The sequence below is a fragment of the Mesocryomonas fontinalis genome (assembly GCF_055730125.2).
In genome coordinates, this window is record NZ_JBUZWG020000005.1 from 281105 (window position 1) to 394049 (window position 112945).

Annotated in this window: 104 protein-coding genes and 3 pseudogenes (2 of these 107 cut by a window edge); 31 read left to right on the forward strand and 76 right to left on the reverse strand. The window is 66.2% G+C overall.

Annotated elements, in window-relative coordinates; translation table 11 throughout:
• The 37 genes from ACZL02_RS14505 to motA all read right to left on the reverse strand — a co-directional run.
• A protein-coding gene (locus ACZL02_RS14505) for a DUF1217 domain-containing protein (protein WP_472936790.1) crosses the window boundary here: on the reverse strand, positions 1-672 show its start. Its footprint begins 1500 nt before the window's first position; only the first 672 of its 2172 coding nucleotides appear in the window; its start codon is at positions 670-672; its stop codon lies beyond the left edge, outside the window.
• Between the two features lie 128 nt (positions 673-800).
• A complete protein-coding gene (locus ACZL02_RS14510; RefSeq protein ID WP_472936789.1) occupies positions 801-1298 on the reverse strand; it encodes a hypothetical protein in 498 nt (165 codons plus the stop codon).
• Positions 1295-1648 carry a flagellar protein FlgN gene (locus ACZL02_RS14515; RefSeq protein ID WP_472936788.1) on the reverse strand — a complete coding sequence of 118 codons (354 nt, stop codon included), beginning with the start codon at positions 1646-1648 and terminating at the stop codon, positions 1295-1297. Before ACZL02_RS14515 ends, ACZL02_RS14510 begins: the two co-directional genes overlap by 4 nt.
• 53 nt (positions 1649-1701) lie before the next feature.
• On the reverse strand, positions 1702-2217 hold the full coding sequence (locus ACZL02_RS14520; RefSeq protein WP_472936787.1) for a rod-binding protein: 516 nt from the start codon (positions 2215-2217) through the stop codon (positions 1702-1704).
• 75 nt (positions 2218-2292) lie between these two features.
• Complete coding sequence (locus tag ACZL02_RS14525; RefSeq protein ID WP_472936786.1) at positions 2293-2700, reverse strand: hypothetical protein; 408 nt, start codon at positions 2698-2700, stop codon at positions 2293-2295.
• Positions 2697-3452 carry a flagellar biosynthetic protein FliR gene (locus ACZL02_RS14530; protein WP_472936785.1) on the reverse strand — a complete coding sequence of 252 codons (756 nt, stop codon included), beginning with the start codon at positions 3450-3452 and terminating at the stop codon, positions 2697-2699. The genes ACZL02_RS14525 and ACZL02_RS14530 overlap by 4 nt, the downstream gene beginning before the upstream one ends.
• Positions 3449-5542 carry a flagellar biosynthesis protein FlhA gene (gene flhA / locus ACZL02_RS14535; protein WP_472936784.1) on the reverse strand — a complete coding sequence of 698 codons (2094 nt, stop codon included), beginning with the start codon at positions 5540-5542 and terminating at the stop codon, positions 3449-3451. The genes ACZL02_RS14530 and flhA overlap by 4 nt, the downstream gene beginning before the upstream one ends.
• Positions 5543-5889: 347 nt before the next feature.
• A complete protein-coding gene (gene fliQ, locus ACZL02_RS14540) occupies positions 5890-6156 on the reverse strand; it encodes a flagellar biosynthesis protein FliQ (protein WP_472936086.1) in 267 nt (88 codons plus the stop codon).
• Between the two features lie 5 nt (positions 6157-6161).
• A complete protein-coding gene (gene flgD / locus ACZL02_RS14545; protein ID WP_472936783.1) occupies positions 6162-6569 on the reverse strand; it encodes a flagellar hook assembly protein FlgD in 408 nt (135 codons plus the stop codon).
• Positions 6566-7024, reverse strand: coding sequence for a flagellar biosynthesis repressor FlbT (flbT, locus tag ACZL02_RS14550; protein WP_472936782.1), 459 nt, complete (start codon positions 7022-7024; stop codon positions 6566-6568). Before flbT ends, flgD begins: the two co-directional genes overlap by 4 nt.
• Positions 7025-7029: 5 nt before the next feature.
• Complete coding sequence (flaF, locus tag ACZL02_RS14555; RefSeq protein ID WP_472936781.1) at positions 7030-7377, reverse strand: flagellar biosynthesis regulator FlaF; 348 nt, start codon at positions 7375-7377, stop codon at positions 7030-7032.
• An 81-nt stretch (positions 7378-7458) separates the two neighbouring features.
• Positions 7459-8550 carry a flagellar hook-associated family protein gene (locus ACZL02_RS14560; RefSeq protein ID WP_472936780.1) on the reverse strand — a complete coding sequence of 364 codons (1092 nt, stop codon included), beginning with the start codon at positions 8548-8550 and terminating at the stop codon, positions 7459-7461.
• Positions 8551-8564: 14 nt separating this feature from the next.
• Positions 8565-10355, reverse strand: a complete 1791-nt coding sequence (gene flgK, locus ACZL02_RS14565) for a flagellar hook-associated protein FlgK (protein WP_472936779.1) — start codon at positions 10353-10355, stop codon at positions 8565-8567.
• A gap of 109 nt (positions 10356-10464) precedes the next feature.
• Positions 10465-11883: a flagellar hook protein FlgE gene (locus ACZL02_RS14570; protein ID WP_472936778.1), complete on the reverse strand. Its 1419-nt coding sequence runs from the start codon at positions 11881-11883 to the stop codon at positions 10465-10467.
• A 176-nt stretch (positions 11884-12059) separates the two neighbouring features.
• Positions 12060-12731 (reverse strand): response regulator transcription factor, encoded by a 672-nt coding sequence (locus ACZL02_RS14575; RefSeq protein WP_472936093.1) that lies wholly within the window; start codon positions 12729-12731, stop codon positions 12060-12062.
• A gap of 691 nt (positions 12732-13422) precedes the next feature.
• The gene (fliK, locus tag ACZL02_RS14580; protein ID WP_472936777.1) at positions 13423-14958 is read right to left on the reverse strand and encodes a flagellar hook-length control protein FliK; all 1536 of its coding nucleotides are present in this window, start codon (positions 14956-14958) and stop codon (positions 13423-13425) included.
• Entirely contained in the window at positions 14955-16424 is a 1470-nt protein-coding gene (locus ACZL02_RS14585; protein WP_472936776.1) for a MotC family chemotaxis protein, read from the reverse strand. Before ACZL02_RS14585 ends, fliK begins: the two co-directional genes overlap by 4 nt.
• Entirely contained in the window at positions 16421-17593 is a 1173-nt protein-coding gene (locus ACZL02_RS14590; protein WP_472936775.1) for a MotB family protein, read from the reverse strand. Before ACZL02_RS14590 ends, ACZL02_RS14585 begins: the two co-directional genes overlap by 4 nt.
• Positions 17590-18366, reverse strand: a complete 777-nt coding sequence (locus ACZL02_RS14595; protein WP_472936774.1) for a hypothetical protein — start codon at positions 18364-18366, stop codon at positions 17590-17592. Before ACZL02_RS14595 ends, ACZL02_RS14590 begins: the two co-directional genes overlap by 4 nt.
• Before the next feature lie 3 nt (positions 18367-18369).
• Positions 18370-20037: a flagellar basal-body MS-ring/collar protein FliF gene (fliF, locus tag ACZL02_RS14600; RefSeq protein WP_472936773.1), complete on the reverse strand. Its 1668-nt coding sequence runs from the start codon at positions 20035-20037 to the stop codon at positions 18370-18372.
• Positions 20038-20409: 372 nt separating this feature from the next.
• Entirely contained in the window at positions 20410-21210 is an 801-nt protein-coding gene (gene fliP, locus ACZL02_RS14605) for a flagellar type III secretion system pore protein FliP (protein ID WP_472936772.1), read from the reverse strand.
• Positions 21207-21752: a flagellar basal body-associated FliL family protein gene (locus ACZL02_RS14610; RefSeq protein WP_472936771.1), complete on the reverse strand. Its 546-nt coding sequence runs from the start codon at positions 21750-21752 to the stop codon at positions 21207-21209. The genes fliP and ACZL02_RS14610 overlap by 4 nt, the downstream gene beginning before the upstream one ends.
• Positions 21753-21979: 227 nt before the next feature.
• Positions 21980-22684 carry a flagellar basal body L-ring protein FlgH gene (gene flgH / locus ACZL02_RS14615; RefSeq protein WP_472936770.1) on the reverse strand — a complete coding sequence of 235 codons (705 nt, stop codon included), beginning with the start codon at positions 22682-22684 and terminating at the stop codon, positions 21980-21982.
• A gap of 5 nt (positions 22685-22689) precedes the next feature.
• Positions 22690-23310 carry a MotE family protein gene (locus ACZL02_RS14620; RefSeq protein ID WP_472936769.1) on the reverse strand — a complete coding sequence of 207 codons (621 nt, stop codon included), beginning with the start codon at positions 23308-23310 and terminating at the stop codon, positions 22690-22692.
• A gap of 1 nt (position 23311) precedes the next feature.
• On the reverse strand, positions 23312-24529 hold the full coding sequence (gene flgI, locus ACZL02_RS14625; RefSeq protein ID WP_472936768.1) for a flagellar basal body P-ring protein FlgI: 1218 nt from the start codon (positions 24527-24529) through the stop codon (positions 23312-23314).
• Positions 24526-25023 carry a flagellar basal body P-ring formation chaperone FlgA gene (gene flgA / locus ACZL02_RS14630; protein ID WP_472936767.1) on the reverse strand — a complete coding sequence of 166 codons (498 nt, stop codon included), beginning with the start codon at positions 25021-25023 and terminating at the stop codon, positions 24526-24528. Before flgA ends, flgI begins: the two co-directional genes overlap by 4 nt.
• Before the next feature lie 96 nt (positions 25024-25119).
• Positions 25120-25905 (reverse strand): flagellar basal-body rod protein FlgG, encoded by a 786-nt coding sequence (gene flgG, locus ACZL02_RS14635; protein ID WP_472936766.1) that lies wholly within the window; start codon positions 25903-25905, stop codon positions 25120-25122.
• A 27-nt stretch (positions 25906-25932) separates the two neighbouring features.
• Positions 25933-26250 carry a flagellar hook-basal body complex protein FliE gene (gene fliE / locus ACZL02_RS14640; protein ID WP_472936765.1) on the reverse strand — a complete coding sequence of 106 codons (318 nt, stop codon included), beginning with the start codon at positions 26248-26250 and terminating at the stop codon, positions 25933-25935.
• Between the two features lie 2 nt (positions 26251-26252).
• Complete coding sequence (flgC, locus tag ACZL02_RS14645) at positions 26253-26669, reverse strand: flagellar basal body rod protein FlgC (protein ID WP_472936764.1); 417 nt, start codon at positions 26667-26669, stop codon at positions 26253-26255.
• 5 nt (positions 26670-26674) lie between these two features.
• A complete protein-coding gene (gene flgB, locus ACZL02_RS14650; protein ID WP_472936763.1) occupies positions 26675-27055 on the reverse strand; it encodes a flagellar basal body rod protein FlgB in 381 nt (126 codons plus the stop codon).
• A gap of 345 nt (positions 27056-27400) precedes the next feature.
• The gene (locus ACZL02_RS14655) at positions 27401-27820 is read right to left on the reverse strand and encodes a BspJ family T4SS effector nucleomodulin (RefSeq protein ID WP_472936762.1); all 420 of its coding nucleotides are present in this window, start codon (positions 27818-27820) and stop codon (positions 27401-27403) included.
• A 226-nt stretch (positions 27821-28046) separates the two neighbouring features.
• The gene (flhB, locus tag ACZL02_RS14660; RefSeq protein WP_472936761.1) at positions 28047-29135 is read right to left on the reverse strand and encodes a flagellar biosynthesis protein FlhB; all 1089 of its coding nucleotides are present in this window, start codon (positions 29133-29135) and stop codon (positions 28047-28049) included.
• Positions 29136-29276: 141 nt separating this feature from the next.
• Positions 29277-30320 carry a FliG C-terminal domain-containing protein gene (locus ACZL02_RS14665; protein ID WP_472936760.1) on the reverse strand — a complete coding sequence of 348 codons (1044 nt, stop codon included), beginning with the start codon at positions 30318-30320 and terminating at the stop codon, positions 29277-29279.
• Between the two features lie 6 nt (positions 30321-30326).
• Positions 30327-30650, reverse strand: coding sequence for a flagellar motor switch protein FliN (gene fliN, locus ACZL02_RS14670; protein ID WP_472938088.1), 324 nt, complete (start codon positions 30648-30650; stop codon positions 30327-30329).
• Between the two features lie 170 nt (positions 30651-30820).
• Positions 30821-31216, reverse strand: coding sequence for a hypothetical protein (locus tag ACZL02_RS14675; RefSeq protein ID WP_472936759.1), 396 nt, complete (start codon positions 31214-31216; stop codon positions 30821-30823).
• The gene (locus ACZL02_RS14680) at positions 31197-32126 is read right to left on the reverse strand and encodes a FliM/FliN family flagellar motor switch protein (RefSeq protein ID WP_472936758.1); all 930 of its coding nucleotides are present in this window, start codon (positions 32124-32126) and stop codon (positions 31197-31199) included. Before ACZL02_RS14680 ends, ACZL02_RS14675 begins: the two co-directional genes overlap by 20 nt.
• A 20-nt stretch (positions 32127-32146) precedes the next feature.
• Complete coding sequence (motA, locus tag ACZL02_RS14685; RefSeq protein WP_472936757.1) at positions 32147-33016, reverse strand: flagellar motor stator protein MotA; 870 nt, start codon at positions 33014-33016, stop codon at positions 32147-32149.
• Between the two features lie 236 nt (positions 33017-33252).
• Between motA and flgF the strand changes: the two genes are divergently transcribed.
• Together flgF and ACZL02_RS14695 are read left to right on the forward strand one after the other, a co-directional pair.
• On the forward strand, positions 33253-33978 hold the full coding sequence (flgF, locus tag ACZL02_RS14690) for a flagellar basal-body rod protein FlgF (protein WP_472936756.1): 726 nt from the start codon (positions 33253-33255) through the stop codon (positions 33976-33978).
• Positions 33978-35297 carry a FliI/YscN family ATPase gene (locus ACZL02_RS14695; RefSeq protein WP_472938087.1) on the forward strand — a complete coding sequence of 440 codons (1320 nt, stop codon included), beginning with the start codon at positions 33978-33980 and terminating at the stop codon, positions 35295-35297. Before flgF ends, ACZL02_RS14695 begins: the two co-directional genes overlap by 1 nt.
• Before the next feature lie 60 nt (positions 35298-35357).
• On the opposite strand, the gene ACZL02_RS14700 is transcribed toward ACZL02_RS14695, so the two are convergent.
• The 5 genes from ACZL02_RS14700 to ACZL02_RS14720 are packed head-to-tail and all read right to left on the reverse strand — an operon-like array spanning position 35358 to position 39437.
• On the reverse strand, positions 35358-36338 hold the full coding sequence (locus ACZL02_RS14700) for an ABC transporter substrate-binding protein (protein ID WP_472936755.1): 981 nt from the start codon (positions 36336-36338) through the stop codon (positions 35358-35360).
• 33 nt (positions 36339-36371) lie between these two features.
• Positions 36372-37337 (reverse strand): ABC transporter permease, encoded by a 966-nt coding sequence (locus ACZL02_RS14705; RefSeq protein WP_472936754.1) that lies wholly within the window; start codon positions 37335-37337, stop codon positions 36372-36374.
• Complete coding sequence (locus ACZL02_RS14710; RefSeq protein WP_472936753.1) at positions 37334-38239, reverse strand: ABC transporter permease; 906 nt, start codon at positions 38237-38239, stop codon at positions 37334-37336. The genes ACZL02_RS14705 and ACZL02_RS14710 overlap by 4 nt, the downstream gene beginning before the upstream one ends.
• A 7-nt stretch (positions 38240-38246) precedes the next feature.
• On the reverse strand, positions 38247-38576 hold the full coding sequence (locus ACZL02_RS14715) for a hypothetical protein (protein ID WP_472936752.1): 330 nt from the start codon (positions 38574-38576) through the stop codon (positions 38247-38249).
• Positions 38577-38603: 27 nt separating this feature from the next.
• On the reverse strand, positions 38604-39437 hold the full coding sequence (locus ACZL02_RS14720; protein WP_472936751.1) for an ABC transporter ATP-binding protein: 834 nt from the start codon (positions 39435-39437) through the stop codon (positions 38604-38606).
• Between the two features lie 134 nt (positions 39438-39571).
• Here ACZL02_RS14720 and ACZL02_RS14725 point away from each other — a divergent pair.
• Positions 39572-39981 (forward strand): annotated as a pseudogene (locus ACZL02_RS14725) (cupin domain-containing protein).
• 47 nt (positions 39982-40028) lie between these two features.
• Here the strand turns inward: ACZL02_RS14725 and hydA are convergent.
• From hydA to aptA, 4 genes are all read right to left on the reverse strand, one after another.
• A complete protein-coding gene (gene hydA / locus ACZL02_RS14730; RefSeq protein WP_472938086.1) occupies positions 40029-41492 on the reverse strand; it encodes a dihydropyrimidinase in 1464 nt (487 codons plus the stop codon).
• Positions 41474-41947, reverse strand: coding sequence for an endonuclease domain-containing protein (locus ACZL02_RS14735; protein ID WP_472936750.1), 474 nt, complete (start codon positions 41945-41947; stop codon positions 41474-41476). Before ACZL02_RS14735 ends, hydA begins: the two co-directional genes overlap by 19 nt.
• Positions 41948-42082: 135 nt before the next feature.
• Positions 42083-43330, reverse strand: a complete 1248-nt coding sequence (locus ACZL02_RS14740; protein ID WP_472936749.1) for a Zn-dependent hydrolase — start codon at positions 43328-43330, stop codon at positions 42083-42085.
• Between the two features lie 39 nt (positions 43331-43369).
• Positions 43370-44716 (reverse strand): omega-aminotransferase AptA, encoded by a 1347-nt coding sequence (aptA, locus tag ACZL02_RS14745; protein WP_472936748.1) that lies wholly within the window; start codon positions 44714-44716, stop codon positions 43370-43372.
• Positions 44717-44875: 159 nt separating this feature from the next.
• Here aptA and ACZL02_RS14750 point away from each other — a divergent pair, with 159 nt between their 5' ends.
• Entirely contained in the window at positions 44876-45586 is a 711-nt protein-coding gene (locus tag ACZL02_RS14750) for a TetR family transcriptional regulator C-terminal domain-containing protein (protein WP_472936747.1), read from the forward strand.
• 9 nt (positions 45587-45595) lie between these two features.
• On the opposite strand, the gene ACZL02_RS14755 is transcribed toward ACZL02_RS14750, so the two are convergent.
• From ACZL02_RS14755 to ACZL02_RS14765, 3 genes are all read right to left on the reverse strand, one after another.
• On the reverse strand, positions 45596-48058 hold the full coding sequence (locus ACZL02_RS14755) for a putative bifunctional diguanylate cyclase/phosphodiesterase (protein WP_472936746.1): 2463 nt from the start codon (positions 48056-48058) through the stop codon (positions 45596-45598).
• A gap of 156 nt (positions 48059-48214) precedes the next feature.
• Positions 48215-49519: an NAD-dependent dihydropyrimidine dehydrogenase subunit PreA gene (preA, locus tag ACZL02_RS14760; RefSeq protein ID WP_472936745.1), complete on the reverse strand. Its 1305-nt coding sequence runs from the start codon at positions 49517-49519 to the stop codon at positions 48215-48217.
• 10 nt (positions 49520-49529) lie between these two features.
• Positions 49530-50939, reverse strand: a complete 1410-nt coding sequence (locus tag ACZL02_RS14765) for an NAD(P)-dependent oxidoreductase (RefSeq protein ID WP_472936744.1) — start codon at positions 50937-50939, stop codon at positions 49530-49532.
• 336 nt (positions 50940-51275) lie between these two features.
• Here ACZL02_RS14765 and ACZL02_RS14770 point away from each other — a divergent pair, with 336 nt between their 5' ends.
• From ACZL02_RS14770 to ACZL02_RS14785, 4 genes are all read left to right on the forward strand, one after another.
• Positions 51276-53321: a DUF4274 domain-containing protein gene (locus tag ACZL02_RS14770; protein ID WP_472936742.1), complete on the forward strand. Its 2046-nt coding sequence runs from the start codon at positions 51276-51278 to the stop codon at positions 53319-53321.
• Positions 53322-53427: 106 nt separating this feature from the next.
• A complete protein-coding gene (locus ACZL02_RS14775; RefSeq protein ID WP_472936741.1) occupies positions 53428-54471 on the forward strand; it encodes an aldo/keto reductase in 1044 nt (347 codons plus the stop codon).
• Positions 54472-54616: 145 nt separating this feature from the next.
• Positions 54617-55615 carry a L,D-transpeptidase family protein gene (locus tag ACZL02_RS14780; RefSeq protein ID WP_472936740.1) on the forward strand — a complete coding sequence of 333 codons (999 nt, stop codon included), beginning with the start codon at positions 54617-54619 and terminating at the stop codon, positions 55613-55615.
• A gap of 238 nt (positions 55616-55853) precedes the next feature.
• Positions 55854-56189 carry a DUF2147 domain-containing protein gene (locus ACZL02_RS14785; RefSeq protein WP_472936739.1) on the forward strand — a complete coding sequence of 112 codons (336 nt, stop codon included), beginning with the start codon at positions 55854-55856 and terminating at the stop codon, positions 56187-56189.
• Positions 56190-56367: 178 nt separating this feature from the next.
• Here ACZL02_RS14785 and ACZL02_RS14790 read toward each other — a convergent pair whose 3' ends face one another.
• The 3 genes from ACZL02_RS14790 to ACZL02_RS14800 form a co-directional block, all read right to left on the reverse strand.
• Positions 56368-57600 (reverse strand): NAD(P)/FAD-dependent oxidoreductase, encoded by a 1233-nt coding sequence (locus ACZL02_RS14790; protein ID WP_472936738.1) that lies wholly within the window; start codon positions 57598-57600, stop codon positions 56368-56370.
• 177 nt (positions 57601-57777) lie between these two features.
• A complete protein-coding gene (locus ACZL02_RS14795) occupies positions 57778-59700 on the reverse strand; it encodes a putative bifunctional diguanylate cyclase/phosphodiesterase (protein ID WP_472936737.1) in 1923 nt (640 codons plus the stop codon).
• Between the two features lie 26 nt (positions 59701-59726).
• Positions 59727-60215: a putative pterin-binding protein gene (locus tag ACZL02_RS14800; protein ID WP_472936736.1), complete on the reverse strand. Its 489-nt coding sequence runs from the start codon at positions 60213-60215 to the stop codon at positions 59727-59729.
• A 567-nt stretch (positions 60216-60782) separates the two neighbouring features.
• Between ACZL02_RS14800 and ACZL02_RS14805 the strand changes: the two genes are divergently transcribed.
• Positions 60783-61127, forward strand: coding sequence for a RidA family protein (locus tag ACZL02_RS14805; RefSeq protein WP_472936735.1), 345 nt, complete (start codon positions 60783-60785; stop codon positions 61125-61127).
• 59 nt (positions 61128-61186) lie between these two features.
• On the opposite strand, the gene ACZL02_RS14810 is transcribed toward ACZL02_RS14805, so the two are convergent.
• Both ACZL02_RS14810 and ACZL02_RS14815 read right to left on the reverse strand, forming a co-directional pair.
• Positions 61187-61966, reverse strand: coding sequence for an SDR family NAD(P)-dependent oxidoreductase (locus ACZL02_RS14810; protein WP_472936734.1), 780 nt, complete (start codon positions 61964-61966; stop codon positions 61187-61189).
• Entirely contained in the window at positions 61953-62363 is a 411-nt protein-coding gene (locus tag ACZL02_RS14815; protein ID WP_472936733.1) for a DUF423 domain-containing protein, read from the reverse strand. Before ACZL02_RS14815 ends, ACZL02_RS14810 begins: the two co-directional genes overlap by 14 nt.
• A 136-nt stretch (positions 62364-62499) precedes the next feature.
• Here ACZL02_RS14815 and cysQ point away from each other — a divergent pair, with 136 nt between their 5' ends.
• Entirely contained in the window at positions 62500-63321 is an 822-nt protein-coding gene (cysQ, locus tag ACZL02_RS14820) for a 3'(2'),5'-bisphosphate nucleotidase CysQ (RefSeq protein ID WP_472936732.1), read from the forward strand.
• Between the two features lie 219 nt (positions 63322-63540).
• Positions 63541-65619 carry a S9 family peptidase gene (locus ACZL02_RS14825; RefSeq protein ID WP_472938085.1) on the forward strand — a complete coding sequence of 693 codons (2079 nt, stop codon included), beginning with the start codon at positions 63541-63543 and terminating at the stop codon, positions 65617-65619.
• Positions 65620-65698: 79 nt separating this feature from the next.
• Here ACZL02_RS14825 and ACZL02_RS14830 read toward each other — a convergent pair whose 3' ends face one another.
• The 4 genes from ACZL02_RS14830 to ACZL02_RS14845 all read right to left on the reverse strand — a co-directional run bounded on the left by ACZL02_RS14830 (position 65699) and on the right by ACZL02_RS14845 (position 69075).
• Positions 65699-66613: a cytochrome c gene (locus tag ACZL02_RS14830; protein WP_472936731.1), complete on the reverse strand. Its 915-nt coding sequence runs from the start codon at positions 66611-66613 to the stop codon at positions 65699-65701.
• A 202-nt stretch (positions 66614-66815) separates the two neighbouring features.
• On the reverse strand, positions 66816-67271 hold the full coding sequence (locus ACZL02_RS14835) for a c-type cytochrome (RefSeq protein ID WP_472936730.1): 456 nt from the start codon (positions 67269-67271) through the stop codon (positions 66816-66818).
• 185 nt (positions 67272-67456) lie between these two features.
• Positions 67457-68059, reverse strand: a complete 603-nt coding sequence (locus tag ACZL02_RS14840; RefSeq protein ID WP_472936729.1) for a superoxide dismutase — start codon at positions 68057-68059, stop codon at positions 67457-67459.
• Positions 68060-68199: 140 nt separating this feature from the next.
• Entirely contained in the window at positions 68200-69075 is an 876-nt protein-coding gene (locus tag ACZL02_RS14845) for a branched-chain amino acid aminotransferase (RefSeq protein WP_472936728.1), read from the reverse strand.
• 156 nt (positions 69076-69231) lie between these two features.
• Here ACZL02_RS14845 and ACZL02_RS14850 point away from each other — a divergent pair, with 156 nt between their 5' ends.
• Positions 69232-69915 (forward strand): haloacid dehalogenase type II, encoded by a 684-nt coding sequence (locus ACZL02_RS14850; RefSeq protein ID WP_472936727.1) that lies wholly within the window; start codon positions 69232-69234, stop codon positions 69913-69915.
• Positions 69916-70069: 154 nt separating this feature from the next.
• On the forward strand, positions 70070-70777 hold the full coding sequence (locus tag ACZL02_RS14855; protein WP_472936726.1) for a L,D-transpeptidase: 708 nt from the start codon (positions 70070-70072) through the stop codon (positions 70775-70777).
• A 125-nt stretch (positions 70778-70902) separates the two neighbouring features.
• On the opposite strand, the gene ACZL02_RS14860 is transcribed toward ACZL02_RS14855, so the two are convergent.
• Positions 70903-71133 carry an NINE protein gene (locus ACZL02_RS14860; RefSeq protein ID WP_472936147.1) on the reverse strand — a complete coding sequence of 77 codons (231 nt, stop codon included), beginning with the start codon at positions 71131-71133 and terminating at the stop codon, positions 70903-70905.
• An 81-nt stretch (positions 71134-71214) separates the two neighbouring features.
• Positions 71215-72921: a helicase HerA-like C-terminal domain-containing protein gene (locus ACZL02_RS14865; RefSeq protein WP_472936725.1), complete on the reverse strand. Its 1707-nt coding sequence runs from the start codon at positions 72919-72921 to the stop codon at positions 71215-71217.
• Positions 72922-73105: 184 nt separating this feature from the next.
• Between ACZL02_RS14865 and ACZL02_RS14870 the strand changes: the two genes are divergently transcribed.
• Positions 73106-73486: a hypothetical protein gene (locus tag ACZL02_RS14870; RefSeq protein WP_472936724.1), complete on the forward strand. Its 381-nt coding sequence runs from the start codon at positions 73106-73108 to the stop codon at positions 73484-73486.
• A 212-nt stretch (positions 73487-73698) separates the two neighbouring features.
• Positions 73699-75378, forward strand: coding sequence for an HWE histidine kinase domain-containing protein (locus ACZL02_RS14875; protein ID WP_472936723.1), 1680 nt, complete (start codon positions 73699-73701; stop codon positions 75376-75378).
• 120 nt (positions 75379-75498) lie between these two features.
• On the opposite strand, the gene ACZL02_RS14880 is transcribed toward ACZL02_RS14875, so the two are convergent.
• Entirely contained in the window at positions 75499-76800 is a 1302-nt protein-coding gene (locus ACZL02_RS14880) for a PQQ-dependent sugar dehydrogenase (protein ID WP_472936722.1), read from the reverse strand.
• 271 nt (positions 76801-77071) lie between these two features.
• Here ACZL02_RS14880 and ACZL02_RS14885 point away from each other — a divergent pair, with 271 nt between their 5' ends.
• The 5 genes from ACZL02_RS14885 (at position 77072) to ACZL02_RS14905 (ending at position 84757) form a co-directional block, all read left to right on the forward strand.
• Positions 77072-78508: a methylmalonyl-CoA mutase family protein gene (locus ACZL02_RS14885; protein ID WP_472936721.1), complete on the forward strand. Its 1437-nt coding sequence runs from the start codon at positions 77072-77074 to the stop codon at positions 78506-78508.
• Positions 78505-80664 (forward strand): methylmalonyl-CoA mutase, encoded by a 2160-nt coding sequence (gene scpA, locus ACZL02_RS14890; RefSeq protein ID WP_472936720.1) that lies wholly within the window; start codon positions 78505-78507, stop codon positions 80662-80664. Before ACZL02_RS14885 ends, scpA begins: the two co-directional genes overlap by 4 nt.
• Positions 80665-80771: 107 nt before the next feature.
• Complete coding sequence (locus tag ACZL02_RS14895) at positions 80772-81824, forward strand: magnesium transporter CorA family protein (protein WP_472936719.1); 1053 nt, start codon at positions 80772-80774, stop codon at positions 81822-81824.
• A 717-nt stretch (positions 81825-82541) separates the two neighbouring features.
• Positions 82542-83897 carry an EAL domain-containing protein gene (locus ACZL02_RS14900; protein ID WP_496258438.1) on the forward strand — a complete coding sequence of 452 codons (1356 nt, stop codon included), beginning with the start codon at positions 82542-82544 and terminating at the stop codon, positions 83895-83897.
• A 122-nt stretch (positions 83898-84019) separates the two neighbouring features.
• Complete coding sequence (locus ACZL02_RS14905; RefSeq protein WP_472936718.1) at positions 84020-84757, forward strand: N-acyl amino acid synthase FeeM domain-containing protein; 738 nt, start codon at positions 84020-84022, stop codon at positions 84755-84757.
• A 22-nt stretch (positions 84758-84779) separates the two neighbouring features.
• Here the strand turns inward: ACZL02_RS14905 and pqqE are convergent, their stop codons facing one another.
• The 4 genes and pseudogenes from pqqE to pqqA all read right to left on the reverse strand — a co-directional run bounded on the left by pqqE (position 84780) and on the right by pqqA (position 87969).
• On the reverse strand, positions 84780-85919 hold the full coding sequence (gene pqqE / locus ACZL02_RS14910; protein ID WP_472936717.1) for a pyrroloquinoline quinone biosynthesis protein PqqE: 1140 nt from the start codon (positions 85917-85919) through the stop codon (positions 84780-84782).
• Positions 85916-86931 (reverse strand): annotated as a pseudogene (pqqC, locus tag ACZL02_RS14915) (pyrroloquinoline-quinone synthase PqqC). Before pqqC ends, pqqE begins: the two are co-directional and overlap by 4 nt.
• 2 nt (positions 86932-86933) lie before the next feature.
• The gene (gene pqqB / locus ACZL02_RS14920) at positions 86934-87848 is read right to left on the reverse strand and encodes a pyrroloquinoline quinone biosynthesis protein PqqB (RefSeq protein ID WP_472938083.1); all 915 of its coding nucleotides are present in this window, start codon (positions 87846-87848) and stop codon (positions 86934-86936) included.
• A gap of 43 nt (positions 87849-87891) precedes the next feature.
• Entirely contained in the window at positions 87892-87969 is a 78-nt protein-coding gene (gene pqqA, locus ACZL02_RS14925) for a pyrroloquinoline quinone precursor peptide PqqA (RefSeq protein WP_156381978.1), read from the reverse strand.
• Positions 87970-88189: 220 nt separating this feature from the next.
• On the opposite strand from pqqA, the gene meaB reads away from it, so the two are divergent.
• The 3 genes and pseudogenes from meaB to ACZL02_RS14940 all read left to right on the forward strand — a co-directional run.
• A complete protein-coding gene (gene meaB / locus ACZL02_RS14930) occupies positions 88190-89173 on the forward strand; it encodes a methylmalonyl Co-A mutase-associated GTPase MeaB (protein ID WP_472936716.1) in 984 nt (327 codons plus the stop codon).
• A gap of 84 nt (positions 89174-89257) precedes the next feature.
• On the forward strand, positions 89258-90616 hold the full coding sequence (locus tag ACZL02_RS14935) for a TIGR03808 family TAT-translocated repetitive protein (protein ID WP_472936715.1): 1359 nt from the start codon (positions 89258-89260) through the stop codon (positions 90614-90616).
• A gap of 107 nt (positions 90617-90723) precedes the next feature.
• Positions 90724-91449: pseudogene (locus tag ACZL02_RS14940) on the forward strand (NYN domain-containing protein); the annotation flags it as partial.
• A 665-nt stretch (positions 91450-92114) separates the two neighbouring features.
• Here the strand turns inward: ACZL02_RS14940 and ACZL02_RS14945 are convergent.
• Positions 92115-93116: an asparaginase gene (locus tag ACZL02_RS14945; protein WP_472936714.1), complete on the reverse strand. Its 1002-nt coding sequence runs from the start codon at positions 93114-93116 to the stop codon at positions 92115-92117.
• A gap of 96 nt (positions 93117-93212) precedes the next feature.
• Here ACZL02_RS14945 and ACZL02_RS14950 point away from each other — a divergent pair, with 96 nt between their 5' ends.
• Positions 93213-93965 carry a DUF3750 domain-containing protein gene (locus ACZL02_RS14950; protein WP_472936713.1) on the forward strand — a complete coding sequence of 251 codons (753 nt, stop codon included), beginning with the start codon at positions 93213-93215 and terminating at the stop codon, positions 93963-93965.
• 89 nt (positions 93966-94054) lie between these two features.
• Positions 94055-95005 (forward strand): carbohydrate kinase family protein, encoded by a 951-nt coding sequence (locus tag ACZL02_RS14955; protein ID WP_472936712.1) that lies wholly within the window; start codon positions 94055-94057, stop codon positions 95003-95005.
• Positions 95006-95099: 94 nt separating this feature from the next.
• Here the strand turns inward: ACZL02_RS14955 and ACZL02_RS14960 are convergent, their stop codons facing one another.
• Both ACZL02_RS14960 and ACZL02_RS14965 read right to left on the reverse strand, forming a co-directional pair.
• Positions 95100-95882, reverse strand: a complete 783-nt coding sequence (locus ACZL02_RS14960; RefSeq protein ID WP_472936711.1) for an outer membrane protein — start codon at positions 95880-95882, stop codon at positions 95100-95102.
• Between the two features lie 317 nt (positions 95883-96199).
• Entirely contained in the window at positions 96200-97000 is an 801-nt protein-coding gene (locus tag ACZL02_RS14965) for an outer membrane protein (protein WP_472936710.1), read from the reverse strand.
• Between the two features lie 489 nt (positions 97001-97489).
• Between ACZL02_RS14965 and ACZL02_RS14970 the strand changes: the two genes are divergently transcribed.
• Positions 97490-97906 (forward strand): c-type cytochrome, encoded by a 417-nt coding sequence (locus ACZL02_RS14970; protein ID WP_472936709.1) that lies wholly within the window; start codon positions 97490-97492, stop codon positions 97904-97906.
• A gap of 33 nt (positions 97907-97939) precedes the next feature.
• On the opposite strand, the gene ACZL02_RS14975 is transcribed toward ACZL02_RS14970, so the two are convergent.
• Positions 97940-98326: a thioredoxin fold domain-containing protein gene (locus tag ACZL02_RS14975; RefSeq protein WP_472936708.1), complete on the reverse strand. Its 387-nt coding sequence runs from the start codon at positions 98324-98326 to the stop codon at positions 97940-97942.
• Between the two features lie 128 nt (positions 98327-98454).
• Positions 98455-99366 carry a class I fructose-bisphosphate aldolase gene (locus ACZL02_RS14980; RefSeq protein WP_472936707.1) on the reverse strand — a complete coding sequence of 304 codons (912 nt, stop codon included), beginning with the start codon at positions 99364-99366 and terminating at the stop codon, positions 98455-98457.
• Positions 99367-99892: 526 nt separating this feature from the next.
• Here ACZL02_RS14980 and ACZL02_RS14985 point away from each other — a divergent pair.
• From ACZL02_RS14985 to ACZL02_RS15000, 4 genes are all read left to right on the forward strand, one after another.
• Positions 99893-101185 (forward strand): imelysin family protein, encoded by a 1293-nt coding sequence (locus ACZL02_RS14985; protein ID WP_472938082.1) that lies wholly within the window; start codon positions 99893-99895, stop codon positions 101183-101185.
• Between the two features lie 116 nt (positions 101186-101301).
• Positions 101302-102831: a di-heme oxidoreductase family protein gene (locus ACZL02_RS14990; RefSeq protein WP_472936706.1), complete on the forward strand. Its 1530-nt coding sequence runs from the start codon at positions 101302-101304 to the stop codon at positions 102829-102831.
• The gene (locus ACZL02_RS14995; protein ID WP_472936705.1) at positions 102828-103934 is read left to right on the forward strand and encodes an imelysin family protein; all 1107 of its coding nucleotides are present in this window, start codon (positions 102828-102830) and stop codon (positions 103932-103934) included. Before ACZL02_RS14990 ends, ACZL02_RS14995 begins: the two co-directional genes overlap by 4 nt.
• Positions 103935-103936: 2 nt before the next feature.
• On the forward strand, positions 103937-105043 hold the full coding sequence (locus ACZL02_RS15000; RefSeq protein WP_472936704.1) for a DUF1513 domain-containing protein: 1107 nt from the start codon (positions 103937-103939) through the stop codon (positions 105041-105043).
• Here ACZL02_RS15000 and ACZL02_RS15005 read toward each other — a convergent pair.
• Positions 105040-105345, reverse strand: a complete 306-nt coding sequence (locus ACZL02_RS15005; protein ID WP_472936703.1) for an addiction module antidote protein — start codon at positions 105343-105345, stop codon at positions 105040-105042. The two genes, ACZL02_RS15000 and ACZL02_RS15005, sit on opposite strands and share 4 nt — an antisense overlap.
• A 458-nt stretch (positions 105346-105803) precedes the next feature.
• Between ACZL02_RS15005 and ACZL02_RS15010 the strand changes: the two genes are divergently transcribed.
• A complete protein-coding gene (locus tag ACZL02_RS15010; protein ID WP_472936702.1) occupies positions 105804-106727 on the forward strand; it encodes a cyclase family protein in 924 nt (307 codons plus the stop codon).
• 454 nt (positions 106728-107181) lie between these two features.
• Here the strand turns inward: ACZL02_RS15010 and ACZL02_RS15015 are convergent, their stop codons facing one another.
• The 5 genes from ACZL02_RS15015 to ACZL02_RS15035 form a co-directional block, all read right to left on the reverse strand.
• Positions 107182-107763, reverse strand: coding sequence for a sarcosine oxidase subunit gamma (locus ACZL02_RS15015; protein WP_472936701.1), 582 nt, complete (start codon positions 107761-107763; stop codon positions 107182-107184).
• Positions 107756-110737, reverse strand: a complete 2982-nt coding sequence (locus ACZL02_RS15020) for a sarcosine oxidase subunit alpha family protein (RefSeq protein WP_472936700.1) — start codon at positions 110735-110737, stop codon at positions 107756-107758. The genes ACZL02_RS15015 and ACZL02_RS15020 overlap by 8 nt, the downstream gene beginning before the upstream one ends.
• Complete coding sequence (locus ACZL02_RS15025) at positions 110734-111120, reverse strand: sarcosine oxidase subunit delta (protein ID WP_472936699.1); 387 nt, start codon at positions 111118-111120, stop codon at positions 110734-110736. Before ACZL02_RS15025 ends, ACZL02_RS15020 begins: the two co-directional genes overlap by 4 nt.
• Before the next feature lie 10 nt (positions 111121-111130).
• On the reverse strand, positions 111131-112384 hold the full coding sequence (locus tag ACZL02_RS15030; protein ID WP_472936698.1) for a sarcosine oxidase subunit beta family protein: 1254 nt from the start codon (positions 112382-112384) through the stop codon (positions 111131-111133).
• Positions 112385-112599: 215 nt separating this feature from the next.
• Positions 112600-112945, reverse strand: the end of a protein-coding gene (locus ACZL02_RS15035; RefSeq protein ID WP_472936697.1) for a hypothetical protein. Its footprint extends 575 nt past the window's final position; 346 of the gene's 921 nt are visible here — the last part of the coding sequence; the start codon falls outside the window, past its right edge; it ends in the stop codon at positions 112600-112602.

Consider the following 112945-nt stretch of genomic DNA (forward strand, 5'->3'; position numbering starts at 1 on the left):
CTTGCCCGCGGCGAGACTGCCGTCCGCGGCGAAATTGAACTTGTCGGCCAGCTGGAAGAAGATGTCGTCGCTGCTGGACGCCGTGTCGTCCGCGATCGCACCGGTCAGAACATCCCGGACATAGGTCTTCGAGGTCAGCGCCGGATCCCGCCCGATCGAGCGCATCGCCACGTCGAACAGCTGCGGATCGCTGATGAACTGATCCACCGACGTGATGGTCTGCATCTGGGTCTCGAAATGCGTCGTCTTCGTCGCGAGGCTCACCGCCTGGCGCACGCGGTATTCCGAATAGGCCTCGATCAACGACTCGTTCTGACTGGTGCTCTGCGCCGTCTTCACCGCGTCGGCGGTCTTGAAGCTGAACGCCTCGGCAAACTTGCGATAGCGGTCGTCGGCCAAGGCGTTGGCGAACGACGACTTGTCGGTGAGATCGCTCTCGATGACCTTGCGGATGAAACCTTTCGACGAAGCCTGATCCTCGAGCCCATAGGCCTTCAGCGCGTAGGTGTAGAGGCGGCTGTCGCCGAGGAAGTCGTCGACGTCCTTCACCTTGCCGATGTTCTTGTCGTAGTAGGCGGTATCGCTGGCGACGGTCCCCGTCTTCTCGATCCGGTCGAGCGACTTCGTCAGATTGCCGGCGTAATAGCGATAGTTGAGCAAGGTCGAGAGCATCGTACTGGCCTGTGGTCGAGGGAATGGATCGAGCCATGCGGATGGCCCGTCATTGTCGTCGCGCCCTGAGGCTAGCACCGCGATATTGACGCAAAGCTAACTATGATCGCCGTCCGACTTCAGGCCGGTCATCCGGAGGTCGCAGGCTCCACGGGCGCGCGCTTCAGGCCCTCGCCGCCGATCTGGCCCTTCGGCAGGAAATCGAACTGCTCAATCAGGATCTCGTGCACGACCTCCTGCTTGTAGCGGGCATTGACGGAATCGCGGATCGAGCTGGTGAGGGCGGCGAGGTCGTACTGCTCGGGCTTCTCGAAATTGAAAGTCGAGGCCGTGTAGACGGCGCGAAACGCCTCGTCGAGGATGAACGGGTCGGGCGGCACCGCGAGCTTGTTGGCGACTTCGCCGTCGACGGTATAGACGAAGCTCGCGATGACGTAGCCCTGGATGGCGTTCTTGGCGATGATCGGGACCGTGATACCCTCGGTCTTGCGGTAGTCCAGCCCGACGAAATAGGTCGGCTCGACCGTTTCTGCGCTGGCCTCATTCGAGACATAGGACGCCACGGCGTAGCTCGTGCCGAGCGAGGCAACGCAGACCCAGACCCCGATGGCGATGATCTTGATCATTTGACCCGCTTCACGCCACTGATCGCCGAGCCGTAGGTGCCATCGGACTCCGCGTCGGCGATCGCCTGCGCGATCAGGCCGGTGATCTCGCCAGCGGCTTCCATGTGCAGCTGAAGGACGCGGCGGTTGTCGTCGAGACGCTCACGCAATGTGTTCAGCTTGACCTTGAGGTTCGGGGTGACGTTCGCTGGATCCAGCCCGCGGGAGATCCGCGAGAGTTCGAGCAGGCTCTGGTTCTTGCGGTGGCTGAGCTCGGTCAGGTTGATCGAGCGGCCCTCGCGCAGGGCCATGGATTCACCCGCGAGCAGTGCCTCGAGCCGGTTGATGGACTGTGTGAGAACGGTTTCCAAAATCATCTTCCTGTTCTGTCCGGGCGGGACGATATGCACGTTTTCCGGGAGACCTAGCCGAGGCCCTTGAAGGCCTGGGCACCGGTCGTCATGCTGTCGCTGGCCTTCAGTTTGTCCTGGGCACCATTGACGGCCTCAGCCTTGGAGCCGCGCTTCTCCAGCATTTCCGCGATGCCGATCCCGCCATCCTTGGCCATCTCGTCGCCGATCCGCTCGGCCAGCATCGATTTCCAGATCTTGCCGGCCGTGCCGGTGCCGAAATAGGTGGAGTTGTCCTGTGGCAGCATCCCGTCGATGAAGGTCCGGAGCACGAAGCTCTCGAACTGCTGCGTCGGCGACATCACGCCGCTGCGCGAACCGCGAGAGACGAAAGAGATCGACTTCTCCGGCACGTCGCTCTTGGCGACAGTGGTCTCGGGCGCGGCAGCTGCCCCCTGCGAGGCCTTGGCGAGGTCCGTCTCGAAGAGCTTGCCGACGGCCGGGTCAGCCGTCGCCGTCGCCGTTGGGGCGGCGGCCGGCGTTTTCTGCGCGGCGGCAGCAATCAGAGTGGTGGCCGACAGGATCGTCATCATGGAATCCTTCGCCGCCGAAAACTGGACCATGCGGGGCGGCGCATATCTCGCGATGGTTCTACCCCGTGCAACTTATTCGAAGCTTGCGCGGGCGGCGGTCAGGTAATCGTCGAGGGCCAGTTCGAGCGCCGATCGCTCCGCCGCGCGCGAGGCTTCGCCGGTTGCCTCATCGCAGGCATGCTCCAGGCGCTTCTCGATGCCTTGCGCCTCCCGCAGCCGGCCCGCCGAGGCATCTTGCAGCACGAGGTTGCCGGAGATGTGGACCTCGTTGCGCCGCAGCGTCGTCGCCTTGGCTTCGAGGAACAGTCCCTGCAGCAGCGACTGATCGCCGAGGCTCTGCAGGATTTCCACACTGGTGGCGGCGAGCGCGATGCCCTCGCGCTTGAGGTCGGCAAGGCGCCACTCCTCCATCTCGCGCTTGCGCGCCTGAACCGACAGGAGACGCTGAAGACGCTCCGCCCTCGCCTGCTCGCCGCTCATCCCTGCAGCACCCAGCGCTGGTAGCTCTCGACGAAGATCGTCAGGAAGTCGCCGATGGAATAGCCGAGGAGGATCAGCCCTCCGGCGATCACGAAGGGCAGCGAGATGAAGTAGATCGGGATCTGCGGCGTCATCTTGTTGGCGAGGCCGATCGCAAAGTTGACGATGACGGCGTAGACGACGAACGGGCTGGCAATGCGCAGGCAAAGCTTGAAGGTCATGTCGAGGTTGTCGACCATCGAGGCCAGCGCCATGCGCGGCGCGAAGCCGAGCATCACCGGCATCGCGGTATAGGAGGCGACCAGCGCGCGTAGAATCTCCGCATGCAGGTTGAGCGAGAAGATCAGCACCGTCGCCGTGAGGGTGATGAGCGAGACCACCGCCGGCTCCGGCCCGTTTTCGTCCAGCGCCACGCCCATCGCCTGGCCCATGCCGATCGCATTGGCGACGAACGACCCGCCGAACTGGACGGCGATCAGGAAGATACGGCCGAGGAGCCCGATCAGAAGGCCGTTCAGCACTTCGGTCAGCAGCATCAACAGCCGCGCGTCGTCGTTGACGCCCTGCAGCAGGGGCGTCAGCGTGGGCAAGAGCCCCGGCGCCACGGCCAGGGACACGCCGAAGGCGATGAACAGGCGGATCTGTGCCGGGATGCTGGAGTTCGAATAGCCCGGCAGCACCATCAGGCAACTTCCGATCCGGCAGAAGATCATGAAGACGCCGATGATGACCGCCGTGGCGTCTGCGTTCATGCGATCGAACCCAGCGATTTGATGTCGACGCCGCGGGCGATCTCGAGGTGCGACAGCACCGGCAGGTTGACGAAGATCCGCTCGATCATCATCCGCACGTAAGGTCGCGCGTCCGGCGAGGCGACGAGCACGAAGTTCTCGCCTTGGTCGGTCTTCTCGCGGATCACCTTGGTGGCCTCCGTCGCGAACTGCTCGACGAGGCGCGGGTCGATGTCGAACTCGATCACGTCGCCCTTGGCGTCCCGCTTCAGGGCCTGGTGGAAGGCGAGGTCCCAGCGGTTGCCGAGGCGCAGGACGCCGAGCTGGCCCTTGTGCAGGAGATCGCCGCAGATCTGCTGCGCCATGCGGGTGCGGACATGCTCGACGATCTTCTCCGAGCGCCGGACGTGCGGCGCGATCTCGGCGATGGCCTCGAGGATCAGCGTCAGGTTGCGGATCGAGACACGCTCGGCGAGGAGCAGCTTCAGCACCGCCTGCAGGCCGCTGAACGACATATGCGCGGGGACGATCTCGTCGATCAGCCGCTTGTACTCCGGCTCCAGCCGGTCGAGCAGCGTGCGGGTGTCCTTGTAGGACAGGAGGTGCGCGAGGTTGTTGCGGATCACCTCTGACAGATGCGTCAGGATGATCGACAGCGTGTCGACGGGCTCGAAGCCGGCGCGGCGTGCCGCAGCACCGAACGTCTCCGAGATCCACGCCGCCTTCAGGCCGAAAGCCGGCTCGCGGGTCAGGTCGTGCGGAATGTCGGGCACCGGCGAGTCGCCGAGAACGATCAGGAGGTCGCCGAGCCGCAGCGCCTGGGTGGCGACCGTCGTGCCGTGCACCTTGATCTCGTAGGATTTCGGATCGACCGACAGGTCGTCGCTGAGCTTGATCTCGGGCACCACGAAGCCGAAGCGGGAGGCGAAGCGCCGGCGCATCTTCTGCACGCGGTTGCCGAGCTCGTCGCGCGAGAAGGCGAGATGCGCGGCCATCTGCTTGCCGAGCACGAGTTCGACCTCGACGATGCGCAGCGATTCCTTGACCGACTGGCGCTCGCTCTCGACCGCCTGGCTCTCGGCCTGCTGCTTTTCAGCCTCGACCACCCTCTCCGCTTCGGCCCGCCGGCGCGGCACGGTGTAGGCGATGAAGCCCAGCACGCAGGAGACCACGAAGAACGGCAAGAACGGCAGCCCCGGCAGCAGCGCCAGAATGCCCATCAGAAGCGAGGAGATCATCATGGCGCGCGGGTAGTAGCCGAGCTGCGTCATGATCGCCTTCTCGGCGGCACCGCGCGTGCCGCCCTTGGAGACGAGAAGGCCGGCGGCGAGCGAGACGATCAGCGCCGGGATCTGGGTGACCAGGCCGTCGCCGACCGACAGCTTGACGAAGACGTCGGCGGCATGTCCCGCGTCCATGCCATGGCGGGTGACGCCGATGATGATGCCGCCGAAGATGTTGACGGCGGTGATGATGAGGCCGGCGATCGCATCGCCGCGCACGAACTTCGAGGCACCGTCCATGGAGCCGAAGAAGGAGCTTTCCTCCTCCAGCTCGCGGCGGCGCTGCTGCGCCTGGCGCTCGTCGATCAGGCCGGCGGAGAGGTCGGCGTCGATCGCCATCTGCTTGCCGGGAATGGCGTCGAGGGTGAAGCGCGCGCCAACCTCGGCGATACGCGTCGCGCCCTTGGTGATGACGAGGAAGTTGACGGTGATGAGGATGATGAAGACGACGAGGCCGATGACGAAATCGCCGCCCATGACGAATTCGGAGAAGCCGCCGATGACGTAGCCGGCCGCGTTGTGGCCCTCGTCGCCATGGCTGAGGATGACCCGTGTCGTCGCGATGTTCAGCGACAGGCGCAGCATGGTCGCGAGCAGCAGGATCGTCGGGAAGGAAGAGAAGTCGAGCGGCTTCTCGATCCACAGCGAGACCATCAGGATCAGCACCGACAGCGAGATCGAGATGACCAGGCCGAAGTCGATCAGGAAGGCGGGGATCGGGACGAACAGCACCGCCATGATGAAGACGATGCCGAGCGCGAAGCCGATGTCGCGGCGGCTCTTGGCCTTGATCGGGGGGCTAAGTCTCAGCGGTGCGACGAGCGACATCCGGCGTTCCCTCGGGCGGTGCGCCCCGTGCGTGACCCCCGGCTCGACGCCGCGGCATGGAAGGCCGGCGCGGCAGCGGGAAGGCTACGCGGCAAGGCCGGAAAAAAGCGGGCCGACGGCGCGCCATTTCTCCTAATCTTCCTGACGGTTCGAGCTTGAGCCGGGCTGGAAAGGTTTCCAAAACCTTAGCAACGACTGCATCAACCTTCGACAGTGGTGCCGGTCCGTATCGGCAACCCCTCGCACGGCAAGGCTGTAGTCGATCCCCGGCCTGAACGCAAAGAGGCCCCTGGCGGCGCTTGCCGGCCCGGGGCCTCTTGGACGAAGGATCGCGGACGGTGTCCTGATCAGTAGCCGTGTTCGATGCGGGCGTAGCTTTCCTGGGTGAAGGAATAGACCTGCGCGCCGGTGAACGAAGCGGTGAAGGCGACGATGATGAAGATGGCGATGATCTTCGGCACGAAGGTCAAGGTCACTTCCTGGATCTGCGTCAGGGCCTGGAACAGCGCGATCAGGATGCCGACCAGCATGGCGCCGCCGACGGCGGGCCCCGAGGCGATGACCACGGTCCAGATCGCGGACTGGATGATGTCGATGGCGTCGGCCTGGTTCATCTCTTCTACTCGATCTTGATGCCGGCGCCGAGGTCGACGGTGGCGCCACTGGCCAGCGTTGCGACAGCCCCGGCATCGGTCACCTTCACCGACTTGACGACGCCGCTGACGGTGCCGTCGGCCGATGTCAGCGTGCGACCGAGCACCGCGTCGGCCTGGGTCAGCGAGGAAACCGTCAGCATGGTCTCGAGCTTCTGGTTCATCTTGATACCCTGCTCGACGTTCGAGAACGATGCAAGCTGGGCCAGCTGCGCGGTCGCGTCGGTCGGGTTCAGCGGATCCTGGTTCTTCATCTGCGCGACGAGGAGCTGCAGAAAGGCGTCGTAGTCGAGCGTCGCCTTCGACGCATCGGACTTGGTGGTCGACGTGGTGGACGTCGTGGCCGCCGCAGAGGTGGTGTTGACCGTGGTCATGATCTGGCTCCCATGGCCACGGGCACCCGGTCCTCGTGGAAGGTGGACAGGTTCGCCGGTGGCTCGTCCTCGGCGAGAATGGCCTCTTCCATCGGCATGAGGGCCCGCAGGCACTTCAGGCCGTCATAGGGACGATCACGGCCGACGAGATCGGCGACGTCCATCAGGCCGTCGCGCATCGCCGCGTTCGACGAGGTCGCCAGCAGCAGCGCATAGGTCCGGGTAAAGGCCTCGCGGGCAGCGACGGTGTTGGCCGGGTCGATCAGCATCATCTGGACGATGAAGTAGAGCTGGCGCAGCGGCGTCGTCGCGGCTTCCGCCTGCATGACGTGGCTTTCCAAGAGGAAGGTCACGTCGTTCAAGAGCTCGATCGAGGTCTTGCGATCGACCCGCATCACGGCACCGTTGATGAAGATCCGCTCGCCGGCCCGCAGGGAGACTTTCAGCGTCGCCATCGACCTTACTCCAAACCGTCGCGGATCATCGCGGTGACGTCGATGATGCCCTTGAAGCTGTTCACCTTGCCGTTGCGCAGGGCATCGGTCTCGCGCATCACCCAAAGACCGATGGAGATGAGACCGGCGCGCAATTCTTCCGGCAGCGCATTTTCCGGGTTGGCCAGATCCTCGATCAGCACCGACCAGAGCGTCCGCGTGACGTAGATCGCTTCGATCGCCGCCGACGACCGAGGGCCGGCCAGCTCGGCGCGCGTCAGCACTTCGAGCGTATGCTCGAGCGCCTGGCGCTCGCGCTCGCGCGCAGAGGAGCCGCTTTCCTGCCTGATCTCTGCGTAGGAGAATTGATACATGCGCCGTTCCTCGATCTGGACGGGGCAAAGGCCCGTCCGAAATGCTGTCCGCTGTCGATCAGATCGAATGCTGCCGCTCGATCAGATGTAATTTAGAAGGCTTAGCGACTGGATCTTGCCTGTCACTGTATAGGCAGCTTCCAACTGCGTTTTCAGCGCGTTGACGCGCAGGCTTGCTTCCGAGATGTCGACATCCTCGAGCGCCGAGACGGTCTTCTCCATGATGTCCTGCTGGCGAAGAAGCTCGGTATTGGCGGACTCGACCCGCTTCAACTTGGTGCCCACATCGGCACGCATCGAGGTGATCGCGGTGGTGCCCTTCTTCAGCTGGACAGCAGCAGCGTCGGTGACGACCTTGCGCGTGGCCTCGCCCAGCGAGCCGATGTCAAGGCTGGTGATCATCGTGTAGGCCGAGGCCATGTTGCGGAAAGAGGCGTCGTTGGCGGAAGCCGAGGACGTGATGGTCTCGCTCTTGCTGACCGGCGAGTCGATCGTGCCGTTCGTGGCGTTCGACCAGTTCGCCGTCCAGGCCGCATCGGTGAACAGGTCGGAGAACTTGTAAGGTCCGGTCACCGTCGGCTGCGGCGCCGGCGGCGCGAAGGTTGCCGTGGGCGTGAAGCCAGCGGGATCGGTCAGATATTTCGTCATCTGGTCGGCGGTGACCAGGCTCGCATTGTCGGTGCCCGTTGCGGCCCGCACGAAGTTGCTGAAGTTCAGCTGTGTCGCCGCATCGGCAAGCGTCGTGTCCGTCTTGATCGGCGACACGTTGCTGTTGTCGCCGGCAAACAGGAACTGCCCGCTCGACGCGTTCAGCGCCGAGGTCATCTGCTGCAGGCCGGACTTGGCGCCGCTGACGAAGACCGCGAAATCGGTGGCGACGCTGATGCCGATCAGGTTGTTGGCCATCGCCTCGCCGCCTTCGCTGATGGTCGCGAGCGACGCGTCGATTTTGTCGAGCCGCGTGGTGACGAGGCCGTTGGAGGTCCGCTGCTCCTTGAACGTGGACTCCTGCGCACGGGCACTGATGGCGCTGCCGGTCAGCCGGCCGAGCGTGCGGCCGACATCGACGTGTCGGCCCGAATTGACCTCCTGCGAAGCGTCGTTGAGCGAGCTCTGCAGCTTGGCCAGCGAGGTTCGGGTGGCGCTGTTGAAGGAAAGCGTCGAAATGCTCATGGATTCAAGCTCCGTCAGATGCTGTTGAGAAGCGTCTTCAGCATCTCGTCGATGGTGGAGAGCAGTTTGGAAGAGGCCTGGAAGGAGCGCTCCAGCTGCATCATCTGCGTCAGCTGCTCGTCCATGTTGATGCCGGTCTTGTTGGACAGCGTGTCCTGCGTCCGCTCGAGCACCGTGGTCTTGTATTCGGTCTCGTTCAGCGAGTTCTGACGGGTCGACTGCAGCCAGCTGACCGACGACGCGGCGTAATCCGCAACGCTTCCCTTGGAGTCGGCACTGCTGTCGTCCGCAAAATTGCGGGTCGTCGCCATCGCCGTGCTCAGCTGGTTGAGCCGCGCCGTGAAGCCACCGAGGTCCGCGGTGTTGTAGTCGTACTTGATACCGTCGCGCAGCAGCGTCGGGTTAGCCGTTACGCCGTCCGCCAGGCGCAGCGAGCCGGCTAGGCCGATGACCGCAGGGGTCGTCGCCGTCGCGGTGCCAGCGACGAGGCCGCCATCCGCGCCGCCCGGGCCGGGGACGATGTTCGACAGGGCCATCGGCACCGCACCACCGACGCTGGCGGCGGAGGCGGTGATCTTGCCGGTGCCATCGGCCGCGAAGCTGACCTTCCCTGCGCCGAGTGCCGTCGTGCTGCCGGCAGGCGTTGCGGCCGCGACCATCGATTGCAGTCTGGCGGCAAAGGTATTCTTATCCGTCAGGTCAGTGGCCGACAAAGTGCCGGTCGCGACATAGGTGGTGTCGCCATACTTGAAGTTGAACGACAGCGTCTGGTTCGGGCTGGTTCCAGCCGTGTCGAACGTGCCGACATCGAGCTGCGATACCGTCGCCAGCGTGCTGGGATCAACCGCGGTGAACAGGCCCGGCACATCCGGCATGCCGGCAGCGCTCTCCTTGAAGGAGTCGATCAATCCACGCGCTGTCTCGTCGAGCTGGGTCTGGTAGGTCACCATGATGTCGTCGCGCAAGGCGACGAGGCCGGCGACCGAGCCGTTTTTCAGCGGCATATAGGCGGTGCTGCCGGTCACGGCGGTGCCGTCGATCGTCAGCGCATTGCCCTCGGTGACGGTCTCGTTGAGGCCGGGGGTCGCCGTGAACCCGACGGCGCGGGCCGTCGTCTCGAACAGCGTCACGCCGGAGTCGGTGTAGAGCACCATGTCGTTCTCGCCGCGCGTGACGATGTTGACGCCGACATATTGCGAGAGGGCGGCGACCGCCTGGTCGCGGGCGTCGCTGGCATCGGTCACGTCGGCACCGGTGCGGGTGCCGCCGACCACTTCCTTGTTCAGCGTCTCGATCTTGGCGAGCAGCTTGTTCATCTCGGCGGCCGCGTTGACCAGCTCGGTGTCGGCATCCTTGCGGATCGTCTGCGTCGTCGCCGAGGCCTCGTTCAGCGTCTTCACGAGGTCGGACGCGGCGGTGACGGCGTTGCGGGCGAGTTCGTAATTGTTCGGCGAGGCGGACAGCGTCGTCAGCGCATCGGACAGCTTGCTGACCATGGCGGCCGGCGAGCGGCTGAGCTCGGTGTCGCCGAGCGTCTCGCTCAGACGATCGAGGCCGTTGCTGATGACGTTGCCCTTGCCGACCGCGGCGCTGGCATCCAGCATATTGCGGAACAGCGCATAGTTCGACGACTGCGAGACTGTCTTGATCTGGACCTGGCCGTTCAGGCCGGTGATGACGTTGGCGTATTTCTTCGTCGCACCGACGGTGTTGACGTTGGCGATGTTGCGGGCAACGAGCGCCGTCTGTGCCTGGGACGCCGCGAGCGACGACTTTGCCGTATCGAGGGCGGTGGAAAGCGACATGGCGGGTTTTCTCGCAGTCGGAGGTTGGCGGCGGCGCTGGGATCGGCGGGAGCGGACTGGTTGGCAGTGCGGTAGGCGGCGCCCGGTGGCGACGCCTACCGCGGCAGCATCAGCGCTTCAGGTTGACGAGAACGTCGAGGATTTCCGAGCCGGTCTGGAAGACCTTCGAGTTCGCGGTGTAATTGCGCTGCGACTCGATCATGTTGGTAAGCTCGCCGGCCAGATCGACCGTCGAGTCCTCGAGCGCGCCGGCGGTCAGTTTGCCGAAGCCGCCGGAGCCACCGAAGCCCATCAGGACGGTCCCGGATTCGATGCCGGCGCTGTAGACGTTGCCAGCCTTGGCGATCATGCTGTCCGGGCTGTTGACCGAGGCCAGCGGGATGCGGAAGAGGTCGCGGGTCGTACCGGAGGCGAAGGCCGCGGTGACGGTGCCGTCCTCGCCGACCGAGATGTCCTTGATGACTTCAGCCGGATTGCCGTCGACGGACGCCGCCAGCGGCTGGGTATTGCCGGTGAACTGCGTGGTGTCGCCGATGTTGAGATTGAAGATGCCACCACCGATGCCGTTGGCGGTGTTGCCCATGTTGATCGTGAGGATGCCAGGATTGGTCGAAGATGTGTTCGCCAGCGTCGATGCGGGTGTGGTCGACGGCACGATCGAACTCAGCTTGAAGGTCGTGGGATCAAAGGTCAGCGTTGCCGAGGCCAGAGGGGCCGCTGTCGTCGTCGTACCCTTTACGGTGTAGGGGAATGGAGCATTGGCGCCCGTCGAGGCATTCCGGCTATCATAGACAGCCATTTCCCACTGGTTCTCGATGGGCGGTGTCCCCGCCGTATCCGGTAGCTTGGTGTAGTAGATATCGAGCTTAACCGCCTCGCCGGAATTGTTGTAGACGGTGATCGACGTGCTGACGGTCGAACCGTCCAGCGGTTTGGCATTTGGATTGGTCGAGGGTGTCGCAAGGGCGACGGGAGGGCTGCCGGTGGTAGCAGGAACGAATGCCTTGTTCAGCGGGACCGTCAGGATGCCCTTGGTGGTCGGGTTGGCGCTGAGCAGCGAGGTCTTGAGGTTGACCTCCTGGAGACCCGAGAATCCGTTGAGCACGGCGTCGGTGCCGGTCGTGCCGACGGGATAGCCCATCAGCGTGTAGCCCGCGGCGTTGACCAGCGAGCCGTCGGCCTGCTGGGTGAACGAGCCCGCGCGCGTCAGGAAATTCCCGCCGCTGCCGTCGCTGACCGCCAGAAAGCCGTTGCCGTTCACGGCAAGGTCGAGCTTCTTCGGACTGTTGTCGTTGCCGGTGTAGCTGAGGCCGCCCTGCTCGCTGACGAACGTGCGCGTCTGCACCTCGACGGCGCCGGAATTGTAGCCCGAAGCATTGCCGGGGAGGATGAGCGAGGAGAACTCGGTCTGCGACTGCTTGTAGCCGGTGGTATCCGAATTCGCGATGTTTTCCGCGACGACCCCGAGCTTGCTGGCTTGCGCCGTCATGCCCGAGACGCTTGTGCGCATAATTCCGCCGATGCTCATCCGGTGCCCTTCCAATGGCAGTTTTTCTGCTCGATATTTAACTGCGTGAGCTTGCGCGAAGCTGCCAGAAGGGCACCAAAACTGCTCCAACACGGTGGTTTTGGCTTGAATAAAGAAAAATCCCGCATTTGCAGAAGCAAACCGGGATTTTTATACTTATTTAAGAAATGTAGGGATCAGACGCCGATGCCGTATCCGAGGTAGCGCATGGACGACACCGGGTCGTAGCCAAGGCGCATCTTGAGCTTCTTGCGCAGCTTGGAGATGTGGCTTTCGATGACGTTCTCCTCGACGTTTTCGTCGAAGATGCCGTAGATCGCCGAGAACAGCTGCTGCTTGGAAACGCGGCGACCGCGGTTCTGCACCAGGTATTCGAGGATCCGGCGCTCGCGCCGCGGCAGGATCATCGACGCACCGGCAACTTCAGGGTCGCGGCCGTCGGAGAAGACGCAGATCTCCTCGACCACCGTGCGGCCCTTGCCGGCACCGGCGTCGCGGCGGCGGATGGCGCCGACCCGGGCGAGGATTTCCTTGACGTGGACCGGCTTGGAGACGACGTCGTCGATGCCCGCGGCGAAGAGATCCAGGGTCGAATTGAGCGCCTTGGTCTCGGCCAGCGCGATCAGCGGGGCGTTGGACCGGCCGCGCACCAGGCGGGTGAACGCACCACGCTCGGGGAAGTCACCCAGAAGAAACGCTTCGACGGCGGAGATGTCGGTCTCGGGAGCAGTCTCGACCCACTCGCGAAATTCCTCGACCTGGAAGCCCGCGGCAGACACGCCCTCCATGCCGAACAGCGACTGATATCCGTTCGTGACCAGTTCACGGTTGTCCACAACTACGATCATCACATCCACCTGCCGTCGGGTTTCTCTGGAGATATTGATACGGCGTTAAGGCCCAGGCGAGCTATCCCTAAAACTCACTATAAGGTTAATGGGACCTTTCAGGTAGCCGGCAAAGAGACAGGTGGTGCAACGGGTTAGGCAGCTTTGCGAAAGCTTCAGAAAAGCTAAAAGCACTGGATTCGCTGAGAATCCGGGGTGCCTTTGCGGTTTGTCAACGGTTTGTTAACCATTCGCCCGAGCGCGCCCGCCTGTCGCAGCGCACACTGCTCGGGAACGCTCCTGCCGAGACGAGTAACTCATCGGCTCGGTCGACGGCCGTCATGCCGGTCTTCGGAAGCGCATGCGTCCGGCAGGTTGTGTCGGGTGGATCAGCCGACCTCTTGGACTGTCCGCGAAGGGGCGCAGGCGTCGCAAGCCGTACCGCCGCGCACCGGCTTTTCGGACTGGACAAGGTGCGGTCCGAAAGCCTGGCAGGAAAAGCGCATCGCCAGAGTTTTCTTGTCGGCAAAAACAATTTCGCCCCCGGGAGGACTGAACCTCCGCGGGGGCGAAACGCGTGTGTCTGAAGGAGGCTGTGGCCCGAGACGTCCAGACCAGTCTGCGGTGGATGGGCTCACCCATTCGCAGAGGGACGCTCGCAAGCCGAAAGGCCGAAGCATCCCGGAAGCGTCCGGCCGGACGCCGAGTGTTTCTAGAGGTAGTTCCCCGAAGCGCGTCTTGGTCGATTGTCGCCGGCCTGCTGCCGCTCGTCGCGACCGGCATTCCGGCCTTGCTGCTCCGCCTCGCCGCCGCGATTGCGCGGATCGCTACCGCCGCCGTTTCCGGAGTCCTGCTGCGCACCGGCGCTCTCGCCGGCAGCTGCGGCGCGGACCTGCGGCTGGGCGCTGTTGTCGCGGGAGACGATGGTGATCGATGCTTCGTCGATCGAGAACCCGGCATGCTGCAGAAGCTTGCGCAGGCCTTCGCGGTCCTGCGCCAGCACCTTCGCCGTCTCGGCTTCGGTTGCGGCGATCTCGAGAGTCAGCTGGCCATCGACGAGGCGCATCGAGACATCGAGCTTGCCCAGCGTCTCGGGCTGCAGCTGGATGGTAAGGGTCTTCAGCGCCGCACCGCCCGCGGTCATGCGCAGATAGGCCTCGTTCGGCAGATCCGACGGCCGCTGGCTGGCGAGCGTCGCGCCGAGTGCGTCGATGACGCGGCCGGCGACCTGGCCCGTCATCAAGGCGAGCGGCAGGACGCCGGCACCGTCCTTCTGTGCCAGCACACCGGACTTCGGCGCATCGGCGGCGTCGGATGCCGCGCGACCGAGGCGGGCGGAAATCTTGTCGACCGCAGTCTCTGCCGCATCCTTCTTCCGGACCAACACCGCAACCTGGCTGTCGGCCTCATCGCTCAACAGATCGGCTTTGCGGGCCGTTTCGTCGGCGGCAACCTTGCTGCGGCTGCGTTCCTTGATGCGCTCTTGCGGGGCGACGTCGGCGGCGACAGCAGCGGCCTTCGCCGCCGTGGTCTCGATGGAAGACGCCTTGGCGTTCTCGCCGGCCGCCGCAGCCTTGCCGGCCTTGCGCTCGCTGAGCCGCGCAAGCGCCTGATCGAAGCTCAGCTTCTCGCCGCCCTCCTCCGCCGTCGCCTGCTGCAGCGCCTGCGCCTCATTGCCCTCGACGAGGACGAAGGCATCCGAGCGCGGCTCGAAATGCGTCTCCATGTGGACGACATCGAGCTTGACCTTGCCACGGGCACCCGGACCGGACGCCTCTCCGGCGACCTCCTCGGTCGCGCCCGCTTCCAGCGAGACGACGATGACGCGTTCATCGCCACTCTTCTCGGCGTCGGCATCGACCTCCTTCACCGCCGTGACCGGGGTCGTGGTGCCACCGAGCAGGCGACCGAGAAAGGCCAGCGGATCGCCCGCGGCTTCGTCGGTCTCCGCGTCTGAGTCCTTGGCAGCCTGCTGGTCGTCGCGGGCCTTGCCCGTCACCGACTTGCTATCGGCGTGCCGGTCTGATGCCGGTGCACGCGGCGCGGGCGCAGAGGACGCGGGCTGGCGATCGCCGCTGCCCTCGCTCGGCCGGCGGTCTTCATTGCGCGGCTTCACCGCGGGAGAACTGTCCTTGGCGACGTCGCGGATCGTGCTCTCGAAGGCCCTTCCGTAGTCGGCATCGCCGCGGTTGTTGCTGGAAGCGGACATTACGTCGAGAATGGGCAGAGGGCTGGCGGCAATCTTCACTTCTGTACCTTTCCGAGATCGCTCTCGACTTCGCTGAGCAGGCGCTGCGCACGGTCCATCACGGGCGACGTCTCCGCCGGGGGTTGGGCGGTCGCCACGAGTTCGGGCGTCCGGTCGATGCCGCCGAGGATCGAGTGCGCGGCATCGAGGAGCGTGGCGTCCTCGGCGTAGAGCTTGGAACGATCGATCGCGGCAAGATCTGCCGCAAGGGCTTCGGCCGACGCCGTGCCGATCGTCGAGGCGGCGATGTAGAGCCGCGCCCGCTGCACCTGATCGTCGGGGACGCCGGACGTCGCCAGAACGGCCTCGCCCGCGAGCTTGGCGAAGGCAAGATGGCCTTCGACAACGGCCCGGCGCCCGACCGCCAGGAAGATCGTGCGCTTGTTGGCGTCGGCCAGGCGCTGCGTCACGTCGAGCATCGTCGCCGCGGCGATCTCGGGATTATCCTTTCCCCGGCTCGAATAGACGGCGGCAAAGCGGGCTTCGAAGTTCGCGGAATAGGACGAGTCCGAATAGCGGTCGAAATACTGCCGCGCCAGCCGGTCGGCAGCCGGATGGTCGCCGAGGCCATCGACCAGCAGCACTTCCATGCGCAGGGCGGCCTCCTCGATCAGGCCGCCGGGCGCCAGCAGCCGGGCCCGGTCAAGATGGGGGATAGCCTGCTTCGGATCGTCCTTCTGCATCATCTGACCGATCACAAGGTTCAGATGCGCCTCGAGGCCGGGCTCCATGCCGGTATAGTCGAGACCGGTCAGCGCCTTCCTGGCCTCGGCGAAGTCGTTCTGCACATAGGCCAGCGCACCCTTGAACATCGGCTCCTGGGAGCCGTCCAGCACGCCGCTGGCCAGGAGACGGCGCAGCACATCGGGCGGTCCGCCGCTGAGCACGAAGAGAACGGCCGCCCGCCGGTTGCGGGGATCGCTCCAGACCGCGGCATCGGCCTCGAGGAAGACCGGTCCGAACCGGCGCAGCAGCATCGACTGGACCTGAATCGCCCGACCATTGCCCCTCGCCACCTGATCCTGCAGGAACTGGATGGTGCGGATGATGTCGAACGGCATGGGGCTGCGCGTGGTCGCCCAGTGGTGAGTGCCCTCCCCGGCTTCCAAGGCCGCGGACTTCGCCTCATCGGTCGAAGACGCCGCAGCATCGCCATGGCCGGCTTCCGGCACGGCGGGCGCGCCGGCCTCGGCCGCCGGCGTTTGCTGCGTCAGGCTTTCGACCGCCTTCTCGGCATCGGGATTGGGGATCTGCCCGGTGACCACCGGGTCGATGACCGCTCCCTGCGGGTCCATGATGCCCTCGACGCCCAGCGCATAGGCGGGCGGCGTCGGCGCGGAGATCCGCAGCGACGGCACGACGGCGGCCGGGCGCAACGGCAGGCCGTTGGTCCTTTCCGCCGCAAAGCCGGCGGTGGCGGGCAGCAAAGCCAGCACCGATGCAGTCACGAGAAGGCGGCAAATCATGCTTGCGGCTCTTTGAGGAGGATCTCGATCCGCCGGTTGACGGCGCTTTCGGGATGGGCGGCATCCTTCGGGTCGCGGTCGGCGACACCTTCGATGCCCTGGACACGGTTCTGGTCGAGACCGCCCCGCACCAGCATGTAGTAGGCGAACTGCGCGCGCGCCGCCGACAGACGCCAGTTGTCGTATTCAGGCCCGGCATAGGCGCGTGAATCCGTATGGCCGCGGATCACCACCTCGCCCTTCCGGGCGGCCAGAAGCTTGGCGATGGCCTCGACCATCCGCACCGCCTCGGGCGTCGGCTTGGCGGACCCGACCTGGAACATGCCGGAGGTCACGCTGTCGGCGAGCGAGATCGTGATTCCGTCCTTGCCGGCGCTGACGTCGAGATTGGGCGCAGCACCCGGCGCCACGGCCTGAAGGCTCTGCTGAATCTCGGCCTTCAGCGCCGCGGCATTGTCCTTCATCGACGGGGTCGCCGGCTCGGCAGCGGCGGAAGCGGGCTTGGCCGCCGGTGTGGCGACAGTGGCCGTCGGCGTCGGTGGCGTGACGACCTCGGCGACGGTCCGCATTGCCGGCTCGGCGGGCGGCTGCGGGAACTCGGACGGCGTCATCGGCGTGCCCTCGGCCGCCTTCTCGCTCGCATTCGGCTGCAGCTGCCAGGACGTCGGGTCGAACGGATCGCGGTAGGCCTCCCCGCCGTTCAGGCCGGGAAGTCCCGTGCCATTCGGAACGCCGGTGGTCCCTGAATCCTTGCCGACGCCGCCCTCGGCCGAAATCTCCGCGAGCACCGCATAGGGGTCACGGAACAGTGCCTGCTCCTCGCCGCCGTTCGCGGTTCCGCTCATCGGCTTGTCGTTCGGATCACCGCCGTCCGCGACGGCACCGCTCGACCCCGCCGACGGTGACGAGGGCGAAGCCTCGCCATCCTTGAGGCCCAGCGATTCCGGCGTCGAACTGTTCAGCTTGATCGGGTTGAAGTACTGCGCAATCTTCTTCTTGGTGGCGTCGTCGGAAGCATTGGTAAGCCACATCACCAGGAAGAACGCCATCATCGCCGTCATGAAGTCGGCGAAAGCGATCTTCCAGACGCCGCCATGATGGGCCTCTTCGCCATCATGGTTGCGTCGGACGATGATGATCTGATTGACCGGATGAGAGGCGTCGCTCACGAAAGAGCCTCCTCCAGCGCCAGCCGCCATGACGAGAGCCGGGTCTCGATCACCGTGCTGTCGGCGTCGATGCGGATGTCGGACTGGGTGTCGTCATTGGCGAAGGACAGCAGCCGGGCGTGGTCGCCGAGCTTATCCTCGAACGCCGACAGTAGGTCGGTCGGCCCCGAGGCGGCGATCTTGTAGGCCATGCCGTCCAGCGCGATGGTCTTCACCGCGCCGACGAGGTCGTCCAGCGTCTGCCGTCTGCGGGCGTCCAGCGCCAGCGGCCGGAGCACGCTGTTGAGGCTCATCTTGATCGTCTCTTCCAGAATGGTCATCTGCAGGATCAGCAGATCGGCCAGCCGGTCGGCCTGGTCTTCGGTCCACTCGCCGCGGGTCTTCGTCAGCGTCGTGGTGTAGTCGTTGGCGATCTCCGAACGGATGCTGTCGATGCGGCTTTCCGTCTCGAAGCTCAGCTCCTCGCGCGCCATGGCCTTGCCGGCCTCGATGCCTTCCTCGCGGGCTGCCTCGACGGCTTCCTGGAGAGCTGCACGCTCCTCGGCCCAGGCGGCACGCTCGGCTTCGACCTCGCTCAGGGGAACCCGGGCCTCGGTAAAGGTACGGGCCTTCTGTTCCGACGGCCGCGGCACCGATTTCAACGGACGGATCGACGGCTCTTCGAAGGATGTCGAGGCTTGCAGCTTGCGTCCAAGGGTGGCCTTGCGGACAGGCGTGAAGGGGGTGAAGTCGTCGCCAGCAGAGTCGGCGAAATACTGTGCGAGAGGTATCATGTCTTAGGCCGCCTCTTTCTGGTGGATCCAGTGCTTCAGGATCGACGCCGCCTGGGCCTCGTCGAAGTCGATGAGCTTCTCGAGCCGAGCCTGCGGCGAGTTCGCCTGGCTGCGGGTCAGGTCTTCCAGCAGCGCCGAGTCGATGCCGCCAGTGGCGCCGCTGCGGATCAAGCCGGCATGGTCGCCGCTCGCGCCGAACCCGCCATTGGCACCGGCAAGTCCGGCATTCTCCAGCTCGATCGCGTCCTGTCCGGCGGTATTGGCGGGGGCGGCCAGCGCCCGGATCGCCGGCTTCAGGCCGAACCAGATCAGGAGGACGGCGACGACGAGGACGGTCAGCGCGTTGATCATCGTGCCGCTCTGGCGCATCAGCATTTCGCCGTAACCGACGGGCTCGACCGGGGCGAGGTCCTGGCCGTTGGTGATGAAGTCGACGGCGGAGATCTCGAGCTGGTCGCCGCGGCTTTCGGTGAAGCCGGAGGCGGAGGCGACGAGGAGCTTGATCTTGGCGAGGGCTTCGTCGACCTGGGCCGGCTGGGGGTTGTCGCCGAGCGTCTCCATCAGCCGCTTGCGGTTCACCACCACGGCGACGCTGAGGCGCTTGACGTCGTAGCCGTCGCTGACGGTCTGGGTCGTCGTCTCGTTGATCTCGTAGTTGGTCAATTCCTCGCGGCGTTCCTTCGCCTCGGAGGACTGGGTGCCGGTCCCAGCGGCATTCGCCTGCTGCGGCAGGTTCTGCTCGACGGTCGCGGCGGGATTGGCCTGCTTGTCGGAGGTCTGGCCGGTCTCGCGAACGGTCCGGGTGGAGCGCTCGACGCGGCCTTCCGGATCGAACTTGCGGGCGCTCGTGCTCTTGCGGTCGGTATCCAGCCGGGCGTTGACGCTGGACTGGAAGTTGCCGATGCCGAGGTAGGGCGAAAGGGTGCGGCTGATCGCCTCTTCGACGCTGCCGGACACGATGCCCTCGATCCCGAGAAGCTTCGACGGCGCAGCGGAGGTGGTGTCGTCGCCGGAGGCGAGCAGCGTGCCGTCGGTGTTGAGCACCGTGACCTCGTCGACGTTCATACCGGGGATGGCGGAGGCGACGAGGTGGCGGATCGCCTGGGCGTTCTTGAAGTCCTCGGTGTCGTCGGTGCGGATGACGACGCTGGCGGAAGGCTTCTGCGTCTCGCGGCGGAAGGTGCCGGGCTCGGGCAAAACGATATGAACCCGTGCGGCGCGCACGTCCTTCAGGGTCTGGATGGTGCGGGCAAGCTCGCCTTCGAGGGCGCGGACCTTGGTGACTTCCTGCATGAAGGAGGTCAGGCCCATCGAGCCCAGCGCGTCGAAGAGCTCGTAACCGGCGTTCTCGGAGCGCGGCAGGCCCTTTTCGGCCAGCAGCATCCGGGCATTGGCGGTCTGCGAGAAGGGCGTCATCACCGTGTCGCCGGCCGAGCTGACGTCGAAGCTGATCCCGGCTTCGGTCAGCGCCGAGCCGATACGCGTCACATCCTGACGATCGAGTTTGGAATACAGCGTCTCCATGTCGGGACGGCTGAGATAATAGGCACCGAGCCCCACGACGGCGACGACCAGAAGGCCGATCATCGCCATCATTCCAAGCTTCCGCGCGCCAAGGGCGCTCAGATTGTCGAGGATCTGCTGGGCTTGTACGCCGCCGACGATTGCCATGAATCTGCCTGCTCTTGCTCAAGGTGGTTGCACTGCGGGCAATCTGACGGGCGAAGCTTGTGCGGGCGTGATCGCAGGACCCGCCGAAAGGTTCCGGTCCGCTGAAAGCTTTATTTTCCAGACGCTGCGTGGCGTCCTTAGACACCTAACCGCCTGGAAAGGCTCGCATTACGCCGGAAAAGATCAGCGCCTTCAGGTTGCTCCGAAAGCCGTCTAAATATTGCAGATGCGCTTTGTCCGCGGCGGTCGGCACCCCCTACCGCCTGCCGGCCGGCATTCTGATTCGCGCTCATGGAAAAACGGCGGCCGCTCCGTTCTGGAGGGCCGCCGCTGATGGTCAGGACGAGCGTCGGAGGCGAACGAACGCCGGGGTCAGAAGAAGGACCGCACCAGCGAGCCCGTCAGCATGTTCCAGCCGTCGATCAGGACGAAGAACAGGATCTTGAACGGCAGCGAGATGATCGTCGGTGGCAGCATCATCATGCCCATCGACATGGTGAGGGTCGCGACGATGAGGTCGATGACGAGGAAGGGCAGGACGATCAGGAAGCCGATCTCGAAGCCGCGCCGGAGTTCAGAGATCATGAAGGCCGGGATCAGGACCTGGAGGCCGACCTCGGCGTTCGCCTCGGCAGCAGTGGGGTCGACCGGCGGCGTGCCGGCGGCAGGGGGCTGGACCCGGTCGCGCTGGGCCGCCTCGTTGAGGCTGTTGAACAGCGCCAGATCCTGCGGCCGCACCTGACTCATCATGAAGTCGCGGAACGGATCGGCAATCCGGGTAAAGGCTTCCTGCTCGGTGATCTGGTTGTCGAGCAGCGGCTTCAGGCCCTCGCGCCAGGCCTGGTCGAAGGTCGGGGCCATGACGAAGAAGGTCATGAACAGCGACAGCGAGATCATGATGAGGTTGGCGGGGGTCGACTGCAGGCCCAGGCCGGTGCGCAGGATCGATAGCGCGACGACGATGCGCGTGAACGACGTCACCATCACCAGGAGGCCCGGCGCGACCGAGAGCACGGTGACGATGCCGAACAGCTGGATGATCCGGCCGGAGGCGCTGGCGTCGCCGGCGGGGATCAGCGCGGACAGGCTGTTCGCCAGATCGGTCGGCGCTTCCTGTGCGAAAGCCGGTCCGGCAACGAGGAGAACCGCGAGGGCGAGAAGAACGCGTTTCATTGCGCGATCAGCGACTGGATGAGGTAGTCGCTGACGGCGGGCGAGCGCAGCTGGGCGCGCTCGCGCAGGTCCTCGCGCAGATGCAGCAGACCGCGGGAGCCCTCGACCTGGGCGAGATCGACGGTTCTGAGGAAGGTCAGCGTGTCGCTCTGGATCTGGGCGGCTAGAACCGGAAGATCTTGCGCCTTTTCCGGGTCGAGGACGATGCTGGCCTCCACCCGGATCAGCACGTCGGCCGGCGAGCTGACATTGGTCACCACCGGCTCGAGCTTGACGATCTGGCTCTTGGCGGTCGGCGCGGGCTCGGAAGCGGCCGCTTCCTTCTTGTCGCCGGTCGGCTCGACATTGGTCGTCGCGTCCGCCGCGACCACAGGCTTCGGCGCTGAGCCGCCCATGAGATAGCCGACGCCCGCCCCGCCCCCGACAGCCACCAGCGTCAGCAGGCCGACGACGGCGATGGTCGGCATCAGCTTCGATTTCGGAGCGGCCGCACCGTCGGAATCGGAGAGGGTAGCGAGTTGCGTGCCGCTGACGTCGGACATGCTGAATTCCTCAAGAAGCGTGAAGCGACAGGGAGTCGCGCGCGGCCAGCAAGCGCCGCCGCGGCGTCTCCCGCCGGGATGGGATAGGCCTCTAAGCTATCCCCGGCCTTGCGGGGACGGCGCCCGCCTTCACTCAAAATTAAGGATTGGACCGGCGACGCGAACACGCCGAAGGCACCGGGGGTTTCTCCCCGATGCCTTCGGCGTCGATGTCTGCCCGGCGCTGATCAGTAGGGCAGCGCCTGGTCGAGGATCTGCTGACCCCAGGCTGGCTGCTGCACCTCGGTCATGCGGCCCCGGCCGCCGTAGGAAATCCGGGCCTCGGCGATCCGGTCGTACGGAATGACGTTGTTCGGCAGGATGTCGCCCGGCCGGATGATGCCGGCGATGGTGAGGACCCGAACTTCGAAGTTGACGCGGATCTCCTGCTGGCCGGTGATGTAGAGATTGCCGTTCGGCAGCACCTGCGTCACCACGGCGGCAACCGACAGATCGATCTTTTCCGACCGCTTCACGTTCGCCTTGCCATCGGTCTTGGTAGCGTTCTTCAGCCCGAGCTTGGCCCCGAGCGTCCCGAGCGAGGTGGTGTTCAGCGATCCGTCGAAATCGGCGCCGACATCGATCCCGGAATCACGCGAGCGCTTCGAGTTGTTGTCGAACTCGGCCTTCTCCTTGATCTCGATCTTGACGGTGACGATGTCGCCGTTGTTCAGCGCGCGCGCATCGCGGAACAGGATGCCGTTCTTGTCCACCCAGAGCGAGTTCCGCTGGCCGCGCAGGCGCTCGGCCGGGAACTGGGCGGGATCGACGAAGGCTGGATACTGGTGGATGCCGGTTCCCGGCGGCGACAGCGCCGGCTCGCGCAGGAAATCCCTCGAATTCGTCGAGCAGCCGGTGAGCAGCAGGACAGCCAGCAGGCAGAGTCTCTTCACGTGGCTTATCCCTGCTGGCCGGGCGCGGCGCTGGCCACGTCCAAGCTCTTGTTGGTCTTCTGGACGATCACCTTGGTGATCTCGGCGGCCACCGCCGCCGGTATCTCGGCCATGATGGCGCTGGCGGTCCGCGGCTTCATCTTGGCGATCAGCGAGGCGGCCGTGGTCCGGTCGATGCCGGCGAGCTGCTGGGCGGCCGCGTCCGGCTTCATGCCGGTATAGATGTCGAGCATGATCGACGAGGTGCTGTCGATGAAGGCCTGACGCTGCTGCAGCCAGTCCTGGTATTCCTTGCGCTTGGCCTCGAGCTCGTCGACCCTCTTGCCGACCTCGGCCTCCAGATCCTGCAGCCGCTTGGTCTGCAGCGCCGCGCGCGCGTCCTTGGCGGGATCGGCGATGTTGGTGCAGTAGCGCCCAATGTCCGAAAGCTCGGGGGCGGCGTCGACGACCGGCTGGCCGTCCGGCCCGACGATCCGGACCTTGCGCGGCGCTCCATCGGCGCTGGGCGCCGGGGGAGCCGCCGCCTCTGCCAATGCGGCATGCGGGACAAGGAGGGTTCCGGCCGCCGTCAGCGCCAGGGAGGCGACGATGCCGGAGCGAAGCAGGACGGAAAGCTGTTTCTTCATGTCACTGCACCACCAGGTCGGCCTGCAGCGCGCCTGCCGTTTTGATTGCTTGGAGGATCGCGATGATCCCGGTCGGCTTCAGGCCGAGGCGGTTGAGGCCGCGGACCACGGTGTCGAGATTGGTGCCGCCGACGATGGCGAAGTTGCCGCCGTCCTGCTGGGCGTTGACGCTGGTATCGGAGGTCACCACCGTCTGGCCGTCGGAGAAGGCCTCCGGCTGCGAGACGTTCGGGGTCTCCGTGATGCGCACCGTCAGGTTGCCGTGGGTGACGGCGACGGTCGAGATCTGCACGTCGTGGCCGATCACCACCGTGCCGGTGCGCTCGTCGATGACGACCTTGGCGGCCATGTCGGGCTGGACCGGCAGATCGCCGAGGTCGGCGATGAAGCGGGTCGAGGAAATCTTGGCGGGCCGCGTCAGGTTGATTGTGCGCAGGTCGTTTTCGCGTGCCACCGGGCGGCCGTAGCGGGTCATCGAAAAGGCGTTGATCGCATCGACGACGCGGATCGCCGTGCGGTAGTCGGGATTGCGCAGTTCCATGGTGATCTGGTCGGTTTCGACCGTCGCCCGCGGCACCTCGCGCTCGATGATCGCGCCGCCGGCAATGCGGCCGGTGGTCGGCACGCCCTGCGTCAGCTTCTCGCTCTCGCCTTCGCTGGTGAAGCCAGTAACGGCGAGCGAGCCCTGCGACACGGCGTAAATCTCGCCGTCGGCGCCGTACATCGGCGTCATCACCAGCGTACCGCCCATCAGCGAGGAGGCATCGCCGAGCGAGGAAACCGACACGTCGATGCGCGAGCCGGTGCCGATGAAGGGCGGCAGGTCGGCGGTGACGACGACGGCCGCGACGTTCTTGGTCCGCGGGTTGCCGGTGCGCACGTTGACGCCCATGCGGTCGAGCATCGACTGCAGCGACTGCTCGGTGAAGGGCGAGTTGCGCAGGCTGTCGCCGCTGCCCTGCAGGCCGATGACGAGACCGTAGCCGACCAGCTGGTTGTCTCGCACGCCCTTGATGGTGGTGATGTCCTTGATGCGGACGCCGTCGTTGCGCAGCGCGTTCCGGCCGGGCTTGACGGTGACGAAGCTCTCGCGGGCGCCGATGCCGGCCTCGCCATAGCCGTCGGACGCGCCCTGGCCGTAGCCGGCATAGTCGGCAGCCCCGGCGACATGGCCGAAAGCCAGCGTGGTCGCCAGGATGGCGGTGAGAAGGGTTTTCACTGGGTGAGCACCTCGATCGAGCCATCCGCGGCGACGGTGCCGCTGATGGTGATGCCGCTGTCGATATTGCGGACACGGATTTTGTCGCCTTCGGCGGCAGAGGCGAGCGGCAGGCCGAGACTGGAAATGGTCACCCCGGGCTCATGATAAATGATCGAGGTCGGCACCCCTGCCCGCACCAGATCCGGCGACTTGAGGTCGGAGAGCAGGATCGGCTGGTTCGGCAGCAGCGTGCGCTTGGCGATCTTGTCGGTCAGCATGTCCTCCTCCACGACGTAGGCGGCAAGCTTTGCACCGGGGATCGTGAACTTGGCCGGCGCGACGCCGCGATCGAGGATGTTCTGGCCGGGATAGATCACGGAAGACGGCACCGGCAGCTCGATCTCGGCGGCGAAGGCGCGCACCGGGATCGACAGCAGCAGCACCGAGAGAATGAAAAGTCCGGCCCCGTAGAGGCAGACGATGAGACGTTCGCGCTTGGAAGCCCATTCCATGACCTGAAGCCTTTTCTGCTGCACCGAGGGACGTCGCCGCGCGGCGATCGGGCCGGGAACCGCGCGGCGCCGATGCGGCGCGCGGCATGGAGGGGCCTAGCGCAGGCCGGTCGAGATGACCTTGGACATGTCGTCGGCGGCCTGGATGACCTTCGAGTTCATCTCGTAGGCGCGCTGCGCCGAGATCAGCTCGGAGATTTCCTTGACCGGATCGACGTTCGAGCCTTCGAGATAGCCCTGGTGGATGACGCCGAAACCGGGGTCGCCCGGCACGCCCGCGGTCGGCGCACCGGAGGCGAGGGTTTCCTTGAACAGGTTGCCGCCCTGCGCATCGAGGCCGGGCTCGTTGACGAAGTTGACGAGCGACAGCTGGCCGAGCAGCTGCGGATCCTGACCGTCGAGCGTCGCGTAGACCTCGCCGGTGCTGCTGATCGTGGTCTTCACCGTGTTCTGCGGAATGGTGATCTGCGGATCGACTACGAAACCGTCGAGCGTCACCAGCTGGCCATCGCCATTGGTGTTCAGCGCGCCGTCGCGGGTATAGAGCGTCTCGCCGCCCGGACCCTGGATCTGCAGGTAGCCGGTGCCGTTGATGGCGATGTCGAGCGTGTTGCCGGTCTGCTCGAGCGTGCCCTGGATATGGGTGGTGCGGATCGCCGCGGTGCGCACGCCAAGGCCGATCTGCGAGCCTTCCGGCACCACGCCCTCGCCGCCCCGGGCCGGAACGCCCTGCTGACGCTCGACCTGGTACAGGAGGTCGGTGAACTCGGCGCGGGCGCGCTTGAAGCCGCTGGTGTTGATGTTCGCGATGTTGTTCGCGATCACTTCAACATTGGTCTGCTGGGCGTTCATGCCGGTCGCGGCAATGGCCAAAGCTCTCATGAATCAGGTCCTTGTCTGACTGTGGCGTCAGATGGCCATGCGGGAAAGTTCTTGATAGGCGGCGACGACCTTGTCGCGGATCGCGACGGCCGTGTTGAGCGTGCGCTCGGCGTTCATCACCGCATCGACCACCGCCTGGGTGGAAGCATTGCCGTTGATGCCCTGGACCGAGACGGCCTCGGCGTTCTTGATGGTGCCGACAGCGTCGCTGGTGACCTGCGCCATGACGGAGGCAAAATCGGCCTGGCCGGGCTTGGCACTGCCCCCGGCAAGACCGGTGGACATGCCGCTGTCGATGCGGGCGGTATCGAGGCGCGGAAGCGCGGAACCAATGGCGGGGATCATGCTCAGCTCCTCAGGAGATCGATGGTCAGGTTGATCAGCTCGCGGGACTGCTTGATCACCTGGAGATTGGCTTCGTACGAGCGGTTGGCCTCGCGCATGTCGGCCATCTCGACCAGCATGTTGACGTTCGGCATCTTGACGTAGCCGTTGGCATCCGCGGCCGGATTGCCGGGGTCGCTTTCCATGGTGAAGGCGGTCTTGTCGCGCCCGTAATCGGCGACCTTGACCAGCGAGGCGCCGGTCAGCCGGTCGATCTCGCTCTCGAAGGTCACGGTCTTGCGCTGATAGGGGTCGCTGCCGGCGGTCTTGCCGGTCGAGCGGGCATTGGCCACGTTCTCGGAGACGATCCGCAGCCGGTTCGACTGCGCCTCGAGCCCGCTGGCGGCGATCTTCATACTGGAAAGAATAGCATCTGCCATGTCTATCAGCCCTTGACGCTGGTCAGGAAGAAGCGGTGGAAAGCTTTGGCGATCGAGGCATTCAGCGTGTACTGCCCCGATACTTCGCCTGATTTCAGCATTTCCTGCTCGATGGTGACGGAGTTGCCGGAATGGACGATGTCCCAGCTCTTCTCGGATTCCTCGTCGACCGCCACCGAGCGACCGGCACCGCCGGTCATGTGGACGCTGTCGGTGCTCGCCATGGCCAGCTGGGTGGACTCCATCACATCGGAGAAACCCTTGATGTCCTTGGCCTTGTAGCCAGGGGTATTCACATTGGCGATGTTCTCGGCAACGACCGCCTGGCGGTTGGCCAGCCATTCGGCGCGACGCGACGACAAGCCAAAGAGGTAGATCTGATCCACGGAAGTTCCCAATCGCCATACTGATGACGGAACCATCTGTACGGCTAAGCACTTGTCCGAAACTTGCAGCCGCCACGCATCTCAACAGAGCGTCATGCATTGCAACATTGCCGGCGACGGACTTTGGGGGCGGCGTCGCTCGAGGGTCGACTGATCCATCGCTTCGGCGATGATTATCGTGCAGCTCGATACGCATCCAGACGAGAGTTCTGAGGCTGCCGTCCAGGGATCCGGCTCATGCCCTCGAAACGCAGAAGGCCCGGCGATCCGAGACGATCGCCGGGCCTTCGTAGGGCGCCGCCACCGAGCAAAGCCGGGTGGCGAAAATCTTGGCTCAGTCGATGCTCAGTCGATGCGGGCGTCGTCGATGGCGGCCTGCAGCCTGGCTGTGTTGATCTCGGGATCGGCCTCCGTCTCGGCGAAGACCACGAAGGTGATCGCCACCGAGGCCGTGGTCGCAGCGAGGCCGAGGCGGAAGTGGACGGTCACGTCCCGGTGGTGAAACTCCATCGCCAGATCGATCGAGGGAACGCCGCCCCATCCGAGATGCACGTCGCCGTCGTTGCCGAAGCGCAAGGTGCCCGCCTTGAGGTAGAGCTGGCTGGATGAACTGACGATGTCGGCGATATTGCCGAGCTGGTCCATCCGGAAGAAAGCGATGTAATCGACGACCTCCACCAGCCGGAGTTCCGCCACGACCTTCTGGATACCTTCCGCCAGGATCTCTTCACGTTCCGCGGTATGCTTGTTGCGAAGATTCAGCATGAAGTGAGAACCCATAAAACACCGTCCATCTAAATCTGGTATGGCTCATGATCAGCCAGTGCATCATCAGGTCCTGATCGAAATCTGTCGTCCCTCCCGCCCCTCCTCCGAGCTGCGGCACGCGCGGCAGTCAAACAACTGTCGTCACGTCTATTCCAGAAAAGGCGACAGTTCCGAACTCTCCCAAATGCATCGACTGCCTTACGTCTTTCAGCAGATTAAGCGCTCAGGCTCGACCGGAACTGACCTTTGCCGGCGAACGAGCCTGCAGGAAGTAAATCAGTTCGGCGACAGCCTTGAAGAACTGCGGCGGAATCATCTGGTCGATCTCGACATGGTCGTACATCGAGCGTGCCAGCAGCTTGTCCTCGATGACCGGGATGTCGTTGGCCTCGGCGATTTCGCGGATCTTCAACGCGATCAGGTCGACGCCCTTGGCGACGATCACCGGCGCGCCGCCCTCTTCGCGGCTGTAGCGCAGCGCGATGGCGTAATGGGTGGGGTTGGCGATGATGAGCGTTGCCTTCGGAACCGAGGCCATCATCCGCTTGCGGTTGCGCTCACGGGCGATCTGGCGCTGGCGCTGCTTGATCATCGGATCGCCCTCCGCCTGCTTCATCTCGTCCTTGACCTCCTGCTTCGACATCTTGAGGTCACGGCGCCAGAAGACACGGGAGAAGACGAGGTCGGCGGCGACGAGCACGATGGTCGCGATCGAGACGGCCGACAGCAATTGCATGGCCAGCGTCAGCAAGGTCTCGGGCAGCAGAGCGGGATCTGAGAACATCGTCTTCAGCGTCGTCTCGAGATCACTGGCGAGCATCGACCCCACGATCAGCGAGACCGCGCCGAACTTGAAGATCGCCTTGCCGAACTCGGTCCAGCCGCGCGCGCCAAAAAGCCGGCTCCAGCCGGCGACGATCGAGATGTTCTGCATTTTCGGGCGGATGCGCTCGGCGTTGATCTGCGGAGCATTCTGCAGCGCCGAGGCGAGGATGCCGGCGACCATGAAGAAGCCGGCGGCGGGCAGCACGAACTTGGCCGTTTCGAGCCCGACGATGTGGAGAAACTGCAGGGCATCGGCACCATTGTCTATGTCCCACTGGCCGGGGTTCTCGAAGATGCCCTGAAGGCTCGTCACCAATGCCGAAGCGAGATCTTTTCCGGCGAAGACGATGAACGCCATTGCCGCCAGAAGAGAGGCGAGGATCGGTGCTTCGCGCGAAACCGGCAGATTGCCCTTCTCGACGGTATCGCGAATCTTCTTGTCGGTCGGTGCCTCTGTTCTGGAGTCTTTTTCGGCGGCTTCTGCCACGCTGAACCTGCCTATCGCTGATTAACAGCTTCCCCTCGGAGAGCCGCCGCGCGCCGGCATCTGCCGGCAAGGTGAACGAAACCTTTCGGGGCGCGCGGCCTTTTCTGTGACCGCTGCGCCCCTGGGCTGGAAAGGCCCGGTCTACTCGCCGCTCGGAACGGCGGTCAGGACGATGCGGCCCTCGTTCGACAGGCGCAACGCGAGCGCGGCGATGCCCCGGCGCGCGACGGTGATCTCCTTGGCGTCGACGTCGATCGTCTGCTGCAGCTCCGCCTCCACCATGCGGCGGGCGCGGGCGGCGAGCGAGGACAGAACCACCTCGACGAGTTCGGGCGACGCGTTGCGCAGCGCCAGCGTCACCTGCTCGGTCGGCACCTCGTCGAACAGCACGAGCCGCGCCTTCTTGCCCAGAATGGCGATATCCTCGAAGGAGAAGAGCAGATTGCGGATGGCGGTCGCTTCTTCCGGCTGCCACTCGGCGATCGAAGCCAGGAAGTCGTCCGTCTGCGCCTTGTCCATCTGGTTGGCGATCTCGGCCAGCGCCACGCGCCGCGCCTGCTTCTCGCCGCCCTCGTCACCGGCGATGAAGACCTCGCGCAGGCTTTCCTCGATCATCATCTCGGCGGAATAGCCGATCGGCTTGGCCGCCAGCATCCGGCGCATGACGTCGTTGCGCCGGTCGGCTTCGAAGCCGGCGACGATAAGGGCCGAGGTTTCCGCCGGGAGACGCGACAGGATGACGGCGACGACCTGCGGGTGCTCGACCAGCATCAGGACCTGAAGCGCCTCGACGCCGAAATTCTCGAACTCGTCCCAGACCGACAGCGGCGGCGCCAGGAACATCGACGGGTCGACGAAGTCGTCTTCGCCGAACACCTTGGTCATGTCTTCGGCCGACAGCGCGGTGCGCAGCAGCTTGGTCATTTCCGAGTCGAGCTCGGACAGGCCGGCGCCGGTCTTGAACTCTTCCTGGAAATTGGAGACCAGCACGTCGAGCTGGTGGGCGGAGACAGGCTGCTGGTCGGCGACGCTCTCCTTCAGGGCGCGGATTTCATCTGGGCTGAGATGCTTCAGCAGCCGCGAAGCACCGTCCGACCCCATGGCCAGGAGCAGGATCGCAGCGCGCGCCGGCCCTGCAATCGTGCCGGTGTCGAGTTCCAGTTCGGAGTAGCCCACCACGCTCATGACCTATCAGCTGTTCGACGCTTTGGCCCGCTGCGGCTTGGCGCCGGGCGAGACGATCTCGGTCAGGGTAATGCCGAAACGCGATTCCTCGTTCTCGAGCACCACCACCTCGCCGCGGGCGACGATGCGACCGTTGACGATGAGATCGACGGGGTCGCCGATGTTGGTGTCGAGCTTGACGACGGCGCCGCGGCCGAGCTTGACGAGGGTCGAGACCGGCATGACGGCCGTGCCGAGGACGACCTGCATCGTCACCGGAATGTCCATGATCAGGTTGAGGTCCGGCTTGCCGGACACTTCGGTCTCGGCAACCTCGGCATACTCTTCCATGCCGTCCTCGGCGGTCTCCGCCGAGTGCTGCTCCATCACGTCCATTTCGTCTTCGTCGATCATGGCGATCTCCAGGGTTGCGCCGGCTGCCGGCCGTGGATGGCGGGCTCTGGCGGAAGGCTTGTCGAGGGATGGGCACCCGGCGATTCGCCGGCGGGACGCCCCAATGGTTAACGATTAGCGGCCGAGGCTGATGCGAGGCGGGACTCGATGAGGGTCAGCCAGGTATCCTGCGTCGGCGAGCCGAGGTCAGGACGGGCCGCGCCGTCATTGGCGACCGAGAGCCGGATCTCGGCGAGATGCACCGCATCCTCCAGCCGGTCGGCCAGCGCGCGCGCTTCGCGCGAGGCCTCTTCCAGCGCACGGAGGGTGTCGACACCCTCGCCCCGCAGCATGACCACGGCATGCGCTGCCCGGTTGATGGCGGCATCGGACTGCTCGAGGCTGACGGCGAAATTCGCCCCCTCGCTGCGCAGGCGCCGCAGTTCGCGGTACATGCCGCCGGTCCGCCAGCTGGTGAAACCCAGAGCGGCGATCAGAACGCCGTCAATCAGATAGGATATCATCGATGAACTCCTCGGTCGGATCGATCTTCTCTTCGATGCGCACGACATAGGAATCGCGCGAACGTCCCATCCGGCCGCGGAACAGGCGCTGTTCCTCGCATTCGATGATGATCAGGCTGTCGGTGGTGGCGTCGAGCATGATGGTCTGCCCGAGGGTGAAGCGGGCGACGTCGCCGAGCGTGATCTGTTTTTCGTCGAGCAGCGCCCGGACCTGGAGGTCGGCGAGCTGTAGTCCCTCGGTGATGTCGCGTGCCCAGCTCTCGTCGGCGAGGAGCGGCGCCGTTTCCGGCACGACGCTGAGCGGACGGCGGTGCAAGGCGATCGCCCGCTCGGGCAAGGCGATCCGGATGTCGCTCTCGCGCTGGCCGACGCGCAGCCGGAAGACCATCTCGACGAAGGCGCGGTTGTCGGCCCCCAGCATGTCGTCGATCTGCAGCGGAATGGCGTCCCGCAGCGTCTGCGCGCTGGCGATGCCGAGCGGAGCGACCTTTTCGAAGACCGGATTGCCGGCCTCGATCAGCGTCGTCAGCGCCAGTTCCACGAAGCGGCGGTCGAGCTTGGTGATCGGCCGCGGCGGGCTGGCGGAGGCGGCGCCCGTGCCACCGAACATGGCTTCGACGACGGCATCGGCCAGCCGTCCGTCGGCCAGCACGAAGCCGAGCTCGCGCCATTTCGGCGAGCTGATCACGACGGCCGAGACCGCGGCGGCGAGGTTGGCGTTCCCCGCGTCGAAGGCAAGGCTCGACACGGTGAGGAACTCGATCTCGACGGGCGTCGCATACAGCTCGTTCAGCGCGGTGGCGGTGGCGCTCGCCCATTCGGTGGCCAGCAGCTTCAGCCGCGGCAGCCGGTTCGGCTCGATTTTCGCGGCCGAGCGGAGCTGGGCCTCGATGTTGCGTTCGGCGGTCATTTCCATGATCTCCGGCTTCCTTAAGCGGCTTGCGCCGAGCCGCCGCCGATCGTCTCGGCCTCGACCTGGTCGATGGTCGGCCGGTCATAGGCCGAGATCGCCTTGCGGCCGTATTCGAGGGCGACTTGCGGCATGGCGCCGTTGATGTAGGCGATGAGCGTCTGCTTCACGATGATGTATCGGCGCATCTGCTTCTCGCGCACGCCCTTGACCTTGACCGCGATCGGTCCGGCAATCCCGTAGGAGAAGAAGATACCGAGGAAGGTTCCGACGAGCGCGGCGCCGATGAGGTGGCCGAGGATTTCCGGGGACTGGTCGAGCGCGCCCATGGCGTGCACGATGCCGAGCACCGCCGCGACGATGCCGAGTGCGGGAAGGCCGTCGGCGACGTCCTGGAGCGCGGCCTTCGGCTTCATCTGGTCGCGGCTGACGGTCTGGATCTCCTCGTCCATCAGCGCCTCGATCTCGTGCGAGCGAACATTGCCGATGATGATCAGGCGGCAGTAGTCGCAGATGAAGTTCATGATCGCCTGATCCTTCATGATCAGCGGATAGGCGTTGAAGATCGCCGACTCGGCAGGGTTGTCGACGTGCTGCTCGACCTCGCTGCGCGGCTTCGACCGCATTTCGCGCATCAGCGAATGCAGCAGGCTGAGGAGGCTCAGGTAGTCCTTCTGCTTCGGGACCTTGTCCTTGAACGCCTCGCCGATCGCCTTGCCGGTGTCCTTGACCACCTTCATCGGGTTGGCGACCACGAAGGTGCCGAGCGACGCGCCGAGGATGATCAGGATCTCGTAAGGCTGCCACAGCACCTCGAGATGACCGCCGCTGGCGATGTAGCCGCCAAGCACGCAACCGAGCGTTATGACCAGACCTAGGAGGATGCTCATCGGGAAGTCCCTTTTTTGGTGTCCTTTGGTCACTAAGGAAATCGACTTGCGCGAGCCTGACGGGCTGCCCGACAGGCTGGCACAAGCCAGATTGTCGATGTTTCGGCGGTCACGGACGATGCTCCGATCAGTCTTCGCAAGCGTGCCCCGGCGGGTCTGTTGGCAACATTAGGTTGCAGCCTGCAACACCCCGCCTGGCCAAATCGCCGCGTCCTCGGTCCAAGGAAACGACCCCCATGCAGACCTCATTGCCGGTGGCCCTGTCGGCCCAGCTCGCCATGGAAAAGCGCCTCGACACCATCGCCGACAACATCGCCAACAGCCGCACCGCCGGGTTCCGGGCGACCGAAGTGAAGTTCGAGACCTTCCTGTCGCAGGCCGCCCAGCAGCCGGTCGCCTTCGCGTCGGAGGGCACGAACTTCATCTCGACGCGCGCGGGTGAACTGACGCAGACCGGCAACCCGTTCGACATGGCCGTCTCCGGCAATGCCTTCTTCTCCGTGCAGGGCAAGAACGGGCCCGTCTATACCAAGGACGGCCGCATGACGATGAGCCCCGAGGGCGAGCTGCTGTCGATGACAGGGGCGCCGATCCTCGACGTCGGCGGCGCGCCGCTGCAGGTCGATCCGGCCGGCGGCGAGGTCACCATCGCCCGCGACGGCATGATCACCCAGAAGGGATTGCAGATCGGCGCCGTCGGCCTGTTTCAGATGCCGGAGGGTGCCGATCTCGCGCGTGCCGGCACCTCGGGCGTGGTTCCGAACCAGCCGGTTCAGCCGATCGTCGATTTCGCCGGCGTCAGCGTCATGCAGGGGTTCACGGAAGGCTCGAACGTCAATCCGGTGCTCGAGATCACACGGCTGATCGACGTGCAGCGCAGCTTCGAGAGCGCCGCCAACTTCCAGGAGAGATCCGAGCAGTCGCTTGACAAGGCCATCAGCATGCTCGGACCGCAGTCGTGATCCAAAAGCCGGGCCCGCAATCCGTCTCCTCCTCGCTGAACGAACCCCGCATCCGCGTCTCCGGCCACATCGTCGACGTCTCGCCGCAATCCTTCCGGGTGGCCGGGCTTTCCTCCTTCGTCCGCCTCGGTGACTGCGTCGTCACCGATGGCGACGATCTGGGCGAGGTCGTGCGGATCGAGGAGAATGCCGCCACGGTGAAACCCTTCGCCGTCCGCTTCAAGAGCGGCGTGCGCAGCGTCGCCTGGCGCACCGGCCCCGTCACCCTCGCCCCGGCCGCGAGCTGGAAGGGCCGCACGCTCGACGCGTTCGCGCGCCCCTGCGATGGCCTCGGCGACCTCGAACAGGGCCCGCGCCAGTTGATTGCCGACACCTTGCCGGATCCGGCAATGAAGCGCGGCCGCATCCGCGAGGCGGTGCAGACGCACGTCAAGGCGATCGACATCTTCACCCCGATCATCAAGGGCCAGCGGCTCGGCATCTTCGCCGGCTCGGGCGTCGGCAAGTCGACGCTGATGGGCATGCTCGCCCGCGCCAAGGGTTTCGACACCGTGGTCGTCGCGCTCGTCGGCGAGCGTGGCCGCGAGGTCCGCGAATTTCTCGAAGAGACGATGCAGAACGACCTGTCGCGCGTCGTCACCGTGGTGGCGACCGGCGACGAGAGCCCGATGATGCGCCGCCTCGCCCCGAAGACGGCGATGTCGATCGCCGAATATTTCCGCGACCTCGGCGAGAGCGTCCTCTTGATCGTCGATTCCGTCACGCGCCTTGCCCATGCCGCCCGCGACGTTGCGCTCGCCGCCGGCGAGCCGCCGGTTGCCCGCGGCTATCCGCCGAGTGTCTTCTCCGAACTGCCGCGCCTGCTCGAGCGGGCCGGCCCGGGCCCCGAGGGCACCGGCACGATCACCGGCATCTTCGCCGTGCTGGTCGACGGCGACGACCACAACGAGCCGATCGCCGACGCCATCCGCGGCACGCTGGACGGCCATATCGTGCTCGACCGCGCCATTGCCGAGCAAGGCCGCTTTCCCGCCATCGACGTCCTGAAGTCGATCTCGCGGCTGGCGGACCTTGCCTGGAACCCGCAGGAGCGCGAACTCGTGCTGCGCCTGCGGGCGATGATCGCGCGCTTCGAGGACACGCGCGACCTGCGCCTCCTCGGCGGCTACCAGCGCGGCACGGATTCGACCCTGGACCAGGCAGTCGACCTCGTCCCGCACATCTACGGCAGCCTCGTCCAGCACCCGACGGACGCGGTCAGCGACCAGCCTTTCGACGATCTATCGCGCAAGCTGAAGGCGGGAATGGCGGCCGCCTGACCATCGCCGCTTCCCGAACGCCCGCCGATGGCGGGCGCCGAGAGAAGCCGCAGAGCGGCGTTACGGCACCTTGTCGGTAACGACGCTCGTCCAGGCGCCCTCCGGCGCCTTGGTGATCACCGGGTCGGAACCGCCCGACATCAGCACCTTCACCGTCGTTTCAGCCGCCGCGACATCGAGTTTCGGCGTGGTGGCCAGAAGCTTGGCGATCTCTTCCATCATGAAGGTCTGATGCGCCTCGGTCTGGGCGCCGGTGGTGTCGTTGTCGAGGACGATGCCCGCCGCCTCATCCGGATGCTCGGCGGCATAGGCCCAGCCCTTCATCGAGGCACCAACGAAGCGGGCGAGCTTGTCGACATTCTCCGGCTTGTCGAGCGTCGACTGCAGCGCGTAGAGCCCGTCCTCGAGCGTCGAAACGCCTTGCTCCTCGTACTTGAACACGACGAGGTCCTCCGGCTTCAGCCCGGCGTCGAGCACTTGCCCGTATTCATTGTAGGTCATGGTCGAGATGCAGTCGGCCTGCTTCTGGATCAGCGGGTCGACGTTGAAGCCCTGCTTGACCACGGTGACCCCGTCCCGCCCGCCATCGGTCTTGAGGCCGAGCTTCGACATCCAGGACAGGAACGGATACTCGTTGCCGGAGAACCAGACGCCGAGCGTCTTGCCCTTGAAGTCGGCCGGCGTCTTGATCCCGGTCTCCTTGCGGCAGGTGAGCATCAGGCCGGATTTGGCGAAGGGCTGGGCGATGTTGACCAGCGGCAGTCCCTTTTCGCGCGCCGCCAGCGCCGAGGGCATCCAGTCGATGACCACATCGGCCCCCCCGCCCGCCAGCACCTGCGCCGGCGCGACATCCGGGCCGCCCGGCTTGATGGTCACGTTGAGGTTCGCCTCGTCGTAGAATCCCTTTTCCTTGGCAACGTAGTAGCCGGCGAACTGCGCCTGGGTCACCCATTTCAACTGGAGGGTGACGGCGTCGGCGGCCAGGGCCGGGGCGGTGGTGGCAGCGAAGGCGAATGCCATGCCGGCGAGAATTTGCTTCATGCCCGTCTACTCCTTCGTGTTGAACCGCCGCCCTCATCTCCCGCGATAGGACGGATGCCAGAACGTCGCGGCCCGCTCGACGAGCGAGATCAGGCCGTAGCTGACCGAGCCGGCGAGTGCCGCGACGGCGATCTCGGCCCAGACCATGTCGGTGTTCATCCGCCCCATCTCGGCGGAGATGCGAAAGCCCATTCCGACGATGGGGGTGCCGAAGAACTCCGCGACGATGGCCCCGATCAGCGCCAGCGTCGAATTGATCTTGAGGGCATTGAACACGAAGGGCATGGCGGCGGGAAGCCGCAGTTTGGCCAGCGTCACCCTATGGCCGGCGGCATAGGTCCGCATCAGGTCCCGCTCCATCGCGCCGGCCGCCGAGAGCCCCGCCAGCGTGTTCACCAGCATCGGGAAGAAGGTCATCACCACGACGACGGCCGCCTTCGACTGCCAGTCGAAGCCGAACCACATCACCATGATCGGCGCGACCCCGACGATCGGCAGCGCCGAGACCAGATTGCCGACCGGCATCAGTCCCCGTTTCAGGAACGGCGACCGGTCGATGGCGAGCGCGGCAAGGAAACCGGTGCCGCAGCCGATGAGATAGCCGGCGATCACCGCCTTCAGGAAGGTCTGCGCGAAGTCGGCCCAGAGGATCGGCAGCGAGGCGGCGATGCGCACCCCGATCGCCGAGGGCGGCGGCAGCAGCACCGAGGGCACGGCGAGACCGCGCACCACGCATTCCCAGAGAAACAGCAGCGTCAGCCCGAAAGCCGCGGGCACCGCGACGTCGACCAGCCGCGCCATGGCCGGCTCCGTTGGCGCCAGCGCCGCCAGCCGCGACGTCAGTTGCCAGGCGACGAGCCAGAACGCCACCACCAGCAGCCAGAAGCTCGCGCCGAACTGTCCTTCGCTGAGCGACGGCACGAGCACCACGACGGCGGCCGCCATTAGGCCGGCCGGAAAAAGCAGCCCGGCATAAGGGTTCTGCGACCGCGTTCTCATCGCAGCATCCCCGTTCGCTTGAACACGACCCGCTCTGCCAGCGACACCAGCGCGACCAGGACACCCGCCATCGCGGCAGCGGCGACGAGTGCCGACCAGATCTGGATCGTCTGTCCGTAATAGGAGCCGGCGAGAAGCCGCGCGCCGAGCCCGGCGACAGCTCCCGTCGGCAACTCGCCGACGATCGCCCCGACCAGCGCCGCCGCCACCGCGATCTTCATCGACGCGAACAGGAAGGGGAGCGCGGCCGGAAAGCGGAGTTTCGCCAGCACTTGCATCGGGCTCGCCGCATAGGTGCGCATCAGGTCGAGATGCATGCCGTCCGGCGAGCGCAGCCCTTTGACCATGCCGACCGCGACCGGGAAGAACGACAGGTAGGTCGAGATCACCGCCTTCGGAAACAACCCCTGGATGCCGACCGAATTCAGCACCACGATCACCATCGGCACCACCGCGAGGATCGGGATGGTCTGCGAGGTGATCAGCCACGGCATCAGGCTGCGGTCGAGCGTGCGCGAGCCGATGATGCCGACCGCGAGCAGGATGCCGAGCGCCGTTCCGATGGCAAACCCGAGCAAGGTCGAGGACAGCGTCACCCCTGCATGGAAGATCAGCGACCGCGGCGAACTCGGCTTGACCATCACCGTCGTCTTCCAGATGTCCTGGACGATCTGGTGCGGCGCCGGCAGAACCGGCCGCTCGGCGCTCCAGGTCTCCCCCACAGTCTCGGCAAAGCCCGCCGTCGTGCCCGCCCGCGCCAGCCGGTCGACCGTCGTCTGCCAGTTCATCGGGATCGCCGCCGCATACCAGACCGCGATAATCGCCAGCACCACGACGGCGATGGGCAGCGCGCTGCCGTCGGCAAGACGGCGGCGGTGCCGCGGGGAGGCAGTGGCACTCATGCCGCCCTCACCGCGCCACCGGCCACATCATCAGCACCAGCCCGCTCAAGCCCAGCGCCATGCCGGCGAGCTGCAGCGGCGGCAGGCGTTCGCCGAAGGCGAGGACCGCGACGAGGTTGACCAGCAGCAGCTGCGCGATGCTGGAAACCGAGATCGCCACGGCAAGCCCACTCTCGCGCATCAGCCGCACCATCATGAGATTGCCGATGCCGTATAGCGTCAGCATGCCGCCCAGCGCCCATATGGAATTGTTGGCGACATAGAGCCGCGACAGCGAAGCCGCGGCGAGGAAGACCGGGATGGTCGCCAGCAGCCAGAGCGAGGCGAGACCGCTCATGCCGGCACCCCAGCGTTCGGCACGCCCTCAAACCCCGTCATAGCTGTGCCCCGCCCTCAGGCCTTCGCGCACTTGATGGGCGATCGCCAAGAACTCCGGCGTCTCGCGGATTTCCAGCGGCCGGTCGGGGCCGAGATCGCAATCGATCACGTCGTGTATCCGTCCCGGCCGCGGGCTCATCACCACGATCCGCGTCGACAGGAACACCGCCTCCGGGATGGAGTGCGTGACGAAGACGACGGTTTTCCTGGTCTTCGCCCAGAGCTTCAGCAGTTCGGCGTTGAGGTGGTCGCGGACGATCTCGTCGAGCGCCCCGAAGGGCTCGTCCATCAGGAGGAGGTCGGGATCGAAGGACAGCGCGCGGGCGATCGAGGCGCGCTGCTGCATGCCGCCCGACAGCTGCCAGGGAAACTTCTTGCCGAACCCGGTCAGTCCGACGAGTTCCAGCCCTTCGGCTACCCGCCGCGCGCGCTCCGCCTTGTCGGTACCCATGATCTCCAACGGCAGGCCGACATTGCGCTCGATGTTGCGCCACGGGTACAGCGCCGCCGCCTGGAACACGTAGCCATAGGCCCGGGCCCGGCGGGCGGCATCCGGCGTCAGGCCGTTGACGGTGATGGTACCGGCGGTCGGCCGCTCGAGATCGGCGATCACCCGCAGCAGCGTGGTCTTGCCGCAGCCGGACGGGCCGATCAGCGAGACGAACTCGCCGCGGCCGATGCTGAGGTCGATGTTCTTCAGCGCCTGGACCGGCCCGTCGGCGGTTGGGAAGACGAGATCGAGGCCGCGGGCCTCGACGACGGTCGCGGCACCCGCCGCCGTCCTCGATGCTGCGGTGGCTGGGGATGGCACGTCAGACATGCCGTCTCCAAGATCCAGATCCTTGGCCGGACTGCGAAAAGCGGGCGGCCAGCGCATTACGGCGGCCCCAGATCGGCCTATCCTGCGCCCGTCCGCCGTTTCTGGCGCCTGACGTTTCGAGAGGAGCCGCATCGATGAGCCTGACGAAGCAGCACTGCGCCTTGATCCGACCCGAGGCGACGTATGATGGCAAGCAGGGCTTCCGGTATCTCGCCGGCATTTCCGCCGAAAGCGTCGGTTCAACCGGCATCTGCATGCATCTCCTGACCATTCCGCCCGGCGGCCGCGCCAAGGCGCATCTGCACAGCACCACGAAACGGCGATCTACGTCGTCAGTGGCGTCGCCGAGGTGTTCTACGGCGAGAGCCTCGAACACCATGCCGTCACCACCGCCGGCGACCTCTTCTACATTCCCGCGGGGGTGCCGCATCTGCCCTACAACCGGGGCATCAAGCCTTGCGTCGCCGTCATCGCCCGCACCGACCCGAACGAGCAGGAGAGCGTCGTGCTCCGGCCGGATCTGGAAGGCCTCGTGGCGGTATGAGGGTTTTGCCCGGCGCCGGCATCTGCCGTCCAGGATCGCCATGCCGCTCAAACGCCTGCCGGAATGCCGGCGCGTTCGACCCGGCGCGGCGCCGTCAGTTCCTTCCAGGTCGACAGCGCCTTGCCGACGGCCGCCCCCGCCGGCCGCGGCACGAACTGGCCGGTCCCGGTCGCCGCCCGCACCTCGCCGTCGCGATAGGCGATGCGCCCGCGCGACAGGGTGACGGCGGCAAGGCCGGTGACCTCGACGCCCTCGAACACGTTGTAGTCGATGATCGACTTCTGCGCCGCCGCACGGATCGTCTTGGTCGCACCGGGGTCGAAGACGACGAGGTCGGCATCGGCGCCCGGTAGGATGGCGCCTTTCCGAGGATAGATGTTGAGGATCTTGGCGATGTTGGTCGAGGTCGCCGCGACGAACTCGTTCATCGTCAGACGCCCGGTGGCGACGCCCTTGGTCCAGAGCACCGACATCCGGTCCTCCAGCCCGCCGGTGCCGTTCGGGATCTTCGTGAAGTCGCCGACGCCCATCCGCTTCTGCTCCGTCGTGAAGGCGCAATGGTCGGTCGCCACCACCTGCAGCGAGCCGCTCGCAAGCCCCGCCCACAGCGAATCCTGGTGCTCTCTGTTGCGGAAGGGCGGGCTCATCACGCGGCGTGCGGCATAGTCCCAGTCGGGGTTGAAGTATTCGCGCTCGTCGAGCGTCAGGTGCTGGATCAGCGGCTCGCCGAAGACCCGCATGCCCTTGGCCCGGGCCCGGCGGATCGCCTCGTGCGCCTGCTCGCAGGAGACATGCACGACATAGAGCGGTACGCCGGCCTGGTCGGCGATCATGATGGCGCGGTTGGTCGCCTCGCCCTCGACCTCGGGCGGCCGCGAATAGGCATGCGCCTCGGGGCCGGTATTGCCCTCGGCCATCAGCTTGGCCTGCAGGAACGCGACGACGTCGCCGTTCTCAGCATGCACCAGTGGCAGCGCGCCGATCTCGGCGCAGCGCGAGAACGAGGCGAACATCTCGTCGTCGTTCACCATCAGCGCGCCTTTGTAGGCCATGAAGTGCTTGAACGAATTGATGCCGCGTTCGACCACCAGCGGCATCTCGTCGAACACCTGCTGTCCCCACCAGGTGATCGCCATGTGGAAGGAATAGTCGGTGCGCGCCTTGCCGGCCTTCTGGTGCCAGGCCTGCAGCGCGTCGATCAGCCCCTCGTTCGGCGCCGGCAGGCAGAAGTCGACGACCATCGTCGTGCCGCCCGACAGCGCCGCCGCCGTGCCGGTGTCGAAGTCCTCTGCCGCATGCGTGCCCATGAACGGCATTTCGAGATGCGTGTGCGGGTCGATCCCGCCCGGCATGACGTAAGCGCCCGACGCGTCGATCACCTCGTCACCCTGAAGATCCGGCCCGATCGCCGCGATGGTCTCGCCGTCGATCAGCACGTCGGCGCGAAGGGTCAGGTCGGCGGTGACGACGGTGCCGCCCTTGATGACGATGGTCATGGTATCTCCTGCAATGTCGATGACGCGCACGAAAAAGCACTCTCGGCGACGAGGTCGCGTCCCCCTCGCCCCTCGGGGGAGAGGGTGGCCGGCGCGAAGCGAAGGCCGGGTGAGGGGTGGAGCCCCGCTCCCTCCAGAGCAGCCAGGATCGTCTCGAGCACCGCCGGCCGCTCACGGAATACCTCGTCGTTCCAGAAGCGAAGCACTGAAAAGCCAGCAGCGTTCAAGACGGCAGTCCGCTTGCTATCGCGGCGCATCTCTACGGCAGCCCCATGCTGGGTCCCGTCCAGTTCGACAATCAGACGCTGCGACCGACAAGCGAAATCTGCAATGCAGGCTTCGACGGGAAACTGCCGGACGAATTTGTAGCCGTTTAGACGGTGCCCCCTCAGATCGCTCCACAACCGCATCTCGGCGTCCGTCTCGTTGAGGCGCAGCAACCGCGCACGCTGGTTGGGCTCCCTCGTCATAGCGGAAGCAGGCCCCTCACCCGGCCTTCGCTTCGCTCAGTCCACCCTCTCCCCCAAGGGGCGAGGGAGAAAGCGGCGTCCTGCATCTGCTCCCACCGCTCCACGCCAGCCACTCCACAATTCACAGGCGAGATCCTAAGCCACGATCCCCGCCGTCTCCACCACCGCATGAAACAGCACGTTGGCCCCCGCCTTCGCCCAATCCTTGGTGATCGCCTCGGCCTCGTTGTGGCTCAGGCCGTCGACGCAAGGGCAGAAGATCATCGCCGTCGGAGCGACGCGGTTGATCCAGCAGGCGTCGTGGCCGGCGCCGGAGACGATGTCGCGGTGACTGAAGCCGAGCCGCTCGGCCGCCGAGCGGACGGCGGAGACGCAACCGGCGTCGAAGGTCACCGGGTCGAAGTGCCCGACCTCTTCGACCGTCGCTTCAAGCCCGAGCCCTTCCGCGATGATGTCGATCCCATCCTCGATCATCGCACGCATGGCCTCCAGCGTCGTCTTGTCCGGCGAGCGGATGTCGACGGTGAAGACCGTGCGGCCGGCGATGATGTTGCGCGAGTTCGGGTACACTTCCATGTGCCCGACCGTGCCGACGGCACCCGGCTGGTAGTCCATTGCCACGGAGTGAACGAGTTCGAGCACCCGCGCCATGCCGAGGCCGGCATTGTGGCGCTTGCCCATCGGGGTGGAGCCGGTGTGGCTCTCCTTGCCGGTCAGCGTAACCTCGAGCCAGTAGAGCCCTTGCCCGTGGGTGACGACGCCGATGTCGATGCCCTCGTCCTCGAGGATTGGCCCTTGCTCGATGTGGTATTCGAAGAAGGCCTTCATCTTCCGCTGGCCGACGGGCTCCTCGCCCTCCCAGCCGATGCGCTTCAGCTCGTCGCCGAAACGCTTGCCGCCGGCATCCGTCCTATCCTTTGCCCAGGCCTCGTCCATGACGCCGGCGAAGACGCCGGAGGCGAGCATGGCGGGGGCAAAGCGCGCGCCCTCTTCGTTGGTCCAGTTCACCACCACGATGGGGTGCCGGGTGCGGATGTCGAGATCGTTCAGCGTGCGGATCAGCTCCAGCCCCGCCAGGACGCCGAGCACGCCGTCGTACTTGCCGCCGGTCGGCTGGGTGTCGAGGTGGCTGCCGACATAGACCGGCAGCGCATCGGGATCGGTGCCCTCGCGCCGTGCGAACATCGTGCCCATCGTATCCAGCCCCATGACGAGACCGGCCGCCTCGCACCAGGAGCGGAACAGCGCCCGCCCTTCGCCATCGGCATCCGTCAGCGTCTGGCGGTTGCTGCCCCCTGCGATCCCCGGACCGATCTTCGCCATCTCCTCCAGCGAGTCCCAGAGCCGGTCGCCGTCGATCTGGAGGTTGGATGGAAGGGCCATGCGGGTCTTCTTCTGCTGGTGGCGGAAAGGCGTAAATCGTCAGTCGAGGTTGGCGAGGATGGTCCGCAGCGTTTCCACGATCTCGTCGATCTGGGCCTCCGAGACGATCAGCGGCGGCGAGAGCGCGATGATGTCGCCGGTGGTGCGGATCAGCAGCCCCGCCTCGTAGGCCTTGAGGAAAGCTGCAAAGGCGCGCTTGGTCGGCTGGCCTTGGATAGGCTCCAGCTCGATCGCCCCGATCAGCCCGACCGTGCGGATGTCGATGACATGTCGGCAGCCCTTCAGCGACTGGATCGCCTGGGACCACACCGGCATCAAATCCTTCGCCCGCTCGAACAGGCCCTCCTCGCGGTAGGTGTCGAGCGTCGCCAGCGCCGCCGCCGAGGCGATCGGGTTGCCGGAATAGGTGTAGCCATGGGCGAACTCGATCATCGCCGGCGGCCCCTGCATGAAGGCATCGTAGATCTCGTCGCGCACGAAGACCGCGCCCATCGGAATCACGCCGTTGGTCAGGCCCTTGGCGGTGACCATGATGTCGGGAGTGACGCCGTAATGATCGGCGGCAAACGCCGCGCCCATGCGGCCGTAGCCGGTGATCACCTCGTCGAAGATTAGGAGGATGCCGTGCTGGTCGCAGATCTCGCGCAGGCGCTTGAGGTAGCCTTTCGGCGGCGGCAGCACGCCCGTGGACCCCGCCACCGGCTCGACGATGACGGCGGCGATGGTCGAGGGATCGTGCAGCGTGGCGATCCGCAGCAGGTCTTCGGCGAGCTCCAGGCCATGCTCGGCCTCGCCGTCGGAATAGGGATTGCGGACGGGATCATGGGTGTGGCGCATGTGGTCGACGCCGGTGAGGAGCGTGCCGAACATCTTGCGGTTGCCGACGATGCCGCCGACCGAGATGCCGCCGAAATTGACGCCGTGATAGCCGCGCTCGCGGCCGATCAGCCGGAACCGAGAGCCCTCGCCCTTCACCCGCTGGTAGGCGAGCGCGATCTTCAGCGCGGTCTCGACCGATTCCGAGCCGGAGTTGGTGAAGAACACATGGTCGAGCCCGGTCGGGGCGATTGCTGCCAGCCGAGACGCCAGCTCGAACGCCTTCGGATGCCCCATCTGGAAGGCCGGGGCATAGTCGAGCTCGGCGGCCTGGCGCTGGATCGCCTCGGTGATCTTCGGGCGGCAATGGCCGGCATTGCAGCACCAGAGCCCGGCGGTGCCGTCCAGCACCTGGCGGCCGTCGGCCGTGGTGTAGTGCATGTCCTTGGCACCGACGAACATGCGCGGCGCCTCCTTGAACTGCCGGTTCGAGGTGAACGGCATCCAGAAGGCTTCGAGATTGTTGGGGGCGACCGGGGCGCCTCCCCGGATCGGCGCGGTGTCGTTCATGATGGGCGCTCCCCTCGATTCCGCGTCCATCCGTTAGGACACCGCGAATTCTTGACTACATGGTCAAAGGGAAGGCTAGAAGTGAGGCCCGAGCCGGTCAAGCGGCATTGCGGACGGCAGATAGATTGTTTGGCCGGGGATACCGGGGATCGGCAGAACATGGATGCGAAGGCGGGCGAGGACGCAGGATCGGTCGGCGGGGAGGAGCGCCAGCAGACGCGGATCCAGCAGATCAACCGCGGCATCATCCTCGACGCGGCGCGTGAGGTTTTCTCCGTGCACGGCTTCCGGGGCTCGACGGTCGACCAGATCGCCGCCAAGGCCGGCATGTCGAAGCCGAACCTCCTCTACTATTTCCGCCGCAAGCAGGACATCTATGCCGCGGTCCTCGAATCGACGCTGGACGAGTGGCTGGCGCCGCTCGAGGCGCTTGATCCGGGCGGTGATCCCATCGAGGAGCTGCGGCGCTACATCTCGGTCAAGCTGGCATTGTCGGCCGACAAGCCCGAAGCCTCGCGGCTCTTCGCCAACGAGATCCTGGCCGGCGCGCCGGCGATCGGCGGCTTCCTGACGACCCGCCTCAAGACGCTGGTGCAGGAAAAGGCCGGCGTCATTCGCCGCTGGGTCGACGAGGGCCGGCTGGCGCCGATCGACCCGCACCACCTGATCTTCATGATCTGGGCGACGACCCAGCACTATGCCGATTTCGACATCCAGATCAGGGCGGTGCTTGGCCAACAGGTGGGCAAGCCCGGCTTCCGGGAGCAGACCGCGCAGGCGGTTCTCAGCATCGTCCTGAATGGCATCCGTCCGCGGGATCAGGGCGTCATGCATTCGTCCGGAAGCGCTAGGGACGCTCTCCCTTCCTGAGACGACGCGTCACCGCAGACCGTCGCCGGCAAGCCTGCGCTCGGCCGGCGCACCGGGGACTTCTCCCTGCAGCCGCTGCATTTGCTGCGACACTGCGAGCAGCAGCAGGGGCAGTTCGCCAGCTGGGCGTGGCCGGCTGAACAGATAACCCTGCATATGGCTGCAGCCCTCCTCCTGCAGCAGGCGGTACTGCTCGACCGTCTCGACGCCCTCGGCGATCACCGCGATGTTCAGGGCGCGGCTGATCCCGAGGACCGCGCTGACGACTGCCCGGCTCTCGGGCCTGTCGATGTCGCGGACGAAGGACTGGTCGATCTTGATCTTGTCGAACGGGAAGCGCGTGAGGTAGCCGAGCGACGAGTAACCGGTGCCGAAATCGTCCATTGCGATGCGAACGCCGAGCTTGCGAAGGTCCGTCAGCATCTCGAGGATTTCCGGCGCCGGCGAGAGGAACAGCGACTCCGTGACCTCCAGCTGCAGCCGGCCGGGCGCCAGTCGCGAGTCGGCCAGCGCCGCGGCAACGTCGGCCACCAAGGTTCCACTGCGGAACTGAGCTGCGGAGAGGTTGACCGAGAGCATCAGTTCCTCCGGCCATCCCGCCGCTTGCCCACAGGCCGTCCGCAAGGCCCAGAGGCCGAATTCATCGATCAGGCCGAGTTCCTCGGCCACGGGAATGAAGTTGGCGGGGGAGACGAAGCCCCGCAGCGGATGCTTCCAGCGCAGCAGCACTTCGAAACCGGAAATCTGGCAGCGGTCGGAATCGACGAAGGGTTCGTAGACGAGGTCGAGTTCGCCGTTCACCAATGCCAGGCGGAGATCGTCCTCGAAGGCATGGCGAATCCGGAGGTCCTCGCGCATTTCCGGGACGTAGAAGCGATACGCACTGCCCGTTTGTCGCTTCGCTGCATAGAGCGCGAGATTGCAGCTCTGCATGACCGCGTCAGGCAGGCGCGCCGCCTCTGCATCCTTGTTCGATACGCTGACGATCCCGATGCTGGCGGATATCTGAACAGGGCGTGCCTCGATCGGGAAAGACTGGAGGAAGGCCTGCAGAAGACGCTCGGCCAAGGCCGTCGCCGCTGCGGGCTGCGCGCCGGCTTCCTGGATGATGGCAAACTCGTCGCCGCCCAGACGCGCGACGACATCGCGCGGCCCGGCGCAGGCACTCAGCCGCGCGGCAACCGCCTGCAGCAATCCGTCGCCGGCCGGATGGCCGAAGCTGTCGTTGATCAGCTTGAAGCTGCCGAGGTCGATGTAGAACACGGCGATCTCGCCGAAGCCCGATTCTCCCGTCAGCATTTCCTGCAGCGCCGTGCTGAACTGGCGGCGGTTGGCGAGCCCGGTCAGCGCGTCGTGTCCGGCAAGATGCTCCAGCCGCTGCGCGAAACGGTGCTGGACGGTGACATTCTCGAATGTGATGACCAGCCCGCCACCCCCGACACCGCGCCGCTTCACCTGGAAGATCTCGCCGTTCGGCAACTCGTGCAGGAAGACGCCCGTCTCGTGCGGTTCCAGAAACAGCTGAAAAGTCGGGTCGGCAAGAATAACCGCGGCGCAGGCGCCATGCCGGAGATGCTCGAACAGCTGCGCGAACGGCTCGTTGAAGACGACGAGGTTCCGCTCGGGATCCAGCATGCAGAGCCCCTGCGGCATGTTGTTCATCGCGGCCAGGAACTGGTTTTCCTTGGCCGTCAGCGCGCTGCCGAGCGTCGTTGCCTGCATCAGGATGGAACGTCGCTGCAGCTCGCTCTGCGTGCTGACCCAGCTTCCGAGGTCTTTCAGCGCCAGTTGCAGGGCCATCAGCTCCCGGGCACCGGCCGGCGCCTCCTTGCCCGCTGGCTTGCCCGTGGCCATGGCGCCGATGGCCGCCGTTGCCCGTCGCACCGGCTCGACCAGGCTACGGGAGATCCAGAAGGCAACCGCGGCCAGACCGAGGAAGGAACAGGCAAGTCCCGCCAGATTGCTGCGGGCGGCGAGCGCGATCAGTCCAGTGACCTCCCCCGCCAGGCGGCTCGCATCCTCGCGGGACGCTGCGATCGCTGCATCGAGGGCGATTTCCAGCTTGGCGAGTTGTGCGAGGAGCGAGCGGCGGGTCATATCGCCCCGGGTGCCCTGCAGGCCGACGAGGTCGTAGACGACCGCCTCGGTGGCGCGCTGCGCCTCGGGTGCACGGACCGTGGGCAGCGAGGCGCGAACTTCGGCCAGCATCTGGCCGACGGCAGCGGCCAGCACTCCGCGGTCGGCGGTATCGAGGGCGGCTTCGGAGCCCGGCATTTGGGAAAAATGCGCCTCGGTCAGCGCTGCGGCATTGCGGGCGGCCTCAAGGTTCGACGCCGACGCCAGCACGGCGGCGTAATCCTGATTGAAGCGCACGTCGATCCTGGCATGCGTGCGTTCGCCGACAATCCCGACCAGGAGTGTCAGAATGCCAAAGATCCCACACAGCAGCATCAACCGCAGATTGATCGACATGACAGCTCGGGTCCCTGGTCAACGGGATCGTGCGAACCGTGCGCCCCCGTGAGTAATAGCTTAGGTAGCTACTAACTTCCAGAAAGTTAAGGCGAAACGAAAAGACGTATGCTGTCGCGCCTTCGTACGCAGGGACCCATACGGAAGCAACCGAGCTCAGGCCGGCTCGAGCTTTGCCGCCGGGTTGCTCGGATGCGTTGTCCAGTTCGCGTAGGTCGCCGGGATCGGACGACCGGTGCGGGGATCATGACCGCCGATCTGCTCCATCGTGATGCAATCCTCGACCGGGCAGACATTGACGCAGAGATTGCAGCCGACGCATTCCGCGTCGATCACCTCGAAATGCCGGACACCATCGACCTCGCGGGTGATCGCCTGGTGCGAGGTGTCCTCGCAGGCGATGTGGCAGCGGCCGCATTGAATGCAGAGATCCTGGTCGATCCGCGCCTTGGTGACGTAGTTGAGGTTGAGGTACTGCCAGTCGGTGACGTTCGGCACCGCTCGGCCGCGGAAATCCTCGATCGTGGCGTAGCCCTTCTCGTCCATCCAATCGGACAGACCGGACACCATCTCCTGCACGATCTTGAAGCCGTAGGTCATCGCCGCGGTGCAGACCTGCACCGTGCCGCAGCCGAGCGCAATGAACTCTGCTGCATCGCGCCAGGTGGTGATGCCGCCGATGCCGGAGATCGGCATGCCGCGGGTCGCCGCGTCTCGGGCGATCTCGGCGACCATATTGAGCGCGATCGGCTTCACCGCCGGGCCGCAATAGCCGCCATGGCTACCCTTGCCGTCGATGGTCGGGGTCGGCGCGAAATTGTCGAGATCAATCGAGATGATCGAGGAAATGGTGTTGATGAGGGAAACCGCATCGGCACCCCCGGCCCGCGCCGCGCGAGCGGGATAGCGGATGTCGGTGATGTTCGGCGTCAGCTTGACGATCACCGGCAGGCGGGAGTGCTGTTTGCACCAGCGTGCCACCATCTCGATGTATTCCGGCACCTGCCCGACCGCCGAGCCCATGCCGCGCTCGCTCATGCCGTGCGGACAGCCGAAGTTCAGCTCGACGCCATCGGCGCCCGTCTGCTCCACGGCCTGGACGATCGAGCGCCAGCTCTCCTCCTCGCAAGGGACCATCAGCGAGACGATCATCGCCCGGTCCGGCCAGTTCCGCTTGACCCGCGCGATCTCCTCCAAATTGAGGTCGAGCGCCCGGTCGGTGATCAGCTCGATATTGTTGAGGCCGAGCAGCCGCCGGCCCGGCCCATACACCGCGCCATAGCGCGGGCCGTTGACGTTGACGACGGGATCTCCCTCGCCGAGCGTCTTCCAGACCACCCCGCCCCAGCCGGCCTCGAAGGCGCGCTGGACGTTGTACTCCTTGTCGGTCGGTGGCGCCGAGGCCAGCCAGAACGGGTTCGGCGTGGAAATGCCGAGAAAAGTCGTCGACAGATCGGCCATGGCTCTCTCCTCAGCGGGCGGTCAGGGACGTAAAGGCGGAGGACAGCGTCCCGGCGAGCCGGGCGGCGAGCCCCGCCGGGGCACTCAAGCTCTCGTGGATGCTCATCGCCGCCACCTTGCCATCCTCGACCGCGACGACGGTGAGGTCCTCGCCGCCGGCCGCGCAGTCCCCGCCCGCCCAGACACCGGCAAGACTGGTGCGGCGGTCGGCATCGACCTTGATCCGGCCCGCCTCCAGCGCGAGGACGCCCTCGACGCCGACCGGCAGAAACGCCTGGCCGATCGCCTTAAAGACCTGGTCGGCCTCGATCGTCACCCGCTCGTCGGTCACGATCAGGCGCCCGTCCTCGACCCTTGTGCGCGCGAACACCACACCGGACACGGCGCCGCCGTCGGCAAGGATCTTCACCGGCTGCAGATGCAAGCGCAGGGAGACACCGCGGGTCTGCGCCAGTTCCTGCTCGTAGCGCGAGGCGTTCATCGCCGCCTGCCCGCGGCGGTAGGCGACCGTCACCTCCTCGGCGCCGAGCGCCTTCGCCTGGACGGCGGCGTCGATGGCGGTCATGCCACCGCCGATCACCACCACGCGCCGGCCGATCGGCACCGTCGCGACGTCCCCGGCCTGACGGAGGCCTGCGATCCAGTCGACCGCGTCGAGCGCGCCGGCCGCAGCCTCTCCCTCGACCTGCAGCGCATTGACGCCAGCCAGTCCCATGCCGAGGAAGACCGCGTCGAAGGTGGCGTTGAGATCGTCCAGCTGGAGGTCTCGTCCCAGCAGCTGGCCGGTTTCCACCGTGATGCCGCCAATCCCGAGGATGAACTCCACTTCGCGTTGGGCAAAGTCGTCTACGGCCTTGTAGGCGGCGATGCCGAACTCATTCAGGCCGCCGGGCTTTGGACGGGCATCGAACAGGGTGACCTCGTGTCCAAGCAAAGCGAGCCGGTGCGCGCAGGACAGGCCGGCCGGCCCGGCGCCGACGACCGCCACCCGCTTGCCGGTCGGCGCGGCGCGGCTGAAAGGATGCCCCTCACGCGCCATCAGATGGTCGGTCGCGTGGCGCTGCAAGAGGCCGATCCGTACCGGCTTGCCCTCCGCCACCTCGCGCACGCAGACTTCCTCGCACAGCGTCTCGGTCGGGCAGACGCGGGCGCACATGCCGCCGAGAATGTTGGACTGAAGGATGGTTTTCGCCGCGCCGGTCGGGTTGCCGGCCTGGATCTCGCGGATGAAGAGCGGGATGTCGATCGAGGTCGGGCAGGCCGTCATGCACGGCGCGTCGTAGCAGAAGTAGCAGCGGTCGGCCTCGACCAGCGCTTCGTGCCGATCGAGCGGCGGGTGCACGTCCGCGAAATTGGCGGAGAGCTGATCCGCCGACAGGCGGGCGCGGGCAATGTCGGGAACGGCAGGCGCATCAGTCATACGGAACCAGCCTCATCTGCAGCCATCCGGTCAGTGTGCCGGACTGATCCAGTTTAGAATGATCCGAAATCTGAGGGCGGTCAAATTTTTTTATCGTCTGGTCAAAAACGAAGGTGCTTTGCCCTGGCGCTCGTCTCTCTCCATTAACCGCAAAAGGACTTCGGCCTGTGCCGCCGAAGGGCGCGCCACTACAACCGCGGCGATGGGGAGCCGAGCCGTGAACACGCCCGTCGCGCGAGCGGAGCAACATAGGCGAGATGTCTGTCCTGCCGTCTCGCCAGCCATCCTCACGGCCGGAGCCAACAGGCTGTGACAACCGTAATCTAGGGATGCCGTATGGACACGTTGCTCGTCACGCTGGTTGACCGTTTGGCGGCTGGGCTCCAGCGGAGAGGCATCCTCCTGCCGACCGTTCAGCGCGAGGCCTTGTCCGCGTTGGTCGCCTGCGGCTTGCTGATGCCCCTCTGGCACTTGTCGGTACGCGGGCTCGACCTTCTGGGTGTCGGGCTGATGGCGATGACAATTCTGCTCGTGCCCGCCGCTGCTCGGCGATGGCGCGCTGTTCATGCTGACACTCAGGCGCCATGGTCGGACGCGCTTGCGCATGAGTATACGGAGCGAGCGAACCACTGGCGCGCCCGGTTCATCGGCCGCTACATCAACCTGTTTACCGGCGTGTTCGTCAGCACGAAGGTCGTCGAGAGCTATGCCGAAGGCCGTGCCGGCCCCGAAACCCTGGCGATCGTACCCTTCTGCGTCGCGGCAGTCTTCGAGGCCTACCTCCGCTGCGCGTATCCCAAAAGTCCCGCAATGGTGCCGGGCGAGCACCTAAGGCCCGATCCCTATCGGCCGCAGCCGCTGATTCCGACGGATAGCCGCTGGCGATACGTGCCACCCACTGCCGGCGAGGAAGCTGATCGTCTGCCCGGCACCCTCAGCGAGGATAAGCGGGTGCTGATCAGCTGGTTGCAGTCGCATGGTCCCGACGATTGGCATCAGCTTGTCTTCGATTGGAACTGGGACGGCGGCATCGAAGTGCTGGCGTGGATCGCCGAACAACCCGACTGCGACCGGGCGACAGCCCAGTGCCTCATCCGCCGTTCGGAGCCGGCTTATTATCTCGGCTTCCCAGACCGCGAAGCCGTTCTGAAAAAGGCGCGATCCAACGTCGGCGGCTTCGACTTCCTCGCTGGGCTGACAACCCGCTGGAACGAAGGCTTCTACACGCGCAGCAGGATCGAAAGCGCCGAACCGGAGGCGCTGCAAAGGGAAGAGCAGAGCTATCGCGATGACGAATCCCTTTTCGAACCGGCGCGATTGCCCTGGAGAATGGATGCCGGCGTCTTTGAACTTTTGAGGGGCCGCCGCTTTCGCTGGCGCTATCAAGACGGCTGGCCGCCTGAGGTAGAGGCCCATCTCAAGGCGCGCCGTGTCGCACTTGACGCAATCGCGCTCCGCCAGCCGCCCCGCTCGGCGCGCGCACCGATCACCCCACCGGCCCGACCGGCCGGCGAACCATCAGCCGAGGCCCCCTCGCCCTGGGGCAAGGCAGCAAGTCCGTCGCCGTGGGGCACTTCGTCGAGGGCATCGACTGCCTCATACACCGGCGCCGCCCGGAGCCCGACAGGAAGCCTTTCGGACACCATCATCGTCGTCGATGCGTTCGATACGCTGTTCGACCTACATCCGCTGCGTGCCCTCTTCCACCGGGACGGCATGCCGCATGCAACCCCTTCGCACCTCTATGAGAACATCCACCGCGAGATCACGCTGGCCAACGAGATGAAGGGATTCGTCCAGTGGGACACACTTCTGACCATTGGCATACGGCGCGAGCCAGGCTGGGATGCCGTCAAGCGGAACGTCGAAAACGCAGACTATGAAGAGGCAATGACGCGTCTGCCGCTGGCCAAGGGGGCGCTGGCATTTCTGCAGGCGGCGGCGGATGCAGGCATCCCCGTGCATCTCGTGGCGCCGACCGGCACGGCGGCACTGGAGCGTCTCGTCGATCATGCGGGGATTCGCGGCTGGCTATCCGGCATTCACTCGGTCGAAACGCTCCGAGGATATGCGCCGCGCCGTGACATTCTCGGGCGCATCGCCAATCTCGGCGGCGTCGAGGCGGGCCAGATGCTCTATCTCACCTGTCTGCCCTATGATGCCTGGATATGCGGAGAGAGCGGGATCGCGGCCGCTTGGCTGCGCCGGCCGGGCCGCAGTGGATGGCCGAGGCAACTGCGCCGACCACCGGCCATCCTGCGGGACTTCAGCGATGCCGTGTCGGTCTTGACGCCAAAGGCTCCGATGGGGCGACGCTTCTGGCGGTGGCTGCAGGGCGTCCTGTCCGACATTGCACGGGCGCTCGGGATCGGGCGCGACTGACAGACGTGCCGCAGCGGCAGTGCCGCAGCCTTGTTCTTCCCGCCTATCCGCGATAGGCGACAGGCGCTCACAGCCCTTTCCTGCTCCAAACATCGGATTTGCCGCCATGAAAACCCGCCCGCTCGGCCGTACCGGCCTGGACGTCAGCGAGATCTGCCTGGGCACCATGACCTGGGGCAGCCAAAACAGCGAGGCCGAGGGCCATGCTCAGATGGACTATGCCGTGGCGCACGGCGTCAATTTCTTCGACACCGCCGAAATGTACCCGACGACGCCGCTCGCCAAGGAGACCGTCGGGCGGACCGAGGAGATCGTCGGCAGCTGGCTGAAGGCCTCCGGCAAGCGGCAGGACATCATCGTCGCAACCAAGATCATCGGCGCCGGCAATGACAAGGTGCGCGACGGCGGGCCGATCACACCGGAGAGCCTGAAGATCGCCGTCGACGGCAGTCTCGCCCGCCTGCAGACCGACGTCATCGACCTCTACCAGCTGCACTGGCCGAACCGCGGCTCCTACCATTTCCGCAAGTCGTGGACCTATGATCCGTCGGGACAGGATCCGGTCGCCATTCGCGACAACATGCAGGCCGTCCTCGAGACGCTGGCCGACTTGATCGCCGCCGGCAAGATCCGCCACGTCGGACTGTCCAACGAGACCGCCTGGGGCACGGCGCAGTTCCTCGAGCTGTCGCGGGCCCATGGCCTGCCGCGCATGGCCTCGCTGCAGAACGAGTACAGCCTGATGCACCGGATCTATGACCTCGATCTGGCGGAGCTCTCGCTGAACGAGGATGTCGGGCTGCTCGCCTATTCGCCGCTCGCTGCCGGCCTCCTCACCGGCAAATACGCCGAGGGCGCCAAGCCCGAGGGATCGCGCGCGACCATCAACACCGATCTCGGCGGCCGGTTCACGCCCTCGGCGCTGGCGGTGGCCGACGAATACACCGCGATCGCCCGACGGCATGGGCTCGACCCCAGCCAGATGGCGCTGGCCTTCTGCCTGACGCGGCCCTTCATGGCCTCGGTCATCATCGGCGCGACGACGATGGACCAGTTGGCCACCGACATCGGGGCAGCCGATCTGGCGCTCGGCGCCGACGTCATAGAAGAGATCTCGGCCGTCTACCGCCGCTATCCCCTCCCCCTCTGACGCAGCAAGGCCAGCCGAGCGTAAGACAGCGTTTACCATGGCGGCCTATCCTGCCGGCGACCGTCAAATCGCCGGCTTTGCGTGCGATCGGCATCGTGGTCGCACGCAACCTGCCGACGCTGGCCCCATGGGCTCTGGAGAAACGATGCTTTCTGGCTTGCGCATCCTCGCGATATCGGCGGCCCTCGCACTGACGGGCTGCGTCTCGGTGACGGAGGACGCCTACAAGGTCATTGCCGAGATCGCCGCTGTGCAGCAGCGTCCGCAGGGCTCGGTGCTCGTGCGGATCTTCAAGGAAGAAAGCGAACTCGAAGTCTGGAAGCTCGGCGCCGACGGGCGCTATGCGCTGGCCAAGAGCTTTCCGCTCTGCCGCTGGTCCGGCAGGCTCGGCCCGAAGACCAAGATCGGCGACCGGCAGGCGCCCGAAGGGTTCTACCGCGTCACCCGCGCCCATCTGAACCCGCACTCGAAATACTACCGCTCGTTCAATCTCGGCTATCCCAATCCGCTCGAGACGTCGCTCGGCTACACCGGCGATGCGCTGATGGTGCACGGCGCCTGCTCGTCGGCCGGATGCTTCGCGATGACCGACGAGGGTGTCGGCGAGGTCTACGCCATGGTGGACGCCGCACTCGCCTCGGGCCAGACCGACTTCCAGGTCCAGGCCTTTCCCTTCCGCATGACGCCGACCGAAATGGCGAAGCACCGCTTCGACCCGAACATGGCGTTCTGGAAGAACCTGAAGCTCGGCTACGACGTGTTCGAGGCGACGCGGCGCGAGCCGAAGGTCGACGCCTGTGGCGGGCGCTATGTCTTCGATGCCGAGCCCGCCGTTCCCGGAGCGGTGATCAACCCGGCCGCCGCCTGTCCGCCGATGAAGAGCCGGATCGACCAGCGGGTGGCCGCACAGAGGGCCCGCGACAGCGTGCAGCTGCAGGCACTGCTGGAGTCCGGAAAGGCCGGCAGCGCCTCCGCCTATGCCGATGGCGGGATGCATCCGCGGTTCCGCGACATGCTGGCGCAGCTCGGCGCCGACGGTCTGGCCAAGCAGACCTCGGGCACGTCCGTCCAGATCAGCCGGCCGGATGCAGCGCTGGCCGATCCCTACGTCGCCCCCGCTGCCGCAAAGCCGGCCAATCCCTGAGCGCATCGTCGCCCGCGCCAGCGGAAAACGCGCCCGATCGCTCTCGGGCTACACCCGGACCAGCGCATCTCAAGCCCGCGCCCCCGGTGCCGATGCCCAAGATCACTCCGAAGTGTTGATCCGACGCCCCGGCAAAGCCGGCGTTTGCGGTGGGTGGGGCGACCGCCATGGGCTGGAACCGGAACGTCGGGCGCGCCACGTGCGTATTGCTGGACCGAAACATTGACGTGAGACACCCATGCTGAAGTCCCTCATCGCCGCGACGTTGATCCTGTCCTCGACCGCGGCCTTCGCCGCCGAGCCCATCGTCGGCAAGTGGAAGGCGCCCGGTGGCGGCATCGTGAACATTGCCCCTTGCTCCAACGGCTTCTGCGCAACGGTCATCTCCGGCCAGCACAAGGGCAAGGATGCCGGGACGATGAACGGCTCCGGTGCGAAGTACGAGGGCACCGTCACCGACCCGCGCGACAACAACACCTATAGCGGCAGCGCGGACGTCCAGGGCGACAAGCTGAACCTGACGGGATGCGCCCTCAAAATCCTCTGCAAGACGCAGGTCTGGGTCCGCGTCTAAGACGATCGAAGGCGGCCCGAACTCGCAAGGCGCACGTTCATTTCCGGTCTGACGGGAAGTGTGCCTTGCTGAAGCTAATTAGGTTCATGATACACCGAAGCCTGGCTCTTTTCTCGACGAGAGTCTGACTGCGGATCAACTGAAAACTTTGCTTGCCACCCAAAATCTGGCGGGCATATCAAGCTTCCGCAGCTGAAAGCCTCGCCAGATGGCGCTTGAGATCGAAGTCGGCGTCTGCGATCTCGGTCTTTGCCAGTTTGAAGTCACTCGATAAGAGCTTGCGGCCTGCCATGTGGTCGCCCGGGCGGTTGACGGTCTCGATCCCCAGAAGACGATCACCGCGAAAGCAGTAGGTGATGAGGCGGCCCTCTGCGAAGGAGCCGGCGACATGGACATGATCGGCTGACGTGGTGATGCCGGCGATCTGCAGCTTGTAGCTGCCCTGATCACTCCAGAACCATGGCACGCTGTCGTAGGGCTCGATACCGCCCATGATCCGCGCCGCAACGCATTTCGCCTGATCGACCGCGTTCTGAACCGATTCCAGCCGAACCCATCCCTCCGCATGCCGGCTCTGAAACACCGCGCAATCCCCGATCGCGAAGATCCGCGGATCGCGGGTGGTCATGAACCGGTCGACGGCAATCCCGCCCGCCGTCTCGAGACCGGCGTGAGCCGCGACCTCGTCATTCGGCACGACGCCGGCGGCCATCAGCACGAGGTCGGCCGGATCGAACCCTGCTTCCGTCTCGACGCCCCGCACCGCCGTATCGCCGGCAATGCCGCTGATGGCGGCACCTGTCAGCACCGTCGTCCCCATGGCGCGGTGGGCTTCCAGGAAGAAGTCGGAGATCGCCGGCGACACGACGCGGCCCATCAGCCGGTCCGTCGCCTCGTAGACGGTGACGTCCAGGCCCTTCAGCCGCGCCGAAGCGGCGACCTCGAGGCCGATGAACCCGCCGCCGATGACCGCCAGCCGCTGCGCCGTCCCGAGAGCGGACCGCAGTTGCTCCGCGTCGGCTGCGCTGCGCAACAGGTGAACGCCTGGAAGATCCGCTCCCGGCAAGGCGAGCACCCGGTTGCGGGCGCCCAGAGCGAGGACGAGATGGTCGAAGGCGACGGTCGTGCCGGAAGCGAGTTGGACCCGGCCCGCCTCCCGGTCGATCTGCCGCGCGCCATCGGACAGACGAAGATCGATGCGGTTCTGCTCGTAGAAGTTTTCGGGGCGCAACGGCAGGCGATCGAAGTCGAAATCGTCCTTGAGATAGGCCTTCGACAGCGGCGGGCGCTGGTAGGGCAGCCGGCCCTCGTCGCCGACAAGCGTGATCTCGCCGTCGAAACCCGCCAGCCGCAAGCTGTGCGCCACTTGAAAGCCCGCCTGTCCGGCACCGGCGATGACGACGCGCGTCATCGCGAGGTTCCAGTGGCTTTTAACCAGCAGGAGGTAAACTGCCTGGGAGGGAAAAGAGACGACGGCTTCATCCGGAACCTTCACGCAAGAGCGTGTCGGTCTACAGCGGTTTCCAGCGCTGATCCAGCATCGGATCCCCGATGATGAACCCGATACACATGAGGAAACTGGCGAGGATCAAACGGGCCGGCACTTCAGCATTCTCGGCGCCGACAGCTCCGCCTCGCGCGCCAGGCGTTCGGCCGCCTGCACCCCGTTCATCGGCCGGTCGAACAGGTAGCCTTGCCCTTCGGTGCACCCGGCGGCGCGAACCATGGCCAGCTGTTCGGCGGTCTCGATGCCCTCCGCCACCGTCGACATGCCGAGCTTGCCGGCAAGATCGCAGATGGCGTGGATGATGACGGCCTCGTTCGAGCGAGGCGAGGCGCCTCGCACGAAGGACTGGTCGATCTTGATGACGTCGAAGGGAAAGCGCGTGAGGTAGCTCAACGAGGCATAGCCCGTCCCGAAATCGTCGAGCGCGATCCTCACGCCCACCTCGCGCAGGGCATTCAGCGTGGCGAGCACCGACTGGTCGTTCTGCAGGAGCGCCGACTCGGTGATCTCCAGGGTCAGCCGTTCCGGCTTCAGCGCATGACGGGTCAAGGCATCGAGCACACAGGATCGCAGATGGGGATCGACGAACTGCCGCGCCGACAGATTGACCGCAATGCCGACATCCTTTGGCCAGCCGGACGCCACCGCGCAGGCCCGGTCGATGATCCACCGCCCGACCGGCAGGATGAAGCCGGTCTCCTCGGCGATCCCGATGAACTCGCCCGGCAGCACCCAGCCCCTCGACGGGTGGTTCCAGCGCAGCAAGGCCTCGAAGCCGCTGGTGCGCTGGGTGTCCAGCACGATGATCGGCTGGAAGTAGACCTCGAACTGATCCTCTGCCAGCGCGACGTCGAAGTCGCTGATCAGCGTCTGGCGCGCCAGGTAGGCGGCTTTCAGCCCCGGCTCGTAGACCTGGTACCCCCCGCGCCGCGCGCCCTTGGTGGCGTAAAGCGCGAGATCGGCATTCCGCAGCAACTCGTCGGGATCTCGGTCCTCCGGGCTGGCCACCGCGATCCCGATGCTGCCACCGGAGACGAGCATCTTCTGCGCCACGGCGAAGGGCGCCCCGAAAGCTGCCCCGATCCGCTGTGCCGACGCTTCCGCGGCCGCCAACGCGTTCGGGCAGCGATAGATCGCCGCGAACTCGTCTCCGCCCAGCCGCGCGAACAGCACGGCGTCGGACAGGACAGGCCGCAACCGTGCGGCCACCATCATCAGCAACTGGTCGCCGGCGGCATGGCCTTGCGTATCGTTCACGTCCTTGAAGAAGTCGAGGTCGAACGTCAGCACGGCCAGCGTATCGCGTGGCTTTGCGGCCTGGAATTCGGCGGCCAGCACGGTGTTGAACGCCAGCCTGTTCGGCAGCCGCGTCAGCACATCGATCCCGGCGCTCTTGCGCGCCCGCCGCCGCGCCCGCCGCAGCAGCGCGATCACGGTGATGCCGCAGGCGAGCAAGCCGAAGATGTTCCCCAGCAGCAGCCAGAGAATGTAGACGAGCTTGTGCTCGTTGTCAGCGATTCGGGTTGCCGCCGACGATGTCGTCAGCGACGCCAGCCGTGTGGCTTGCCGGTTGAGAGGCTCGAAGATCGTCAGGACATCGACCGCGTCCTCCGCGCTGCGAAGATTTGCGATCTTCGGTGCGGCGGCCGCGACGGCCAATCGCAAGCGCTGGATCAGGTCGCTGGCCTCCTCGCTATCCTGGCGAACCTTGCGCGACTCGGCGGTCTGCAGCACCTGCATGCGGTTCTCGAGGATCGAGAACCGCAGCGCGACATCGTCATCGGTGATCGTCGATCCCGGCAGGAACCGCGCGGCGACGGTCGATTGAAGACGGGCGAGTTCCGGCGAGGTCGCCATGACCTCGTAGATGACGTTGTTCTCGGACGAGGTGGCAATGCGCTGGATGTACCGGGTGCTCGACAGGAGCATCGCCGCAGCGACGATACCGAGCCCCGCCGTCAACACCAGCAGCGGCAGTTCCCACCTGTCTTCAATCCGGGCCATGCCGCACCTTGCTCCGGACGATCAGGCTAGAGGATGTCCATCCGGGCGATCTGCCAGACGCAGCGCATATAGAAGCTCTGTCGCTGAAGTTCGGTTGCGTCGTCGAAAGGATAGACGATGAAGAGCGGTCCTTTGTTGCTGACCGGCATCAATTCCCCGTCTCGGCGAATGGCCAGGATCGAGCCTTCGTCCGCAAGGTTCGCCATCGGCATGTCGGCAACGTAATCGTTCAACGCCGTCGTGCGGATGGTGGAGCCGGAAGCTTCGACCGCCTTCATCAAGACGCTCATCGGCACACCTTCCCAGGTGGCGACGCCATCGGTCCACGGCGTTTTCGTCTGGAAGCTGCGGGTGCCCAAAGCTTCCAGCATAGAGATGTCGAAGACCGCCTCGTCATCCACATTGTGCAAGCCGATCTTGCCGCCGATGTGCAGCACCGGCTTCCCCTGGGGCTTGCCGAGTTCGGCAGCCTGTGCGCGAGGGCCAAGGCCGCAAAGCGCCGCGCCGGTGGCCATCGCCAAGAGATGCCGGCGCGTGAGAGGAACAGTCATCGTCTCGGATCTTTCCTGTTGGACCGCATCTCACCCGGATACCGGGGATCGGCCTGGATCTGTTGTCGGGCTGTCTGCCGGCGTCCCGCCAGGGTCACTGACAACCGCGCGCGGCGAATGCGCTCATCTCAAGGACCAAGCAAAACCGCCCGAAATGACCAGGAATCTTATAGCAACCGGTCATTAACAACCTACCAATTTACTCGCTCCAATATTTGAAGCATGAAACGAGTAAAGATTTTCATCTTGATAAACGCGCAGGCTGAAAATCAGCACTGCAACCTGCTGAACGCTTCCGGCAAGCCGGCACGCGACTCTTCCATCCGCTGAAATAGTTCACCATCAACAAATTACATCATGGGTAAAGCTGCAGGTTGGTTAAGCCAAGGCAGCCACACCAACCAGAGCGATAGCGGGTGCGCCGGTCGGCGCCTGCCCCGGCAAGCCTCTGCCGGTGTGCCGCATTCCGGCTTCACCGTCACGCGCTCCCCTGTTAAGGAGGCGCGTCCCCCTTCCAGAAGGATTATCCGAATGACCATTCGCCGCATCGAGCCGGGCACGCGCATGTCCGGCGCCGTCGTCCACGGTGACACCGTCTACCTCGCCGGCCAGGTCGGAAACGCCGGCGACGACGTCACCGCGCAGACCAAGACCGCGCTTGCCGAAGTCGACCGGCTGCTGGCCGCCGCTGGCACGGACAAGTCGAAGATCCTGAGCGCGACCATCTGGCTCGCCGACATCGCCGAATTCGGCAAGATGAACGCGGTCTGGGACGCCTGGGTGGATCCGTCCAACCCGCCGGCGCGCGCCACCGGCGAGTCCAAGCTGGCAACGCCGGACTACCTCGTCGAAGTGATCGTCATCGCCGCCGTCTGATCCGGCGCCACAAGAGACTTGACGCCAAGGCCTTGCGCCGGCGGCCGATGCCGCCGGCCTCAGCCCATGAACTGGCCGCCATTCACCTCGATCACCTGCCCGGTGACGTAACCGGACAAAAGGCTGGACGCGAGGTAGAGATAGGCCGGCGCGCATTCCTCGGCGGTGCCGAGGCGCTGCAGCGGGATCGCCTTCGCCGTGGCCTGCAGCTTCTCTTCCGACGAATAGCGGCGGTGGAAGTCGGTCATGATCGTGCCCGGCGAGACGGCGTTCACCCTGATGCCGTCGGGTGCAAGTTCCCGCGCCAGCGCACGGCTCCAGGTCGACACGAAGGCCTTGGCGCCTGAATAGAGCGAGGAGCCGGCGCTGCCGCCGGTGCGCGCGGAAATCGACACCGTGTTGACGATCGATGCCGCCCTGGCGTCCCGAAGGCGGGGGATAAGCGCCGCCGTCAGCGCCACCGTGGCGCGGATGTTGAGATCGAGAATGGCATCATAGGCCGCAGGCGTTTCCTCGGCCGGCACCCGGCCGCCCATCGTCCCGGCATTGTTGACGAGGACGTGGATCGGGCCGCCTTCCGACAGCACCGCGCTCGCCAGCCCCTTGCCGCCGCCGGGGACGGAAAGGTCCGCCGTCAGCACGCGCAGCCGGCCGAGCGCCTCGGTGCTCAGGCCCGGCGTCAGGTCCCGCGCGACATATTCCTCCGTACGACCGACATGCGCGACGACGTTCGCCCCGCAGGCGAGGAAGCCGCGCGCGACCGCTGCGCCAATGCCGCGTCCCGCGCCGGTGATCACCACCCGCTGGCCGGCGAACAGGCTCTGGTCAAATCCCTGCATCGTCGCGCTCCCTCGACTGCCTCTGCCCTTTGGGCGTGGCCGCTGCCAGCACCGCGCCGATTACCACCAGCAGCCATCCACCGATCAGGATCATGCCGCCCGCCGGCGCCGCATTCTCGAACAACCGGTCGCCGAGAAAGCGGCGCGCGGCAAGGTCGCCGGAGAACAGCAGCGTCCCGACGATCAGAAGGAGGCCGGAGGCCCCGCGCCACCGCAGGAGATCGCGCGGCAGCGCCGCCAGCGCCAGGAGAACCGGCGCGTGCACCAGGGCGATCGCGGCGGCGATGGCCACGAAGCGGTCGTCGCCACCATGCGCGGCAACGGCAGCACCGCCGACGCCCAGCATGCCGAATAGGCCGGCGGCTATGATCAGAACGGATCGGAACGCTTTCTGCATCCCGCCTTTCTAGCGCAAGCCTTCGCGCCGGCACAGCCTTTCCCGCACCGCCCGAGGACAGCGGAAGAGTTGTACGACCGCCGGTCGCTTTACCTTTGCCGCCCGATTTGCGACCAACGGGGACACGGAGAACTCCATGACCCCTCGGCATTTCGATCCGGACAGCGACCTTCCCTTCCTGGTGGCGGCCACCAAGGCGGCTGCCGAAATCGTCCTGTCTGGATTTGGCGGTGAACTCGACCATGAGACGAAACGCGATGCCTCGCCGGTGACGGAGTGGGACCGGGCGGCCGAGCGGCTGATCGTCGACGCGCTGACCCACGCTTTCCCCGACATCCCGATCGTCGCGGAGGAACAGATCGCCGAGGGACATCTCCCCCCCGATCTCGGCGACCGCTTCTTCCTGGTCGATCCGCTCGACGGCACGCGCGAATTCGTCGCAGGCCTGCCCGACTTTACCGTCAACATCGGCTTGGTGGAGGGTGGGATCCCTGTCTGCGGCGTCATCCTCGCGCCGGCCTTCGACGAGCTCTACGTCGGCAGTGCCAGAGGCGCGTTCAAATCGCGGCGCCTGCGCAACGGCGACTGGACCGATCCCGAGATCATCGGCGCGCGGCGGGGACCAAACCGATTGCTGGCCCTAGCGAGCCGGTCGCATCGCACGCAGGAGACCAATGCCTACCTGAATGGCCTGTCGCTGGAAGCGGTGATCCCGGTCGGTTCGTCGTTAAAATTCTGCCGTATCGCCGAGGGGGCGGCGGACCTCTATCCCTGCCTCGGCCGCACCATGGAATGGGACATCGCTGCAGGCCACGCCTTGCTGAACGCGGCCGGTGGCAGTGTTCGGCAAATCGGCGGCGGCGAGATGCGCTATGGCCAGCGCGGCCGGTCCGATCTGCCGGACTTTGCCAACCCGCATTTCCTCGCGACCGGTAAAGCGAGCCTGCCCGCGCCATAGACCGGTTACTCCCCCTCATTGCGAGGCCCGCCCGGCGCGCTTACCTACGCGGGCAGAACTTAGCGCCGGCGCCCTTGATGTGGGCAAAGTCGCCGACGGCCTCTTCTCTCAGAGCTTCATCCCGGTTCGTTCACAGACGGGCCCCTTGTCAGGATTATCGCCTTGCTCCGTAAGATCGAAACCGCCGCCTCCCCGGCTTCCGCCGTATCGCCTCCGGCAATGCCCGCCCCGCAGGCCGAAAAGCGGCCCGAGCGGTTCGAACAACACGGCCGCACGAGAGAGGACGACTACGCCTGGCTGCGGGCCGGCAACTGGCAGGAGGTGTTCAAGGACACCTCGGTGCTCGACCCGGCCATCCGCGCTTACCTCGAGGCCGAGAACGCCTATCAGGATGCGGCGATGGCACCGACCGCGGCACTGCGCGAAGCGCTGATCGCCGAGATGCGCGGGCGGATCAAGGAGGACGACAGTTCCGTCCCCGCGCCCGACGGCGCGTTCGAATACGGCGTCGCCTACCGCGAAGGCGCCGAGTATCCACGCTACATCCGCCGTCCGCGCGGTGGCAGCCTGGGCGACGAGACGGTGATCTTCGATGCCGAGAAGGAAGCAGCCGAGCGCAGCTACTTCTCGCTCGGCGGCGTCGATCATTCGAGCGACCACAAATGGCTCGCCTGGTCGGCCGACGACAAGGGCTCCGAATTCTATGCCATCGCGCTGCGCGATCTCGCCACCGGCGAGGACCAGCCGCTGCGGATCGAGGATACCAGCGGCGGCGTCGTCTGGTCGGCGAAGTCGCGCGGCTTCTATTACACCCGCCTCGACAGCAACCATCGCCCGAGCCGGGTCCACTACCACCGGCTCGGCGACGATCCCTCGAACGATGCGCTGATCTACGAGGAGACCGATACCGGCTTCTTCATGGGCGTCGGCAAGACCCAGTCGGGCGAATACGTGGTGATCCACATCCACGACCACGAGACCTCCGAGGCCTGGCTGATCCCCGCGCTCAATCCGGCGGCCGAGCCGCGGCTTCTCGCCGAGCGCGAGACCGGCGTCGAATACGACGTCGACGAGGCCAACGGCACCCTCTACATCCTCACCAATGCCGACGGCGCGCGCGACTTCAAGATCGTCACCGCCCCCGTCGATGCCTCCCGCCGCGCCGAGTGGACGGACTACGTCCCGCACGAGGATGGTCGGCTGATCCTCAGCCATATGGTGCTGAAGGAGCACCTGATCTGGCTGGAGCGCCGCGACGGCCTGCCGCGGATCGTCGTCAAGCGCCTGTCGGATGGCGAGGAGCACGCGGTTGCCTTCGACGAGGAGGCCTATTCGCTCGGCCTGTCCGGCACCTACGAGTTCGACACGACGGTGATCCGCTTCACCTATTCCTCGATGACGACGCCGTCGCAGACCTTCGACTACGACGTCGCGACGCGCGAGCGCACCCTCCTGAAGACGCAGGAGGTGCCGTCCGGTCATGACGCCGCGGACTACGTCACCCGCCGCATCTTCGCCACCGCGGCCGACGGCGAGCGCGTCCCGGTGTCGCTGCTCTACCGCAAGGATGTCGCTCTCGACGGCACGGCGCCGCTGATGCTTTACGGCTACGGCGCCTACGGCATATCCATCCCTGCCTCGTTCTCGACCAATGCGCTGAGCCTCGTCGACCGCGGCTTCGTCTGGGCCACCGCCCACATCCGCGGCGGCAAGGACAAGGGGTTCGCCTGGTATGCCGCCGGTCGGCGTGAGCACAAGGAGAACACTTTCTCCGACTTCATCGCCGTCGCCGACCATCTGGTCGCCGAAAAATTCACCTCGCACGACCGGATCGTCGCGCAGGGCGGCTCGGCCGGCGGCATGCTGATGGGGGCGATCGCCAACATCGCGCCGGAGAAGTTCGGCGCCGTGGTGGCGGTGGTGCCCTTCGTCGACGTGCTCTCGACCATGCTCGATGACACGCTGCCGCTGACCCCGCCGGAATGGCCGGAATGGGGCAACCCGCTGGCCTCGGAGGCCGACTACGACCGCATCGCCAGCTACAGCCCCTATGACAACGTCGTCGCGAAAGCCTACCCGCCAATGCTGGTGCTCGCCGGCCTGACCGACCCGCGCGTCACCTATTGGGAGCCGGCGAAGTGGGTCGCGAAGCTCCGGGCGCTGAAGACCGACGACCACCTGCTCCTCCTGCGCACCAACATGGACGCCGGCCATGGCGGCGCCTCCGGCCGCTTCGCCCGCCTGGAGGAGATCGCCTATATCTACGCCTTCTCGCTGCTGGTGATGGGCAAGAGCTGAATCTGCGCAACCCGCATTCGCGCCTCTTGCGGGAATTCACCTCCGCAAGGATGCCATGACCGGCCTTAGAAGGGCTGCCCTACCCGCCGATCGCCGGCACCGCCTTTAGATAGGCCGCGATCGCCTCGCGGTCCGCCGCTGGCAGCTTGGCAAGGTTCGCCTGGACCTCGACCATGCTGCCGCCGACGGAGTCGTAGTCGGGCGTGAAGCCCGTCTCGAAATAAGTGACGAGATCTTCTTGCGACCAGTCCTTGGTGCTGCCGCTAGGGGTGATGTTCGGCACCCGGCCCTTGCCGGCGGGGTTCGGCGCACCGCCGAGCCAGTTCGCCTTGTCGAGCCCGCCCGCGCCGCCGAACTGCCGCGGCGTGTGGCACTCGCCGCAGTGGCCGGGGCCTTCGACGAGATACTGCCCGCGCTTCACCGCCGCCGGGGCATCCGAGGCCAGCGTCACTACCGGGGCGGGATCGAGGAACACGCGCTGCCACATTGCCACGCCACGCCGGATGTTGAACGGGAAGGTCAGCTCGTTCGCCGGCGCCGCGCCCGAGACCGGCGGAACGGTCTTCAGGAACGCCCAGAGGTCGGCGACATCCTGCGGCGCCATGCGGACATAGGACGGGTAGGGAAAGGCCGGATAGAGCGCGCTGCCGTCGCGGGCGATGCCGCGCTGCATGGCATTGGCGAAGTCGGCATAGGTCCAGTCGCCGAGGCCGTCGGCCTTGTCGGGCGAAATGTTCGGCGCATGGAAGGTGCCGAAAGGCGTGACCAGCGGCTCGCCGCCGCCCAGCTGCAGCTTGACCTCGCCCTCGGCTTTCGGGGCCGCGTGGCACGACGTGCAGCCGCCGGCCCAGAAGACCGCCTGCCCCCTCACCGCATCTCCGGTCGCCTCGTCGACGAGCGAGGCAGCCTCCAGCCGTTGCGGCATGGTGAGAGCATAGAAGCCGGCGCCGGCGAGAACGAGGATGCCGGCCGAGACGAGAAGAAAACGCTTCACCCTATCGACGCTCCTCTGCCCGCCTCGTCATCGACCCGGCCACCGGGCGCATAGCCGGTACAGCCCGCCCGCTCCGTCCAGCCCGTCGCCGTCCGCCTGCGACCGACAACGCCAAGGGCGTCGCCCGCGGGAACAACAGCGACTGCCTCTTTATCCGATCGGCCTCGGCCAACGGCGCCCTGACACCTCAGGCGCGTCCAGTCTACTTGTCGACGCGAAATTCCTGATGGCAGCTCTTGCAGTTGGCGGACACGGTCTGGAATGACGCCTTGAAGCTGTCGAGGTCGGCTGGCTTGGCCGCGATGGCGGCGGCGATGTCGCCCTGGAACTTCGTCAGCTTGGCCTTGAACTCTTCGGGCTTCTGCCAGATCGCCGGCGCAGCCTCGGTTTCGCCGCCGGTCTTGCTGTCCTCCGGGAAAAGGCCGCCGAATTTCGCGGCGGAGGCCTGCATGTCGGTGAACACGGCGGCAGCGGTTGCTGCATCGAAGGGCTTGTCGCCCTTCAGCATCTGCCCACTGGCCTTCGCCGCCTTGCCGATCGTCTTCATGGCGGTCTGGCGCTCTTTGATGACGTCGAGATTCTCGGCCGAAGCCGGCAGTACGAGCGGCGCGACGGCCAGCATGCCGAGGCAGGCGAAGGCAAGAGAGTTAATCTTCATCATCGTTCTCCATTGCACGCACGCACCAGCGAGCCTCCCGCCATTGGAGGGGAGATCGCCGTCATCCGCAATCTGGAATCGTTCTCAACTCGCCGTGACGGACAATTTCTCCGCGCACGGAAACGAAAAACCCCGCCGCGCAAGGCTGCGCGGCGGGGTCGGGAATTTGATCCGGTGAGAGGCGATCAGACGCCGGTGGCCTCGTAGCGCTCGAGCACGTAATCCCAGTTGATCAGGTTGTCGACGAAGGCTTCCAGGTACTTCGGCCGCGCGTTGCGGTAGTCGATGTAGTAGGAATGCTCCCAGACGTCGACGCCGAGGATCGGCTCGGCGCCATGCACCAGCGGGTTCTCGCCGTTCGGGGTCTTCATGATCGAGAGCTTGCCGTCCTTGACCGCGAGCCAGGCCCAGCCCGAGCCGAACTGGCCCTTGCCGGCATCCATGAAGTCGTTCTTGAACTTGTCGTAGCCGCCGAGGTCGCTATCGATAGCGGTCTGCAGCTTGCCCGGTAGGCTCTTGCCGCCGCCATCCTTCTTCATCCACTTCCAGAAATGGATGTGGTTGTAGTGCTGGGCGGCATTGTTGAAGAGCGGCTGGTTCTTGCCGAAAGAGGCCTTCACGACTTCCTCGACGGAAGCATCCGCCATGCCGGCTTCGGCGGCGAGCTTGTTGCCCATTTCGACATAGGCGTTGTGGTGCTTGTCGTGATGGTACTCGAGGGTCTCCTTGGACATGTAAGGCTGAAGGGCCTCGTAGTCGTACGGCAGCTCGGGAAGCGTGAAAGCCATGATGGTCTCCTTAAGGGGTCAGACGGCGGACGTGGCCCGTGTCAGGGACCGTCCGCGCCAATCACGAGGGCATAGTTAGCGTGTTGCGGCCGGAAGGCCATGCGCATTCGCGCGTGAGCGACGAAGTTCCGGTCACGCGATCAGGCTGCGAGCGGCGCCGTCGCCCGGGCGAATTGCCAGTACAGCTCCCGTGCGCGCTCGTAAAACGGCCCGGCCGGCAAGGCGCGGTCCTCGATCCGGGTCACCGGCACGACCTTGGAATGATTGCCGGTCGAGAAGATCTCGTCGGCACTGAGGAAATCTTCCACCGTCAGGCTGCGCTGGACCACCCCAACGCCATCCGCCTCGAACAGGCTGATGATGCGCTGGCGCGTGATCCCGTTGAGGAACGTGCCGTTCGGGATCGGCGTGAAGAGGACGCCGTCCTTCGCCATGAAGACGTTCGAGGTGCCGGTCTCCGCGACATTGCCGATCATGTCGCGCAGCAGCGCGTTGTCGAAGCCCCGACCGCGCGCTTCCAGGATCGCGCGACCATTGTTGGGATAGAGGCAGCCGGACTTTGCGGCGGTCGGCATCGTCTCCGGCGTCGGCCGGCGGAAGGGCGACACCGTCAGCGAGAAGCCGGCAGGCGAAATCATCGGTGATTCGTAGAGGCAGAGGCAGAACCGGGTCGATTCCGGCGCTGCGGGAACGCCCATGTAGCCACCCTCTTCGGCCCAGTACATCGGGCGGATGTAGACCGCCGTCTCGCCGTCGAAACGCTGCAGGCCCTCTTGGACGAGACGCACGATCTCCGCGCCCGTCATCGTCGGCTGCAGCCCCAAGGCCGTCGCGGAATAGTTGACGCGTTCGGCATGAAGGTCGAGGTCCGGCGCCAGCCCGTCGAACCAGCGCCCGCCGTCGAACACCGAACTGCCGAGCCACATCGCATGGCTGCGCGGGCCGACGATCGCCGGATTGCCTTCAAGCCATTCGCCGTCGAGGAAGGTGAAGGTGCGGCTGAGGGGCGAGGCCATGGTCTTCCTTTCGTGCTGCGGCCGGAAAGCCGCGCAGGGATCGCCGGTCCGACGGCGCCGTGCCGTCATGCCACGCCGGGCCGGACAGGCAAAGCCTTCCCCTCGGCGTCGATCGGCCTATGACAATCGCCAGGGCATGCCGTTCGGGAGTAGCGCATGCCGTTCGGGAGTAGCTTTGTGCATTCGATCTTCGTCTTCGACGCCTACGGCACCCTGTTCGACACCGGCGCCGCCGTTACCCGCCATGCAGCCGAACTCGGCCCGGCGGGCGGCCCGCTGGCCGAAGTCTGGCGCCGCAAGCAGCTCGAATATTCCTGGGTTCGGACGCTGATGGGCGACGGCGCCCGGGACTTCTGGACGCTGACCGAAGAGGCGCTCGACTATGCCCTCGCGACCTTGCCGTCGGCCGATCCGGCCTTGCGCGCGCGGCTCCTCGAGGCCTACCGCGACCTCGACGCCTTTGCCGAAGTGCCGGAGGCGCTGCGCAAGCTGAAGGAGCGCGGGACGCGGCTCGCCATCCTGTCGAACGGCTCGCGCGAGATGCTGGTGCGGGCGGTGCGGGCGGCCCGCATCGACCATCTCATCGACGACATCTTCTCGGCCGAGGACGTCGGGCGCTACAAGACCGCCGCCGAGGTCTACGAACTGGTGACCACCGCCTACCGGGTCTATCCTGACGCCGTCTCGTTCCAGTCCTCCAACCGCTGGGACATCGCCGGCGCCACCCGCTTCGGCTTTCGAACGGTCTGGATCAACCGCAACGAGGCGCCCGACGAATATCTGGACCTGCCGCCCGCCCTCGTCCTGCCGGATCTCGCCGGTCTCGCCGCCCGGATCTGACCGGAAGGTGTTGCCTCTCGACCACAGTCCGGGCAAAGCGTCCTGACAGCGCAACCTTCAGCTTCACTGCCTTGTTCAGGCTGCAAAATCGGGCGACGTCGGTTGCCTGTGATTCTCCCGGCCGGGAGGACGATCTTCCCATGACAGGCAGACCATGAACGACAAGCTCCTCGACCGCGGCATCTCGCGCCGCCATCTCCTGCTCGGCCTCGGGCTCGGCGCAACGGCCCTGGCGGCCGGCTGCACCACCGGCCCGCGGGCCCGGATCCTCGGCAGCTATGATGGCGCGGTCCAGCCGGAATACGGCGGTTCCCTCTCGATGTATGGCCCGATCGAAGACGGCGGCTACCTCATCCCCGGCATCAATCCGAAGCGCGTCGATCCCCGGTTCTTCCGCCAGGAGGTCGCCGATCCCACGGGCGAGGCCCCGGGCACGGTGGTGATCGACACCAACCACTTCTACGCCTACTTCACCGAGCCGGGCGGACGCGCCATGCGCTACGGCATCGGCGTCGGCCGCGACGGCTTCTCCTGGAGCGGGCGCGCCGTCATGCAGTGGAAGCGCAAATGGCCCCGCTGGACCCCGCCGAACGAGATGATCGACCGCCAGCCGGAACTCGAACCGTACCGCAATGTCGGCATGGATCCCGGCCTGTTGAACCCGCTCGGCGCGCGCGCGCTCTACCTCTTCCAGAACGGCAAGGACACGCTGTACCGCCTGCACGGGACGCCGCAATACTGGACGATCGGCACTGCCGTCTCGTCCGGCTGCGTGCGCTTCATGAACCACGACATCATCGATCTCTACGAGCGGGTGCCGAACGGTGCACCAGTCGTCGTGATCCAGAACGGCATGGTCTGAGCACGGGTTCTGCCTTTCCAAGCAGGGCCCGGCATCTGACTGATTGAAATGAGAAAAGGCGGGATCCTCGGATCCCGCCTTTTCTCATTCGACCGCTGGCGGCCTTGCACCTTGGTAGAGCCAGGCTATCCCGCCCGCCGCTCCCGCTCGATCGTTGACAGCCGGTGCTCGACCTCGCCTTGCCGGACCATGCCGGGCACCAGGAAGAGGTCGACGATCTGGCCGATGCCCAGAAGGCCGAAGGTCAGCAGCCACAACAGACCCGTCCACGGCCGGCCGAGGTAGAAGCGGTGCAGCCCGCAGAAGCCGATCAGGCAGCCGAGCCAGAGGAGGTAGGCGGTGGGCGTCGATCTCATGCGAGCGTTATCCTTCTTTCCATAGACCCCCGATATGGGATCTGCGGATGCGGAGCGGCAGAGGTCGACGCGGGGAACCGTCTATTTTCCGCGCTTCAGGCTCCCGAGCACCCCGCGCAGGATGGCGCTGGTGACGGTCGAGGCGACCGTGCGTCCGACCTGCTTCATCACCGTCTCGGTCAGCGTCTGGCGCTGGTAGCCGGACGACTGCCGGCGCGGCGCCGAGCGGCGCGCGACCGGCGCGTCCCGCTCCTCCTCGACCTCCTGCGCGTCGTCGCGCCCGCCGCCGCCGAGGCCGAAGTCCGGCAGCTGGAACCCGGTGCGCGTGCGGGCCGGCGGCGCGTCGCGCGCCTCGGCCGCACGGGCGTCCGCCTCCTCGGCGCGCTGCCTTGCGCCCTCGGCACGGCGCTCCGACACCTCACGGCTGGCGGTCGCCTTGGCTCCGGCCTCGGCCCGCCGCTGCTCCTCTTCCTTTTTCAGCTCCGCTGCCGCACGCCCGACCAGCATCTCATAGGCCGACTCGGCGTCGATGGTGACGTCGTAGAGGCCGGCGACTGGGCTCTGGCGCATCACCTCGGCCCGTTCGTCGTCGCTGATCGGCCCGACGCGCCCGGCCGGCGGACGGATCAGCGTCCGCTCGACCATCGAGGGCACGCCGCCCTTGGTCAGCGTCGACACCAGCGCCTCGCCGACGCCGAGCTGGGTGATCGCGGCGAAGCAGTCGAATTCCGGGTTCGGGCGGAAGGTTTCGGCCGCGGTCTTCACCGCCTTCTGCTCGCGCGGCGTATAGGCGCGCAGCGCGTGCTGCACCCGGTTGCCCAGCTGCGCCAGCACCGAGTCCGGCAGGTCCAGCGGGTTCTGCGTGACGAAGTAGACGCCGACGCCCTTCGATCGGATCAGCTTCACCACCTGCTCGATCCGGTCGGTCAGGATTTTCGGCGCCCCGTCGAACAGGAGATGCGCCTCGTCGAAGAAGAAGACGAGCTTTGGCTTTTCGGGATCGCCGATCTCCGGCAGTTCCTCGAACAGTTCGGACAGCAGCCACAGCAGGAAGGTCGCGTAGAGCCGCGGATTGAGCATCAGCCGGTCGGCGGCCAGCACGTTGACGTAGCCGCGGCCGTCGCGGTCGGTGCGCATCAGGTCGGAAATCTTCACCGCCGGCTCGCCGAAGAAATCGGCAGCGCCTTGCTGCTCCAGCACCAGAAGCGAGCGCTGGATGGCGCCGACGGACTGCTTGGCGACGTTGCCGTAGAGCCGCGAGATCTCCTCGGCATTCTCGGCGACGTGGCCGAGCATGGCCTGCAGGTCCTTGAGGTCGAGCAGCAGCAGCCCTTCCTCGTCGGCGATCTTGAAGGCGATGTTGAGGACCCCCTCCTGCGCGTCGGTGAGGTTCATCAGCCGCGCCAGCAAGAGCGGCCCCATTTCCGCAACGGTCGCGCGGATCCGGTGCCCCTTCTCACCGAAAATGTCCCAGAACACCGTGGGATAGGCGTCGTGATAATAGGGATCGAGGCCGATCGCCGCCGCGCGGGCGACCAGGTAGTCCTTATCCTCGCCGCGCACCGCGATGCCGGAGAGGTCACCCTTGATGTCGGCGCAGAACACCGGCACGCCTGCCTCGGAAAACCCTTCCGCGAGGATCTGCAGCGTGACCGTCTTGCCGGTCCCGGTGGCGCCGGTGACGAGGCCATGCCGGTTGGCGAGCTTCAGGTCGAGATATTCGCCCTGCTTGATCGCGCCGTCGGGAGCCTGGCTGGATCCCAGGAAAATCTTGCCGTCTTCGAGCATGTGCCCCTCCCATCTCTTCGCGCCTACTATGCCCAGCGCCCGCACGGACACAATGCGCCGACCCTCATCGGGTGCCAGGCAAGGCGGTTTTGCCGATTGCCTCTTTCTCGGCGCTTTGCAATGGTCCGCCCATGCCGAACAGGCCGCAGATCAGCGGCGGCGCGGGATCAAGGAGGGTTTACCGATGGAAGAAGTATTGAACCGCATCGCGGCGGAAACGGGCCTGACGCAGGAGAAGGCAAAGGAAGCCGTCGGGCATATCCTGGCCTACATGAAGGCCGAGGGCACTGACCCCGCAGTCGAGACGATGATCGCCGAGACACCCGGCGCCAACGAGGCGATCGCTGCAGCCGGCGGCGGCGGTGGCGGCATGCTCGGCAGCGTCATGGGAGCCTTCGGCGGCGGGATCATGGCGCTGGGTGCCAAGCTGATGGGCCTTGGCCTCGACATGGGCCAGATCCGGATGATCGCCTCCGAGCTGATCACCTACGCCAAGGCGAACGCCGGCGATGAAACCGTCGACCGCGTCATCGCCACCACGCCGGGCCTCGCGCAGTTCGCCTGAGCCCTCGGCGCAGAACGGAAGCTTGCGGGGAGGATGGTTCGCACCACCCTCCTCGCAGCAGACACACCCTCTCGTGACCCGTTCCGTGGCGAAGCCGGATCGCTGAGCTTGGAAGCCACGCGGCGAACGGGTATGACGACCCGATGCCCGCGACAAACGACGTGAAATTGGAGCGCCCGGACGGTAAAGCCGTTTCGGCGGCTGATCTGGACATGACGATAGAGATCAACACGGCACGGCCGCGGGTTGCCCGGACCTGGTCCTACCGCCTTTCCCGGCTTCTGCGCCGGCCGCCGCTCCTCGTGCATCTCGCCGGTTTCGCGCTGATCGTGCTGATCCCCGCGCTGGTGTTCAGCGCCTTCCTGATCCTGCAATTCTCGTCGCAGCAGAAGGAGATCGCCGCCGGCCAGGTCTCCGATACCGCCGAAATCATCTCCGACGCGGTCGACCGCGAGATCTACGGCCTCATGACCGCCGCCAAGGTGCTGGCGGCATCGGCCTTCGTCAACGAGGACGACCTGGCGGAGATGCACCGGCGCGCGTCGGCAGCCCTCGCCTCGACCAAGACCGACGCCTTGCTGATCGACCCAGCGCTGCGCGTCGTCGTCGACACACGGGTGCCGCTCTCCGAGCCGCTGACCGGCACCACCGATGCCCGCGCGGCGGAAATGGTGTTCCGGACCCGCCTCCCCTATATTTCCGACATCATCGGCGCGGCACCCGACCAGCAGGCCTTCCACATCGCGGTTCCGGTGATCCGCGGCGACCGGGTGATCTACGTCCTGGCAATCGCCAAGCGCGCGAAGGATCTGCGCTCGGTCATTGCCGACCGCAACCTGCCGCAGACGTGGACGGCGATGATCACCGACCGCCAGGGCAACCGGGTCATCGCCGCTCTGGCCACCGAGGGCCGCATGCGCGAAAGCCAGACGCCCTTCGAAAACCCTTCGATCGTCGGGTCGCTCGGCGATGCGCTCGGCCCCGACCTGATCGAGGCGTCCTACGGCTCGATCCTGACGGGTTGGACGACCCGCGTCGCCGTCCCCGACTCGGTCATCGGCCGGCCGATCATGCGCTCCTGGCTCATGCTGGTCGGCACCGGCGTGGTGCTCTTGCTGTTCTGCGTCGGACTGGCCTTCTTCTTCGGCCGCCGCGTTGCCTCGCCCATCCGCCATCTGGCCAAGCAGGCCCAGGCGATCGGCAAGGGCGAGCCGGCGCTGCCGGTACAGACCAATATCGAGGAAATCGCCGAGGTCTCGAAGATCCTGGCGCACTCTTCGCGCGAACGGCGGGAGGCCGAAGAGCAGAACCGCTTTCTGATGCGCGAGATGACCCACCGCGCCAAGAACCAGTACGCGCTCATCGCCGCCATCGCGCGACGGGCCGCCAAGGAAAGCGCGAGCACCAATGAGTTCCTGGACACGCTGTCGGAAGCCTTGAGCTCGCTCGCCCGTTCGGCCGACCTCCTTTCCGACGGCGGCTGGGAGAGCGCCGCACTGGATGGCCTGGTCGAAACCCAGTTGAAGGCCTTTGGCGCCGGCAAGGGCGGCCAGATCGAGCGACATGGACCCAGCGTCCGCCTCAGCCCGACGGCGGCGCAGACCATCGGCCTCGCCTTGCACGAGCTGGCGACGAATGCCGCCAAATATGGCGCGCTGTCCGTCAACGAGGGCTATGTGCGCATCGACTGGACGCTCGCGCCCGCCTTCAGCCTTACCTGGCGCGAGATCGGCGGGCCCGTGGTGGTGCCGCCGAAGCGCTCCGGTTTCGGCACGCTGGTGACGCAGAAGATGACGGCGCGCGCCCTCGGCGGCGAGGTCGAGATGGCTTATGCGCCGTCGGGAGTGGTGTGGAAGTTGACCGCGCCGTCGGAGATGATCCTCGCCAACTGATGCAGGCGGCGGCCCCGGCCGTTGAGCGTCTCGTCTTCTCACATCGGCACTCTGACGACGCTCGCGCGTCGTTCATCAGCATGGCCTGACGGATCCGGATGACCCGTCAGGCCGTGCCTGTCACGCCGCGCCGGTTACCCGCCAGATGACGTTGCCGACATCGTCCGCCACCAGCAGCGAACCGTCCGGGCCGATCGCCACGCCGACCGGGCGGCCATAGGATGCCTTCTCGTCCGGGGCGAGGAAGCCCGAGAGGATATCGCGCGGCGGGCCGGAGGGCTTGCCGTTCTCGAACGGGATGAAGATGACCTTGTAGCCGCTGAGCGTCGAGCGGTTCCAGGAACCGTGCTGGCCGATGACCATGCCGTCGGGAAAGCCCGGCAGCGTTCCGGCCGGCATCCAGCAGAGGCCGAGCGAAGCGGTATGGCCGCCGAGCGCATAGTCCGGCGTCAGCGCGCTCGCGACCTTCGCCGTGTCCTGCGGCACCCGGCCGTCGACGGTCTGGCCCCAGTAGCAATAGGGCCAGCCGTAGAAGCCGCCATCCTTCACCGATGTCAGATAGTCCGGTGGCGTCTCGTCGCCGAGGCCGTCGCGCTCGTTGACGACAGTCCACAGCGCCCCGGTCGTCGGCTCGAAGGCGAGGCCCACGGCATTGCGCAGGCCGCCGGCGAAGATGCGGTTGGTGCCGGCGGCCAAATCCAACTCGTAGATCGCCGCCCGGCCTTCCTCGGCCTCCATGCCGTTGTCGCCGATGTTGCTGAGCGAGCCGACGCCGGCATAGAGCTTCTGGCCGTCCGGGCTGAGGAGCAGGCTGCGCGTCCAGTGACCGCCCGGCTTGAAGGTCGAGAGGCGCTTGCCCGTCCCGGTGATCTTGCCGGCGCCCGGGGTGTAGGGAAACGCCATGACGCCATCGGTATTGCCGACGTAGAAGGTGTCGCCGGCCAGCGCCATGCCGAAGGGGCGGTTCAGGTTCTCGAGAAAGACGTTGGAGCTCTCCGCCACGCCGTCGCCATCGGCATCCCTGAACGCCAGGATGCGGTTCATGCTGACGCCGACGGCCGCCGCGCGCTTCATCGTTGCGTACATCGCGTAGTCGAAGGCGGTCTTGATCGGGCCGTTGTCGCCCATCGCCTCGGCCACCAGCACTTCGCCGGTCGGCAGGACGTGGATCCAGCGCGGATGCTTCAGGCCGGTGGCGAAGGTGTTGACCTTCAGGCCAGGAGCGGCGACCGGCGTCTGGTTGCCGGTCCAGCCCTTGGCCGTCGGCATCTTCAGCGTCGGGATGCCCTGCGGCTTGGCTGCCGGGATCGACGGCGCGGTTCCCATGGCCTGTGCATGGTCGCTGCCCTCGAACTTGCGCAGCCGGATCGCCGCTGCGCCGACCAGCGCGACGACGTGTCCGAAGATATTGGTGATGCTCATTCTGTGCCCCCTCGTGTTGCCGCGCAAACTAGCCGATGCGGGCGTGGCTGGAAACCTGCGCCAGCGGCGAATTACCGGCATCGGCGGGCATCGGTGGGCATCCCAGGGGGCGCATACTGACGCAGACGGCGTCGACGCAGCGGCCCCCTGCGATTGGCGAATTCACGATCCCGGCGAAAGATGCTCTGGTCTCCGCAAAAGAGGGAAGCGCGCTTTCAGCACCCCGAGAGGCGAAAATCGCTCTATGTATGCGCCGGGAGGATACGCGATGATGGCTGACGACTGCAGCGAGGCCGACTGGCGGCAGCTGGCCGAGAAGGCGCTGGCCGGAGCGCCGTTTTCTACTCTCGTCTCGTACAGCGAGGACGGCATCGCCTATGGACCGGTATATGCCGAAGCCCCCGTGCGTCCCATCCTCCGCGCGACGCTGGCGCCTTGGTCGATCGCGCAGCGGCTCGACGACCCCGATCCCGTGCGCGCCAACCAACAGGCCCTGACCGACCTCGACGGTGGTGCCGACGCGCTGGTGCTAAGCCTTGAGGGAGCGCCCTCGGCGCACGGCTTCGGCCTGTCCGCTGCGGCGGTCGAAACTGTGCTCGCCGGGGTGATGCTGGACATCGTCCATCTGCGGCTCGAGGGTGGGGACGATGCGCAAACGGCCGCCGAAGAACTGGCCGCGATCGCTCTGGTGCAAGGCATTCAGACTGATGCGCTCGATCTCGACCTCTGCCAGGATCCGCTCGGCGCCATGGCGGTTGCCGGACGCTTCCCGCCGGACGACCGCGACCTCCAGCGATCGTTTACCGCCGGCTTCGAGCGGTATCTCGCGCGCGGCTTTGCCGGGCGCTTTGCCGAGGCGGACGGGCGCATCTACCACGAGGCCGGCGCGACCGAGGCGCAGGAACTCGGCGCCGTGCTGGCCGGCGCGGTCTATGCCCTGCGGAGCCTCGACGGTCACGGCGCCGACCTTTCGCAGCTGCCGGGCCGGATCGGCTTCACCCTCGCCGCGGACCAGAAGCAGTGGCTGGTGACGGCGAAGCTGCGGGCGCTGCGCCTCCTCTGGCAGCGGGTCCAGCTTCTCTCGGGCATTGCCGACCCGGCCCCTGCCCGGCTGCATGTCGAGACATCGATGCGGATGATGACGGCGGTCGATCCGCACGGCAACATCCTGCGCACGACCATCGCCGCCTTCGCCGCGGCCACCGGCGGGGCCGACCGGATATCGGTGCTGCCGTTCACCGCGGCCAACGGCCTGCCGGAGGCCAAGGCGCGCCGGCTGGCCCGCAACACCCAGCTGATCCTGCGCGACGAGGCGGGGCTCGGCCATGTCGGCGATCCCGCCGCCGGCTCGGGCGGCATCGAGGCGCTGACCGAAAGCCTCGCCGCCGCCGCCTGGCAGGAATTCCGGCAGATCGAAAGCGAGGGCGGCCTGTTTTCGAGCCTCCGCCAAGGCCATCTGCAGCGCCGGATCGCCACGAGCCGGGCGGCGCGGGCGGTAGCCATCGCCGACCGGCGCGCGCCGATCGTCGGCGTGACGCTCTACCCGCTCGCCACCCCGCGCGATATCGCCGTGGCCTTGCCCCGTCCGGCAGAGCCGGACGCATTGGCAGAGCCAGGCACGCCGGCGGTGCGGGACGTCACTGCAGAGCCGACGGTACCGCCGCTCGCCCCGATCCGTCTCAGCCAGACGCTGGAGACCGCCGCATGAGCCGCATCCCCGATTTCACCGATATCGACTGGCAGTCGCCTGTCATGCCGACGCCGAGCCCACCCACGGAGACGGTACAAACGCCGGAAGCCATTCCACTCGCGGCCTTCTACGCCGAGGCCGACCGGTCGGCGCTGCCGAACCGTCAGACATGGCCGGGCGCCTTGCCCTATCTGCGCGGGCCCTACCCGACGATGTACGTGCAGAAGCCCTGGACCATCCGGCAATATGCCGGCTTCTCCACCGCGTCGGCGTCCAATGCCTTCTACCGCGCCAACCTCGCGGCCGGGCAGAAAGGCCTGTCGGTCGCCTTCGATCTCGCCACCCACCGCGGCTATGATTCGGATCACCCGAGGGTTGCCGGCGATGTCGGCATGGCCGGCGTCGCCATCGATTCCATCCTCGACATGCGCGAGCTGTTCGACGGCATCCCGCTCGGGGAGATGAGCGTGTCGATGACGATGAACGGCGCCGTGCTGCCAGTGATGGCGCTCTACATCGTCGCGGCCGAGGAGCAGGGCGTGCCGCAGAAGGCGCTGTCCGGGACCATCCAGAACGACATCCTCAAGGAGTTCATGGTCCGCAACACCTACATCTACCCGCCGGCCGCCTCGATGCGGATCGTCGCCGACATCTTTGCCCACACAGCAGTGCACATGCCGAAATACAACTCGATCTCGATTTCCGGCTACCACATGCAGGAGGCCGGTGCGACGGCGGATCTCGAGCTCGCCTACACCCTCGCCGACGGCATCGAATACGCCCGCGCCGGCGTCGCCGCCGGGATGGACATCGACCGGTTCGCGCCGCGCCTCTCCTTCTTCTGGGCGATCGGCATGAACTTCTTCATGGAAGTCGCCAAGCTCCGGGCGGCACGGCTCGTCTGGGCCGAGCTGATGCAAGCGAACTTCGCCCCGAAGGATCCGCGCTCGCTGTCGCTGCGCACGCATTCGCAGACCTCCGGCTGGTCGCTGACCGCCCAGGACGTCATGAACAACGTCGTGCGCACCGCCGTCGAGGCGATGGCGGCGACGCAAGGCGGCACCCAGTCGCTGCACACCAATTCCTTCGACGAGGCACTCGCCTTGCCGACCGACTTCTCCGCCCGCATCGCCCGCAACACCCAGCATGTCCTGGCCCGTGAGACCGGTGCCAACCGCATCATCGATCCCTGGGGGGGCTCGGCCTATGTCGAGAGCCTGACGCACCAGCTGGCGGCCAAGGCCCGCGCCCACATCGCCGAGGTCGAGGCGCTGGGCGGCATGGCCAAGGCGATCGAGCGCGGCCTGCCGAAGACGCGCATCGAGGAGGCGGCTGCAAAGACCCAGGCGCGCATCGACAGCGGCGCGCAGGTGGTGGTCGGCATCAACCGCTACCGGAGTGAGACTGCCGACGACATCGACGTGCGCCGGGTCGACAATGCCGACGTCCGCCGCCAGCAGCTGGAAAAGCTCGCGCAGTTAAAGGCCGAGCGCGATCCGGCGGCGGTCGCCACCGCGCTCGACGCCCTGACCGAGGCCGCCGCCCGGAACAGCGGCAACCTCCTCGCCCTCTCGATCGATGCCGCCCGCGCGCGCGCCACCGTCGGCGAAATGGCGCTGGCACTCGAAAAGGTGTTCGGTCGGCACGTGGCGAGCGGTCAGATGATTTCGGGCGTCTACATGCGGGAGGCCGGAACCATGCGGGGCAAGATCGACGCGGTGCTGGCGAAGACCAAGGCTTTCGCCGTCGCAGAGGGACGACGGCCGCGCATCCTCGTCGTGAAGATGGGGCAGGACGGCCACGACCGTGGGCAGAAGGTGATTGCTTCCGCCTTCGCCGATCTCGGCTTCGACGTCGACATCGGCCCGCTGTTCCAGACGCCGGAGGAAGCGGCACGACAGGCGGTCGAGAACGATGTCCACATCGTCGGCGCCTCCTCGCTCGCCGCAGGCCATCTCACCCTCGTGCCGGCGCTCAAGGCAGCGCTCGAGAAAGACGGCCGCGGCGACATCATGATCGTCGTCGGCGGGGTCATTCCGCCGCAGGATTTCGAGGCGCTCACGGCGGCAGGCGCCGCGGCCATCTTCCCCCCCGGCACGGTCATCGCCGAAGCGGCGGAGGATCTGCTACGCACCCTCTCCGCCCGGCTCGGCCACACGGCAGCGGCGGGATAAGCCCTGCTGCCGCCTCGCCCTTTCGGGCAGGGACTTGCGCGCCCGGGTCAAACGGGTGCATTCAGCCGCAAGCCACCTGACCGTCTCCCAGGCGAGGGAAATCCACCATGATCGAAGTCTACCGCGCCGACGCGATGGCGCAGATGCATGCCGAGCGCGTGAATCCGGGTGAGAGCATTCCCCCCGATGCGATCTGGATCGACCTGATCAGCCCGACCAAGGCCGAGGAGCGCATGGTCGAGACGATGTGCGCGATCGAGGTTCCGACGCGCGAGGAAATGCGCGAGATCGAGGTTTCCAGCCGCCTCTATTCCGAGGACAATGCCGACTTCATGACGGCGTCCGTGGTTTTCGGCCTCGACAGCGGATCGCCGGGCTTTGCGCCGGTGACCTTCATCCTCACCGGAAAGCGCCTGGTCACGCTGCGCTACACCGAGCCGAAGTCCTTCGTCATCTATGCCGGCAAGCTCTGCCGCGATCCGTCGGACGCCACCGTTCGCCAGGCGCTGACGCTGGAAGGCGAGCCGGTTCCGATCGGCAGCGCCAAGAGCCCCAAGGTGCCGTCGGCCGATGGAATCATGATCGGCCTCGTCGAGACCGTCATCGACCGCGTCGCCGACATGATGGAGGCGATCGCCGCCGATCTCGACCGCATCGCCAGCGACATCTTCAGCGCCTCGACCCGCAAGACGCCGACCGCCAATGCCGACTTCAAGTCGCTGCTGCAGCGCATCGGCAGTGCGGGCGACCTCATCTCCCGCACGCGCGAGAGCCTTGCCACGCTCGACCGGATGATGCCCTACCTGCAGTTCGTGCTGGACCGCCGCAAGGGACCGAAAGAGGCCAAGGCGCGGGTGAAGGCAATGTCGCGCGACATCACCTCGCTGAACGATTTCGTCGCCTTCCTCTCGAACAAGACGACGTTTCTGCTCGACACCACGGTCGGCATGATCTCGATCGAGCAGAACGCCATCATCAAGATCTTCTCGGTCGCAGCCGTCGGCTTCATGCCCCCGACGCTGGTCGCTTCCATTTATGGCATGAACTTCAAGATCATGCCGGAGCTCGACTGGCAGTTCGGCTATCCCATGGCGATCGGCCTGATGCTGATCTCCGCTGTCCTGCCCCTGATCTTTTTTCGGCACAAGAACTGGCTCTAGCCAATTGGCAGCTTGGTATTGCGTTCGCAGGCGTTCAATCGCCTACTCTTGCTGATAAATCATAGATGGAATCTTAGGTCTTGCAGAGCAATGTTCGCGCCTTCGAGCTCACGAAAAGTGGCCATGCAAACCGCAAAACTACAGGTTTCTGACGACCGAAACGATCGCGGATACGCAGAGCGTGTTCCCGGCCTGCTGTATACGGATGCAGTGAGCTTCAGCGTGGGCTGCATCTGCACGCTGATGGCCTGCGTCGTCACCTGTTTCCAGACCGACACTGTGCTGGCCTGGACGGTCTGCTACGCGCTCGGTGTCGTCACCTTCCTCCGGGTCGTGGCCGTTTCGGTCTACGGCCGTTTCGAGGTTCTGTCGCGCATCTCCAATTCCGTCTGGTCCAGATTGTATTCAGTCTCGGGCCTCATTCACGTCTTCCTCGTGGGGCTCTGGCCGCTGGCGATCTTCGCAGCACCGCAGAACACGTCCTCGCAGCTCTTCTCCTTCGCCACCGCCATCTGTTTCCTCGTCGGCCTGATCGCCCGCAACTTCGCCTCGCCCGTCCTGGTGCGCCGGCAATTGCTGCTGGGCGCAATCCCGATGGTGATCGCGCTGATGATCCCCGGCGAGATCTGGCACGCCGCCTTCGCCTTCTTCTTCGCGGTCTTCTGCGGGACGCTGCTGCGGATCTCAGACCGGATGCGCGAGACCTTCTCGCAGGCGATGCAGGCGGCCGAGGAAAATCGGCGGCTCGCCTACAGCGATACTTTGACCGAGCTGCCGAACCGGGCCGCGATGACCCGCCTGATCGAGACCGCCGCCAAGGCCGAGACGCCCTTCGCGCTGCATTTCATCGATCTCGACCGGTTCAAGCGCCTGAACGATTCCTATGGCCACGCCTTTGGCGACCGGGTGCTGATCGAGGCAGCGGCGCGCATCGGCAGCGTTGCGGGCGCTGGAAGCACGCTGTCGCGCTTTGCCGGCGACGAGTTCGTGCTGCTGCAGATGAACGTGCGCACCCGGTCCGAGGCGAGCGAGATGGCGGCGGCCGTGATCGCCGCGATGATCGATCCGATGCGGATCGAGGGGATATCGCTGACCGTCGCCTGCAGCCTGGGAACGGCCCTCTTCCCGTCCGACGGCCGGGCGCTGAGCGAGGTCATCCAGCGGGCCGATACCGCGCTCTACGCCGCCAAGGCGGCCGGCCGCGGCCAGCACATGTTCTTCGACAAGTCGATGGAGCACCGCGAGAAGGAGCGGGTGCGGATCGAGGCGGACCTCCGCGAGGCGATCAACGAGGACCAGCTGCACCTCGTCTTCCAGCCGATCGTCGACTGCGCCACCCACAAGGTGGCCTGCTGCGAGGCGCTGCTGCGCTGGGATCACCCGCTGCGGGGCCGGTTGTCGCCAGGGGTTTTCCTGCCGATCGCCGAGGAATGCGGATTGATGAAGGCGATCACCGACATCACGCTGCGCAAGGCCTGCGAGGCCGCCGTCAGCTGGCCCGGCGATGTCGGCGTGGCGATCAACCTGTCGCCGAGCCAGCTTGACCGGCCGGACATCGTCGAGACCGTGCTCGCCAGCGCCCGCAATGCCGGACTGCCGCCGGAGCGCGTCGAAATCGAGATCACCGAGAACCTCTTCCTCGACCAGGACAGCTGCGTGCTGGACAAGCTGTTGAAGCTGAGGGCCGCGGGCATTCGCTTCTCGCTCGACGATTTCGGCACGGGCTATTCCAATCTCGGCTACATCTCGCGGCTGCCGCTCGACAAGATCAAGATCGACCGCTCTTTCGTCGTGCAGGCGATGCAGCACGACAACGACAAGGCGCTGCTGCGCGGCATGATCCGGCTGATCCATTCGCTCAACCTCAAGATCGTCGTCGAGGGCATCGAGAACGACGCCCAGTTGCGGATGGTGATGGCCGAGGAACTGGTCGGGGAACTGCAGGGCTTCATTTTCGGGCAGCCGCTGCCATCCCCGGCGATCGGCGACCTTCTCGGCGCCCTCGATGGCGGTGCCATGGCAGGAGCGCTACCGCACGGCGGCACCCCGCTCCACGCGGCCTGCACGGCATAGATTGCTGCGCTGCAACAGGGAATTAACCAAGTCGGCGAAAATTTCCGCAGATTTTAATTAAATGCTTCGAATATTATTATGGCTCGCGTACGTTTTCCCCAAAGCGCCAGGGGATTTATGGAATGCAGCCCAAGACCCAAGCATCGCAGTCCCACTTCGAACAAGAGCTCAACGCCACTCTTGCGCGAACCAGCTACTTCCGCGTGGAAAGTGACCGGGACAAGGACATCATCTACCGGTTGCGTTATGAAGCCTATCGACTGGAGAACGCCATTGTGTCGCGCGACGACCGGCGGTTCCACGACCATTACGACCGCGACCCCAATACTACCGTCTTTGGCGTCAACATCGATGGTCAACTGGCCGGCACGATCCGTCTCCATGTCGTGACACCCGAGCATCCGCTCGGCCCAGCCATGGACACCTATGGCGATGTGCTGGGTCCGCTGGTGGATGCCGGCGAGAGTTTCATCGATCCCAGCCGCTTCGTCACCAACCCCGTGGCGCGGCCGGGCGCCAAGCTCCTGCCCTTCGCGGTCACCCGTCTCGCCTGCATGGCCGCCCAGCACTACGAGGCGGACTGGATGCTGGCGACGGTGCGTCTGGAGCATGCGGCGTTCTACCGGCGGTTCTGCAGCCTCAAGCCGCTGACCGAGCCGAGGGCCTATCCCGGCCTCACCAAGCCGCTGATGCTGCTGGGCGAGCGCAACGAGGATATCCGCGACAGCGTCTTCACCAAGTACCCGGTGTTCTCGTCGACCCTCGGCGAACGGATGGCCCTCTTCAGCGGCGTCAGCAACGATCAGGCGAGCGCATCCTTCAACGACAACGCCGAAGGCAAGCCGTTCAACGCGGCTTGACCAGAGCTATCGAAGACCGGCGCTACCTTATGCCGAAGGCGCGATAGACCGCCACGCCGCTGCTGGCGCTCGGAATGGCGGATTCAGTGACGGCGATGTCGCCGAGCGCCACGTGGAAATCCGACTTGATGCAGGCCGGGTCGGTGTTCCGCGCATCGCCGGTCAGCGCCAGCGCCTGGCAGCGGCAGCCGCCGAAGTCGATGTGCTTGCGCTCGCACGAACGGCAAGGCTCCGGCATCCAGTCGGTGCCGCGATAGGCCTCGAAGGCCGGCGACGCTGACCAGATGTCGGCGATCGAGTGATCGCGCACCGACCAGAAGTCGAGGTGCGGGATCGTCTGTGCGGCGTGACACGGCAAGGCAAGTCCCGCCGGCGTCACGCTCAGCGTGCGCTGACCCCAGCCGCCATTGCAGGTCTTGGGATAGCGGGCGTAATAGTCGGGGAACACGGCGTCGATGACCAGGACGCCCGCCAGCCGCGCCCGCGCTTCCTCGACCTCGACGATGGTGCGGTCGACATCGGCACGCGCCGGCATCAGCTGGGCGCGGTTCTTTAGCGCCCAGCCGTAATACTGGGTGTGCGCGATCTCCAGCCGCTTGGCGCCGAAGGCGACGGCCTTGTCGATCATCGCCGGCACCTGGTGGATGTTGGTCCGGTGGATCACCGCATTCAGCGTCAGCGGGAAGCCGCGCTTCACCACCTCGGCGGCGAAGGCCTCCTTGCGCTCGAAACCGCCCTTGTAGCCGCCGACCGCCTCGGTGATCGCGGCATCCGCGCCTTGCAGCGACAACTGGATATGGTCGAGCCCGGCATCGTAGAGCGCGTCGAGCGTCGCCGTGCTGACCCCGATGCCGGAGGTGATGAGGTTGGTGTAGAGCCCGACCTCGGCCGCATGCCGCGTCAGTTCGACGATATCCTTGCGCGCTGTCGGCTCGCCACCGGAAAGGTGGATGTGGATGACGCCGAGTTCCGCGGCCTCGGTGAACACCCGCTTCCACGTCTCGGTGTCGAGCTCGGTCGAGCGCGTGTCGAGTTCGATCGGGTTGGAACAGTAGGTGCAGCGGAGCGGGCAGCGGTGCGTCAGTTCCGCCAGCAGCCCGATCGGCGGCGGCGGCACGGCGCGCCCGGTCTGGACGGTGGCCGGTGCGACAAGCTCGTTCATAGCGTCACCATCTGCTTCGACTGCAGATCCAGAAGAAAGCTTTCGACGTCCGGCCGGATGACCGCCAGATCGGCGGCGAAGATCAGGCTGAGCGCTTCGAGGATCTCGCCAAGGCTGGCCTTGCCGTCGATCCGCTTCAGGATTTCGACCGAGACCTCGTCGGCATTGAAGATCCGCTCTGGCGCGACGAGGATGAACGCGCCGCGCGCCTTGTCCTCGCGAAACCTAACGCCGTGCGGAAAGCGCGGCACGGTGCTGTCGGCTATTCCCGCCATCAGAACTTCTTTCCATCGGCACCCGGCTGCCACACATCCGGCGGCGGCAGCTTCGGATCGACATAGGCATGCTCCAGCGCGTCGAGCTGCGCCCAGAGAACCGAGCACTTGAAGCGCAGCGCGTTCAGCACCGCGCGCTGCTCGTCCGGGCGGCGCGCATGGCTGATGCAGTAGTCGAGCGCGAAATCAGAGTCGCGCTTCGCCTGCACCGGACGCTTGTCGAAATAGGCGAGCGTCTCCGGCGAGATGAAGTCGTAGTGCTCGAGCATGCCGCGCACCCGCACGCCGATGACTCCGGGCGAGAAGAGTTCGGTCAGCGAGGAGGCGATCGCCTCGAGTAGCGTGCGCTCGCGCACGAACGTGACGTAAGCGTCCACCGCAAAGCGGGTGCCGGGCAAGATGCCCTCCCCCGCCAGCACGTAGCCGCGATCGAGCCCGACGCCGTCGGTCAAGGCGATCCACTTCTCGATGCCGCCGCGGTTGTCGGCGTCGCCGTCATGATCGATGATCCGCTCGCGCCATTCCCGCCGAAGCTCGGTCGTTCCGAGGCGGGCGAGGATGTAGCTGTCCTTTATCGGGATCTGCGACTGATAATAATAGCGGTTCAGCGCCCAGGCCTGCACCTGCGTCTTGTTCAATTCGCCCGCCTGCAGTTTCAGCTGGAAGGGATGCAGGTGATGGTAGCGCGTCGCGCCGATTTCGCGCAGGGCCGACACGAAATCATCCGGGCTCAGCATCGTCACAGCGAAATCTCCATCCCGTCGAAGGCAATCCGCCAGCCCGCCGTCTCTGCCGCCGCCCGCTCGGGCGAGCCGTCGATCAGCACCGGGTTGGTGTTGTTGATATGGATATAGACACGGTCCTTTACACCGGCGTCCTCGAAGGCGTGCAAGCTGCCCCCTTCGCCGGAGATCGGCATGTGGCCCATCCTTCGCCCGGTCTTGATCCCGACGCCAGCGCGCTGCATCTCGTCGTCGACGAAGACCGTACCATCGAACAGGAGAAGGTCGGCATCGGCCACCCTGTCCACGAGATGATCCGGCACGTAGGCGCAGCCGGGAATGTAGTACGCCACCTTGCCGCCGGCCGAGAGGCGAACACCGACGGTCATCTCGCCTTCGGCACCGATGTCGACGTCAGTGGTTTCGAGATAGAGCGGTACCTTGCCCGGCACCGAAAAGATTTCGACCGCCAACCCCGGCACCGGCTCGAACCTCTCGCCGACCCGCACGGGACGGCGCGCGACGAAGGCGGGATCAAGCACGGAGAAGATCGGATTGTCGGCGATGATGCCGAGCACGCCATCGGTTCCGTAGAGCGTGTAGGCCTGCTTCTCCCTGAGGGTCAGGAGACCGGCGACATGGTCGACGTCGCCATTGGTGACGAGCACGGCGGAGAAGGGCGACGCGCGTTTGGCGTCCAGCGATGCACCCGCCATCGGCGACATTGGCGGCGAGGCCTGGATCTGCTGGCGAAGGTCGGGCGAGGCGTTGAGGAGCAGCCAATGCTCTCCGTCCACCGTCGCCGCGATCGACGACTGCGTGCGGGATGAGACGCGCGGGTCTCTTTCCCAGGCGAGGCGGCAAACCCCGCAAAGGCAGTTCCACTGCGGGAACCCACCCCCCGCAGCCGAACCCAAAACAAAAAGCCGCAGATGGGGTTCATCCCGTCCGCGGCTTTTCTCAGTCGTCACAGATTTAGAATTCGATCGGCATGTAGCCGTTGATTTCCATCGCGACGCAAACTTCGACGAGTACGGGTTTCTTCCAGGCCATGGTGGTCGCTCCCAACTGAGACGGCGGACATTTCCGTCTGCCAATGATTATCGGTGCCCTAGTCCCCAGATATAGACGAAGTGAGACCCGTCTTAAAGTGGGAGGCGAATTAAAAAGCCGTAATACGCGGGTCGGCTCAAGCGGTTAGCCCGGAATTCGTTGCTGCAGTGCACGCAGCGATCCGCCTCGACAGCTCGCCTGTCCTCGCTTAGAGCGGGGCATGGCCCAGATCGACGTCCAGAAGCTAGCAGATGGCGTCCTCGCCGGCGAACGTGCCCCGCTCTCGCGCGCCATCACCCTCGTCGAGTCGACCCGCAGCGACCACCGCACTGCAGCGGACGCCCTGCTCGACCTCCTCGTCCGCCACACCGGCGGCGCCATCCGGATCGGCTTGACCGGCATACCGGGCGCCGGCAAGTCCACCTTGATCGACCGTCTGGGCGCCACGCTTACCGCCGAAGGGCACCGCGTGGCCGTCCTCGCCGTCGATCCGAGCTCGCAGCGCTCCGGCGGATCGATCCTTGGCGACAAGACGCGTATGGCGCGGCTGGCGGTCGATCCCCGCGCCTTTGTACGCCCCTCTCCGACCTCCGGCACACTCGGCGGCGTCGCATCCCGGACGCGGGAGACTTTGCTCCTTTGCGAAGCTGCCGGTTTCGACGTGGTGATCGTCGAAACCGTCGGCGTCGGCCAGTCCGAGATCGTCGTCGCCGACATGGTCGACCTCTTCGTCCTCCTGATGCTGCCGGGCGGCGGCGACGAATTGCAGGGCATCAAGAAAGGCATCGTCGAGATTGCCGACATCATCGCGGTCAACAAGGCCGATGGCGATCGCACGGAAGCCGCCCGACGGGCAGCCGCCGAAATTCGCGCCGCGCTCGACATCGTCGGCCCGCGCGACCCCGCCTGGACGCCGCCGGTGCTGACGCTGTCCGGCGAGACCGGCGAGGGCCTTGCGGAACTCTGGGCCGCCGTCGGGCGGTTCCGCGCGATCCAGGTCGCGTCCGGTGCCTTCGCGGAGCGGCGTGCGGCGCAGAACGTGCAATGGCTGTGGTCTGAGCTCAGCGATGGCCTGCGGCGAGCGCTGCTCGCCTTTCCCGGCCTTGCGGACGCCATGGCGGCTGGCGAAGCCGACGCCCGAGCCGGCTTCAGGGCCCCGCCGGCCATCGCCGCCGGCGTGCTGGCCGCCTTCATGGCGCGTTAAGCCTTTCGAACGAAATTTGCCGGGCGGGCCGAAGGCCGCCCGCATCATACGACGCCTTAAGCCGCGGCATGCCACCCTCCCGACATGGCCACACCCTTGCTTCCCCGGCGCCGATTGCTCGCGGGCCTTCTGGCAACTGCCGGAACCCTGGCCGTGCCCGCCACCGCGCGCACCCGTCCACCGGGGAACGCTGGCCTTCTCGATGCGTCGACGCGCGGGCTGACGTCCGGCGCCAACCAGACGAAACTCCTGCAGAAGCTGCTCGACGAGACGGCCCGCAGCGGCGAGGTGCTGTTCCTGCCGCCCGGCGAGTATATCTGCGACACCCTGCAGCTGCCCGCGGTCACCCGCATCGGCGGCATCCGCGGCGCATCGCGTCTTATCGGGCCCCGTCTTTCCCTGCAGGCGAGCGGCGCCACGCACGTCACGCTTACGGGCCTGTCGCTCGACGGGCTCGTCCGACGGGGAGAAGACATCGGACGCCACCTCGTCGAGATCGCCGGCTGCCTCGATCTCGTGCTGGAAGACTGTGATCTGATCGGCGCCGGCGGCCATGCTCTGGCGCTGACCTCCGTCGGCGGACGGATCGCAACCTCGCACATCGCCGGGACGGGGCTCACCGCCCTGTTGTCGCGCGATGCCACGGGACTCGCGGTCATCGACAACACCATCGAGGACTGCGGCAATGGCGGCATCCTCATCCACCGCAGCACGCCCGGCCAGGATGGCTCGATCGTCCGCGGCAACCGCATCCGGCGAACCCGCGCCGATGCCGGCGGCACCGGACAGAACGGCAATGCCGTCAACGTCTTCAAGGCCCACGGCGTCAGCATTTCCGGCAACCAGATCGAGGACAGCGCCTTCTCCGCCATTCGCTGCAATGGCGGCTCCAATGCTCTGGTCTCCGGCAATTCCTGCCTCAATTCCGGCGAAACCGCCGTCTATGCCGAGTTCAAGTTCGAAGGCGCCGTGATTTCCGGCAACCTTATCGACGGTGCCGCGATCGGCATTTCCATCGCCAATTTCAACGAGGGCGGCCGGCTTGCCCTCTGCAGCGGCAATCTCATCCGCAACCTTCGCACCCGCGGCCCCTACCCGGCGGACGCCCCCGGCTTCGGCATGGGCATCTCGGTCGAGGCGGACACCGTGGTGTCCGACAACGTCGTCGAGGGGGCTCCGCTGTTCGGGCTGAAACTCGGCTGGGGGCCATATCTGCGCGACGTCTCGGCAACGGGCAATGTGCTGCGCGACTGCGGCGTCGGGATCGGCGTCACCGTCGTCGAGGGCGCCGGCCGGGCCGTGATCGCCTCGAACCTCATTTCCAACGCGGCCACCGGCGCCATCATCGGCTATCGCTGGACCGAGAAAGCCACCGCCGATCTCGCCGATCACCCCGGCAGCGCTCCGGCCCATCTCACCCTGACCGCCAATACGGCGGCGTAATACCCCGTCCCCGCTTTGCCCGGGACATGCTAGAGCTCACCCAACGCATCTGGCCGCACAGCGGCCCCGAAAGGCCCGAGCGGCCTTGAAACGTGAAAGCAAACGACATGAACGACAGCAGATCCGCACGCCTTGCGGTCCTGATCGACGCCGACAACGCCTCCGCCCGCATTGCGGACGGCCTGTTCGAGGAAATCGCCAAGATCGGCGAAGCCAGCGTCCGCCGCATCTACGGCGACTTCTCCACCCAGCGCATGAAGGGCTGGACCGACATCCTCGCCCGCCACGCCATCATCCCGCACCAGCAGTTCGCCTACACCACCGGCAAGAACGCTTCCGACATCACCCTTGTCATCGACGCGATGGACCTTCTCCATTCCGGTCGCTTCGACGGCTTCTGCCTCGTCTCCTCCGACAGCGACTTCACCCGCCTCGCCTCGCGCATCCGCGAGCAAGGCGTTGCCGTCTATGGTTTCGGTGAGCAGAAGACGCCGGAAAGCTTCCGCCAGGCCTGCCGCCGCTTCATCTACACCGAGAACCTGTTGCCGCAGCGTGGCACGCCGAACCGCGATTCGGTTGAGCCGGAAACCGAGATCGTCGCGCCGCTGCGCCAGAAGGCGGATGCTCTGCCTATGCTGACGCGCGTCATCGACCAGATGGAGAGCGAGGACGGCTGGGTGAACCTTGGCACCTTCGGCAAGCAGCTGCAGGCGCTCTATACCGACTTCGACCCACGCACCTATGGCGAGCGCAAGCTGAGCGATCTCGTGCGCAAGACCAACGCCTTCGAGGTTCGCCATCCCGAGGGTGGCAGCCTGCTGATCCGCATCAAGGCGGGAACGAAGCCGGCCGCAGCGGCTACCGCCGCGCCGACACCGGCGCGTCCCGCCGCAGGCCTTGCCCCGGCGCCCATCGTCGCCCCGATGCCGACGGCAGCAGAACTGTCGGAGGCGGTTGCCGCACCCGTCAAGCGGACGCGCGCTTCGGGCCGCAGTGCGACGCCAAAGGCCGCCGGCACCGCTGCTGCGCCGTCTCGCCGGGCCCCGACACGGGCGGCTGCGAGCCCCAAGGAGACCGCTGCCAAGCCGGCGCCGGTCAAGACCGAGACCGTCGTCGCTCCGGCATCGGAGGTTCCCGCGGCCGCACCGAAACTGCAGCAGGTCGTTTCGCAAGCCCCGGCAGCTGCTCCGGCTACGCCCGCTCCGGCCACGCCGGCGCCCGTCAAACCGGCGGCTGCTGCACCAGTGCCTGTCGCACCGGTGCCGACTACCCCGGCTGCTGCCGCACCGGACAGCCCAGCCCCGGCGAAACCGGCGACCCGCCGGACGCACCGTCCGCTCGGCACGCCGCGGTCCTAAGCGCCGGACCCCGGCGCGTTCGGGAGATCATGGTGCACTTGCCGCCGCCCGTCCTGGGCGACGGCTACGAACGGCGGACGCTGGCGGCATGATGTCCTCCTGCCGCCTGGCCTCCACGCCTTGAAGGAAGGCGTGACCGCTTAGGCGAGCACCGCCCTCACCTCTCCGACGACCGTCTTTTCCCAGTTGCGCAAGGTCGTGCGGGAGAGGTCGGCGTAGGTGTCTGCCATCACCGGATCATGGCCGCGGAACATCTGCGCAAGCGTCGCGGCGGCCGCGGCTTCCGAGGCACGGGTCGCGCCGTCGTCGATCTTCAAGGCAAAGCCGAGACCAAGTTCCGGCACCGCGCCGCAGAACACGCCCTCGGCGCCGGTCTTGACGAACACACGCCCCTTGCCTGCCTCGATCAGCGAGACGCAGGCGCGTCCGGTGCCCGCCATGTACCAAGGCTCGGCGATGCAGGCGGCGATCAGGCGCTGGCCGGCTTGCGCGCGCTCGGCCGCCACATTCTGGCCGGAGACGAGCTTGGCAAAGGCTGTCGCAAAGGCGGCAACAGGCGCGGCGTAGGTCGGGATCGAGCAACCGTCGGTGCCTTCGACGTCCTCTCCCAAGGTGACGCCGGTGAGATCCTCGATCGCAGCACGCGCACGCTGCTGCACCGGGTGCGCCGAACGGACATAGCCCGCTGTCGCCTCGCCGAGATGCACGGCGGTGCAGAGGAAGCCGGAATGCTTGCCGGAGCAGTTGTTGTGCAGCGGCGTCGGCGTCTCGCCGTCGCGCGCCATGGCCAAGGCCCTGTCGAGCGCGAAAGGCCAGTGGCAGCCACATTCCAGTGCCGTCTGATCGAGGCCGGCGCGCCCGAGCATGTCGGTGGCCAGCGCGACATGGCCGGCCTCGCCCGCGTGCGACGCGCAGGAGAGCGATAGTTCCCGGTCACCGAAGCCGAACGCATCCGCCGCCCCCGTTTCGATCAGCGGGATCGCCTGCAGCACCTTGATCGCCGAGCGCGGGAAAACGGGCAACGAGACGTCGCCGGTCTGGTGCACCATCCGTCCCATCGCGTCGGACACGGCGACCGCGCCGCGGTGCCGGCTCTCGACCAGGGACCCGCGCGTCACTTCTACCAGGATGGGATTGCTCATGCTGCCAACTTTCGCCGTTGTGGGTCTCTGCCGAGCTCTAGCAGCGCCACACCGGCGTTGCCATGTTTCGGGAGAGCCACAGTTCCCGGAGCACGGATGCGCCCCTTGAAATTCCTCCTTCTTTTCGTCCTCCTCGTCTACATCGCCCCGGTCGCCTTGGCCGCCTTGCTGTGGTGGGGCGGCAGCCATCCGGCGTCCTGGCGCGACGCCGACTGGACGAGCGCCGGCGTCTTGCCGGTCGCGGACGCGTCCGAGGATGCCGCGGTCTACGTGCTCTCCGCCCGCACCGGCGGGTTGAAGGGTGCGGTGTCCGAGCATTCCTGGATCGTCGTCAAGAACCCCGGCAAGGCATCCTACGAGCGTTGGGACAAGGTCGGCTGGGGCTCGCCGATCCGCCGCAACGCCTACCCCGCCGATGGCCGCTGGTACTCCAACGCGCCGCGCGTCATCCTTGCGCGCAACGGTCCGGCTGCCGAGGCGCTGATTCCCGGAATCCGCGCCGCCATTGCCGCCTACCCGTTCGCCAAGGCCGGCGGCTATCACATCTTCCCCGGCCCGAACTCCAACACCTTCATTGCCCATGTGCTGCGCCACGTGCCGGGCCTAACCGCCACCCTGTCGCCCCTGGCGGTCGGCCGCGATTACCCCAGCGAAGGGCAGTTCGCCTATTACGATGCCGATCGCGGCGACCTCCGCCTGTCGCTCCTCGGTTATGCCGGCGTGACCATCGGACGCTCGGCGGGTCTCGAGCTGAACTTCCTCGGTCTTGTCGCGGGCATCGACCCCGGCCGGCTCGGCATCAAGATCCCGGCCTTCGGTACTTTCGCCTTTCTGCCCGATACGGCGTGAACCGGGCCGTCGGCGGTTTTCGCCGCCGGGATTTCCTGCTAGCGCGGTGACATCAGGGCGACCCCCGGGCGCCCGCGGAGGAGAGCACCATGTTCCTGAGCTGTGGCGATGCCCTGTTCGATGTTTTTGCCGATCCCGATGCCGACGTGGCCCGCATCGGTCTCAATGCCGTGGTCGGCGGCTCGGCCCTCAACGTCGCGCTCGGGCTGTCGCGCCTCGGCCACCCGGCAGCGCATTTCACGAAGATCTCCGGGGATCTCTTCGGGCGTCGGCTGCGCGCCTTCATGGAGCGCGAGGCGATCGACCAGCGCTTCCTGATCCCGACCGAGCGCAACACCACGCTCGCCATCGTCGCCCTCTCGCCGGCGGGATCGGCGACCTACTCCTTCTACACCGAGGGAACCGCCGATCGCTCCATTGAGCCGGCCGAGGTGCCCGCGGACTTTCCGGGCGAGCTCGAGGCGATCCATATCGCCGGATCCTACTCCACCGTCAGCGAGCCGACCGCCACGGCGCTGTCGAGGCTCGTCGCGCAGGAGAGGGACCGCCGCTTCATCTCCTATGATCCGAACATCCGTGCTTCCGTGGTGCCCGACCTCGACCAATGGCGTTCCAAGGTTGCCGAGCTCGGGCCCTCGGCGGCGCTGATCAAGGCGAGCGATGAGGACCTGTCGCAGCTCTATCCCGGCCAGTCGCTGGAGAACGTCATGGCGGACTGGGTATCGGCCGGCGCGAGCCTCGCGGTAATCACGCGCGGCGAAAAGGGCGCGATCGCGTTGTCGGCCAAGGGCGCCTCGGCCGAAGTGCCGGGCCTCAAGGTGCACGTGGTCGACACCGTCGGCGCCGGCGATACCTTCCAGGCGGCGACCCTTGCCATGCTGAAGGAGATCGGCGCCCTGAACCGCCAGGCATTGGAAGCGATGGATCCGGCGGGGCTGCAGGCACTCATCGGCTTCGCCATCCGCGCGGCTGCGGTCACCTGCGCCCGCCGCGGCGCCGATCTTCCCCGTCGCAGCGATCTCGGCCTGCCGCCGCTCTGAACCGATAGCAATAAAAAACCCGCCGGATCACATGATCCGACGGGCTCTTGCAGTTTAGACTGAACCGGGAGACAGGCCCCCGGCAAGCCGTTTCTTAGTTGAAGTGGTAGGAAGCCTTGGCCATCACCGAGTGATAGTCGAGGTCCGACTTCGAGGTTGCCGAGAAGCTGTTCGCCGGATCGTTGATCGCGTCGAAGTCAACCGTGGTCTTGGCCTTGCCGAGGTCGGTGTAGAGGTACTCGAGGCCGAACGAAACGTTCTGGGTTGCCAGGACGTCGAAGCCGGCGCCAACCGCGTAACCGACGTCGTCGGTCTTGCTGCGGGCCGAAACGGCGTAGCTGTCGTTCGCGCCGTTGAAGGCATTGCCGCCACGGACCTTGCTGTCGATGTCGGCGTAGGCGAGACCACCGGTCGCGTAGACCATGAAGCGGTCCATGGCATAACCAGCCTTGGCGCGGACGGTACCGACGTAGTTGATGTCGGTCTCGACGCCGAAGCTGCTGTCGCCGCCCTGGAGCGGGTTGTTAGCGATCGAGAACGACGAGTCGGCGTTCGCGTCGATGTAGTTCAGGTCGGCAACGGCGCCGAGGACGAAGTTGCCCACCTGGTAGTCGTAGCCAACATGGCCGCCGCCGATGAAGCCGGTCTCGCCGCCATCATTGCCGCCGTTGAAGGCCGAGTTCTGCGAGGAGAACGCGCCCGAGTCACGGTTGAATGCGACGCCAGCCTGGCCACCGACGTAGAAGCCGGACCAGTTGTACATCGGGGCGGCTTCGACCATCGGCGCCGGTGCCGGTGGCTCTTCGTAGATCACGTCGGCGGCGAGAGCCGGGGTGACGAAGGCGACGGATGCGAGAAGCAGGGCGAAACGTTTCATGAATAATACTCCAACTGTATGTGCCGCAGGTTGCGACGTTCGATCGGTGGGCATTTCCCTCGTAAGGCCAACCGAAGTTCTGACCAGGGCGAGATGCACCCGTCTTGTGGCCAAATGTGGTTCCGCGGGAAACGTTGCTGCAGGTCCCTTTGATAACCTCGCTGCCGTTGCTGAAGTGTCACACTTCGTTTTCGCTAGGGCAACGTTGGTAAACCTTTCCTAAGCCGGGACCGTTGATTTTGAATTAAAAAACCCGCCGGGCGCAGCGCCCGGCGGGTAACGAAGTGTTGAGGAAATGCGCCGTCTCGGCGGGGAACTTAGTTGAAGCGGTAGGAGACCTTGGCCGTCACGGTGTGGAAGTCGAAGTCTTCCTTGGTGTCGAACCGGGTCGTGCCGGTGCCGGCGGCGCCAGCGAACGGGCCGGTGGTGAAGGTCGCCGAGGAGTCGCCCTCGCCGAGGTTGGTGTAGAGATACTCCGCGCCGAACGAGACGTTGTCGGTGATCTTCACCTCCATGCCGCCGCCGACGCTGTAGCCGAAATCGTCCTCGTCGCTGCGGGTGCGAACGCCCGCGGCCGAGCCGGAATTGGTCTCGAACTTGTAGTCCATGTCGGCATAGGCGAGACCGCCCGTGGCGTAGGCCAGCGCCATCGGCGTGACCAGGTAACCGGCGCGCAGGCGGGCGGTGGCAAGGTAATCGATGCTGCGCTCTTCGTTGTAGAAGGCGTCGGCGGTACGGGAAACGACGCCCGCCTTGCGGGAGAAGTCGACCGCGTTGATGTCGATCACGGCGCCGAGGACGAACTGGTCCATCTGGTAGTCGTAGCCGGCGTGGCCGCCGCCGAGGAAGCTCGAATCGGAGGACGAGGAGTAGTTCGAGGTGAACTGGTCAACGCCGCCGACGACGACCGGGCCGCCGAACGAGGTGTCGACGTTGATGTTGTCCGGGTTGTTCGGGTTGAAGGCACCGCCACCCTGCACACCGATGTAGAAGCCGGTCCAGGTCGGGACAGGCGCCATGGCAACCGGCGCCGGCGGCTCTTCGTAAATCACGTCGGCTGCGAGAGCGGGCGAAACGAAAGCGGTTCCGGCGGCCAGCAAAAGGGCAAAGCGCTTCATGTTTATTCTCCTAGGGCCGCGGCGCGGCAACTTGATGGGGCGGCCCGGTCATCAGCCAGGACCGCAAAACGGCGTTGACTAATCTCGAACATCCTGTCGCCACAGAACCGCCCGCACCGGCCTTATTCAATCCCCCTCCGGGCGCTCGCCCGCCACGTGTGACTTGCCCGCCACGCTGCGACTTCTCGGGGAAACTTTCAGAAAACCCCAAATAATACTCTAAGCTTTTGAATAATATTGGTATTTCTGACAGACTAGAGGACTGGCTTTGTCGAGGGATAGCGTAGATCTCACAGACTTGTCATGACCGCGACGAGCGCTGCAGCCAGCGATATGTGCTTTCCGCGAACGAGCCGCCGGCGCTCGTGATTCGATGAAGCCTTCTGGAGACGACGGCTTGCGTTGTCCGTGGAGTCCCCGGATTGCCAAGTTTGGAATGGCTCTCATATGTTGGTTTCGGGTGGCACCAGCAAACATTCGGGAGGAAGCATGCGTTTCACGACAATCATGGCCGGCGCTCTTTTAGTCGTCGGTCTTTCCGCGCCCGTGATGGCGCAATCGGCCGATGTCGAGGCCGGGAAGAAGGTCTTCAACAAATGCCGAGCCTGCCATGCGGTGGGTCCCGGCGCGACCAACAAGGTTGGTCCGTCGCTGAACGGCGTGACGACCGAGCCTGTAGGCTCGGCAGAGGGCTACAGCTTCTCCCCGGCTTTCAAGAAATTCGCGGAGGCTCATCCCGCTTGGGACGATGCGCTGCTGACGGAATGGCTGACGGATCCGAAGAAGCTGGTGCCGGGCACCAAGATGGCGTTTCCAGGCCTGAAGAAGCCGGAAGAGATCACCGCGGTGATCGCTTACCTCAAGACCTTCGACAAGACAGGGGCCGCCGCCACGCCGGCAAACTGACCTTGACGGCGCCAAAACACCCTCGGGGGCGCCCTAATTCGAGGCCTGCGGCAATTTGTCCAGCAGGCCCTGAATTTCAGGATAGAAGTAACGTCGGCCCGGATAGCCCATCATCCGGCCGACCTCTTTTCCATTGTCGACCAGCACGAAGGTCGGCGTGAAGATGGCGGGGTCCAGGCCCTCGACGCCACCCGTCCGGCTCTCATGAATGTCGACATGGCGGAGCGGCGCCCGACCTCCGGCCTTGCTCTGCGGGTAATCCGGTGCGATCTCGCGGTTGAAGGCCGCGCAGAACGGACAGGCCGCCTGCTCGAACATCAAAAGCTCGGCCGCCGTTGCCGGCCCGTTCGCCTGGCAAAGGACGGTCGCCGTCAGAGCCAGGGCTAGCCAGTGTCGAGCAGGGATGCGGGATGTCTTCATCGGGTCAGTCTAGGCTGATGTCGCCGACGTTTCTTCTCACATCGGCGGCAACTCTTTTCCGAAATCCAACTGTCAACGACAAAGCCCGCCGACGTTGTCGACGGGCTTTGTCGTTTGGTCAGACTGGATCAGGCGTAGACGCTCATCACCTGGTCGAGCAGCTTCAGCGCCTCGTCTTTCGGGCGCTGGAAGGAGTTGCGGCCGATGATCGAGCCGTTGCCGCCACCGTCACGGATTCCCTGCACTTCCGCCATCAGTTCCTCCGTCGTCTTGGCAGCACCGCCGGAGAACACCACCAGCCGCTTGCCGGCGAACGAGGCCTGCATGATATGCCGGACCCGGTCGGCTGCGGTCTTGGCGATCGGCGACTTGTCGTAGGTCGACTTCGCCGCGGCAAGGTCGATGAAGTCCGTCGGCAGCTTCACCTTGATGATCGTCGCGCCCATCAGCGCTGCCATGTGCGCGGCATAGGCAATGATGTCGAGGCCTGTCTCGCCGTCCTTCGACACCTGCCCGCCCCGCGGATAGGACCAGACCACGGTCATCAGGCCGCGCGACTTGGCTTTCAGGCTGATCTCGCGCAGTTCCTCCAGCATGTCGTAGGCGCTGTCGGAGCCGGGATAGATGGTGAAGCCGACGCCGACGCAGCCGAGCCGCAGCGCGTCCTCGACCGTACCGGTCAGGGCCTGGTCGTTGGAGCCGGAGGCGAGCGAGTTGCCGCTGTTGAGCTTCAGGATCGTCGGCACTTCGCCGGCGAAGGTGTCGGCGCCTTGCTCGAGCAGGCCGAGCGGCGCGGCATAGCCGGACACGCCGGACTCGATCGCCAGTTCGTAGAGGTAGTGCGGGTCGTAAGCGGCCGGGTTCGGCGCGAAGCTGCGGGCCGGACCATGCTCGAAGCCCTGGTCGACCGGCAGGATGACGACCCGTCCGGTGCCCGCCAGCCGGCCGTGCATCAGGAGACGCGACAGGTTGCTCTTCAGGCCGGGGGTCTCGCCCTCGTACCAGGACAGGATCTTGCGGACGGTATCGGTTCTCAGCATGGTGCCTCTTTCGGTGGACGCAAAGACCTCGCCAGCGGCGAAGACGGTAATGCACCCTCTTCTGGGTGGCGCACACCGTGGCGTAAAGGTGTGGCGACCGTGGTCGCCATATTAAAATCGGTTGAAAGCCGAACATCGGTCCTTGAGGCACGCTATCGCGCCTAACGAGACACGAAAAAGAGCTATCCGGCGCTTGCTCATCTGCACTGACGTTGTCCCGAGACCATCGTCTTCTCTGGACGTCGGTGGCCGGCACCCGTGAAAGCTTGGCAGACCGCGGGCATCGATCGCGTGGAGTGACGATGGCAACGGCGGCTTACGCCATGACCATTTGGCGGCGATCGGCACCCCGGCAGCAAAGCTCAAAGTAGAACGGCTCTAAACTGAAGCTCAGCCGGCTTTCACGACTAATCTTGACAATAACGATCAACAATTCTAGCGAATTCGATCTTGAACGGTCGGACCTGCGGCCGTGAATGCCGATCTCGGAAACGCACGCCAGGGCCTCGCCCTGATGGAGGATGCAATGCGCCACCGTTCGAACCACGCCAGACGGCTGGCCTGTGTCTGCCTCGCCGCCATCGCTCTCGGGTCCGGTGGCGCCGCCGCCGAGACCAAGACGACCGATATGCCGGCCGTCCTCGCGCACTACGCCGACATCGCGCTGGCGGGTTATGGCGATGCGCTGACCTCGGCCGAGACCCTCGACAAAGCCGTCGATGCGCTGATTGCGGCGCCGACCGAGGCGACCCTCGCCGCAGCCCGGGACGCCTGGCGCGCCGCGCGCCCTTCCTACCAGCAGACGGAAGCGTTCCGCTTCGGCAACCCGATCGTCGACGACTGGGAGGGCCGCGTGAACGCCTGGCCGCTTGACGAAGGCCTGATCGACTACGTCGCACCGGCCTACGGCAAGGAGTCCGACTCCAACCCGCTCTACGTCGCCGATATCATCGCCAACCCGAAAGCCGAGATCGCCGGAGAGGCCGTCGACTTCACCACGATCACCCCGGAACTCCTGCAGGACAAGTTGCAGGAGGCCGGTGGCGTCGAGGCGAACGTCGCCACCGGCTACCACGCGATCGAGTTCCTGCTGTGGGGGCAGGACCTCAACGGCACGGGCCCAGGCGCCGGCGACCGCAAGGCCACCGACTACTCCACGACCGATTGCACCAACGGCCATTGCGATCGCCGCGGCGCCTTCCTGAAGGCCGCGACCGATCTCCTCGTCGCCGACCTCGCGGAAATGGTCGGCCACTGGAAGGATGACGGGGATGCCCGCAAGGCGCTCCTCGACAATCCGGCAGCCGGCATCTCGGCGGTCCTCACCGGCATGGGTTCGCTCTCCTATGGCGAGCTCGCCGGCGAACGGATGAAGCTCGGCCTCCTGCTGCACGACCCGGAGGAGGAGCACGACTGCTTCTCCGACAACACCCACGTCTCGCACCTCTACGACGCCATCGGCATCCGCAATGTCTATCTCGGCAGCTACACGCGGCTCGACGGCACGACGATGACGGGCCCCTCGGTCTCCGACCTCGTCGCCGCCAAGGCATCGGACGTCGACACCGAGCTGAAGGGCAAGCTCGACGCCACCGTCGCTGCCATGCAGGCGATCGCCAAGGCCGCCGAGGGCGGCGAGGCCTACGACCAGCAGATCGCCGAGGGCAACGAAGCCGGCAACGAGCGTGTCCAGGCCGGCATCGACGGCCTCGTCGCGCAGACGCGGACGATCGAGCGGGCCGTCGCGGCGCTCGACATCAAGGACGTCAAGATCGAGGGCTCCGACAGCCTCGACAATGAAAGCGCCGTCTTCCAGTAGGCTGAAGCGGGCAGGACGAGGGGCGGTGCGACAATTGCCCGGCTGCCCTGCCCGCACCAACACGCTAAGACCACCCAGCCGCTGCGGTCGCGGCGCGTTCGAAACGGCGTGCGTCCATGTCCACCTTGCGCAACATCCTGATGCTGGCGGCCCTCTCGGCTGCATCCGCATCGCTTCCCGTCATCGCGGCGCTGGGTGAAAGCCCGGCGGTTCGCGGCGACCTGACGCCGGCCGACCTCAAGCGCGTCGCCGCCGTCACCCGGCCTGCGACCGCCTTCACCAAGCCCGAGCCGTTCGAGGCCCTCCCCGGCGGCGCCGGCACGACGAAGAAGATCGTCAACCGCGACATCTTCAGCCAGATCGCCGCCAACCAGCCCTTCGAAGGCGAGGACACGTTCAAGCTCGGCAATGCGCTGTTCCGGAAATTCTGGGTCTCGTCGCCTTCCTCGACCGAAGCTTCCGACGGCCTTGGCCCGCTGTTCAACGCGCGCTCCTGCCAGAGCTGCCATCTGAAGGACGGCCGCGGCCAGCCGCCGCTCGGGGACGAGCCGGCGGTGTCGATGTTCCTGCGCCTCTCCGTGCCCCCGCACACCGCGGCCGAGAAGGCGTCCCTTGCCGACAAGTCGATGCTGCGCATCCCCGAGCCGACCTATGGCGGGCAGCTGCAGAACTTCGCCATTCCCGGGCTGAAGCCCGAAGGCCGGATGCGCATCGCCTATACCGAGGCGCCGGTGCACCTCGGCGACGGAAGCGTCGTCAGCCTGCGCCACCCCACCTACAGCGTCAGCGACCTCAGCTACGGCCCGATGGCCCCGGACGTCATTCTCTCGCCGCGGGTCGCGCCGCCGATGATCGGGCTCGGCCTGGTCGAGGAGATACCCGCCGCCGACATCCTGGCGCATGCCGACCCCGAGGATGCCGACGGCGACGGCATCTCCGGCAAGGCGAGCATGGTGCGCGATCCCGAAACCGGCGCGCCGGTGCTCGGCCGCTTCGGCTGGAAGGCCAGCGCCCCGACGATCAAGGCGCAGACCGCCGAGGCGTTTTCCGGCGACATCGGCATCTCGACCCCGCTGGTGACCGACAGTTTCGGCGAATGCTCGATCGCCCAGGCGGTCTGCCGCGATGCCCCGAACGGCGTGCAGGCTCGGCTCGGCGAGGTCGAGGCCCCCGATCCCGTGCTCGACCTCGTCACTTTTTACTCCAAGAACCTTGCCGTCCCCGCCCGCCGCGACATCGCCCGGCCCGAGGTCCTCGACGGCAAGGCACTGTTCTATGCCAGTGGCTGCGCGGCGTGCCACACCCCGAAATTCGTCACCAGCCGCGACGCACTCGACCCACCGCAGCGGTTCCAGCTGATCTGGCCCTATTCCGACTTCCTCGTCCACGACATGGGCGAGGGCCTTGCCGACGGCGCCACCAATGGCGATGCCGGGCCGCGGGAATGGCGCACCGCGCCGCTCTGGGGCGTCGGGCTGACCAAGACCGTCAACGGTCACACCCTTTTCCTGCACGATGGTCGCGCCCGCAATCTCACCGAGGCGATCCTCTGGCATGGCGGCGAGGCGCAGGCGGCCCGCGACCGTTTCGCGGGTTCCGACAAGGCCGACCGCGACGCCCTCCTCGCCTTTCTGGAATCGCTATGAAGCCCCTTCGCCCATCCCTGCTGCTGGCCTTCCTTCTCTCGGCAGCAGCGGTCTTCGGTCCAGCCGCCGCGCAAGTCGCGCCGGCGAACGGCTCTCCCGGCAAGATCGACGTCGTCCGCGGTGCGATCGACGGGTACATCCGGCCGGCCTATGCCGATCTCGCCACGACCGCGGCGAAAATCGAGGCAGATCAGACCGCCCTCTGCGACGCCCCCTCGGCTGCGGCGCTCGACCGGTCGCGGGCCGACTTCGCCGCGCTGATCGGCAGCTTCTCGCGCATCGAGTTCGTGCGTTTCGGTCCGATCATGGACGAGAGCCGCATCGACCGCATCCTGTTCTGGCCGGACCGGCGCGGCGTCGCGCTGCGTCAGGTCCAGGCCCTGCTGGCGCAGAAGGATCCCGCGGCCACCGATCCCAAGGGATTGCGGGCGAAGAGCGTCGCCGTCCAGGGTCTCAACGCGCTGGAGTTCGTGCTGTTCGGCAGCACCGCGGGCCAACTCGCGACGACGGAGGGCGCCTATGCCTGCCGCTTCGGCGTGGCGATCACCGCCAACCTCGCTGCGGAAACCGCTGCCATCGCCGCCGGCTGGCAAGCGCCCGACGGCATCGCCGGCGCGATGCTCGACCCGAAGCCGACCAACCCGGCCTATCGCAGCCTCGACGATTCGCTGCAGGAGATCGCCGGGATCTTCATCCACGGCCTCGAGGCGACGCGCGACCTGCGCCTCAACCCGGCCCTCGGGGAATCGATCGAAAAAGCCAATCCGAAGACGCTGATCTATCCCCGCGCCGGCCTCGCCAAGGCCAGCCTTCAGGCCAATTTCGCCGGGCTCAAGGCACTTTATGACGCTTCCGGAATTGCCGGCCTGCTGCCTGCGAAACAAAGCAGCGTCGGTGCGGCGATCTCGGCCGAGTTCGAAAAGGCCGACGGGCTCTTCGCCGGGCTTGTCGTATCGCTGCCGGATGCCGTCGCCAATCCGGCCGAGCGGCCGCGCGTCGAGGAGATCCTCGCGCTGACCCACGGAATGCAGCGCCAGTTCGCCGACCAGCTGGCCCCGGCCCTCGGCCTCAGCGCCGGCTTCTCCTCGCTCGACGGAGACTGAAGATGCAACTCATCGACCGCCGCAGTTTTCTCGCGAGCGCCGGCGCCGTCTTCCTCGCCGGATTGGCGCCGCAGGCCGCCGAGGCCCTGGACCGCGCCAGCGCCGTCTTTGGCGCCGCCTGCCAGAAGCCCGACGGGAGTTTCGGCTGCGCGGTGTTCTCCGAGCGCGGCGAGATCCTGTCGATCATCGACCTGCCCGACCGCGGCCACGACGTCACCTTCGACCTCCGCTCACAGCGCGCGGTCGCCTTCGCGCGGCGCCCGCGCACCTTCGCCGTGGTGTTCGATCCCGCTAGTGGCAAGACGCTGCAGACCATCACCTCGGTCGAGGGCCGCCACTTCTTCGGCCACGGCTTCTTCTCGCCGGACGGCAGGCTGCTCTATGCCACGGAGAACGAGATCGAGACCGCCGACGGCCTCATCGGCGTCTACGACGTCGCGGCCGGCTTCCAGCGTGTGGGCGAATACCCGACGCACGGCATGGACCCGCACGAGGCGCTGCTGATGCCGGACGGCGAGACCATCGTCGTCGCCAATGGCGGCATCGAGACCTATCCCGACTACGGCCGGCAGAAGCTGAACATCGCGACGATGGAGCCCTCGCTGGTGTTCATCGACCGCCGTTCCGGCGCGCTCCTCGAACAGCACAGGCTGCCGCCGGCGCAGCACCAGCTGTCGATCCGCCATCTCGCGATCGATGCCGGCAACCGCGTCTGGTTCGGCTGCCAGTACGAGGGCAGCCCGACCGATACGCCGCCGCTGGTCGGGTTCGCTGCGCGGGGTGCCGACTTGAAGATGATCGACATCGCCCCCGAGCCGCTGGCCGCGCTGTCGAACTATGTCGGCTCGGTCGCCGCCAATGCCGATGGCAGCCGGATCGCCTTCGCCTCGCCGGTCGGCGGCACCATCCTCACCGTCGACGCCGCGACCGGAGCGGCCGCCGGTCGATTCACGCTGACCGATGGCTGCGGCCTCGCCGCGACCAGCGCCGGCTTCCTCGCCACCAGCGGCCGTGGCGACGTGGTGGACCTCGCCTCCGGTTCAGACCGAAAACCCTCGACGCCGGTGCTCTGGGACAACCATATTCTCGCCATCGGCAGCGAGGCTTAGGGACGCTTGGGTGCCACCGGGTCCGCCTCGGCGCGAAGCTGCAGGCCAAGAGCGCGTACCACGCCGAGCAAGGTGGATAGTTTGGGATCTCCGTCGGCACTCAGCGTCCTGTAGAGCGCTTCCCGTGTGATGCCGGCCTCGCGCGCCACCTCCGACATTCCGCGCGTCCGGGCGATCACCCCCAGCGCCGCCGCGATGTAGGAGGCTTCTCCGGACCGGAATGCGTCTTCCAGAAGTTCAGCCTGCGCTTCCGGCCTGTCGAGATAGGTGGCGGCGTCGAAGGGAATAGTATCGAGCGGCATCTCTAGATCTCCAGTTCTTTCGCCATCATCCGGGCGATCTCGATGTCCCGCACCTGCGTGCTCTTGTCGCCGCCGCAGAGCAGGATGACGACGATCCGCCCCCGTCTGGCGAATTAGACGCGATAACCCAGTCCATGATCGATCCGCGATTCTCCGATAGTCCCAAGGAACTTCGCGTCGCCAAAGAGCCCGGCCTGCAGGCGAACCAGCCTCTGTGCGATCTTCTCCTGTGCCCGCCGGTCCCGCAACTTGTCCAGCCAGTCGCGAAAGGTGCTGGTTTGACGGACTTCGAGGATCTGTAATGTTTAGATTACAGGCGGCCTCCGTTCAATTCTCGGCTATGGCACCCAGCAAGCTCAGCCGACAGGACCATCACCCTTTCCCATCTCGACTTCTTCGAAGGTTTGCGCCTCACTGGTGGATACGCCGAGGCGGCGCAAATCGAGAGGAACGACCGAATGGGATTATCCGCGAGAGTTCTGGCGGCAGGCGTCGCGCTGTTGGCCCTGATGCCGGCCGCCGAGGCGGCGGACGGGCTGTGGGGCGTCTACGACAGCGCGCTGAAGGGAGCGAAGTATGTCGACCTGACGCACACGATCACGCCGACGATTCCGGTCTGGTCGGGCTTCTCCGATGCGACTTTCGCGCCCGCTAAGGCCGGCTCGGACATCGAGGGATACGCCAAGAAGGGCGATGTCTACACCTATGAGAAGCACGGCTTCGAGGCGACCGAGTACAACCTGAAGACGGATCAGCTCGGCACCCAGCTCGATCCGCCCGCCCACTGGGCACCGGAATATCCGGCCATCGACGAGCTGCCGCCGACCTATGCGGTGCGCCCGCTCGCCGTCATCTCGATCGTCGAGCAGTTGAAGACCGATCCGAACTATCACCTGAAGGTCGCCGACATCGAGGCCTGGGAGAAGGCGCACGGGCGGATCCCGGAGGGGTCGGTGGTGTTCGTGCGCTCGGACTGGTCGAAGACCTGGCCCGACCCGGCGCTCGCCAAGCTGAAGCAGTTTCCCGGCGTCTCACTCGACGCCCTGAAGTTCCTGCACGAACAGCGCAAGATCCTGTTCCACGGCCACGAGCCGCTGGACACCGATTCGACGCCGACGCTCGAGGGCGAATACTGGCTGATGCACAACGGCTATGCCCAGGCGGAAGGCGTCGCCAACCTCGACGAGGTGCCGGAAACCGGCGCGCTGGTGGCGATCGGCTATCCGAAATTCCAGGGCGGTCTCGGCGGCTACGCCCGCTACGTCGCGATCTGCCCGCCCGACTGGAAGTTCGGCGCGAGCATCGGCCCTTCGGACGCTCCCTTGCCGAAGTCGGACAAGCCGCTGCACTTCGACAGTGCGCAGGGCATGCGGGTGCGGTAGGCGGCCGGATTGTGGATGCCTCAGAACGCTGGAATGCGGGCTGCGGACTTGAGCTTTGTTCGCAGCGCTTGGTTGCCGTTCTGAACTGAAGCCGCGAGCCCACTCCATAATGGGGCCGCTTGCTCCGTTATCACCATCCCGCCGACAACCTCTTCCGTCATCCCGGACTTGATCCGGGATCCATTCCTCTCCGTGTCCATCACGGTCCGGTTCAGAAAAGCGGGAATGTCGATCGGAGTAAATTCGTTTGAAGATTTGGAATGGATCCCGGGTCAAGCCCGGGATGACGATTCTAAAAGGTCCGCGACAACAACGCGCAAGCGCTGGAACGACGCGGAAAGTCAGGGATGCCGATACCGCCGCCGACCAGCATCCCGCCGGCCCCTTCATCGCCTCTCCGGCCTTGAGCCAGGTAACGAGCGTCGAGGATTAAGTCGACGCTGCAGCCTAGACTCTAAACCGCCGGCGAGCGGGCTGCCTCGACCAGCAGCGCCCAGAGGTAGTCCGCGAACGACCGTCCGCAATAGACCTCGAAGCCGGTCTCGCTGCGGCGCCAGATGATCACGTCGATCTTCTGCATCAGCGAGCGGCTGGCTGCGCCGACCGGGAAGGAGCGCAGCCGCAGGTCCTGCGGGCAGCCGGCCGACAGCACGGCCTCGGCCGCCGGTCCCTCGACCGCGATGGCGATGAAGCGGTCGGAGACGTCGACGGCCGAAACGTCCGGCGTCGGCGCCGCCCCGAGGGCATCGATCATCGCTGCCGCCTCGTCCGGGTCTTCGGATGCGCCAACGATCAGCCAGTCCTCGGGGCCGAGCCAGAGCGCCGCGAGCGTTTCGGTCTCGGTGACGGTCTTCGGCCGGGTCGGCAGCGACAGGCCGAGCGCTTCGCCCAGCAATCCGGTCGCCTCGGGGTGGCCGTGCAGGCTGACCTTCGGCCGTGCCGGTACCGGCAAGAGCGAGACGCCGGGGCCTGCGGCGTAGTGGCCGGCGAGCGGGTCGAGGCTGCGAAGGCTGGCGGTCATGACGGTCTCAACCATGGAGGCGCTCCCCCTCGGGATCGTAGAACATCGGCGCGGTCACCTCGGCGGCGAGCGTCTCGTCCGGCATCGGCACGAACAGCGTCTTGCCCTTCAGGGCATTGCCGTCCGCCACCAGCGCCAGTGCGATCGAGCGACCGAGCGTTTCCGACCAGTAGCTCGAGGTGACGTGGCCGATCATCGTCATCGGCACCTTCTGGTTCGGATCGGCGACGATCTGCGCGCCCTCCTCCAGCACCGTCAATGGATTGCGGGTGAGAAGACCGACCAGTTGCTTGCGACCAGAACGAACGAGGTCCGGCCGGGTCAGGCCGCGCTTGCCGACGAAGTCCGCCTTCTTCTTCGACACCGCCCAGTTCAGCGCGGCGTCCGCCGGCGTCACTGTGCCGTCGGTCTCCTGACCGACGATGATGTAGCCCTTCTCGGCGCGCAGCACGTGCATCGCCTCGGTGCCGTAGGGCTCGAGCCCGAGCGGCCGTCCGATCTCGCGCAGCCGGTCCCAGACCGCGCGGCCATAGCGCGAGGGCACGTTGATCTCGAAGCCGGTCTCGCCGGTGAAGGAGACGCGGAAGAAGCGCGTGGGCACGCCGAGGAACGTCCCCTCGGCCACCGACATGTGCGGGAAGGCGTCCGGCGAGATGTCGATGCCGCCGACCAGGGGCGTCACGATCTCACGGGCGCGCGGACCCTGGATGGCGATGGTCGCGTATTCCTCGGTGATCGAGGTCGTCCAAACCCGGAGATGCGGGAACTCGGTCTGCCGGTAGTCCTCCATGTGGTTCAGCACCCGCGGTGCGCCGCCGGTCGTCGTGGTGATGTGGTAGCGGTGCTCGCCAATGCGGGCGACGATGCCGTCGTCCATCACGTAGCCTGCTTCGCTCAGCATGATCGCATAGCGGCAGCGGCCGACGGCAAGGCTGGCGATCGGCGTCGCATAGATGAGGTCGAGGAACTCGGCCGCATCCGGGCCGCAGACCTCAATCTTGCCGAGCGTCGAGGCGTCGAACATGCCGGCGGCATCGCGCACCGCGCGGCACTCGCGCTTGACCGCCGCGTGCATCGAGGCACCGCGCGGAAAATACCAGGCCCGCTTCCAGGTGCCAACATCCTCGAACGCCGCACCCTCGGCCTCGGCGCTGTCGTGGATCGGCGTCTTGCGGATCGGATCGAACAGGTCGCCGCGCGAGAAGCCGGCGATCGCGCCGAACGTCACCGGCGTGAACGGCGCGCGGAAAGTGGTGAGGCCGACCTGCGGCATCGTCACGCCAAGCGCCTCGGCCGCGACGCCGATGCCGTGGATGTTCGACGTCTTGCCCTGGTCGGTTGCCATGCCGTTGGTGGTGAACCGCTTGATGTGCTCGACCGAGCGGAAGCCCTCGCGGGTGGCAAGGCGGATGTCCTTGGCGGTGACGTCGTTCTGGAAATCGACGAAAGCCTTGCCGTAGGTGTCCGGGCCGGCCGCCGGCGTCGCGCCAGCGGAGCCACCCTCGAAGTGCGAGGCCCCCTCGACCGAGACGCCGGCGCCGGACGTGACATCGGCGCCTGCGGCCGCGCGACCGGCAGCCCGTGCCTTGTCGATCGCCGAGGCAAGGTCGAAGTCGCCGGCACAGGCGCCGACGCTGACATTGTCCTGCGCCGCCTCGCCCGGCACGTAGGCCATGACGTCGGCATCGAAGGCGACCTTGCCGCGCGACTGCGAGAACAGGTGGACGGAGGGCGTGAAGCCGCCCGACATCAGCAGCGCGTCGCAGTCGAAGCCGCGGCGGTCCTGGCCGGACCGGGTCTCGGAAACGGTGATACCGCGGATCCGCTTGACGCCGCGCACGGCGGCGACGCCATAGCCCGTCAGCACCTCGATGCCGAGGCTGCGCGCCTCCCGCGTCAGCGCCGCATCCGGCTCGTCGCGAAGGTCGATGATGGCGGGCACCTCGACGCCGGCGCGCTTCAGGTCGAAGGCGGCGGCATAGGCGGCATCATGGGTGGTGAACACCGCGACGCGGTTGCCTGGCTTGACGCCGTAATGGTTGAGGAAGGTCCGCCCTGCCCCCGCCAGCATGATGCCCGGACGGTCGTTGTCGGGGAACACCAGCGGCCGTTCGATCGCACCGGTCGCCAGCACCACCTTCGCCGCCCGCACCTGCCACAGCCGCTCGCGCGGGCTCGCCGGGTCCGGCTCGGACAGGTGGTCGGTCAGCTCCTCGGTCAGGCCGACGAAGTTCTGGACATAGTAGCCGAAAGCCGTGGTGCGCGGCATCAGCCGCACGTTCGGCAGCGCCTTCAGCCGGGCGACGGCATCCGCCACGAAGGCCATGCCGTCGACGCCGTCGATGGTGACGGTGCTTTCTGCCTTCAGCCAGCCGCCGAAGCTCGAACCCTCGTCGCAGAGAATGACGCTCGCCCCGCTCTCGCCGGCGGCGAGCGCCGCGGAAAGGCCGGCCGGCCCGCCGCCCACGACGAGGACGTCGACGTGCTCGAAGCGGTTGGCGTAGTGGTCGGGATCGGGCTCGGTCGGCGATTTGCCAAGGCCCGCGGCGGCGCGGATGTTCGGCTCGTAGACGTTCGCCCAGAACGACTTCGGCCACATGAAGGTCTTGTAGTAGAAGCCGGCCGGCAGGAAGCGCGACAGGAGGCCGTTCACCGCGCCGATGTCGAAGGCGAGCGAGGGGAAGCGGTTCTGACTGAACGAGGTCAGCCCGTGATAGAGCGGCTGCATCGTCGCGCGGATGTTCGGCTGCCGGCGCGCCTTGTCGCGGCGGATCTCGATCAGCGCGTTCGGCTCCTCCGAGCCAGCGCCGAGGATGCCGCGCGGCCGGTGATACTTGAACGAGCGGCCGGTCAGATGCACGCCGTTGGCGAGGAGCGCCGAGGCCAGCGTGTCGCCGTCGAGGCCGTCATAGCGGTTGCCGTCGAAGCTGAAGGCGATGCGGCCGGCATTCTTCAGCCGGCCGCGGCCGGGAACGCGATAGGACGTCACTGCTGCGCCTCCGTGCGGGCCACCGGCGTGTGCTCGGCGTCGCCCATGACACCTGGCTCGACATTGGCGTCGAAGCCGGCTTCCGCCACCAGACGTCCCTCGGCATCGATGTTGGGTTTCGGCTCGCCGGCCTTGTAGGTGGTGATGAACTTGTCGGTGACCGAGTGCCTTGCGGCGTTGAAGAAGCGGCCGCAGCCGTGCACGTGGCGCCAGCGCTCGAAGACCAGTCCCCGCTCGTTCGAGCGGAAGTACAGGAGTTCGGCGGTCGCCTGGTCGCTGAGGCCAGCCGAGCCCTCGGGGCGCTTCAGATGCGCCTCGCCGGAATGGCGGAACTCCGTCTCCGGACGGGCTCCCTCGCAATAGGGGCAGTGGATGAGCAGCATCTTTATCCCCTTAGTGCGCGACGGCGGCCGCTGCCGCCTCGTCGATGAAGCGCCCGGTAACGAAGCGGTCGAGGCTGAACGCCGCGTTGATCCGGTGCGGTTCGTCGCGGGCGATGGTGTGGGCGAAGACGTTGCCCGAGCCCGGCGTCGCCTTGAAGCCGCCGGTGCCCCAGCCGCAATTGACGTAAAGCCCCTTGACCGGGGTCTTCGACAGGATCGGCGAGCGGTCCGGCGTCACGTCGACGATGCCGCCCCAGGACCGCAGCATCTTCAGCCGCCGGAACATCGGGAACATGTCGGTGATCGCGTCGAGCGTGTGGTTGAGAATGTGCAGGCTGCCCGCCTGCGAATAGGACGGGTACTGGTCGGTGCCGGCGCCGATGACCAGCTCGCCCTTGTCGGACTGGCTGACATAGGCATGCACGGTGTTCGACATGACGACGCAAGGGAAGATCGGCTTGATCGGCTCGGAGACCAGCGCCTGCAGCGGAAAACTCTCCAGCGGCATGCGGATGCCCGCCATCTCCATCACGGTGGAGGTCGAGCCGGCCGCGACGACGCCGACCTTCTTCGAACCGATGAAGCCGCGCGAGGTCTCGACGCCCTTCACCGCGCCATCGGCGCCGCGACGGATGCCGGTGACCGCGCAGTTCTGGACGATGTGGACGCCCATCGCCGATGCCGCGCGCGCATAGCCCCAGGCGACGGCGTCGTGCCGGGCGGTGCCGCCGCGCCGCTGCAGGGCGGCGCCGATGATGGGATAGCGCGCATCGGGCGAAATGTTCAGCGGCGGACAGAAGGCCTGCGCCTCCTCGCGCGTCAGCCATTCATTGTCGACGCCGTTCAGCCGGTTGGCGTGGATATGGCGCTTGAACACCTGCTGGTCGTGCACGTTGTGTGCCAGCATCATCACGCCGCGCGGCGAGTACATGACGTTGTAGTTCAGCTCCTGGGACAGACCCTCCCAGAGGTTCAGCGCGTGGTTATAAAGCCCGGCCGACTCGTCGTAGAGGTAGTTGGAGCGGATGATCGTGGTGTTGCGTCCGGTATTGCCGCCGCCGAGCCATCCCTTCTCGATCACCGCGATGTCGGTGATGCCATGCTCCTTGGCGAGGTAGTAGGCGGTGGCGAGGCCATGCCCACCGGCGCCGACGATGATGACGTCGTAATGCTTGCGGAGTTCAGGCGATGCCCACTGCTCGCCCCAGCCCGTATGGTTCCGGAAGGCTTCCCTGGCCAGCGCGAAGGCTGAAAAACGACGCATCCGATAATCCTTGAAAGGCGAGAGCCGGGAGCGCGAGACGGGCGCGGGGACCCGATCGACCATGCGGGGCACGCTAGCCGTTTCAGCCTCAGATCATGCTCATTTTGCGACGGCGGGTGACGCTTTGCCGGAAACGGCTGCGAAACGCGTCGCCAAACGAAAACGGCGGAGCGCTGGGCGCTCCGCCGTTCGGCACTGGAGGTGTTGAGGACCGCTTAGACGCGGGCGACGACGACGCGTGGCTTCGGACGACCGGCCAAGCCGCCGACGGCACCGACGACGAGGCCGAGCAGCAATGCGATGAACGTCGCGAAAGCGGCGGTCGACAGGGCGGCAGCAGCCTTGTCGGCAGCAACCTTGGCCTTCTCGACGGCCTGGTCGTAGGTTGCCTGGAACTCGGTCAGGCGACGCTCGGCCTCGGCCTGCGGCACGCCGGCCTGCTGCGAGATGACGGTCACGGCAGCCTGGCGCTGCTCAGGTGTCGCATCCTTGCTGAGACCAGCGGCGATTTCCGGGATGGCCTTGGTGAGGTCAGCCTCGCCGGTCGCCTGGCGGGCGGTG

Bases quoted from the DNA above. Each gene is read 5' to 3' on its own strand.
- ACZL02_RS14715 (WP_472936752.1), bottom strand. From the start codon at position 38,576: ATGAGCGGTCTCGCCTCGCTCTGGCTGCTGGCGACCATCCCGGTCTTC.
- ACZL02_RS14800 (WP_472936736.1), bottom strand. From the start codon at position 60,215: ATGGCCACCGGCGCGGCGCTTTGCGGCCTTGGCCCTCGCGCACAGGCT.
- ACZL02_RS14665 (WP_472936760.1), bottom strand. From the start codon at position 30,320: ATGAGCGTGGTGGGCTACTCCGAACTGGAACTCGACACCGGCACGATT.
- ACZL02_RS14790 (WP_472936738.1), bottom strand. From the start codon at position 57,600: ATGACGCGCGTCGTCATCGCCGGTGCCGGACAGGCGGGCTTTCAAGTG.
- ACZL02_RS14740 (WP_472936749.1), bottom strand. From the start codon at position 43,330: ATGGCCCTTCCATCCAACCTCCAGATCGACGGCGACCGGCTCTGGGAC.
- fliQ (WP_472936086.1), bottom strand. From the start codon at position 6,156: ATGAACCAGGCCGACGCCATCGACATCATCCAGTCCGCGATCTGGACC.
- flbT (WP_472936782.1), bottom strand. From the start codon at position 7,024: ATGGCGACGCTGAAAGTCTCCCTGCGGGCCGGCGAGCGGATCTTCATC.
- ACZL02_RS14960 (WP_472936711.1), bottom strand. From the start codon at position 95,882: ATGAAACGTTTCGCCCTGCTTCTCGCATCCGTCGCCTTCGTCACCCCG.
- ACZL02_RS14785 (WP_472936739.1), top strand. From the start codon at position 55,854: ATGCTGAAGTCCCTCATCGCCGCGACGTTGATCCTGTCCTCGACCGCG.
- flgD (WP_472936783.1), bottom strand. From the start codon at position 6,569: ATGACCACGGTCAACACCACCTCTGCGGCGGCCACGACGTCCACCACG.
- fliN (WP_472938088.1), bottom strand. From the start codon at position 30,650: ATGGAAGAGTATGCCGAGGTTGCCGAGACCGAAGTGTCCGGCAAGCCG.
- preA (WP_472936745.1), bottom strand. From the start codon at position 49,519: ATGGCCGATCTGTCGACGACTTTTCTCGGCATTTCCACGCCGAACCCG.
- ACZL02_RS14510 (WP_472936789.1), bottom strand. From the start codon at position 1,298: ATGATCAAGATCATCGCCATCGGGGTCTGGGTCTGCGTTGCCTCGCTC.
- cysQ (WP_472936732.1), top strand. From the start codon at position 62,500: ATGACCCCTCGGCATTTCGATCCGGACAGCGACCTTCCCTTCCTGGTG.
- flgC (WP_472936764.1), bottom strand. From the start codon at position 26,669: ATGGCAGATGCTATTCTTTCCAGTATGAAGATCGCCGCCAGCGGGCTC.
- ACZL02_RS14750 (WP_472936747.1), top strand. From the start codon at position 44,876: ATGGATGCGAAGGCGGGCGAGGACGCAGGATCGGTCGGCGGGGAGGAG.
- ACZL02_RS14720 (WP_472936751.1), bottom strand. From the start codon at position 39,437: ATGTCTGACGTGCCATCCCCAGCCACCGCAGCATCGAGGACGGCGGCG.
- flgA (WP_472936767.1), bottom strand. From the start codon at position 25,023: ATGGAATGGGCTTCCAAGCGCGAACGTCTCATCGTCTGCCTCTACGGG.
- ACZL02_RS15005 (WP_472936703.1), bottom strand. From the start codon at position 105,345: ATGCCGCTCGATACTATTCCCTTCGACGCCGCCACCTATCTCGACAGG.
- ACZL02_RS14835 (WP_472936730.1), bottom strand. From the start codon at position 67,271: ATGAAGATTAACTCTCTTGCCTTCGCCTGCCTCGGCATGCTGGCCGTC.
- ACZL02_RS14865 (WP_472936725.1), bottom strand. From the start codon at position 72,921: ATGCTCGAAGACGGCAAGATTTTCCTGGGATCCAGCCAGGCTCCCGAC.
- ACZL02_RS14855 (WP_472936726.1), top strand. From the start codon at position 70,070: ATGAACGACAAGCTCCTCGACCGCGGCATCTCGCGCCGCCATCTCCTG.
- ACZL02_RS14525 (WP_472936786.1), bottom strand. From the start codon at position 2,700: ATGAGCGGCGAGCAGGCGAGGGCGGAGCGTCTTCAGCGTCTCCTGTCG.
- ACZL02_RS14905 (WP_472936718.1), top strand. From the start codon at position 84,020: ATGCAGCCCAAGACCCAAGCATCGCAGTCCCACTTCGAACAAGAGCTC.
- ACZL02_RS14985 (WP_472938082.1), top strand. From the start codon at position 99,893: ATGCGCCACCGTTCGAACCACGCCAGACGGCTGGCCTGTGTCTGCCTC.
- ACZL02_RS14810 (WP_472936734.1), bottom strand. From the start codon at position 61,966: ATGCAGGGATTTGACCAGAGCCTGTTCGCCGGCCAGCGGGTGGTGATC.
- motA (WP_472936757.1), bottom strand. From the start codon at position 33,016: ATGAGCATCCTCCTAGGTCTGGTCATAACGCTCGGTTGCGTGCTTGGC.
- ACZL02_RS14700 (WP_472936755.1), bottom strand. From the start codon at position 36,338: ATGAAGCAAATTCTCGCCGGCATGGCATTCGCCTTCGCTGCCACCACC.
- ACZL02_RS15030 (WP_472936698.1), bottom strand. From the start codon at position 112,384: ATGCGTCGTTTTTCAGCCTTCGCGCTGGCCAGGGAAGCCTTCCGGAAC.
- ACZL02_RS14780 (WP_472936740.1), top strand. From the start codon at position 54,617: ATGCTTTCTGGCTTGCGCATCCTCGCGATATCGGCGGCCCTCGCACTG.
- ACZL02_RS14775 (WP_472936741.1), top strand. From the start codon at position 53,428: ATGAAAACCCGCCCGCTCGGCCGTACCGGCCTGGACGTCAGCGAGATC.
- ACZL02_RS14980 (WP_472936707.1), bottom strand. From the start codon at position 99,366: ATGCTGAGAACCGATACCGTCCGCAAGATCCTGTCCTGGTACGAGGGC.
- pqqE (WP_472936717.1), bottom strand. From the start codon at position 85,919: ATGAACGAGCTTGTCGCACCGGCCACCGTCCAGACCGGGCGCGCCGTG.
- ACZL02_RS14560 (WP_472936780.1), bottom strand. From the start codon at position 8,550: ATGAGCATTTCGACGCTTTCCTTCAACAGCGCCACCCGAACCTCGCTG.
- ACZL02_RS14735 (WP_472936750.1), bottom strand. From the start codon at position 41,947: ATGACGAGGGAGCCCAACCAGCGTGCGCGGTTGCTGCGCCTCAACGAG.
- ACZL02_RS14950 (WP_472936713.1), top strand. From the start codon at position 93,213: ATGCGCCCCTTGAAATTCCTCCTTCTTTTCGTCCTCCTCGTCTACATC.
- ACZL02_RS14975 (WP_472936708.1), bottom strand. From the start codon at position 98,326: ATGAAGACATCCCGCATCCCTGCTCGACACTGGCTAGCCCTGGCTCTG.
- ACZL02_RS14935 (WP_472936715.1), top strand. From the start codon at position 89,258: ATGGCCACACCCTTGCTTCCCCGGCGCCGATTGCTCGCGGGCCTTCTG.
- ACZL02_RS14850 (WP_472936727.1), top strand. From the start codon at position 69,232: ATGCCGTTCGGGAGTAGCTTTGTGCATTCGATCTTCGTCTTCGACGCC.
- scpA (WP_472936720.1), top strand. From the start codon at position 78,505: ATGAGCCGCATCCCCGATTTCACCGATATCGACTGGCAGTCGCCTGTC.
- ACZL02_RS14520 (WP_472936787.1), bottom strand. From the start codon at position 2,217: ATGACGATCCTGTCGGCCACCACTCTGATTGCTGCCGCCGCGCAGAAA.
- ACZL02_RS14575 (WP_472936093.1), bottom strand. From the start codon at position 12,731: ATGATCGTAGTTGTGGACAACCGTGAACTGGTCACGAACGGATATCAG.
- ACZL02_RS14680 (WP_472936758.1), bottom strand. From the start codon at position 32,126: ATGACCGCCGAACGCAACATCGAGGCCCAGCTCCGCTCGGCCGCGAAA.
- flhA (WP_472936784.1), bottom strand. From the start codon at position 5,542: ATGTCGCTCGTCGCACCGCTGAGACTTAGCCCCCCGATCAAGGCCAAG.
- ACZL02_RS14595 (WP_472936774.1), bottom strand. From the start codon at position 18,366: ATGATACCTCTCGCACAGTATTTCGCCGACTCTGCTGGCGACGACTTC.
- ACZL02_RS14825 (WP_472938085.1), top strand. From the start codon at position 63,541: ATGCCCGCCCCGCAGGCCGAAAAGCGGCCCGAGCGGTTCGAACAACAC.
- ACZL02_RS14570 (WP_472936778.1), bottom strand. From the start codon at position 11,883: ATGAGCATCGGCGGAATTATGCGCACAAGCGTCTCGGGCATGACGGCG.
- ACZL02_RS14585 (WP_472936776.1), bottom strand. From the start codon at position 16,424: ATGATTTGCCGCCTTCTCGTGACTGCATCGGTGCTGGCTTTGCTGCCC.
- ACZL02_RS14945 (WP_472936714.1), bottom strand. From the start codon at position 93,116: ATGAGCAATCCCATCCTGGTAGAAGTGACGCGCGGGTCCCTGGTCGAG.
- ACZL02_RS14995 (WP_472936705.1), top strand. From the start codon at position 102,828: ATGAAGCCCCTTCGCCCATCCCTGCTGCTGGCCTTCCTTCTCTCGGCA.
- ACZL02_RS14990 (WP_472936706.1), top strand. From the start codon at position 101,302: ATGTCCACCTTGCGCAACATCCTGATGCTGGCGGCCCTCTCGGCTGCA.
- flgG (WP_472936766.1), bottom strand. From the start codon at position 25,905: ATGAGAGCTTTGGCCATTGCCGCGACCGGCATGAACGCCCAGCAGACC.
- ACZL02_RS15025 (WP_472936699.1), bottom strand. From the start codon at position 111,120: ATGCTGCTCATCCACTGCCCCTATTGCGAGGGAGCCCGTCCGGAGACG.
- ACZL02_RS14970 (WP_472936709.1), top strand. From the start codon at position 97,490: ATGCGTTTCACGACAATCATGGCCGGCGCTCTTTTAGTCGTCGGTCTT.
- aptA (WP_472936748.1), bottom strand. From the start codon at position 44,716: ATGAACGACACCGCGCCGATCCGGGGAGGCGCCCCGGTCGCCCCCAAC.
- ACZL02_RS14815 (WP_472936733.1), bottom strand. From the start codon at position 62,363: ATGCAGAAAGCGTTCCGATCCGTTCTGATCATAGCCGCCGGCCTATTC.
- ACZL02_RS14860 (WP_472936147.1), bottom strand. From the start codon at position 71,133: ATGAGATCGACGCCCACCGCCTACCTCCTCTGGCTCGGCTGCCTGATC.
- ACZL02_RS15000 (WP_472936704.1), top strand. From the start codon at position 103,937: ATGCAACTCATCGACCGCCGCAGTTTTCTCGCGAGCGCCGGCGCCGTC.
- pqqA (WP_156381978.1), bottom strand. From the start codon at position 87,969: ATGGCCTGGAAGAAACCCGTACTCGTCGAAGTTTGCGTCGCGATGGAA.
- ACZL02_RS14610 (WP_472936771.1), bottom strand. From the start codon at position 21,752: ATGTCCGACGTCAGCGGCACGCAACTCGCTACCCTCTCCGATTCCGAC.
- ACZL02_RS14845 (WP_472936728.1), bottom strand. From the start codon at position 69,075: ATGGCCTCGCCCCTCAGCCGCACCTTCACCTTCCTCGACGGCGAATGG.
- ACZL02_RS14840 (WP_472936729.1), bottom strand. From the start codon at position 68,059: ATGGCTTTCACGCTTCCCGAGCTGCCGTACGACTACGAGGCCCTTCAG.
- ACZL02_RS14900 (WP_496258438.1), top strand. From the start codon at position 82,542: ATGCAGGCGGCCGAGGAAAATCGGCGGCTCGCCTACAGCGATACTTTG.
- ACZL02_RS15010 (WP_472936702.1), top strand. From the start codon at position 105,804: ATGGGATTATCCGCGAGAGTTCTGGCGGCAGGCGTCGCGCTGTTGGCC.
- fliE (WP_472936765.1), bottom strand. From the start codon at position 26,250: ATGATCCCCGCCATTGGTTCCGCGCTTCCGCGCCTCGATACCGCCCGC.
- meaB (WP_472936716.1), top strand. From the start codon at position 88,190: ATGGCCCAGATCGACGTCCAGAAGCTAGCAGATGGCGTCCTCGCCGGC.
- ACZL02_RS14620 (WP_472936769.1), bottom strand. From the start codon at position 23,310: ATGAAGAAACAGCTTTCCGTCCTGCTTCGCTCCGGCATCGTCGCCTCC.
- flgK (WP_472936779.1), bottom strand. From the start codon at position 10,355: ATGTCGCTTTCCACCGCCCTCGATACGGCAAAGTCGTCGCTCGCGGCG.
- ACZL02_RS14805 (WP_472936735.1), top strand. From the start codon at position 60,783: ATGACCATTCGCCGCATCGAGCCGGGCACGCGCATGTCCGGCGCCGTC.
- ACZL02_RS14765 (WP_472936744.1), bottom strand. From the start codon at position 50,939: ATGACTGATGCGCCTGCCGTTCCCGACATTGCCCGCGCCCGCCTGTCG.
- ACZL02_RS14655 (WP_472936762.1), bottom strand. From the start codon at position 27,820: ATGCTGAATCTTCGCAACAAGCATACCGCGGAACGTGAAGAGATCCTG.
- ACZL02_RS14770 (WP_472936742.1), top strand. From the start codon at position 51,276: ATGGACACGTTGCTCGTCACGCTGGTTGACCGTTTGGCGGCTGGGCTC.
- ACZL02_RS14710 (WP_472936753.1), bottom strand. From the start codon at position 38,239: ATGAGTGCCACTGCCTCCCCGCGGCACCGCCGCCGTCTTGCCGACGGC.
- ACZL02_RS14675 (WP_472936759.1), bottom strand. From the start codon at position 31,216: ATGATATCCTATCTGATTGACGGCGTTCTGATCGCCGCTCTGGGTTTC.
- ACZL02_RS15015 (WP_472936701.1), bottom strand. From the start codon at position 107,763: ATGGTTGAGACCGTCATGACCGCCAGCCTTCGCAGCCTCGACCCGCTC.
- ACZL02_RS14880 (WP_472936722.1), bottom strand. From the start codon at position 76,800: ATGAGCATCACCAATATCTTCGGACACGTCGTCGCGCTGGTCGGCGCA.
- ACZL02_RS14870 (WP_472936724.1), top strand. From the start codon at position 73,106: ATGGAAGAAGTATTGAACCGCATCGCGGCGGAAACGGGCCTGACGCAG.
- flaF (WP_472936781.1), bottom strand. From the start codon at position 7,377: ATGTATCAATTCTCCTACGCAGAGATCAGGCAGGAAAGCGGCTCCTCT.
- ACZL02_RS14705 (WP_472936754.1), bottom strand. From the start codon at position 37,337: ATGAGAACGCGGTCGCAGAACCCTTATGCCGGGCTGCTTTTTCCGGCC.
- ACZL02_RS14875 (WP_472936723.1), top strand. From the start codon at position 73,699: ATGACGATAGAGATCAACACGGCACGGCCGCGGGTTGCCCGGACCTGG.
- ACZL02_RS14955 (WP_472936712.1), top strand. From the start codon at position 94,055: ATGTTCCTGAGCTGTGGCGATGCCCTGTTCGATGTTTTTGCCGATCCC.
- flgF (WP_472936756.1), top strand. From the start codon at position 33,253: ATGCAGACCTCATTGCCGGTGGCCCTGTCGGCCCAGCTCGCCATGGAA.
- fliP (WP_472936772.1), bottom strand. From the start codon at position 21,210: ATGAAACGCGTTCTTCTCGCCCTCGCGGTTCTCCTCGTTGCCGGACCG.
- ACZL02_RS14755 (WP_472936746.1), bottom strand. From the start codon at position 48,058: ATGTCGATCAATCTGCGGTTGATGCTGCTGTGTGGGATCTTTGGCATT.
- ACZL02_RS14895 (WP_472936719.1), top strand. From the start codon at position 80,772: ATGATCGAAGTCTACCGCGCCGACGCGATGGCGCAGATGCATGCCGAG.
- ACZL02_RS14795 (WP_472936737.1), bottom strand. From the start codon at position 59,700: ATGGCCCGGATTGAAGACAGGTGGGAACTGCCGCTGCTGGTGTTGACG.
- fliF (WP_472936773.1), bottom strand. From the start codon at position 20,037: ATGGCAATCGTCGGCGGCGTACAAGCCCAGCAGATCCTCGACAATCTG.
- ACZL02_RS14885 (WP_472936721.1), top strand. From the start codon at position 77,072: ATGGCTGACGACTGCAGCGAGGCCGACTGGCGGCAGCTGGCCGAGAAG.
- ACZL02_RS14965 (WP_472936710.1), bottom strand. From the start codon at position 97,000: ATGAAGCGCTTTGCCCTTTTGCTGGCCGCCGGAACCGCTTTCGTTTCG.
- ACZL02_RS14530 (WP_472936785.1), bottom strand. From the start codon at position 3,452: ATGAACGCAGACGCCACGGCGGTCATCATCGGCGTCTTCATGATCTTC.